Annotated in this window: 112 protein-coding genes, 2 tRNA genes and 2 pseudogenes (2 of these 116 cut by a window edge); 69 read left to right on the forward strand and 47 right to left on the reverse strand. The window is 63.8% G+C overall.

All coding sequences use genetic code 11. From position 1 onward, the window contains the following. Positions 1–103: the 3' portion of a VWA domain-containing protein gene (locus LY632_RS08810; protein WP_234090774.1), read on the forward strand. 1082 nt of this gene lie to the left of the window's left edge; the window shows 103 of its 1185 coding nt (coding positions 1083–1185); the start codon falls outside the window, past its left edge; its stop codon occupies positions 101–103. A 9-nt stretch (positions 104–112) separates the two neighbouring features. On the opposite strand, the gene LY632_RS08815 is transcribed toward LY632_RS08810, so the two are convergent. Both LY632_RS08815 and LY632_RS08820 read right to left on the reverse strand, forming a co-directional pair. Next, complete coding sequence (locus tag LY632_RS08815; RefSeq protein ID WP_234090775.1) at positions 113–1318, reverse strand: exo-beta-N-acetylmuramidase NamZ domain-containing protein; 1206 nt, start codon at positions 1316–1318, stop codon at positions 113–115. After that, positions 1315–1860 (reverse strand): DOMON-like domain-containing protein, encoded by a 546-nt coding sequence (locus tag LY632_RS08820; RefSeq protein ID WP_234090776.1) that lies wholly within the window; start codon positions 1858–1860, stop codon positions 1315–1317. The genes LY632_RS08815 and LY632_RS08820 overlap by 4 nt, the downstream gene beginning before the upstream one ends. Positions 1861–1907: 47 nt before the next feature. On the opposite strand from LY632_RS08820, the gene tyrS reads away from it, so the two are divergent. The 4 genes from tyrS (at position 1908) to cysK (ending at position 5887) form a co-directional block, all read left to right on the forward strand. Continuing rightward, positions 1908–3137 (forward strand): tyrosine--tRNA ligase, encoded by a 1230-nt coding sequence (gene tyrS / locus LY632_RS08825; protein WP_234090777.1) that lies wholly within the window; start codon positions 1908–1910, stop codon positions 3135–3137. Positions 3138–3259: 122 nt separating this feature from the next. Then, complete coding sequence (locus LY632_RS08830) at positions 3260–3598, forward strand: PilZ domain-containing protein (RefSeq protein ID WP_234090778.1); 339 nt, start codon at positions 3260–3262, stop codon at positions 3596–3598. Between the two features lie 141 nt (positions 3599–3739). Continuing rightward, positions 3740–4939, forward strand: a complete 1200-nt coding sequence (locus tag LY632_RS08835; protein ID WP_234093200.1) for an MFS transporter — start codon at positions 3740–3742, stop codon at positions 4937–4939. Between the two features lie 27 nt (positions 4940–4966). Next, a complete protein-coding gene (gene cysK, locus LY632_RS08840) occupies positions 4967–5887 on the forward strand; it encodes a cysteine synthase A (RefSeq protein WP_234090779.1) in 921 nt (306 codons plus the stop codon). A gap of 88 nt (positions 5888–5975) precedes the next feature. Here cysK and LY632_RS08845 read toward each other — a convergent pair whose 3' ends face one another. From LY632_RS08845 to LY632_RS14370, 6 genes and pseudogenes are all read right to left on the reverse strand, one after another. Continuing rightward, positions 5976–7421, reverse strand: a complete 1446-nt coding sequence (locus tag LY632_RS08845) for a serine hydrolase (protein ID WP_234090780.1) — start codon at positions 7419–7421, stop codon at positions 5976–5978. Between the two features lie 95 nt (positions 7422–7516). After that, complete coding sequence (locus LY632_RS08850; protein WP_234090781.1) at positions 7517–9322, reverse strand: acyl-CoA dehydrogenase C-terminal domain-containing protein; 1806 nt, start codon at positions 9320–9322, stop codon at positions 7517–7519. A 35-nt stretch (positions 9323–9357) separates the two neighbouring features. Continuing rightward, positions 9358–9795, reverse strand: a complete 438-nt coding sequence (locus tag LY632_RS08855; RefSeq protein ID WP_234090782.1) for a MerR family DNA-binding transcriptional regulator — start codon at positions 9793–9795, stop codon at positions 9358–9360. A gap of 32 nt (positions 9796–9827) precedes the next feature. After that, complete coding sequence (gene hisI / locus LY632_RS08860; RefSeq protein WP_234093202.1) at positions 9828–10217, reverse strand: phosphoribosyl-AMP cyclohydrolase; 390 nt, start codon at positions 10215–10217, stop codon at positions 9828–9830. A 43-nt stretch (positions 10218–10260) separates the two neighbouring features. Next, positions 10261–11100, reverse strand: coding sequence for a ComF family protein (locus LY632_RS14365; RefSeq protein WP_370636572.1), 840 nt, complete (start codon positions 11098–11100; stop codon positions 10261–10263). 57 nt (positions 11101–11157) lie between these two features. Next, a pseudogene (locus tag LY632_RS14370) lies at positions 11158–11316 on the reverse strand (double zinc ribbon domain-containing protein); the annotation flags it as partial. A 42-nt stretch (positions 11317–11358) separates the two neighbouring features. Between LY632_RS14370 and LY632_RS08870 the strand changes: the two are divergent. Then, positions 11359–12114, forward strand: coding sequence for a methyltransferase domain-containing protein (locus LY632_RS08870; RefSeq protein ID WP_234090783.1), 756 nt, complete (start codon positions 11359–11361; stop codon positions 12112–12114). A gap of 1 nt (position 12115) precedes the next feature. On the opposite strand, the gene ppdK is transcribed toward LY632_RS08870, so the two are convergent. The 5 genes from ppdK to LY632_RS08890 all read right to left on the reverse strand — a co-directional run bounded on the left by ppdK (position 12116) and on the right by LY632_RS08890 (position 20522). Further along, positions 12116–14788 carry a pyruvate, phosphate dikinase gene (gene ppdK / locus LY632_RS08875; RefSeq protein WP_234090784.1) on the reverse strand — a complete coding sequence of 891 codons (2673 nt, stop codon included), beginning with the start codon at positions 14786–14788 and terminating at the stop codon, positions 12116–12118. Positions 14789–14857: 69 nt separating this feature from the next. Beyond that, positions 14858–17338, reverse strand: a complete 2481-nt coding sequence (glyS, locus tag LY632_RS08880; RefSeq protein ID WP_234090785.1) for a glycine--tRNA ligase subunit beta — start codon at positions 17336–17338, stop codon at positions 14858–14860. Beyond that, on the reverse strand, positions 17331–17459 hold the full coding sequence (locus tag LY632_RS14315; RefSeq protein ID WP_255695715.1) for a hypothetical protein: 129 nt from the start codon (positions 17457–17459) through the stop codon (positions 17331–17333). Before LY632_RS14315 ends, glyS begins: the two co-directional genes overlap by 8 nt. Then, complete coding sequence (locus LY632_RS08885) at positions 17456–18355, reverse strand: glycine--tRNA ligase subunit alpha (protein ID WP_234090786.1); 900 nt, start codon at positions 18353–18355, stop codon at positions 17456–17458. The genes LY632_RS14315 and LY632_RS08885 overlap by 4 nt, the downstream gene beginning before the upstream one ends. A gap of 67 nt (positions 18356–18422) precedes the next feature. Then, positions 18423–20522, reverse strand: coding sequence for a molybdopterin oxidoreductase family protein (locus tag LY632_RS08890; RefSeq protein ID WP_234090787.1), 2100 nt, complete (start codon positions 20520–20522; stop codon positions 18423–18425). 322 nt (positions 20523–20844) lie between these two features. On the opposite strand from LY632_RS08890, the gene LY632_RS08895 reads away from it, so the two are divergent. The 8 genes from LY632_RS08895 to LY632_RS08930 all read left to right on the forward strand — a co-directional run bounded on the left by LY632_RS08895 (position 20845) and on the right by LY632_RS08930 (position 26235). Beyond that, complete coding sequence (locus LY632_RS08895) at positions 20845–21039, forward strand: helix-turn-helix transcriptional regulator (protein WP_234090788.1); 195 nt, start codon at positions 20845–20847, stop codon at positions 21037–21039. Continuing rightward, positions 21026–21451, forward strand: a complete 426-nt coding sequence (locus LY632_RS08900; RefSeq protein WP_234090789.1) for a hypothetical protein — start codon at positions 21026–21028, stop codon at positions 21449–21451. The genes LY632_RS08895 and LY632_RS08900 overlap by 14 nt, the downstream gene beginning before the upstream one ends. Before the next feature lie 44 nt (positions 21452–21495). After that, a complete protein-coding gene (locus LY632_RS08905) occupies positions 21496–22395 on the forward strand; it encodes a TraB/GumN family protein (protein ID WP_234090790.1) in 900 nt (299 codons plus the stop codon). After that, positions 22392–23267 carry a TraB/GumN family protein gene (locus LY632_RS08910; protein WP_234090791.1) on the forward strand — a complete coding sequence of 292 codons (876 nt, stop codon included), beginning with the start codon at positions 22392–22394 and terminating at the stop codon, positions 23265–23267. The genes LY632_RS08905 and LY632_RS08910 overlap by 4 nt, the downstream gene beginning before the upstream one ends. 125 nt (positions 23268–23392) lie before the next feature. Then, positions 23393–24037, forward strand: coding sequence for a 50S ribosomal protein L25/general stress protein Ctc (locus LY632_RS08915; protein ID WP_234090792.1), 645 nt, complete (start codon positions 23393–23395; stop codon positions 24035–24037). 88 nt (positions 24038–24125) lie between these two features. Next, complete coding sequence (gene pth / locus LY632_RS08920; protein WP_234090793.1) at positions 24126–24695, forward strand: aminoacyl-tRNA hydrolase; 570 nt, start codon at positions 24126–24128, stop codon at positions 24693–24695. 6 nt (positions 24696–24701) lie between these two features. Then, the gene (locus LY632_RS08925; protein WP_234090794.1) at positions 24702–25217 is read left to right on the forward strand and encodes a topology modulation protein; all 516 of its coding nucleotides are present in this window, start codon (positions 24702–24704) and stop codon (positions 25215–25217) included. 22 nt (positions 25218–25239) lie between these two features. Next, entirely contained in the window at positions 25240–26235 is a 996-nt protein-coding gene (locus LY632_RS08930; protein WP_234090795.1) for an SDR family oxidoreductase, read from the forward strand. Positions 26236–26245: 10 nt separating this feature from the next. Here the strand turns inward: LY632_RS08930 and LY632_RS08935 are convergent, their stop codons facing one another. After that, positions 26246–28609: a zinc-dependent metalloprotease gene (locus LY632_RS08935; protein ID WP_234090796.1), complete on the reverse strand. Its 2364-nt coding sequence runs from the start codon at positions 28607–28609 to the stop codon at positions 26246–26248. Between the two features lie 120 nt (positions 28610–28729). On the opposite strand from LY632_RS08935, the gene ychF reads away from it, so the two are divergent. Continuing rightward, positions 28730–29830: a redox-regulated ATPase YchF gene (gene ychF, locus LY632_RS08940; protein WP_234090797.1), complete on the forward strand. Its 1101-nt coding sequence runs from the start codon at positions 28730–28732 to the stop codon at positions 29828–29830. A gap of 78 nt (positions 29831–29908) precedes the next feature. Beyond that, on the forward strand, positions 29909–30712 hold the full coding sequence (locus LY632_RS08945; protein ID WP_234090798.1) for a DUF1206 domain-containing protein: 804 nt from the start codon (positions 29909–29911) through the stop codon (positions 30710–30712). Positions 30713–30721: 9 nt separating this feature from the next. Here LY632_RS08945 and mutL read toward each other — a convergent pair whose 3' ends face one another. Then, positions 30722–32566, reverse strand: a complete 1845-nt coding sequence (gene mutL, locus LY632_RS08950; RefSeq protein WP_234090799.1) for a DNA mismatch repair endonuclease MutL — start codon at positions 32564–32566, stop codon at positions 30722–30724. 187 nt (positions 32567–32753) lie between these two features. Here mutL and LY632_RS08955 point away from each other — a divergent pair, with 187 nt between their 5' ends. The 9 genes from LY632_RS08955 to LY632_RS08995 all read left to right on the forward strand — a co-directional run bounded on the left by LY632_RS08955 (position 32754) and on the right by LY632_RS08995 (position 41336). After that, positions 32754–33797: a rod shape-determining protein gene (locus LY632_RS08955; RefSeq protein ID WP_234090800.1), complete on the forward strand. Its 1044-nt coding sequence runs from the start codon at positions 32754–32756 to the stop codon at positions 33795–33797. A gap of 13 nt (positions 33798–33810) precedes the next feature. Next, the gene (gene mreC / locus LY632_RS08960) at positions 33811–34719 is read left to right on the forward strand and encodes a rod shape-determining protein MreC (protein WP_234090801.1); all 909 of its coding nucleotides are present in this window, start codon (positions 33811–33813) and stop codon (positions 34717–34719) included. Continuing rightward, the gene (gene mreD, locus LY632_RS08965) at positions 34716–35291 is read left to right on the forward strand and encodes a rod shape-determining protein MreD (RefSeq protein WP_234090802.1); all 576 of its coding nucleotides are present in this window, start codon (positions 34716–34718) and stop codon (positions 35289–35291) included. Before mreC ends, mreD begins: the two co-directional genes overlap by 4 nt. Continuing rightward, positions 35291–37354, forward strand: a complete 2064-nt coding sequence (mrdA, locus tag LY632_RS08970) for a penicillin-binding protein 2 (protein WP_234090803.1) — start codon at positions 35291–35293, stop codon at positions 37352–37354. The genes mreD and mrdA overlap by 1 nt, the downstream gene beginning before the upstream one ends. Next, positions 37351–38466, forward strand: a complete 1116-nt coding sequence (rodA, locus tag LY632_RS08975; protein WP_234090804.1) for a rod shape-determining protein RodA — start codon at positions 37351–37353, stop codon at positions 38464–38466. The genes mrdA and rodA overlap by 4 nt, the downstream gene beginning before the upstream one ends. 90 nt (positions 38467–38556) lie before the next feature. After that, positions 38557–38632 (forward strand) — tRNA-Lys (locus tag LY632_RS08980). Between the two features lie 112 nt (positions 38633–38744). After that, positions 38745–39989, forward strand: a complete 1245-nt coding sequence (gene ribB / locus LY632_RS08985) for a 3,4-dihydroxy-2-butanone-4-phosphate synthase (protein WP_234090805.1) — start codon at positions 38745–38747, stop codon at positions 39987–39989. Between the two features lie 4 nt (positions 39990–39993). After that, entirely contained in the window at positions 39994–40413 is a 420-nt protein-coding gene (gene ribH, locus LY632_RS08990) for a 6,7-dimethyl-8-ribityllumazine synthase (RefSeq protein ID WP_234090806.1), read from the forward strand. Next, a complete protein-coding gene (locus LY632_RS08995) occupies positions 40410–41336 on the forward strand; it encodes an aldo/keto reductase (protein WP_234090807.1) in 927 nt (308 codons plus the stop codon). The genes ribH and LY632_RS08995 overlap by 4 nt, the downstream gene beginning before the upstream one ends. On the opposite strand, the gene LY632_RS09000 is transcribed toward LY632_RS08995, so the two are convergent. Both LY632_RS09000 and LY632_RS09005 read right to left on the reverse strand, forming a co-directional pair. Then, positions 41333–42409 (reverse strand): hypothetical protein, encoded by a 1077-nt coding sequence (locus LY632_RS09000; RefSeq protein ID WP_370636485.1) that lies wholly within the window; start codon positions 42407–42409, stop codon positions 41333–41335. The genes LY632_RS08995 and LY632_RS09000 overlap by 4 nt on opposite strands. Positions 42410–42411: 2 nt before the next feature. After that, positions 42412–43470: an ecdysteroid 22-kinase family protein gene (locus LY632_RS09005; RefSeq protein ID WP_234090808.1), complete on the reverse strand. Its 1059-nt coding sequence runs from the start codon at positions 43468–43470 to the stop codon at positions 42412–42414. Between the two features lie 150 nt (positions 43471–43620). Between LY632_RS09005 and LY632_RS09010 the strand changes: the two genes are divergently transcribed. After that, positions 43621–43794 carry a hypothetical protein gene (locus LY632_RS09010; RefSeq protein ID WP_234090809.1) on the forward strand — a complete coding sequence of 58 codons (174 nt, stop codon included), beginning with the start codon at positions 43621–43623 and terminating at the stop codon, positions 43792–43794. A gap of 3 nt (positions 43795–43797) precedes the next feature. On the opposite strand, the gene eno is transcribed toward LY632_RS09010, so the two are convergent. After that, positions 43798–45084 carry a phosphopyruvate hydratase gene (gene eno, locus LY632_RS09015; RefSeq protein WP_234090810.1) on the reverse strand — a complete coding sequence of 429 codons (1287 nt, stop codon included), beginning with the start codon at positions 45082–45084 and terminating at the stop codon, positions 43798–43800. Between the two features lie 188 nt (positions 45085–45272). Here eno and LY632_RS09020 point away from each other — a divergent pair, with 188 nt between their 5' ends. The 6 genes from LY632_RS09020 (at position 45273) to LY632_RS09045 (ending at position 47972) form a co-directional block, all read left to right on the forward strand. Then, positions 45273–45887, forward strand: a complete 615-nt coding sequence (locus tag LY632_RS09020) for a hypothetical protein (protein ID WP_234090811.1) — start codon at positions 45273–45275, stop codon at positions 45885–45887. Between the two features lie 21 nt (positions 45888–45908). Further along, the gene (locus LY632_RS09025; protein WP_234090812.1) at positions 45909–46334 is read left to right on the forward strand and encodes a phage holin family protein; all 426 of its coding nucleotides are present in this window, start codon (positions 45909–45911) and stop codon (positions 46332–46334) included. Further along, positions 46321–46644: a hypothetical protein gene (locus LY632_RS09030; protein ID WP_234090813.1), complete on the forward strand. Its 324-nt coding sequence runs from the start codon at positions 46321–46323 to the stop codon at positions 46642–46644. Before LY632_RS09025 ends, LY632_RS09030 begins: the two co-directional genes overlap by 14 nt. Then, entirely contained in the window at positions 46641–47132 is a 492-nt protein-coding gene (locus LY632_RS09035; protein WP_234090814.1) for a hypothetical protein, read from the forward strand. Before LY632_RS09030 ends, LY632_RS09035 begins: the two co-directional genes overlap by 4 nt. A 122-nt stretch (positions 47133–47254) precedes the next feature. Beyond that, the gene (locus LY632_RS09040) at positions 47255–47485 is read left to right on the forward strand and encodes a DUF4170 domain-containing protein (RefSeq protein ID WP_234090815.1); all 231 of its coding nucleotides are present in this window, start codon (positions 47255–47257) and stop codon (positions 47483–47485) included. Between the two features lie 10 nt (positions 47486–47495). Continuing rightward, positions 47496–47972, forward strand: a complete 477-nt coding sequence (locus LY632_RS09045; RefSeq protein ID WP_234090816.1) for a GNAT family N-acetyltransferase — start codon at positions 47496–47498, stop codon at positions 47970–47972. Position 47973: 1 nt separating this feature from the next. Here LY632_RS09045 and LY632_RS09050 read toward each other — a convergent pair whose 3' ends face one another. The 5 genes from LY632_RS09050 to carA form a co-directional block, all read right to left on the reverse strand. After that, positions 47974–48264, reverse strand: coding sequence for a hypothetical protein (locus LY632_RS09050; protein WP_234090817.1), 291 nt, complete (start codon positions 48262–48264; stop codon positions 47974–47976). A gap of 4 nt (positions 48265–48268) precedes the next feature. Beyond that, positions 48269–48736, reverse strand: coding sequence for a transcription elongation factor GreA (gene greA / locus LY632_RS09055; protein ID WP_234090818.1), 468 nt, complete (start codon positions 48734–48736; stop codon positions 48269–48271). A 120-nt stretch (positions 48737–48856) separates the two neighbouring features. Then, complete coding sequence (carB, locus tag LY632_RS09060; protein WP_234090819.1) at positions 48857–52186, reverse strand: carbamoyl-phosphate synthase large subunit; 3330 nt, start codon at positions 52184–52186, stop codon at positions 48857–48859. Further along, positions 52186–52563: a hypothetical protein gene (locus tag LY632_RS09065; RefSeq protein WP_234090820.1), complete on the reverse strand. Its 378-nt coding sequence runs from the start codon at positions 52561–52563 to the stop codon at positions 52186–52188. Before LY632_RS09065 ends, carB begins: the two co-directional genes overlap by 1 nt. Next, a complete protein-coding gene (gene carA / locus LY632_RS09070) occupies positions 52560–53744 on the reverse strand; it encodes a glutamine-hydrolyzing carbamoyl-phosphate synthase small subunit (protein ID WP_234090821.1) in 1185 nt (394 codons plus the stop codon). Before carA ends, LY632_RS09065 begins: the two co-directional genes overlap by 4 nt. A gap of 137 nt (positions 53745–53881) precedes the next feature. Here carA and LY632_RS09075 point away from each other — a divergent pair, with 137 nt between their 5' ends. From LY632_RS09075 to LY632_RS09095, 5 genes are all read left to right on the forward strand, one after another. Further along, positions 53882–54346, forward strand: a complete 465-nt coding sequence (locus LY632_RS09075; RefSeq protein ID WP_234090822.1) for a GatB/YqeY domain-containing protein — start codon at positions 53882–53884, stop codon at positions 54344–54346. Further along, entirely contained in the window at positions 54343–55113 is a 771-nt protein-coding gene (locus LY632_RS09080) for a hypothetical protein (protein WP_234090823.1), read from the forward strand. The genes LY632_RS09075 and LY632_RS09080 overlap by 4 nt, the downstream gene beginning before the upstream one ends. Positions 55114–55172: 59 nt before the next feature. Then, a complete protein-coding gene (gene dnaG, locus LY632_RS09085) occupies positions 55173–57065 on the forward strand; it encodes a DNA primase (protein ID WP_234090824.1) in 1893 nt (630 codons plus the stop codon). Between the two features lie 10 nt (positions 57066–57075). After that, positions 57076–59127, forward strand: a complete 2052-nt coding sequence (gene rpoD, locus LY632_RS09090; RefSeq protein ID WP_234090825.1) for an RNA polymerase sigma factor RpoD — start codon at positions 57076–57078, stop codon at positions 59125–59127. A gap of 77 nt (positions 59128–59204) precedes the next feature. After that, complete coding sequence (locus LY632_RS09095; protein ID WP_234090826.1) at positions 59205–59828, forward strand: ParA family protein; 624 nt, start codon at positions 59205–59207, stop codon at positions 59826–59828. A gap of 3 nt (positions 59829–59831) precedes the next feature. Here the strand turns inward: LY632_RS09095 and LY632_RS09100 are convergent, their stop codons facing one another. Beyond that, entirely contained in the window at positions 59832–61553 is a 1722-nt protein-coding gene (locus LY632_RS09100; RefSeq protein WP_234090827.1) for a M20/M25/M40 family metallo-hydrolase, read from the reverse strand. A 154-nt stretch (positions 61554–61707) separates the two neighbouring features. On the opposite strand from LY632_RS09100, the gene rpiB reads away from it, so the two are divergent. The 6 genes from rpiB to LY632_RS09130 are packed head-to-tail and all read left to right on the forward strand — an operon-like array spanning position 61708 to position 65221. Next, positions 61708–62145: a ribose 5-phosphate isomerase B gene (gene rpiB / locus LY632_RS09105; protein ID WP_234090828.1), complete on the forward strand. Its 438-nt coding sequence runs from the start codon at positions 61708–61710 to the stop codon at positions 62143–62145. 3 nt (positions 62146–62148) lie between these two features. Further along, positions 62149–63459 carry a serine hydroxymethyltransferase gene (gene glyA, locus LY632_RS09110; RefSeq protein WP_305040815.1) on the forward strand — a complete coding sequence of 437 codons (1311 nt, stop codon included), beginning with the start codon at positions 62149–62151 and terminating at the stop codon, positions 63457–63459. Between the two features lie 11 nt (positions 63460–63470). Beyond that, complete coding sequence (locus LY632_RS09115) at positions 63471–63728, forward strand: hypothetical protein (RefSeq protein WP_234090829.1); 258 nt, start codon at positions 63471–63473, stop codon at positions 63726–63728. Further along, complete coding sequence (nrdR, locus tag LY632_RS09120; protein ID WP_234090830.1) at positions 63729–64205, forward strand: transcriptional regulator NrdR; 477 nt, start codon at positions 63729–63731, stop codon at positions 64203–64205. Between the two features lies 1 nt (position 64206). Then, a complete protein-coding gene (locus tag LY632_RS09125) occupies positions 64207–64971 on the forward strand; it encodes an RNA methyltransferase (protein WP_234090831.1) in 765 nt (254 codons plus the stop codon). 37 nt (positions 64972–65008) lie between these two features. Then, entirely contained in the window at positions 65009–65221 is a 213-nt protein-coding gene (locus tag LY632_RS09130; RefSeq protein ID WP_234090832.1) for a hypothetical protein, read from the forward strand. A gap of 12 nt (positions 65222–65233) precedes the next feature. Here the strand turns inward: LY632_RS09130 and LY632_RS09135 are convergent, their stop codons facing one another. Next, positions 65234–65563, reverse strand: a complete 330-nt coding sequence (locus LY632_RS09135) for a chorismate mutase (RefSeq protein WP_234090833.1) — start codon at positions 65561–65563, stop codon at positions 65234–65236. Between the two features lie 241 nt (positions 65564–65804). Here LY632_RS09135 and rpsD point away from each other — a divergent pair, with 241 nt between their 5' ends. After that, the gene (gene rpsD / locus LY632_RS09140; protein ID WP_234090834.1) at positions 65805–66419 is read left to right on the forward strand and encodes a 30S ribosomal protein S4; all 615 of its coding nucleotides are present in this window, start codon (positions 65805–65807) and stop codon (positions 66417–66419) included. A gap of 125 nt (positions 66420–66544) precedes the next feature. Here the strand turns inward: rpsD and LY632_RS09145 are convergent, their stop codons facing one another. The 12 genes from LY632_RS09145 to LY632_RS09200 all read right to left on the reverse strand — a co-directional run bounded on the left by LY632_RS09145 (position 66545) and on the right by LY632_RS09200 (position 77409). After that, positions 66545–68017, reverse strand: coding sequence for a S41 family peptidase (locus tag LY632_RS09145; RefSeq protein WP_234090835.1), 1473 nt, complete (start codon positions 68015–68017; stop codon positions 66545–66547). Between the two features lie 72 nt (positions 68018–68089). Continuing rightward, a complete protein-coding gene (locus LY632_RS09150; RefSeq protein ID WP_234090836.1) occupies positions 68090–69202 on the reverse strand; it encodes a helix-turn-helix domain-containing protein in 1113 nt (370 codons plus the stop codon). After that, on the reverse strand, positions 69199–70338 hold the full coding sequence (gene tgt, locus LY632_RS09155) for a tRNA guanosine(34) transglycosylase Tgt (RefSeq protein WP_234090837.1): 1140 nt from the start codon (positions 70336–70338) through the stop codon (positions 69199–69201). Before tgt ends, LY632_RS09150 begins: the two co-directional genes overlap by 4 nt. 97 nt (positions 70339–70435) lie before the next feature. After that, positions 70436–70972 (reverse strand): outer membrane beta-barrel protein, encoded by a 537-nt coding sequence (locus tag LY632_RS09160; protein ID WP_234090838.1) that lies wholly within the window; start codon positions 70970–70972, stop codon positions 70436–70438. Between the two features lie 150 nt (positions 70973–71122). Then, positions 71123–72076 carry a YdiY family protein gene (locus tag LY632_RS09165; protein WP_234090839.1) on the reverse strand — a complete coding sequence of 318 codons (954 nt, stop codon included), beginning with the start codon at positions 72074–72076 and terminating at the stop codon, positions 71123–71125. Between the two features lie 22 nt (positions 72077–72098). Continuing rightward, positions 72099–72863 carry an ABC transporter permease gene (locus LY632_RS09170; RefSeq protein ID WP_234090840.1) on the reverse strand — a complete coding sequence of 255 codons (765 nt, stop codon included), beginning with the start codon at positions 72861–72863 and terminating at the stop codon, positions 72099–72101. Further along, entirely contained in the window at positions 72860–73804 is a 945-nt protein-coding gene (locus tag LY632_RS09175; RefSeq protein ID WP_234090841.1) for an ABC transporter ATP-binding protein, read from the reverse strand. Before LY632_RS09175 ends, LY632_RS09170 begins: the two co-directional genes overlap by 4 nt. 28 nt (positions 73805–73832) lie before the next feature. After that, a complete protein-coding gene (queA, locus tag LY632_RS09180) occupies positions 73833–74876 on the reverse strand; it encodes a tRNA preQ1(34) S-adenosylmethionine ribosyltransferase-isomerase QueA (protein WP_234090842.1) in 1044 nt (347 codons plus the stop codon). Positions 74877–74928: 52 nt separating this feature from the next. After that, entirely contained in the window at positions 74929–75615 is a 687-nt protein-coding gene (locus tag LY632_RS09185; protein WP_234090843.1) for a peptidylprolyl isomerase, read from the reverse strand. Between the two features lie 96 nt (positions 75616–75711). Then, positions 75712–76224, reverse strand: coding sequence for a pantetheine-phosphate adenylyltransferase (gene coaD / locus LY632_RS09190; protein WP_234090844.1), 513 nt, complete (start codon positions 76222–76224; stop codon positions 75712–75714). After that, the gene (locus tag LY632_RS09195) at positions 76224–77141 is read right to left on the reverse strand and encodes a polyprenyl synthetase family protein (RefSeq protein WP_234090845.1); all 918 of its coding nucleotides are present in this window, start codon (positions 77139–77141) and stop codon (positions 76224–76226) included. Before LY632_RS09195 ends, coaD begins: the two co-directional genes overlap by 1 nt. After that, entirely contained in the window at positions 77134–77409 is a 276-nt protein-coding gene (locus LY632_RS09200; RefSeq protein WP_234090846.1) for an exodeoxyribonuclease VII small subunit, read from the reverse strand. Before LY632_RS09200 ends, LY632_RS09195 begins: the two co-directional genes overlap by 8 nt. 52 nt (positions 77410–77461) lie before the next feature. Between LY632_RS09200 and LY632_RS09205 the strand changes: the two genes are divergently transcribed. Genes LY632_RS09205 through LY632_RS09220 form a run of 4 tightly spaced genes read left to right on the forward strand, consistent with a single transcriptional unit; the run spans position 77462 to position 81163 of the window. After that, complete coding sequence (locus LY632_RS09205) at positions 77462–77857, forward strand: DUF2177 family protein (protein ID WP_234090847.1); 396 nt, start codon at positions 77462–77464, stop codon at positions 77855–77857. Beyond that, positions 77857–78510, forward strand: coding sequence for a hypothetical protein (locus LY632_RS09210; RefSeq protein WP_234090848.1), 654 nt, complete (start codon positions 77857–77859; stop codon positions 78508–78510). Before LY632_RS09205 ends, LY632_RS09210 begins: the two co-directional genes overlap by 1 nt. A gap of 51 nt (positions 78511–78561) precedes the next feature. Continuing rightward, positions 78562–80751, forward strand: a complete 2190-nt coding sequence (purL, locus tag LY632_RS09215; protein ID WP_234090849.1) for a phosphoribosylformylglycinamidine synthase subunit PurL — start codon at positions 78562–78564, stop codon at positions 80749–80751. A 4-nt stretch (positions 80752–80755) separates the two neighbouring features. Beyond that, complete coding sequence (locus LY632_RS09220; RefSeq protein ID WP_234090850.1) at positions 80756–81163, forward strand: DUF3052 family protein; 408 nt, start codon at positions 80756–80758, stop codon at positions 81161–81163. Here the strand turns inward: LY632_RS09220 and LY632_RS09225 are convergent. Next, complete coding sequence (locus LY632_RS09225) at positions 81160–81762, reverse strand: hypothetical protein (protein ID WP_234090851.1); 603 nt, start codon at positions 81760–81762, stop codon at positions 81160–81162. The genes LY632_RS09220 and LY632_RS09225 overlap by 4 nt on opposite strands. A 60-nt stretch (positions 81763–81822) precedes the next feature. Between LY632_RS09225 and LY632_RS09230 the strand changes: the two genes are divergently transcribed. Further along, positions 81823–82347, forward strand: coding sequence for a TetR/AcrR family transcriptional regulator (locus LY632_RS09230; RefSeq protein ID WP_234090852.1), 525 nt, complete (start codon positions 81823–81825; stop codon positions 82345–82347). Here the strand turns inward: LY632_RS09230 and LY632_RS09235 are convergent. Next, complete coding sequence (locus LY632_RS09235; protein WP_234090853.1) at positions 82344–83135, reverse strand: Coq4 family protein; 792 nt, start codon at positions 83133–83135, stop codon at positions 82344–82346. The two genes, LY632_RS09230 and LY632_RS09235, sit on opposite strands and share 4 nt — an antisense overlap. Positions 83136–83242: 107 nt before the next feature. On the opposite strand from LY632_RS09235, the gene LY632_RS09240 reads away from it, so the two are divergent. Continuing rightward, positions 83243–83929: a nitroreductase family protein gene (locus LY632_RS09240; protein ID WP_234090854.1), complete on the forward strand. Its 687-nt coding sequence runs from the start codon at positions 83243–83245 to the stop codon at positions 83927–83929. A gap of 3 nt (positions 83930–83932) precedes the next feature. Here the strand turns inward: LY632_RS09240 and LY632_RS09245 are convergent, their stop codons facing one another. Together LY632_RS09245 and serB are read right to left on the reverse strand one after the other, a co-directional pair. Continuing rightward, a complete protein-coding gene (locus LY632_RS09245; RefSeq protein WP_234090855.1) occupies positions 83933–84769 on the reverse strand; it encodes a Coq4 family protein in 837 nt (278 codons plus the stop codon). 80 nt (positions 84770–84849) lie between these two features. Further along, positions 84850–85734 (reverse strand): phosphoserine phosphatase SerB, encoded by an 885-nt coding sequence (gene serB, locus LY632_RS09250; RefSeq protein ID WP_234090856.1) that lies wholly within the window; start codon positions 85732–85734, stop codon positions 84850–84852. Between serB and miaA the strand changes: the two are divergent. The 7 genes and pseudogenes from miaA to LY632_RS09285 all read left to right on the forward strand — a co-directional run bounded on the left by miaA (position 85727) and on the right by LY632_RS09285 (position 92720). After that, a pseudogene (gene miaA, locus LY632_RS09255) lies at positions 85727–86685 on the forward strand (tRNA (adenosine(37)-N6)-dimethylallyltransferase MiaA). The gene serB and the pseudogene miaA sit on opposite strands and share 8 nt — an antisense overlap. 103 nt (positions 86686–86788) lie before the next feature. Next, entirely contained in the window at positions 86789–88564 is a 1776-nt protein-coding gene (gene ilvB, locus LY632_RS09260) for a biosynthetic-type acetolactate synthase large subunit (RefSeq protein ID WP_234090857.1), read from the forward strand. Between the two features lie 9 nt (positions 88565–88573). Further along, positions 88574–89089 (forward strand): acetolactate synthase small subunit, encoded by a 516-nt coding sequence (gene ilvN, locus LY632_RS09265; protein WP_234090858.1) that lies wholly within the window; start codon positions 88574–88576, stop codon positions 89087–89089. A gap of 111 nt (positions 89090–89200) precedes the next feature. Further along, on the forward strand, positions 89201–90220 hold the full coding sequence (ilvC, locus tag LY632_RS09270) for a ketol-acid reductoisomerase (RefSeq protein WP_234090859.1): 1020 nt from the start codon (positions 89201–89203) through the stop codon (positions 90218–90220). A gap of 67 nt (positions 90221–90287) precedes the next feature. Beyond that, a complete protein-coding gene (locus LY632_RS09275; RefSeq protein ID WP_234090860.1) occupies positions 90288–90929 on the forward strand; it encodes a YceI family protein in 642 nt (213 codons plus the stop codon). A 43-nt stretch (positions 90930–90972) separates the two neighbouring features. Continuing rightward, positions 90973–91560 (forward strand): DUF4329 domain-containing protein, encoded by a 588-nt coding sequence (locus LY632_RS09280; RefSeq protein WP_234090861.1) that lies wholly within the window; start codon positions 90973–90975, stop codon positions 91558–91560. Positions 91561–91571: 11 nt separating this feature from the next. Next, a complete protein-coding gene (locus tag LY632_RS09285) occupies positions 91572–92720 on the forward strand; it encodes an alpha-hydroxy acid oxidase (RefSeq protein WP_234093207.1) in 1149 nt (382 codons plus the stop codon). On the opposite strand, the gene LY632_RS09290 is transcribed toward LY632_RS09285, so the two are convergent. Next, on the reverse strand, positions 92717–93841 hold the full coding sequence (locus LY632_RS09290) for an epoxide hydrolase family protein (protein ID WP_234090862.1): 1125 nt from the start codon (positions 93839–93841) through the stop codon (positions 92717–92719). The two genes, LY632_RS09285 and LY632_RS09290, sit on opposite strands and share 4 nt — an antisense overlap. Beyond that, positions 93838–94290, reverse strand: a complete 453-nt coding sequence (locus tag LY632_RS09295) for a PaaI family thioesterase (protein ID WP_234090863.1) — start codon at positions 94288–94290, stop codon at positions 93838–93840. Before LY632_RS09295 ends, LY632_RS09290 begins: the two co-directional genes overlap by 4 nt. A gap of 239 nt (positions 94291–94529) precedes the next feature. Between LY632_RS09295 and leuA the strand changes: the two genes are divergently transcribed. The 4 genes from leuA (at position 94530) to LY632_RS09315 (ending at position 99781) form a co-directional block, all read left to right on the forward strand. Further along, the gene (gene leuA, locus LY632_RS09300) at positions 94530–96200 is read left to right on the forward strand and encodes a 2-isopropylmalate synthase (protein ID WP_234090864.1); all 1671 of its coding nucleotides are present in this window, start codon (positions 94530–94532) and stop codon (positions 96198–96200) included. Between the two features lie 24 nt (positions 96201–96224). Beyond that, complete coding sequence (locus LY632_RS09305) at positions 96225–97583, forward strand: M24 family metallopeptidase (protein ID WP_234090865.1); 1359 nt, start codon at positions 96225–96227, stop codon at positions 97581–97583. 99 nt (positions 97584–97682) lie between these two features. After that, positions 97683–98735, forward strand: a complete 1053-nt coding sequence (locus tag LY632_RS09310; protein WP_234090866.1) for an amidohydrolase — start codon at positions 97683–97685, stop codon at positions 98733–98735. A gap of 68 nt (positions 98736–98803) precedes the next feature. Beyond that, the gene (locus LY632_RS09315) at positions 98804–99781 is read left to right on the forward strand and encodes a nitronate monooxygenase family protein (RefSeq protein ID WP_234090867.1); all 978 of its coding nucleotides are present in this window, start codon (positions 98804–98806) and stop codon (positions 99779–99781) included. Here the strand turns inward: LY632_RS09315 and LY632_RS09320 are convergent. Both LY632_RS09320 and LY632_RS09325 read right to left on the reverse strand, forming a co-directional pair. Then, the gene (locus LY632_RS09320; RefSeq protein WP_234090868.1) at positions 99778–100299 is read right to left on the reverse strand and encodes a hypothetical protein; all 522 of its coding nucleotides are present in this window, start codon (positions 100297–100299) and stop codon (positions 99778–99780) included. The two genes, LY632_RS09315 and LY632_RS09320, sit on opposite strands and share 4 nt — an antisense overlap. A 362-nt stretch (positions 100300–100661) precedes the next feature. Beyond that, entirely contained in the window at positions 100662–101150 is a 489-nt protein-coding gene (locus LY632_RS09325) for a flavodoxin family protein (protein WP_234090869.1), read from the reverse strand. 81 nt (positions 101151–101231) lie between these two features. Between LY632_RS09325 and recJ the strand changes: the two genes are divergently transcribed. The 8 genes from recJ to phoB all read left to right on the forward strand — a co-directional run bounded on the left by recJ (position 101232) and on the right by phoB (position 109480). Continuing rightward, positions 101232–103019, forward strand: a complete 1788-nt coding sequence (recJ, locus tag LY632_RS09330) for a single-stranded-DNA-specific exonuclease RecJ (RefSeq protein ID WP_234090870.1) — start codon at positions 101232–101234, stop codon at positions 103017–103019. Positions 103020–103110: 91 nt separating this feature from the next. Continuing rightward, positions 103111–103185, forward strand: a tRNA-Glu gene (locus LY632_RS09335). Positions 103186–103299: 114 nt separating this feature from the next. After that, a complete protein-coding gene (locus LY632_RS09340) occupies positions 103300–104490 on the forward strand; it encodes an ATP-binding protein (RefSeq protein ID WP_234090871.1) in 1191 nt (396 codons plus the stop codon). A gap of 109 nt (positions 104491–104599) precedes the next feature. Further along, a complete protein-coding gene (gene pstC / locus LY632_RS09345) occupies positions 104600–105985 on the forward strand; it encodes a phosphate ABC transporter permease subunit PstC (RefSeq protein WP_234090872.1) in 1386 nt (461 codons plus the stop codon). Continuing rightward, positions 105978–107240: a phosphate ABC transporter permease PstA gene (pstA, locus tag LY632_RS09350; RefSeq protein ID WP_234090873.1), complete on the forward strand. Its 1263-nt coding sequence runs from the start codon at positions 105978–105980 to the stop codon at positions 107238–107240. The genes pstC and pstA overlap by 8 nt, the downstream gene beginning before the upstream one ends. A gap of 14 nt (positions 107241–107254) precedes the next feature. Continuing rightward, complete coding sequence (gene pstB, locus LY632_RS09355; protein WP_234093209.1) at positions 107255–108025, forward strand: phosphate ABC transporter ATP-binding protein PstB; 771 nt, start codon at positions 107255–107257, stop codon at positions 108023–108025. After that, the gene (gene phoU / locus LY632_RS09360) at positions 108025–108690 is read left to right on the forward strand and encodes a phosphate signaling complex protein PhoU (protein WP_234090874.1); all 666 of its coding nucleotides are present in this window, start codon (positions 108025–108027) and stop codon (positions 108688–108690) included. The genes pstB and phoU overlap by 1 nt, the downstream gene beginning before the upstream one ends. 100 nt (positions 108691–108790) lie before the next feature. Then, positions 108791–109480, forward strand: coding sequence for a phosphate regulon transcriptional regulator PhoB (gene phoB, locus LY632_RS09365; protein ID WP_234093211.1), 690 nt, complete (start codon positions 108791–108793; stop codon positions 109478–109480). A gap of 3 nt (positions 109481–109483) precedes the next feature. Here the strand turns inward: phoB and LY632_RS09370 are convergent, their stop codons facing one another. Together LY632_RS09370 and LY632_RS09375 are read right to left on the reverse strand one after the other, a co-directional pair. Beyond that, complete coding sequence (locus tag LY632_RS09370; RefSeq protein WP_234090875.1) at positions 109484–110221, reverse strand: extensin family protein; 738 nt, start codon at positions 110219–110221, stop codon at positions 109484–109486. Beyond that, positions 110218–112506: the 3' portion of an error-prone DNA polymerase gene (locus LY632_RS09375; protein WP_234090876.1), read on the reverse strand. The gene runs 1284 nt beyond the window's last position; only the last 2289 of its 3573 coding nucleotides appear in the window; its start codon lies off the right edge, out of view — the gene reads right to left on this strand; the stop codon is at positions 110218–110220. The genes LY632_RS09370 and LY632_RS09375 overlap by 4 nt, the downstream gene beginning before the upstream one ends.

A 112506-nucleotide genomic window follows, 5' to 3' on the forward strand; every position in this document is an offset into this window, starting at 1 on the left:
CACCAAGGTGATGAAGCAGCTGGTCAACGACCGGATGTATCCATTGACACTGGACGGTCTGGACGATGCCATGCGCGAATTGAGCCGCAAGCACGGAGCCTGACGCGGGCGATCAGTAGAGCAACAGATCGCGCACTTCGGCGATCCATGCCCCCTCGTCGTTGGCCGCTAACGCACCGAGATCATGGGGCGTCGCGGCGGAATCATCGACCCACTCGCGCAGGGCGGGCCCGCCATTGATGACATCGATCGCGAGAACGTCATCGGTGTACTCGTACTTGAAGTCCTTGCCGCGCCAGATTGCATAGTCGGGATAGAGGTTGCGGATTGCCTTGAACGCAAGAGCCTGGAGACGCCAGGGCCGGAAGACTTCGTGGGCGTAGTGTTGCCCTTCGGCATGGATCATCAGCGCATTGCAGAGCTTGCCGGCATGTTTGTGAAACGTCGGTTCGAACCAGCATTCACGGATTGCGCAACCCGCCAGCCAATCGGGTGCTAGCCGCCCCATTTCGTTGTGCACGGCTTTGGCATCAACGTCGGGGGCACCGAACAGCACCTCCAGCGGTCGCGTAGTACCCCTGCCCTCGCTCAGCGTTGCGCCTTCGATCATCACCGTGCCTGCGTAAGCGCGCGCCATGTTGAGATTGGCGGCATTGGGCGACGGGTTGATCCAGATCCGGCTGTCGGGCCAGCCGTAACCCGGACCGCTTTCGGGCAGCCAGTAATGCATGTCGATCACGCGATATTCGACATCGAGCCCGAAGTGACGGATAAACCAATGGCCCATCTCGCCCATGGTCAGCCCATGGCGCATCGGCATTGGCGCTGCACCGACGAAGCTTTCGTTGCCCGGAACCAGCAGCGTACCCTCGACCGGGCGGCCCGCAGGGTTTGGACGATCCAGCACCCACACGGTTTTTCCGTGCTTCGCTGCCTCTTCCAGCAGGTAAAGGAGCGTGGTGACAAACGTGTAGATGCGGCAGCCGAGGTCTTGCAGGTCGAACAGGAAGACGTCCGCGCTCGACATCATCTGTCCGGTCGGGCGGCGAACCTCACCATAGAGGCTGAAGATCGGGATGCCGTAATGTGGATCCGTTTCGTCCGCAGTCTCGACCATGTTGTCCTGCTTGTCGCCCTTGAGCCCGTGTTGTGGGCCGAAGGCGCTGGTGACATTGATCCCGGCCGCAACCAGTGCGTCGAGGCTGTGGGTCAGGTTCTCTGTCACAGACGCTGGATGGGCGACCAGCGCGACGCGCTTGCCCTCAAGGGGTTTGTGTAGTTCTGGCTCGCTCAGCAGGCGGTCGATACCGAATTTCATGGCGCGTGCGGTGCCTCAAGCCGTGCAGCGAAGCAAGCCGCGTGGTGGAAATCCGGTGCATCGGTATCGGGGTGGGCGATCGACCAATAGCTCTTGTGCCCCCCTGTCTCTTCGATGACGGCTGTCAGGCCCATCGCGCAAGGCTCAGTAGGGAGCAGCGACCTCGGTATCGCGGCATCGAAGATGGCGAAGCTGGAACCGGGGCGCATGGTCAGGACAGGCGCGCGCGCAGCCTTGCGTTCGCACATTCCCTCGCGATACGCATGAAAGTCATAGACATTCCAGGCCTCGGACGGCGACAGGTTGAACTCGCAATATCCGGCTTCCCCGTCGGGTTGGAGAAACAGTTCGAAGCAGGTCGTTTGCCACAACCCGTCCCGGCGCAGTTTCCCCGCGGGTGGTGGCACAACCACGCCGGCGCTTGCGTCGATCCGCCAGCGCAGACTCAGCCAGTGCGGATCGTGATTGCCGACCCGCGCCTCCACGGCGCGCACGGCCAGCGGTGGCTTTGCCGCATGAGGTATGAGGGGATACGCTTGCATTACCATACCCCCATGCTAACCGCCGCGCTCCAAGGCAAGTGAGCATCATGTCCGCATACAAGTCCGACCTCCTGCGCCTGCTCGATGAGCGGGGCTACATCCACCAGCAGACCGACGCTGAGGGGCTCGATGCTCTCGCGCAGAAGCAGGTGGTGCCGGGGTATGTCGGTTTCGATGCCACGGCCCCTTCGCTCCATGTCGGTAACCTCGTTTCGATCATGCTGCTGCGCCGCTTGCAGCAGGCCGGGCACAAGCCGGTGGTTGTCATGGGGGGCGGTACGACGCGCATCGGCGACCCGACCGGCAAGGACGAAGTTCGCAAGATGCTGACCGACGATGCGATCGAAGGCAACATCGCCTCGATCCGCACTGCCTTTGAGCGGTTCCTCAAGTTCGGTGATGGTCCGACCGATGCGGTGATGGTCAACAACCATGACTGGCTCGGGCAGCTCGGCTACATCGAGATGCTGCAGAAGGTCGGTACGCATTTCACGGTCAACCGGATGCTTTCGTTCGATTCGGTCAAGCTACGGCTCGAGCGCGAACAGCCGATGACTTTCCTCGAGTTCAACTACATGATCCTGCAGGGGTACGATTTCCGGCACCTGTGCCAGGAAATGGGCGTGCGCCTGCAAATGGGCGGCAGTGATCAGTGGGGCAATATCGTCAACGGGGTGGAACTGAGCCGCCGGATGGACGCGATCGAGGTATTCGGGCTCACCACGCCGCTGATCACCAAGGCCGACGGCAGCAAGATGGGCAAGTCGGTTTCCGGAGCCGTCTGGCTCAATGAAGCGCAACTGCCGAACTACGATTACTGGCAATTCTGGCGCAACACGGACGACCGCGATGTCGGCAAGTTCCTGCGGCTGTTCACCGACCTGCCAATCGATGAGATCGCGCGGCTAGAAGCGCTCGAAGGCAGCGACATCAACGAAGCGAAGATCGCGCTGGCCAACGCCGCCACTGCGCTCTGCCGGGGAGAGGAGGCGGCGCGTTCAGCCGAAGCCACGGCACAGCAGACCTTTGCAGGCGGCGGCGCCGGGGACGACCTCCCTGCCCTGTCGATTGGCGCTGAAGGTTTGTCGCTTCCCGCGGCATTGACGGCGATCGGCTTCACGCAGTCCAATGGAGAAGCCAAGCGGAAGATCACCGAGGGTGCCGTTAAGCTCGATGGTGAACCGGTTACCGATCCGGCAACCATGGTGACAGTGGCACCCGGGCAGGAGGTCAAGCTCAGCCTTGGCAAGAAGCGGCACGGTATTTTGACGGCCTGATCTTCCGTAAGCCGCAGAAATCCGTCGTTCCGTCCCAAATCAGGACGATCGCGCTTAACCGAATATTGGCGATTTTACACGATATCACGATCCCGTACCAATACACGAAGGATCGTCCAAAAATGGCAAACGGAGCCCAGCTCTCGGTCACCGACCAGCGTCGCGCAACGCGTCATCCGGTCGATTTTCCGGTAATTGCCGAGCATCACCAGCGGGGCGATGTGAAGATGCACATCAGCAATCTCTCGGCCCATGGCTTCATGATCGACGACGCCACCAACCTGTCGCGCGGCGACCGGGTAATCGTCCGCTTGCCGGTTATCGGCCGGATCGAAGCCTATTGTATCTGGGTTCGCGAGAATCGCGCTGGTTTCCAATTCGAACGGATCATCCGCCTTGATGATTTCGTCGCCGTAATCGACGAACTCCAGCCGAACCCGCGGCTGCGTCGCCCGCGCTAGCCTGACCCGCCGCTAAAGAACAACTTGCTTCCCTCGCCACGCCGCGCCTGCCAAGGCTGCGGCGTGAGCGACGTATCAAGCCAACCCACGCACCCCTTCCGCGTCGCCAATTTCCGCGCCTATTGGCTCGCCCGGCTGAGCATGACGCTGGGCCAGTATGCGATGATCCTGATTATCGGTTGGCAGACCTATGATATTTCGCGCAACGGCGGCATGAGCATAGAGGGAGCCGCCGGACAGCTGGCGCTGATCGGCTTGTTGCAGTTCGTCCCGCTTTTCGTGCTCACTCCTTTTTCCGGACTCGCTGCTGACAGGCTCGACCGACGCAAGCTTGCCCAGTCGACTATCGTCCTGCAATTCTTTTGTGCCGCCACGCTTGCCTGGCTGAGCTGGACAGATGCGATAACCGTGCCCTGGTTGTTCGCGATAGCTGTGGTGCTCGGCATCGTGCGTGCCTTCAACGGACCGGCCCTATCGGCCTTGTCGCCCAATCTCGTGCCCAAGGCGATCCTGCCGACTGCCATCGCGCTTAGTTCGATCTCGTGGCAAGTGGGGATGATCGTTGGCCCGGGCGTTGGCGGTTATCTCCATGCGATCGAGCCTGCCCTGCCCTATGCGGTGGCGACGGTGCTGTTCACCATTGCGATCCTCTCGCTCGGCACCATAGGCAAAGTGCCGCAGACCAATATTGTCGGTGCGGCGCACCCGATCCGGCAGATGGTCGATGGGCTGCACTATGTGGTGCAGAACAAGATGGTCCTCGGCTCGATCACGCTCGACCTGTTCGCCGTCTTCCTCGCCGGGGCAACGGCACTGTTTCCGGTCTATGCTCGCGATATCCTGCAGGTCGGCGAAGAGGGGCTGGCGCAGCTGGCCATGGCGCCTGCCATCGGGGCCACGCTGATGGGGCTGGTTTTCTCGTTTCGGCCACTCGCCAACAACGTCGGCCCGGCGATGCTGGTGGCCGTGGCGGTGTTCGGCGCTGCTACCATCGTTTTCGGTCTTTCGACCTCCATGCCGCTAAGCCTTGCGGCACTGTTCGTGGTCGGTGCAGCGGACATGTTCAGCGTCTACATCCGCCAGTCGCTGGTCCAGTTGCATACGCCCGACGACAAGCGCGGACGTGTATCCTCGGTCAGCCACCTTACCATCAGCGCCTCGAACGAGTTTGGCGATTTCTTTTCCGGCACGCTCGCGTGGTTGATCGGCCCTGTGAGTGCCGTGGTGGTTGGCGGCGCCGGTGCCATCGCCACTGTCGCGCTCTGGAGCCGGGTATTCCCTGTCCTTCGTACAACCAGGTCTTTCGACCCGCCGCCGGAACTGGCAAAAGACGATTCGTAAGCAGACAGACCCCCAGGAGAGAACGCCATGAAAGCCGACAGCATCCTCCAGACGATTGGCGGCACGCCGCATATACGCTTGAGCCGCCTGTTTCCCGATCACGAGGTCTGGGTAAAGTCCGAGCGCAGCAATCCGGGCGGCTCGATCAAGGATCGCATCGCGCTGGCGATGATCGAGGATGCCGAGGCTTCGGGCGCGCTCAAGCCCGGCGGCACCATCATCGAGCCGACCAGCGGCAATACCGGCATCGGCCTGGCGATGGTCGCCGCGGTCAAGGGCTACAAGCTGATTCTGGTGATGCCTGACAGCATGAGCATCGAACGCCGCCGCCTGATGCTGGCCTATGGTGCGAGCTTCGACCTGACCGACCGCGCCAAGGGTATGAAGGGCGCTATCGAACGCGCCACCGAACTGGTTGAGCAGACCGAGAATGCGTGGATGCCGAGCCAGTTCGACAACGATAGCAACTGGAAGGTCCACGTCCGCACCACTGCCCAGGAGATTCTGACCGACTTCAAGGACACGCCGATCGACGTTCTGATTACTGGCGTCGGCACCGGCGGCCACCTGACCGGCTGCGCCGAGGAACTGAAGCGCCACTGGAGCGGCATGAAGGCCTATGGCGTCGAGCCCGAGCTTTCGCCGGTCATCAATGGCGGTCAGCCCGGCCCTCACCCGATCCAGGGCATCGGGGCGGGCTTTATCCCGGCCAACCTTCACACCCAGTCCATCGACGGGGCGATACCGGTCGATGCCGAAGCGGCAAAGGACATGGCTCGCCGTTGCGCCCGCGAGGAAGGTATCCTGGTCGGCATTTCCAGCGGTGCAACGCTGGCGGCGATCGCCAAGAAGCTGCCCGAACTTCCGGCTGGCTCGCGTGTGCTCGGCTTCAACTACGACACTGGTGAGCGCTACCTTTCGGTGCCCGAATTCCTTCCGGAGGAATAATCTCCGAGCCGATCAATTTTGGCGATGGCCGGCCTGCGTCGACCGGCAGAGATGGGCAGCCATGAATACGCTGTCCAACAAAACGCTGTCATAACCCGCCTTCCCCCTGTTCGAGCAGGCGGAAGGTAAGGTTGCGCGTGGAAGACCATTCGCTGTGAAACTGCCCGTCCTCGGTCGCGCGGATTTCGTAGATGCCGAAGGGCGTGACCAGGCCTGCGCGAGAGAGGCCGCCATCGATGCCGATACCGACGATCCTCATCTTCGGCGCTGTCGGTTGGGGGCCGCGGTCAAAATAGGTTCGCAGGGTGCCGCCAATTTCGAGTTCGCCCTGGCAGACGCCATCGACCATTCGAAAGCGCGCCACACCGCTGACCGGTTCTCCAGACAGCGTGCCCGCGAACTGGCTCGACTGCACCGGGCAGGCGGCAGGGATCAAGCCCGGCGGTGCGTCGCGGAAAGGTGCCGCCAACATCTGGCTGGTCGAGTCTATCGATGAGGTCCACGAGGCGTTGGACAATATGGCCGCTGCGGTATTCTCCTCGCGCCACAGCACCAACGACGAACGCGCGCCGATTGCCGTGCCGTTATGGAAGGTGATGGGGTTCCCGTCGCCATCCTCGGCAATGCGCCAGCCGAAGCCGACGTCATAGCCAGCGTCCCCTGCTGTTTGTCCTGATGCCAACACGAACGGCTGCGTCATGGCGTCAAAGGTCGCTTTGCTCACAATCCTGTCTTGCAGCATCGCCCCGCCGAACCGCACGAGCCCTTCGACGCTGGCCATCAGGCCCCCGCCGCCCCAGGTGTAGCTATAGTCGTGCGATAGAGCCGGCTGCGCTTGGCCACCCACAAACTCATACGCTCTCGTCGCCTTCGGATCGTCGGTATCGGTCGTGTCGAGACCGAGGTCGAGACCGTGCGTAATCGCCGAGGCGAAGTAGCTTTCGAATGACTGGCCCGTCACCTCTTCGATCAGCGCACCCAGCAGCGTGTAGCCCCAGGAGGAATAGCTGTATTGCGTACCCGGTTCGGACAGGAGGGACCGGTCCGAAAAGATAGCCACCGCAGCGCGGCCGGAGGAGTAACGCATGGCTCCGCGACCCACGTCAACGTCCTGATAATGCGGCAGGCCTGAGGAATGCGCGGCAAGCTGTCTCGCGGTGATCGCAGGCCAATCGTTCTCCAACCATGGCAAGATTGAGGCAATCGGAGCGTCCAGATCGATCCGTCCCTCTTCCGCCAACTTCGCAAGTGCCGTGACGGTCACCAGCTTGGACACGGAGGCGAGCCGGAAACGCGTATCCCGTTCCACCGGCAGGGCTTGTTCCAGATCGCGTGAACCGGCTGTCCCGGTCCAGACAACCGACCCGCTTCGCCAGACTGCAGCGGACAGCCCGGGGACGCCGCTGACTTCCTGTGCGGCATCGAGCATGGCTTGCGAAATGGCCGCAGCTGTGGCTGGATCAGTGGCTTCCGCCTGTACGCGGTCTGTTCCCAGGAATGCGACGGCGCCCAAGGTGGCCAATCTCAGAATCATCAACGTTCGTCCCCGGACAGCAAAAGACGCCCCCGGACTAAACCGGGGACGCCTTGTATCCAGCCTCAATGTGTGACGGCTTGTCGCTGTGTGTATCAGGCCGCCGTGGCGAAAGCCTCTGCCCCCAGTGCCATCATGCTGTCGGCGCCTGCTTCGAGCTTGCGGCGCAGCGCGCCGGCGTCGGGCAGGAAACGGTCCATGTAATAGCGGGCGGTGGCGAGCTTGGCTTCGTAGAACGCCTTGTCTTCGGTGCCTGCGGCCAGAGCGGCCTGCGCCACCTTGGCCATGCGCAGCCACATCCAGCCGAGCGTCACGATGCCCATGATCGTCATGTAATGATGCGCACCTGCTCCCAAATGATTGGGATTGGTCATGGCGTTCTGCATGAACCACATGGTCGCCGCCTGCTGTTGGCCGAGCGCCTTTTCGAGATCGGTTGCCAGCGGGCCAAGCACGGTGTCGTCTTTGGCAGCGGCGATATCGTCGCCCACGGCCTTGAAGAAGGCCTGGACCGCCGCGCCGCCACCCTGGGCCAATTTGCGACCGCACAGGTCCATCGCCTGGATGCCGTTGGTGCCTTCGTAAATCATGGCAATCCGGGCATCGCGCACGAACTGGCTCATGCCCCATTCCTCGATGTAGCCGTGGCCGCCGAAGACCTGCTGCATGTTGGTCGCGACTTCATAGCCCTTGTCGGTGCCATAGCCCTTGATGACCGGGGTGAGCAGCCCGATCATCGCATCGGCCTGGGCCCGTTCTTCCTCGGTCGCGGCCTTGTGGCTCAGGTCGACCAGCAGAGCACCCCACAGGCAGAGGGCGCGCATGCCTTCGGTAAAGGCCTTGGCATCCATCAGCATACGGCGGACATCGGGGTGGACGAAGATCGGATCGGCCTGGGCGGCCGGATCGGCGGGGCCGGTCAGCGCGCGGCCCTGGCGACGATCGAGCGCATAGGCGACGGCGTTCTGGTAAGCCGCTTCGGCCTGGCTCAATCCCTGGATACCCACCCCGAGCCGGGCCGCGTTCATCATGATGAACATGGCGGCCAGACCCTTGTTTTCCTCGCCCACGAGCCAGCCCTTGGCGCCATCATAGTTGAGGACGCAGGTGGCGTTGCCGTGGATGCCCATCTTGTGCTCGATCGAACCGCACACCACTCCGTTGCGTTCACCCAGCGAACCATCGTCGTTGACGAGGAACTTCGGCACCACGAACAGCGAGATGCCCTTGGTGCTGTCAGGCGCGCCCGGGGTCTTGGCGAGGACGAGGTGGATGATGTTCTCGGCCATGTCATGTTCGCCAGCCGAAATGAAGATCTTGGTCCCGGTAATGGCATAGCTGCCGTCCGCCTGCGGCTCGGCCTTGGTCCGGATCATGCCCAGATCGGTGCCGCAATGCGGCTCCGTCAGGTTCATGGTGCCGGTCCATTCGTTGGAGATCATCTTCGGGAGATACTTCTCCTTCTGCTCCTGCGAGCCCTTGGCTATCAGCGCCGAGACCGCGCCGTTGGTGAGGCCGGGATACATGCCGAAGGCCTGGTTCGAGCCCGAAATGAATTCTTCCATCACCATGCCGAGAACGTGCGGCATGCCCTGCCCGCCGAACTCTTCGGGAGCCGAAAGTGTGCCCCAGCCCGCGGCGCGGAACTGGTCGAAGGCTTCCTTGAAGCCCTTGGGCGTGGTCACCGAACCATCGGAATGGCGGGTGCAGCCTTCCCGGTCGCCCGACTGGTTGATCGGGGCGAGCACTTCCGAGCAGAACTTGCCGCCTTCGTTGATCACCGCATCGGTAATGTCCGGCGTCGCCATCTCGAAACCCGGCAGGTTGCCGTAGCTCGCAAGGTCTAGCACCTCGTTGACGATGAAGCGGGTGTCGCGGGTCGGCGCGGAATAGATGGGCATCGGGCGGTCCTTGGTGAAGCGGGTTTGGGGTTGGATTAGAGGTCGAGGTTCTCGATCAGGGCGACGAAATCGGTCAGTTCCTTGATCGACGAATCGATGTCGGCACGCTGCTGCCTGAGCTTGGCGATGTGGTTGCGGCACTTCTCGACTGTCACGCGGCGCTGTTCGACGCGGCCATCGCCGAGGTCGTAGAGATCGATCATTTCCTTGATCTCGCCCAGGCTGAAGCCGACGTTCTTGGCCCGCATGATCCAGGCGAGTCGCGCCCGGTCACGCTTGGAATAGACACGGGCGAGTCCGACGCGTGAAGGATTGATCAGCCCCTCGTCCTCATAGAAGCGCAGCGCGCGGGCGGTGCATTCGAACTCGGTGGTGAGGTCGGAAATGCTGTATTGCTCGCGCTCCAGCTTGTCCGGCCGGTCGAGGTGGGCCCCGGCATGGGGCTGTTGTTCGTGGGGAGCGACGTGTGCCATGCGTCGCTCCTTAACTGACCTTTACGTAAAGGTCAAGTCTTGACGGGGGCGAGAGCGTCGCCTTCAAGCACGCGGTAGAAGCAACTTGCCGCCCCGGTATGGCAGGTTGGCCCTGCCGGTAGCGCCCGGACCAACAGGGCATCCTGGTCGCAATCGACAAGGATTTCGACGACCTGCAAGACATCTCCCGAGGTTTCGCCCTTCTTCCACAGCTTGCCGCGCGACCGCGAATGGAAGTGGGCAAAACCGGTTTCGCGAGTCGCGGCGATGGCTTCTGCGTCCATGAAGGCGACCATCAGGATTGCACCGGTTTCCGCATGCTGCACGACCGCACTCAGCAACCCCGCCGAATCGAATTTCGGCATGAACACCGCACCCTGCTCGCGCAATTCCCGGTTCTCGCTGGCGGTCACGCGTAACATCTCCATGCGTTTCTTGCATCAATGCGACAGATTTGTTGCAGATTCAGCACAGGGCGGTGCCAAAACAGGACGGGCATGGCAATGCCTCTTTTCTGTCAGCCAGATGAATGAAAAACATTGCCCCACGGCAACTCCAGCCGTCCACCGGAATAAGGCCCACCAAGTGGCCGGGTTCAGGGGGTAGGCCGGGAACGACCGCATCATGGGGGTGATGCTGTTTCCGGGACAAGACGATGAGGGAGTGGACCCTCGTGCGGCCTTCGGGGGACGGCCGCCGGGTCCTACGAATTTCGTCACGTGGCGCCCGAGGTCCTAGCGGCCTCGGGCGTTCACTTTCCGGCATTGCGGTCTGCGGCGGCACGGTTTCGTCGAGCACCCTGGCGAAGCAGGCAATCCTCACGCTCTTCGCACCGCCGCGGAGCAGGGCGCGGGTGCAGGCGTCGGTCGTGGCACCGCTGGTGAGGACGTCATCGACGAGTATGACAGGCAGCCCTTCCAAGGCCTTCCGTGGCCCTGCCCGAGCGATAATCGCGCCCGACAAGGCGCGTTCGCGGGCTTTCCGGCCAAGTCCGCCCAGTGATGGGGTCTGCTTTACGCGATGGAGGGCATCGAGGCACACGGCCCTGCCCGTCAGGCGGCCGATCTCGCGGGCGAGCAGGGCTGCCTGGTTGTAGCCACGCCGCCAGATCCGCCACCGGTGCAACGGTACGGGTACCAGGATGCTGTCGTGGGGCAATTCGCCCAGCCGCGCGATCATAAGCCGCGCCATCATTGTGGCCAGCGCAATCCGCCCTCCATGCTTGAAGCGCAGCACCAGCTGGCGTGATGTGTCGTTGTATAGCGTGGCGGCAGAGATCCCGACGTGTTTCGGCGGCTCCGCCATACATGGCCCGCAGATGCTCGCTGCCAGCGTTCCGGAGCCGAGCGGGCGCTGGCATGTGGCGCAGGACGGCTCGCCGGGGATCGCCAACCCGCTCCAGCAGGCAGCGCAAAGGCCGCTTTGCGCCTCTATTCCCTCTCCGCACAGCGGGCAGCGCGGCGGATAGAGAAAGTCCACAATGGGCCTAAGCCCGACGGCCAATGAGGTGCCCCAACGCATGGCTAGCTTGTCACGCCCGCCCCTCTGCGGCAGGGCGCGCTGATGACCGAGCCACGCGTCCCGAAGATTTTCTCCCGCCAGCGGGCCATGGCCAAATGGAACCGTGCGCAATCGCGGCGCAATCGCCCGGATGCGGCGCAATACATCGTCGATACGATCGCAGAGGACATCATCGAGCGCCTCGAATTCATGCGCGCGCAGCCGAACAACGCGCTGGTAATCGGGGATACGACCGGCAAGCTTGGGTCATGGCTAGCCCAGCAAGGGGTTGTAGGAAAGGCCGCTGCACTTGGCAGCTTCGATGAAGCGCAGCCGTGGCCGAACAGCGGCTTCGATCTGATTGTCCATCTGATGGGCCTTGGCCACGTCAACGACCTACCGGGAGCATTGCTCCATGCCCGCGGTGCCCTGGCCGAGGGTGGCATTCTGATGGCGGCTTTCCCGGGCGCAGGATCGCTAACCGTGCTGCGCCAGATCATGCTTGCCGCCGATGGCGAGCGGCCCGCAGCGCGGATGCATCCGCTGGTGGACAATCAGGCCGGGGCTGGCCTGTTGCAAAGGGCCGGGTTCAAGCGGCAGGTGGTCGATAGCTACCCCTTGCGGGTTCGGTTCGGTTCACTCGACCGGATGGTGAGCGACCTGCGAGACCATGGTCTTACTTCAGCCCTCGCCACCGGGCCTTGGCCGGTTACCAAGGCAGGGTATCGACGTGCCCTCGCGGCGTTCGACGGGCTGCGTGACGGGGACGGAAAAGTCTCCGAGACCGTCGAGATACTGACGCTAACCGCCTGGCGTTAGGTTACTTTGCCCGCAGCGAAGCCTGCGCCGCCGCCAGCCGGGCGATCGGCACGCGGTAGGGCGAGGCGCTGACATAATCGAGCCCGACTTCCTCGCAGAAGGCGATACTCGCCGGGTCCCCGCCATGCTCGCCGCAGATGCCGAGCTTGAGGTTCGGACGCACCGCCCTGCCCCGTTCCGCCCCCATCCGCACCAGCTGGCCGACGCCTTCGACATCGAGGCTGACGAAGGGATCGCGGGCGTAGATCCCCTTCTCGACATAGGGGGTCAGGAACCGACCGGCATCGTCGCGGCTGACGCCGAGCGTGGTTTGGGTCAGGTCGTTGGTGCCGAAGCTGAAGAAGCGCGCTTCCTCGGCAATCTCGCCCGCCATCAGCGCCGCGCGCGGCAGTTCGATCATGGTCCCGACGAGGTAATCGAGATGCTGACCCGTTTCCGCGAAAACCTCCTTGGCCACGCGGTTGACGAGGGCGCGCAGGATTTCGAGCTCGCGTTTGGTCCCGACGAGCGGGATCATGATTTCGGGCACAGGCGCTTCCCCCGACTCCGCCGCGACTTCACAAGCGGCCTCGAAGATGGCGCGCGCCTGCATCTCGTAGATCTCGGGATAGGTGATTCCGAGGCGGCAACCGCGGTGGCCCAGCATGGGATTGAACTCGTGGAGCTCGTCGGCGCGGCGGCGCAGGTGCTTGACCGGGTGTCCGGTGGCGCTGGCCAGTTCCTCGAACTCGGTGTCGCCATGCGGCAGGAACTCGTGCAGCGGCGGATCGAGCAGGCGGATGGTGCACGGCAGGCCCGCCATCACCTCGAAGATCGCCTTGAAGTCGGCCCGCTGCTCGGGCAGCAGCTTGGCCAGAGCCCCGCGCCGCCCGGCCTCGTTCTCGGCCAGGATCATCTGCCGCACCGCGCTGATGCGGGCAGCGTCGAAGAACATGTGCTCGGTCCGGCACAGGCCGATGCCCTGCGCCCCGAACTGGCGCGCCATGCGGCAGTCGGCAGGCGTTTCGGCATTGGTGCGCACGCCCATCCGGCGGTGCCTGTCGGCCCAATCCATGAGCGTGCCGAAGTCACCGGCAAGCTCCGGCTCGATGGTCGGCACTTCCCCCGCCATGACCTGGCCGTTGGCGCCATCGATGGTGATGACATCGCCTTCCTTGAGATCGCGGTTGCCGATCTTCAGCGTGCGACCTTCACGCGCGATCATCACCCCCGACGCGCCCGACACGCAGGGGCGACCCATGCCGCGGGCCACAACCGCGGCGTGTGACGTCATGCCGCCGCGCGCGGTCAGGATACCCTTGGCCGCGTGCATCCCGTGGATGTCCTCGGGACTGGTTTCGACGCGAACGAGGATCACGCTCTCGCCCCGCCCGGCCCACAGCTCGGCGGTATCGGAATCGAGCGCGATCTTGCCGCTCGCAGCGCCCGGAGAAGCGGGAAGCCCCGTGGTTAGCACATCGCGCGGCGCGTCGGGATCGAGCGTCGGGTGCAGCAGCTGGTCGAGCGCCATCGGATCGACCCGCAGGATCGCCTCGTCCTCGCTGATCAGCCCCTCGCCGACCATCTCGACCGCCATCTTGAGCGCGGCCTTGGCGGTACGCTTGCCGGTGCGGGTCTGCAGCATCCACAGCGTGCCGCGTTCGACGGTGAATTCGATGTCCTGCATGTCGCGGTAGTGCTGCTCGAGCAGGTCGAACACGCGGGCGAGCTCGGTGAAGGCTTCGGGCATGGCTTCTTCCATGCTCGGCTTGTCGGCGCCGGCAGCCTCGCGGGCCGCTCTGGTGAGGTATTGCGGGGTGCGGATGCCCGCCACCACGTCTTCGCCCTGCGCGTTGATCAGGAACTCGCCGTAATAGGCCTTCTCGCCCGTGGCGGGGTCGCGGGTGAAGGCGACGCCGGTGGCGGACGTATCGCCCATATTGCCGAACACCATCGCCTGGACGTTCACCGCCGTGCCCATATCGTGCGGTATGTCGTTGAGACGGCGGTAAACCTTGGCCCGCTCGCTGTCCCAGCTGTCGAACACGGCGCGGATCGCGCCCCACAGCTGCTCGGTCACATCCTGCGGGAAGGGTTCGCCGTCGCGTTCGTCCTCGGCGATCTGCTTGTACTCGGCGACCAGCGCCTTCCAGTCTTCAGCCGACATCTCGGTATCGGCGTAGAAGCCCTTGTCTTCCTTGGCGATTTCCAGCGCTTCCTCGAACAGGCCATGATCGAGTCCCAGCACTACGTCGGAATACATCTGGATGAAGCGGCGATAGCTGTCCCAGGCAAAGCGCTCGTCGCCGCTGACCCGCGCCAGTCCCTCGACCGTCTCGTCATTGAGGCCGAGGTTGAGCACAGTGTCCATCATTCCCGGCATCGACTGCGCCGCACCGGATCGGACCGAGACGAGCAGCGGATTGTCCTTGTCGCCCAGACGCTTGCCGACAGTTGCTTCGATATGGCCGAGGGCTGCGGTTACATCGGCACGGAGCTTGTCGCTGAAATCGGCACCCTTGCGCAGGTATTCGAGGCATTCCTCGGTGCTGATGGTGAAGCCCGGGGGCACCGGCAGGCCGATCGAGGCCATTTCGGCGAGGTTCGCCCCCTTGCCGCCGACGATGGTCTTGTCCTTCTGGCGCGGGTCCGAATGGTCGGCTGCGCCGCCGAAAGTGTAGACCGTCTTGTTCATCTTGGCTCCTGGTTGCCTGACCGGCGCGGGCGCCATGTCACACTTGTCACACTGTCTTGGCTGAAAACTCTAACCCTCGATCCAGCTGAAATCCGCCACCCGGTGCACTGCGTCGCGGAACCGGGCTAGCAGGCCCAGCCGGGCGGTGCGCTTTGCTTCTTCTTCGGCGTTCACAATCACATCTTCAAAGAACCGGTCGATCGGTGCGCGCAGCGATGCGAGCGCGGACATGGCGGCAGCGAAGTCTTCCGCCGCAATCGCCGCCTCGGCCTTTGGCTCGGCCGCATCGAGCGCGTCGATCAGCGCCTTTTCGGCCGGCTCGGGCGTGTAGGACAGCGATTTCGCATGACGCTCGGCCATCTTGGCGTCGATCACCGCCTTCATGTCGGGATCGTCGACCATGGCCAGCGGGTCTTCCTCACCTGTCTGGCTAATCTCGCCCTCGATGCCGTGCCAGTCCTCCTTTTTGAGGATGTTTGCTGCGCGCTTGTAGCCGGCGAGGAGGTTGGCGCCGTCTTCGGTGGCCATGAAGGTTTGCAATGCGTTCACACGGGACAGAAGCCGCACGAGGTCATCTTCGTTCCCGAGCGCAAAGACCGCGTCGATCAGGTCGTGACGAACGCCTGCCTCGCGCTGCTGGACTTTGAGGCGGTCGGCGAAGAATTCGTTCAATTCCAAAATCGGGTCAACGGCGGCTTGCTCTTTCACTGCTGTGAGGAATTTCGGGTCCGTGAGCTGTGTTGTAACCAATGAGGATACGAAGCCGCGATCCACATGAGACTGCCATTTGGTCCAGTCCGACCACAGCTTAACTGGATGAGCCTCCCATTCCCGCTCAAGTACCTTTGTCATCGACGACCACGCCGCCACTATGGTTTGATATATTGGAAGTCGCAGGGAGTTTTTTGTGGCTATCCCAATGACACCGAGAGATGCCCGTCTGAGCGCAAAGGGATCCTTCGAACCCGTGGGCGCAAGCCCAATGGAAAAGAATGAGATCAAAGTATCCAGCTTATCCGCCAGCGACACCGCCACCGTCACCGGCGCAGTCGGCACCTCGTCGCCCTGCCCGACCGGCTTGTAGTGATCGCGGATCGCGTCGGCGACTTCGTCGGGCAAGCCTTCGGCGCGGGCATAGTAGCCGCCCATCAGGCCTTGCAACTCGGGGAACTCGCCGACCATTTCGGTGACGAGGTCGGCCTTGGCGAGGCGCGCGGCCTGTTCGGCGAGGTCGGCCAGTTCCTCCTTCGTCATCCCAGCGGAAGCTGGGATCGCTGTCGGGGTTGCGCCGTGGCTGGGAGCGGTCCCAGCTTTCGCTGGGACGACGATCCCCTCTTCCACCAACCACCGTGCCAGCTTCGCCACCCGTTCGACTTTGTCGGCGACGGTGCCCAGCTTCTCGTGGAAGGTGATCCGCTCCAGCTTCTTCGCGTGCTCGGCCAGCGGCGTCTTCTGATCCAGTTGCCAGAAGAACCGCGCATCGCTGAGCCGCGCGGCGAGCACCTTGCGGTTGCCGTCGACGATCGCTGCGCCGCCGTCCTCCGCCTCGATATTGGCGGTGCAGACGAAGGCATTGGCCAACTCCCTCTCCCCTTCAGGGGAGAGGGTCGGGGAGAGGGGGATATCGGTTTCAGTCCCCTCTCCCTCCGCGCCTTCGGCGCTCCTCCCTCTCCCCTCAAGGGGAGAGGGCTTGGTGCACACGAAATACTTCTGGTTCACCCTTGCAGTGAGCTGGATCACTTCGGGCGGGACTTCGAGATAGGCTTCGTCGAAGCAGCCGAGCAGCGGCACCGGCCATTCGGTGAGGCCCGCGTTCTCGATCACCAGGCCTTCGTCCTCGACCAGCGTCAGCCCCGCATCAGCCGCAACCTTGGCTGCCCCGGTGCGGATGATGTCTTGCCGCTCGGCATGATCGACGATGACATGGCACGCGCGCAGCTTCTCGGCGTAGTCGTGCGCGCCGCCGATGGTGATTTCGCCCGAATGGTGGAAGCGGTGCCCCATGGTGGCGTAGCCCGATCGGATGCCGTCAATTTCGCACTCGACCAGATCCTCGCCGAGTATGGCGACGATGCCCGATAGCGGGCGCACCCAGCGCAGGCTCTCGGTCGAAATCGAGGCCTCTCCCCAGCGCATCGATTTGGGCCAGCTGAAGTCGCGGATAATCGCTGGTATGGCGTCGGCGAGGACGTCCTTCACCGCGCGCCCCGGCTTCTCGATCACAGCGAACCAGGTGCCCCGGCCCTTCACGTCGCGCAAGGTCAGCTGGTCGCGGGTCACGCCGTTCTTGCGGCAGAAACCGTCGATGGCGGCATCGGGTGCGCCTTCGGGCGGGCCCTTGGATTCCTCGCTGACGGCCTCGGTCGCCAGCGGCAAATCGCGGGCGATCAGTGCGAGGCGGCGCGGCGTCGACCAGACGGTGAGTTCGCCGACCGTGAGACCCGCAGCCTCCATCTCGCGGCGGAACAGGCGGGCAAGCTCGTCACGCGCCCCGGCCTGCATCCGGGCAGGGATTTCTTCGCAGCGGAGCTCGAGGAGGAAGTCAGCCATAGGCCGCCTCCCCGACCAAAACCCGTTCGCGCTGAGCATGTCGAAGCGCAGGCGAGAGGCTGGCGTTCTGGCTGGCCTTCGACAGGCTCAGGCCGAACGGACATTGTGCGACACTGCTCATGCCGACCACTCCGGATATTTCTCGGCCCAGCCGGCGGCTTCCTTCGCCATATGCGCTTCGCAGCTGCCGCGGGCGAGGTCGCGCACGCGGCCCATGTAGCTGGCGCGTTCCTGCACGCTGATCACGCCACGCGCCTGGAGGAGGTTGAAGATGTGGCTCGCCTCCACCGCCTGCTCATAGGCAGCGATGGGGACATTGGCGTCGAGCGCGTTCCTGCACTCGGCCTCGGCCTTGTTGAACAGGTCGAACAGCGCATCGGTTTGCGCGACCTCGAAGTTCCATTTCGACATCTGCTTCTCGTTCTCGAGAAACACCTGCCCGTAGGTCACGCCGCGACCGTTGAAATCGAGATCGTACACATTGTCGACGCCCTGGATATACATCGCCAGCCGTTCGAGCCCGTAGGTCAGCTCGCCCGCCACCGGCTTGCAGTCGAACCCGCCCATCTGCTGGAAATAGGTGAACTGGGTCACTTCCATCCCGTCGCACCAGACCTCCCAGCCGAGGCCCCAGGCGCCCAGCGTGGGGCTTTCCCAGTCGTCCTCGACGAAGCGGATGTCGTGCTTGAGCGGGTCGATCCCGATCACCCGCAGGCTCTCGAGATAGAGCTCCTGGATGTCCGGCGGTGAAGGCTTCAGGATCACCTGGTACTGGTAATAATGCTGCAGCCGGTTGGGGTTCTCGCCATAGCGCCCGTCGGTCGGGCGGCGGCAGGGCTGGACGAAGGCCGCGTTCCACGGCTCCGGCCCCAGCGCGCGCAGCGTGGTGGCGGTGTGGAAGGTGCCCGCGCCCATGCGCATGTCATAGGGTTGCAGGATCAGGCAGCCCTGCGCGCTCCAGAAATCATGAAGCGCGAGGATCATGTCCTGAAACGACTTTTGCGGATTCCGGTCCATTCGCGGCGCTTTGGCGGAGCGGCTAGAGAGCGTCAATGCCGCAGTGCAGCATATCGACGCTGCAAAACTACTCCGCGGCGACGATCTCCTCGGCCCGTTCCACCGTTACCGGCGTTCCGTTGAGCACGGCATTGCCGGTCAGCCGGTCATAGCGCTCCGGGTCGGTCAAGTCATTGAGCGAGACCCCGGCATGGGCGGCAGCGGTCCTCCAGCTGACTCCTTCGCGGTGGTGGCCCCAGCCATGCGGCAGGCTGACGACGCCGGGCATGATGTCCTCTGTCACTTCCACCGCGACCTCGACCGCGCCGACCCGGCTCGCGACGGTGGCGAGATCGCCGTCCGCCAGCCCGCGCTCGGCAGCATCGGTGGGATGGATCATCAGCGTGCAGCGGTCCGGCCCCTTCACCAGCCGCTGCGCATTGTGCAGCCAACTGTTGTTGGAGCGGACATGGCGGCGACCGATCAGGCTGAGCTGGCCCTCGGCACGTTCGCCAAGGCGGCTGCGGAAGCGCTCCACTTCCTCCGCCAGATCCTCGGAAAGAACGTTGATCTTGCGGTTGTCGGTCAGCAACCGGTCCTTGAGGCAGGGTTGCAACGGCCCGAGATCGACCCCGTTGGGCTGCGCCTCGACTTCGGCCAGCGACATGCCCGCTGGCGAAGCGCGGAGCATCGCGTCGAGCCGTTCGCGCGGGGTCTCGAAATTGGGCACCGCCTTGCCGCGCTCGGCGAAGATCGCCTGCGCCAGTTCGCCCGCGATCTCCCAGTCGGCCTTGGCGCCTTCCTCCATCGGCAGAGTGGCGGGCGAATAGGCCCCGAAATTGCGCACCGCGAGCGGGCCGAAGAAGAAGGTGAAGTGATCCTTCTCCAGCGGACCACACGGCGGCAGGATGTAATGCGCGTGGCGGCTCGTCTCGGTGATCTGCATGTCCATGCTGACCATCAGTTCGAGATTTGCGAGCGCCTGTTCGGTCCGCTGCCCGTCGGGCGCGGAAAGGACCGGATTGCCCGCGATGACGAACAGCGTGCGGATGCGCTGGTCGTCCTGGCGGCTGAGCTCATCGGCAAAGGCGATGGTCGGGATCTCGCCCATTACCGAAGGCAGCGGACCGCGCGCGGTCTCGATGGTCTTGACCCCGCCCCGCCCGACCTGCGCCACGAGGTCGAGCAGCGGCTGCGGGAACATCGCCCCGCCCGCGCGGTCGAGATTGCCGGTGGCGAGGTTGACTAGCTGGATCAGCCACTGGTTGAGTGCGCCGAATTCGCACACCGACACACCCATCCGGCCGTAGAGCGCAGCGGGCTGGCCGTTGGCAAGCTCGCTTGCAAGGCGGCGGATAGTGGCGGCGGGAATGCCGCAATGTGCGGCCAGTTCTTCGAGATCGAAGCTGTCGACCAGCGGCTTGATCTTCGACCAGCTGTCATCGACCAGTTCGGCCAGGCCCGGGCGCAGAGCATCGTCATCCGCCAGCACGCATTGCAGCAGGCCGATCAGCAGTGCGGTGTCGGTGCCGGGGATGATCGGATGCCATTCGTCGGCCACCCGCGCCGTCTCGGTCCGGCGAGGGTCGATTACCACCAGCCTGCCGCCACGCGCCTGCATTTCCTTCACCCGGTTGCGGAAGTCGGGGACGGTCCACAGGCTACCGTTGGATGCCATCGGATTGCCGCCGACGATCACGATCAGCTGCGAGCGGTCGATATCTGGCACCGCTGCCAGGCTGACATGGCCGTAAAGCTGGTACTGCGCATAATGATGCGGGATCTGGTCGAGTGTAGAGGCCGAGAAGGTCCCCCTCGCCCCGACGGCGCGCTGGAGATAGCCCGACTGGGTCGAGAGCGCATAATCGTGCGCCCCCGGATTGCCGCGATAGAAGGCGGCGCGGGCACCTTCGTTCTGCAGCGCGACGACCTTCTCCGCGATTTCGCGGAAGGCGGTGTCCCAGTCGATCTCCTGCCAGCCCGTGGCGGTACGCTTCACCGGGCGGCGCAGACGATCGGGATCGTCCTGCAGATCGGCGATGGCGGTCGCCTTGGGGCAGATATGCCCGCGGCTCAGCACATGATCTGGATTGCCCTTGATGGAGACGACCTTCCGCCCGTCCAGCTCCACCAGAACCCCACAATTGGCCTCACAAATGTGGCAGGTGCGGTGATGGATGGTGGTCATGGCGTCTCTCCTCCCAGCGGTGCGTAGCATGCCGAACCGCCCCGCGCCAGCAAGCGGCGATGTCGTGCAATCTTTACCTTTGGTAAGGTATACTTGACATAGTCAGCGAATCAGGACATATAGTCATGCATACCTGACATTTGGTCAGGATCGATTGACGGAGACGTAAGATGTTCAAAGCCCTTGTGCCTTTGATTCCCAACCTTTCCCCAGCCCGGAGAGAGGCCGCTGCGCAGGTGCTCGCTTCGACTACATTGTTTCTGGCGGGATACGGCCTCGCCGGATTGATGTTCGACCTCGCGCGCGCCGTTTCCTGATCGCCATGAATAACCGCCTCAAAGTCCTGCGTGCCGAGCGTGACTGGAGTCAGGCCGAACTGGCCGGGCGGCTCGATGTCTCGCGCCAGGCGGTCAATGCGATCGAGACCGGCAAGCATGATCCATCCTTGCCGCTCGCCTTCCGCATCGCCCGCCTCTTCAACATGCCCATCGAGGAGATATTCCATGACGGACACTGATACCCTCTCATCCGGTGAGCAGCGGCTGCGTCGGCGCCGGAATGCCTGGTGGCGTTATCTCGCCCTCGCTTTCGCTGGTTCGGTCGTCGCCGGATTTGCCAGCGGCTATCTGGCCGGAGCCTATCAGAATGGCACGATCCCGTTGTGGTTGCCGGTGACGGCCTGCATCGCGGTGATTGTGCTGCTGGGCTGGATGACCCGTGACTACTTCCGCCGGATCGACGAGCTCGACCTGATGGACAATCTCTGGGCCCATCTGTTCGGGCTTTATGCCGGCATCAGCCTGTTCGGTGGGTGGTACTTTTTCGCCGATCTGGGCCTGACAGGTTACCCCACGGCCCCCGCGATCATGCTGGCCATGTTGGTCTTCACCTTCGCCGCCTATGGTCTGCGCAAGCTGGGCCTGCGCTGACCCCATTCATTCTCCCTCAACTCGCCTCCTGTGAAAGGTTCCCCATGATGAAATCCCTCAAGACCACGCTTGCCACTGCTGCCTCCGGCCTCGTCCTGATGCTCGCCGCACCTGCCATGGCGGAAACGCCTGCGGTCCCGGCCGGTCCGGCGCTGTGGAAGGTCGCGGATGCCGACACCACCATCTATCTGTTCGGCACCGTCCATGTCCTGCCCGACGGCAAGAACTGGTTCACCCCCACGATCGAGACCGCGCTCGACAGTTCGGACATGCTGGTGACCGAGATTCCGTCGGGCCCCGAGACCGATGCCCGCACGCTGCAACTGGTCAACGAACTGGGGATGCTCCCCGAAGGCACCACGCTGCGTAGCCTGATGACCGAGGAACAACGCGCCAATTACGAGGCGGCGCTCGGCGGACTGGGTGTGCCGCCTGAGGCTTTCGACGCCTACGAACCGTGGCTCGCCACCATCAACCTCTCGATCCTGCCGCTGATCCTGCAGGGCTACCAGATCGACAAGGGCGTGGAGGAAGTGCTGGAAGTAGAAGCGGACAAGGCCATCGAACGCGGCGCTCTGGAAACGATCGAGTTCCAGATGGGCATATTCGACAGCGGTTCGCTGCAGGACCAGCTCGCCTATCTCGATACGGCGGCGTCCGATGTCGATAAAGTGACCCCGATGCTCAATGCCATGGTGGACGAATGGATCGAAGGCGATGCCGATGGCCTGGCCGCGATCATGAACGAGAGCCTCGCGGAAACGCCGGCCATGGCGGAAACCCTGCTCTATAACCGGAATGCCAACTGGGCCGAATGGATCGAGGCCCGGCTCGAACAGCCCGGCACGGTCTTTGTCGCGGTCGGCGCCGGCCATCTTGCCGGTGAGCGCAGCGTGCAGGACTATCTCGCCCAGCGCGGCATCACGACTGACCGCGTGCAATGATCGGCAGGACTTTCCTCGCAGGCGCGGCGGCATTGATGCTGGCCGCCTGCGGGGAGGCCCCTCCCCCTCCCCCGGCGGACAATCCGCTGTTGTGGGAGATTGCCAGTGCCGACGGGCAGGTCGAGGGGTGGCTCTTCGGCACCATCCATGCCCTGCCTGATGGGGTGGTGTGGCAGACGGGAGCGGTCGATGATGTGATCAACGCCGCCGACTACCTCGTGCTGGAAGTGGCCGACCTGCAGGACAGCAGCGCGATCCAGCAAACCTTTGCCGGACTGGCCCGGTCGCCCGGCCTGCCATCGCTGGAGTACCGGGTCGATCCGGCACAGCGGCCTGTCTTGGCCAAGCTATCCGACGAAACGCCTTATTCGCCTGAGGAATTCCGCCAGATCGAGACTTGGGCTGCGGCGTTGATCCTCGCCAATGCCATTCGCACCGACGCCGACCCGACGAACGGAGTCGACCGGGCGTTGCAACGCCTGTTCGCCGACCGCCGGATCGAGGAATTCGAAGGTGCCGAACGCCAGTTCGCGATTTTCGATGCTCTGGCCGAATCCGACCAGCGGGCGGTGCTCTCCGCCGTACTGGAAGAAGCAGGCGGAACCGAACGATCGGGCAGCCCGGCAGCCATCTGGCTGTCAGGCGACATCGCGGCGCTGGAAGCGGAGACCGCGCGTGGCATGCTGGCGGACCCGGAAGTGGCCGACGCCCTGCTGACCCGGCGCAACCTTGCGTGGATCGGGCAGACGGTCGACCTGCTCGAAGGGCCGCAGCGCCCGCTTATCGCGGTTGGCGCTGCGCACCTTGTCGGGCCGGAGGGACTCGTTGCCCTGCTCCAGGCGCAGGGCTTCACTGTCCGTCGCCTGCGCTAGGCGGCGTTATTCCTTGCATCGTGGGCGCGTTGCCCCTAAGGGGCCGCCCTTCGGACGCCATGGTCATCCCTGGAGGCGTGGCGGATCCGATTTGAACCAAGCAAGCATTTCGAAAGGTATGTGACATGAGCGACGCTCTGACCCTGCCGGCCGAAGCGCGCGAACGGGCTGGCAAGGGAGCCTCCCGTGCATTGCGTCGCGATGGCCGTGTACCCGCTGTGATCTATGGCGGAAACGAAGAACCCCTGATGATCCACGTCGAAGCCAAGGAGCTGACCCGTCAGCTCAACACCGGCCACTTCATGAACTCGATCGTGAACATCGAAATCGGCGGCAAGAGCATCCGCACGCTGCCCAAGGACGTCGCTGTCCATCCTGTGAGCGACCGCCCCGAGCATGCCGACTTCCTGCGCCTGTCGAAGGACGCCAAGGTCGAAGTGAACGTGCCGGTGGTCTTCATCAACGAAGAGAAGAGCCCGGGCCTGAAGAAGGGCGGCGTGCTCAATATCGTTCGTCACGAACTCGACCTGATCTGCGATGCCGACAAGATTCCGAGCGAGATCGTCATCGACGTCACGGGCAAGGATGTCGGCGACGCGATCCACATCAGCGAAGTCTCGCTGCCGGCCGGTTCGGAAAGCGCGATCACCGATCGCGACTTCACCATTGCCACGCTGGTTGCTCCCTCGGCCCTGAAGAAGGCCGAAGGCGCCGCTGCCGCTGAAGGCGCTGGCGAGGACGCAAACGAAGAAGAAGCTGACGAAGAGTAAGCTGAAAGCTATCGCAATCACCAAGGCGCCGGGCTTCGCGAGAAGTCCGGCGTTTTGCTTTTCATGGCGAGCGCACTAGAGGACCGGGATGCAGATCTGGACAGGCCTTGGAAATCCCGGACCGGGATATGCGATGCACCGGCATAACGTCGGTTTCATGGTGTGCGACGTTATCGCCGACATGTACGATTTCGGCCCGGTGCAGAAGAAGTTCCGGGGCTGGGTCCAGGAGGGGCGGATCGGGACCGAGAAGATCCTCCTGCTCAAGCCCGCGACCTACATGAACGAGAGCGGCCGCAGCGTCGGCGAGGCCTTGCGCTTCTACAAGCTCGGCATGGAGGACCTGACCGTGTTCCACGACGAGCTCGACCTCGCCCCGTTCAAGGTCAAGGTGAAGCGGGGCGGCGGAACGGCTGGCCACAATGGCCTCCGTTCGATCGACCAGCATCTCGGACCCGATTTCCGCCGCGTGCGCATCGGTATCGGGCATCCCGGACACAAGGAGCGCGTCCACGGCCATGTCCTTGGCAACTACGCCAAGAGCGAGCTGGACGATCTTGCCGCCATGCTCGGCGGAATAGGCAGCGAAGCCGAATGGCTTGCCAAGGGCGATGATGCCCGTTTCATGAGCGAACTGGCGCTGCGGTTGCAGGACTAGCCCGCCATGCATCGGGTCATGATCGTCGGTCCATGCGGTTCGGGCAAGAGCACGCTTTCGTTCGAACTGGCGCGGCGGCTTCGCTTGCCGCTGATCCATATGGACCAGCTCAACTGGCAACCCGGTTGGGTCGAGAGTCCGGACGACGTCCTGCTGGCCCGGGTCGAAGAGGCGGCTTCCGGCGAGCGCTGGATCATCGAGGGGAACTATGGCGGGACCATGGCTCCGCGCCTCGCCCGCGCGGATACCGTGATTTACCTCGACTATCCTGTCCCGCTTTGTTTCTGGCGCATGTTGAAACGGGTCTGGCATTACCGGGGACAGGTGCGTCCCGATATGACCGAGGGTTGCCCCGAGCGGTTCGATCTCGAATTCATGTGGTACCTCGCCAACTGGAGCCGCGGCCCGCGCCAGCGGACGGAGGCCAAGCTCAGGGGCCAGGAGGCGAAAGTGATCCGCCTGCGACACCCGAAAGCGCTCGAGGCATGGCTGGACAGGATACCACTCGCTGGGGCAAGCTAGGTCTTCCAGAGGAGATGTCCCGATGACTGCCATCGACCGCCGTACGCTACTGGCCAGTGCCGCTGCGACAACCGCCCTCGCCGCCGCGCCTTCACGCAGTATGGCCGAGACGGCTGCGAAGGATCCCGACCTGTCGGGCAAGAGCATCCTCATAACCGGCTGCTCATCGGGCTTCGGCAGGCTGGGCGCGGAGCACTATGCCCGGCTCGGCGCGCGCGTCTTCGCCACCATGCGCAATTTGCCGAGACCGGAGGCGGAGGAATTGCGCCAACTGGCGGGCGACGAAAAGCTCGACCTGCATGTTCTGCAGATCGACGTCCTCTCCGACAAGGAATGCGAAGCCGGCGTCTCGCGCGCGGAAAGCATCAACGGCGGCCCGCTGGACGTGTTGGTGAACAACGCCGGCATCGGCATTTCCGGCCCGGTTGAGGTCCAGGACATGGAGGCGACGAAGCTTGCCTTCGACACCAATGTGTTCGGCTGCCACCGGATGGCCCGCGCTGTCCTGCCCGGCATGCGGACGAAGAAGAGCGGGCAGATCTTCCAGATCTCGAGCCAGCTCGGACGGGTTATCGTTCCCTATGGCGGCCATTACTCGGCCACCAAGTTCGCGCTGGAGGCGATGGGCGAGCAGCTCGCCTACGAGCTGGTGCCGCACAATATCGAGGTCACCATCATCGAGCCGGGCGGTTATCCGACCGAGGTCTGGGTCAATCGCAATATCTATACCGGCGCACTCAAGGAACGCGCCGACGACAGGCACACCGACGGGTATGCCCAGGTGGTGGCGCGGATGGGTACCGAGGATGGCTCAGGTCGCACAGCCGATCCGATGGATGTACCGCGCGCCATTGCCCGGACCATTGCCATGCCTGCCGGAAGCCGCCCTCTCCGCCTGCCCGTCAGCGGGGGTGCGATCCCGCAGACGCGGATCAACGAAGTCACAGCCGAAACCCAGGTGCAGTGGCTGGGCAACAGCGGCATCGGCCCGATGATCCGGGCGGTCCACGACGCCTGACCCGACCACGCTAGATCGGCATCCCGGGCGGCACGCTCGGCAGCAGGTTCCGGTCGGCCAACGCGCGGGTCAGCGCGTCCTCGTCGGACAGCAGCGCGCCAAGGCCCCGCCGCCAGTCGGCATCGGCGCCTTTGCCCTTGCTTGCGGACAATGCCTTGGCCCAGGCATCCAGCTGGCCGTCGATCTGCAGCGCAATCGAGCGCGAAAGCTTGCCATCCCGCGCGGTGCGGGCGAGGTCGAGCGCGATCGTGGTGGCGATCCTGCGGCCAATTGCCCCCTGCCCCGCGACGCTCTGCGCATGGGCCAGCAGCCGCGCGACGACATCATAGGCGGAAGGCACGCCGGAGTCCCCGGCATGCTGCATGTCGAGCCGGTTGAGCCGCTGTGGATCGAGCAGGCTGTCGAGGATGTGCACCGCGCCGATCTCCGTAGCGCTTAGCGTATCGAACACGGGTCCGCCGGCCGTGGGCATGACTTCGATATCGGTCTGGTAGTCGCCATCGCTGCCGGGTCCGAAGGAGAGGATCGGCTGCAGCCTCGCAGGCACCGTCAGCGCTTCGACCGACAGAGCCTGTATCAGCGCATCGAGCGCGGCGCGCTGGTTGGCGGCAGGAACGTTCGCCACCATCGCATCGTCACCGGCCAGTGCGACAGGTGCGATTACGCCGCCAAGCGCCTTGGCCGCCGCTTCGCTCTGGTAGCGATGCAGCAGCCAGATCGGCACGAAGGCGCGGCGCAGGCTCGCCATGTCCTGCCCGCCGGGGATGGCGTCGATGTTGAACCTTTGCAGCGCCACCTTGCGCACTTCCATGACACGGGCGAGTTCCGCGACTGGATCGCCGCCGTCGTCCCACAATGCCCCTTGCGGGTTTGCCGTGTCGAAGCCACGCGCATCGCCATCGCCGACGAAGCGCAGGCCCTGCGCCCGGGCCTCGGCAACCATCGCCCGCGCTTCCTCGTCGGTCGTGGCCCCATAGAGATAGCGGACGACGAACTTGTCCCATTCCCCGATGCCGGTGCCATAGGCATCGGTCAGGTCGAGCTTGCCGTCAGTCAGCTTCACCCTCGGTGCGGGGTAATCCATCACCGAGTAGCGGCCCTGGCTGCTGCCGGCGAAATTATGCGAGAATCCCAGTGCATGGCCGACTTCGTGGGCGCCGAGCTGACGGATGCGGGCGAGTGCGGTGGCGACCGGATCGTTCGGATCACCCGTCTCGCTCAGCCCCGCGCCGACCAGCGCCTGGAAGATCAGGATGTCCTGCCGAACGCGCAGCGATCCGAGCATGACACTGCCTTTCAGCACCTCGCCGGTGCGGGGATCGACCATCATCCCGCCATAGGACCAGCCCCGTGTCGCGCGGTTGACCCAGTTGACGACATTGTAGCGGATATCGAGCGGATCGGCGCCTTCGGGGAGGATCTCGACCCTGAACGCCCCGGGCAGGCCCGCCGCATCGAAGGCGTCGGACCACCAGCCCACCCCGTCGGCCAGCGCCTGCCGGACCGGCTCGGGCGCGGCTGGGTCGATATAGAAAATGATCGGCTCCTTCACCGGAGAGGTAGGGTCGCTTGGGTCGATCTTCTCCAGCCGGTGCCGCAGCGCCATCTTCTGCAGCATCGGTGCGGCAAGGGGCGCCGAGTAGTCGTATTTGAAATTGGAGAACACGAAGCCGTACGGATCGGTCCGGATCGGGAATGGCTCGGTCGGCAGCGCGATCAGCGAATGGCGCACCCACATCGCCACGTCAGGCCCGGTCGGCGAAACATTGCGCAGCTCGGCCGAAGGGCGCTCCGACGAGAAACTGAGCAAGGCGCTGAACTCGGCGTTGCGCGCAAAGACCTTGACCTTGCCCGGATCGGCCAGCGAGCGCTTGGGGTCGAGCGCATACTTGTTGGCATCGCTGCCCAGCTGCCGCGCAAACCCGAAATGGTCCATCGCCAGGAAGGACGCAAAGTCGAAGCTGAAACTGCCGTCGCCCCTGGTTTCGGCAATCTCTCCGATCCACAGCGTCGCATTGCTGAAGCTGTTGGCCACCGCCGCTTGTTCCGCAGCCGATCCGTTCGGGGCGACGAAGGTCTGGTTCTCCATCTCCGCCACCACCTTGCCGCCAACACGGCGGAAGCGGATCACTCCGTTCTGCAGCCAGGCGCCCCGGTCAACGCCGACGGCCGCCGAGCCCAATCCGGTCTCCACTTGCGCAATATAGATGTAGCGCGCAGCAATCCCGTCAGCACCAGGCTTGGGCAGGGTCAGCATGATCTTGCCGTCCTGCTCCCCCGCCACGACCGGCAACAGCGTGTCCTGCGCATAGGCCACGACTGGAACAAGCGCGCTCGACAGGCTCAACGCAGCGGCGATCATCAGGTGGCGCATGAAAACTCCCCACGGTTGCCGAACCTGATTAGCACCCTTGCCCGCCCTGTCGAGCCACACGGCTTCCCAATGCCGACGCGCGCGGCTAAGGGCGCGCCACATTCTATTCCGGAGTATCCAATGGGTTTTCGTTGCGGGATCGTCGGCCTGCCCAATGTCGGCAAGTCCACCCTGTTCAATGCACTGACCGAGACGCAGGCCGCGCAGGCTGCGAACTATCCGTTCTGCACCATCGAGCCCAATGTCGGGCAGGTGGCCGTCCCGGACGAGCGGCTGCAGAAGATCGCTGCGATTGCCGGGAGCGCCAAGATCATCGAGACCCAGCTGGGCTTCGTCGACATTGCCGGTCTCGTCAAAGGCGCCAGCAAGGGTGAAGGCCTGGGCAACCAGTTCCTCGGCAATATTCGCGAGGTTGACGCAATTGTACATGTGTTGCGGTGCTTCGAGGACGACGATATCCAGCATGTCGCCAACCGGGTCGACCCGCTGGCGGATGCCGAAGTGGTCGAGACCGAGCTGATGTTGTCGGACCTCGAAAGTCTCGAGAAACGCGTGCCCGCAGCCGCCAAGCGCGCCACCGGCGGGGACAAGGAAGCCAAGCTGATGGCCTCGGTGCTGGGGCAAGCACTCGAACTCCTCCGCGAAGGCAAGCCTGCCCGGCTGACCGAGCCCAAGGATGACGAGGAAGCCCGCATCTTCAAGCAGGCGCAACTGCTCACCGCGAAACCGGTGCTCTATGTCTGCAACGTCAGCGAAGAGGATGCCGCAGCGGGCAATCCGCTGTCGGCACAGGTCTTCGCCAAGGCTGAAGCCGAAGGAGCACAGGCCGTGGTCGTCTCCGCCGCAATCGAAGCCGAGCTGGTCGCCATGCCGCAGGAAGAGCGCGCGGAGTATCTGGAGTCGCTCGGCCTGGAAGAAAGCGGCCTCGCCCGCGTGATCCGCGCCGGGTACAAGTTGCTCGGTCTGAAGACCTTTTTCACCGCCGGCCCCAAGGAAGCCCGCGCCTGGACCTTCCACGACGGTGCCCGTGCCCCGCAGGCGGCAGGCGAGATCCACACCGACTTCGAACGCGGCTTCATCCGCGCCGAGACCATCGCCTATGACGACTATGTCGCTCTCGGCGGCGAAGCAGGCGCGAAAGAAGCCGGCAAGTTGCGCCAGGAAGGCAAGGATTACGTGGTGCAGGACGGCGACGTGATGCTCTTCAAGTTCAACGTTTGATCCACTGCGTCGAACGACGGAACCCTTTGCCGCATCGCTCCGTTGGGCAGTTAGGAAACTGCGCCGGGGCAATGTGCAATGGTCGACAAATCGGAAAAATTCAGCTGGCTGGTCAGGCTTGGCTATGCGGCGCGGGGGGTGACCTACGTCCTGCTCGGCTATATTGCGCTCAGCACCGCCGGCGAGGTCCAGTCCGGGGCTGCTGCGGTTTACGACTACTTGCAGGAGGTGCCGCTCGGCACGGTCCTGCTCTGGCTGATGGCTGTGGGTCTCCTGGCCTATGCCGCGTTCAAATTCCTCTCCGCGATCGCGGACATCCAGAGCCGCGGCGATGATGCCGTGGGGTTGACGAAGCGGGTGGGTGACGCCGCCAGCGGAATCGCACACCTCTTCCTTGCTTATGCTGCCTACCAGTTCGCCAATGGCGAGAAGACGTCCGCAGCGGGTGAAGGCGGCGGTCAGGAAATGGCCGGATCGGTGCTCTCGATGAATCTCGGAGCGGCTGTCATCGGCATCATCGGGCTCGGCTTTCTGGTCGGTGCGGTGATGCAGGCCAAGAAGGCGTGGACCTCGTCGTTCATGCGCCACATCTCTGCCGGAGCTCCGCAGGGAGTTCGGACCGCTGGACGTCTCGGCCATGCTGCCCGCGCGGTGGTCTTTCTGCTCATTGGCATTTCCATGTTGGAAGGGGCATGGTTTTCGACCGAAAGCCGCGTCAAGGGCCTTGGTGAAGCAATCCTGTCCTTGCGCGATACCGGACCAGTCTACCTGATCGTAGCCGTAGGCCTGATCATGTTCGGTGTCTTCAGCCTGGTGACCGCGCGATACCGGATCATCCCGGACGTGAACCGCGCGAATTTGCAGAGGAGCGTGCCGGGCTGAAACAGCGGCCTAGTGCCGCCCGAACAGCTTCTCTACATCTTCCATCGAAAGCTTCACCCATGTTGGGCGGCCGTGGTTGCATTGGCCCGACCTTGGCGTGCGCTCCATTTCGCGCAACAACGCGTTCATTTCGTCGACGCGCAGTGGGCGCCCTGCCCTGACCGAGCCGTGGCAGGCCATGGTAGCGAGGACCAGGTCCAGCTTTTCGCCCAGCAAGAGCGCTTCGCCATGCTGGGCAAGGTCATCGGCAATGTCCTGCAGCAATTTGTGCGGGTCCGAGCCTGCAAGCGCATGCGGAAGCGAACGGACCAGCATCGCACCGGGTCCGAAACGTTCGATCGCGAGCCCGAGGCTGTCGAGCCTCTCCGCCGCACCTTCGAGCAGGTCACAGGCGGGTTCGTCGAGCTCGACCACTTCGGGCAGGAGCAGGGCCTGGCTTCGAGCCACAGCGTCCCCTGCACCTGCCGCCTTGAGCCGTTCCAGCACGAGGCGCTCATGCGCCGCGTGCTGGTCGACCAGGACGAGACCGTCGCTGGCCTCGGCGACGATATAGGTGTTGGCAATTTGCCCCCGGGCAATGCCGAGCGGGAAGTCTTCCGTTTCGACTGCAACAGGTTCGGCTTCGACGGCCCTGCCTTGCGGCGCGGCCAAGACCTCTGCTTCGTAGCTTCGCCATTCCCGGGAGGCCTCGCGAACCTGTGCGGAAGCCGCAGACCATTCCCGCGCTTCGAAGATCGAGCGCAAGGCAGGGGCTACTTCTTGTCGGCCTAACGCTTCGCTGCCTGAGGCCAAGGGCTCCTGCTGCCACCGCGTCATTGCCCCCGCGTCGGGCGTCTGCGCACTGCGGCGATCCCCGGTCGAAAGCGCATGCCGCAGCCCCGAGACGATAAAGCCGCGCACACCCGCGGCATCGCGGAAGCGGACTTCGGTCTTCGCCGGATGGACGTTGACGTCGACGTCTTCGGCCGGAAGCTCTAGGAACAGCGCGAGGACCGCATGCCGGTCCCTTGCCAGCATATCGGCATAGGCCCCGCGTACCGCTCCGACGAGCAGCCGGTCCTTCACCGGTCGGCCGTTGACGAACAGGTACTGATGATCGGCCACGCCGCGGTTGTATGTCGGCAGACCCGCGATCCCTGTCAGCGTCATCTCGCCCCGTTGAAGGTCCAGCAGCACGCCGTTGTCCTTCAACTCGCGCGCGACGATCTGCGCCACGCGGTCGGGTAGGCTTTCGTCCGGTTGCACCGCCAAGGTGCGTCGCTCGCCATGATCGAGGGTGAATCCGATATCGGGCCGCGCCATCGCCAGGCGACGGACAATGTCGAGGCAGGCGGCGTATTCGCTGCGCTCGGTGCGCAGGAACTTGCGGCGGGCGGGCACCTTGGCGAAGACCTGCTCGATCCGCGCCCGCGTGCCGGGCGGCAAGGCGGCAGGCCCTTCATCCACCAGCACGCCATGGTCGACGACCCTTCGCCTGCCCTCGCCAGCGTCGTGCGGGCGGCTTTCGAGCGTGAACCGCGAGACGCTTGCTATCGACGGCAGAGCCTCGCCACGAAAACCGAGCGTTGCGACCCGCTCTATCGCTTGCGCTTCACCGATCAGTTCTTCGGGCAGTTTGGACGTCGCATGGCGTTCGAGCGCGAGCTGCATCGCCAGCGGATCCATCCCGCACCCGTCATCGGTCACTTCGATCCTCGTCAACCCGCCGTCGACCAGCTTGATCACGATCCGCGAGGCTCCTGCGTCGATGGCATTCTCGACCAGTTCCTTCAGCGCCGCCGCAGGGCGCTCGACCACCTCGCCCGCGGCAATGCGATTGACGAGTTCTTCTGGCAGACGGCGAATTTCGGGCATCCGCACAACCTAGCGATGAGCGGAAATCATTTCGAGCCGAACCGCGCAATTTTACCGGGCATTGGGGATAATTTTTTTCCCTTTTTGCGCGCGACTCGGTAAGGGGCGCTCTCCCATACACGAGGGATTGCCTGTTCCGCAGTTTTGCGGGGCATTTCCCGCAAAATGCTACGGATTTCCGATCGCGATGAGCTTCTTCTCCAACCTCCTGAAATTCGGCTCCCAGAACATGGCTATCGACCTGGGGACCGCCAACACCCTCGTCTATGTCCAGGACCAGGGCATCGTGCTCAACGAGCCTTCGGTGGTCGCGATCGAAACCATCAACGGCCAGACCCGGGTCAAGGCCGTGGGCGACGATGCGAAGATGATGATGGGCAAGACGCCTGACAACATCCAGGCAATCCGCCCGCTGCGTGACGGCGTCATCGCCGACATCGAAATCGCGGAAGAGATGATCAAGCACTTCATCCGCAAGGTGCACGGCAAGAAGAGCCTGTTCCGCTATCCGGAAATCACCATCTGCGTTCCTTCGGGCTCGACCTCGGTCGAACGCCGCGCGATCCGTGACGCAGCCAGCAATGCCGGTGCCAGCGCGGTCTATCTGATTCTCGAGCCGATGGCGGCTGCGATCGGGGCCGACATGCCGGTGACCGAACCCGTCGGCAGCATGGTGGTCGACATCGGCGGTGGCACCACGGAAGTCGCCGTCCTGTCGCTGCGCGGCCTCGCCTACACCACCTCGGTTCGCACCGGTGGCGACAAGATGGACGAAGCGATCGTCAGTTACGTGCGCCGCCACCACAACCTGCTGATCGGTGAAAGCACTGCCGAGCGTATCAAGAAGGATTACGGCATTGCCACCACTCCGGCCGACGGTGTGGGCGAGACGATCACGCTCAAGGGCCGCGATCTCGTCAATGGTGTGCCCAAGGAAATCACGATCAACCAGTCGCATATTGCCGAAGCCCTGAGCGAACCCATCGGCGCGATTGTCGAAGGTGTGCGCATCGCACTGGAAAACACCGCTCCTGAACTCGCGGCCGATATCGTTGACCAGGGGATCGTCCTGACCGGCGGCGGCGCATTGATCGCTGGCCTCGACGAACACCTGCGCGAGGAAACCGGCCTGCCGGTCAGCATCGCGGAGGATCCGTTGTCCTGCGTCGCCGTCGGCACCGGTCGGGCGATGGAAGATCCGATCTATCGCGGCGTCTTGATGACCGCCTAAAGGAGGGCAGCACATGGCGCCGCCTTCCGCACGGCGCTCCGGGCATTCTCGCAGGGCGCAATACGGACAATTCACCGGCTATGTTCTCGCCAGCATTGGCGCGATTGTGGGCGCGATCCTGCTCGTCATATCGTTGTTCAGCCCGAGCGCCTTCGGCGGCCTGCGCGGCACGGCAGCCGAAGCCGTCGCTCCGGCAGGCGCAGGCGTGGCCGTAGCGCGTTCCGAGGGCCGCAGCTGGCTCGACAGCATCTCCGGCTATCTGCGCGCCGGGAGCCAGAACGAGGCCTTGAAGAAGGAGGTCGAGATCGCCCGTATCCGCCTGCAAGAGGCAGAGGCACTCAAGGAAGAGAACGCACGGCTTAAGTCGCTGCTGCGGCTCGAGGATGCCGAGGACAAGCCGGTTGTGGCCTCGCGCATTGTCGGCGCGACCGCTGCTAGCTCGCGGCGCTATGCCTATCTCGGCGTAGGTTCGCGCGATGGCGTGAGGCCTGGCATGCCGGTGCGCAGCCCGCGCGGCTTCATCGGCCGGGTACTCGAGGTATCGCCCAACACTGCTCGCGTGCTGCTGTTGACGGACACCGAGAGCATCGTCCCCGTACGCCGCGCCAAGGACGATCTCGTCGCCTTTGCCGAAGGGCGTGGTGACGGTCGCATCAATATCCGCCTGATCAACCTCGGCATCAATCCGCTGAAGGTCGGCGACGTGTTCGTCACCAGCGGCGCCGGAGGCTTCTTCCGTCCCGGCGTAGCCGTTGCAATCCTGTCGGAAGTGACCGACGATGGCGGAATTGCCCGCATCATCAGCGATCCGGCCGCGACCGATTTCGTCGTGGTCGAAAAAGTCTACCAGCCGACTGCGCTGAAGGCCGCGCAGACGCCGGTCGAGCGCGACCTCGCCCCAGCCGCTTCAGGAGGGGAATGATGCCGCCGGCGGGATTGGACCGCATCCAGCATGCCGCTGCTCGCCGCGACCAGTATGGCAGCCGCATCAACCGCGACCATTCGCCGGTTCTGCTGGTGCTGGTCCCGTGGGGGACAATCATGCTTGCGGCCGTGGTGCCGTTTTTCTTCCTGACCTCGGCCATTCCTCTGGTGCCGCCTCTGGCGTTGCTGTTCCTGTTGGCCTGGCGCCTGGTACGCCCCGGAGTGCTTCCCGTGTGGGCGGGCTTGCCGCTTGGTCTGTGGACGGACCTCTACAGCGGCCAGCCGTTCGGCTGTTCGGTCTTGCTGTTCTCGCTTTCGCTTCTTACGATCGAGGTGCTCGAGACCCGATTTCCCTGGCGGGATTTCCTGCAAGACTGGGCCACCGCCATGCTGGCAATCCTCGCATACATCGGTCTAGGCGTCGTGTTTTCGGGTGCCGACGTCACCCCCCTGACAATCATAGCAGTTGCCCCCCAGGCCTTGCTGTCTGTGCTGGCCTATCCCATTGTCGCACGCATGGTTGCTGCACTCGACCGAATTCGGCTGCTCCGTATCCGGGTCGTCCGCTGATGGCCCTGGGTTCGGGCAAGCTGCCGATCAGTTCGACGACGCTGAAGAACCGGTTCGATCGCCGGACGGTGGTCTTGACCGGCTTTGGTGCCGGTGTCGGTATGCTGCTCGCAGCGCGAATGGGCTATATCGCCATCGCCGAGAACGAGAAATACGCCACCGAAAGCGAGAGCAACCGGGTCAACCTGACGCTGATACCGCCACGACGGGGCTGGATTCTCGACCGCAACGGAGCCCCCCTCGCCTCCAACCGGGCTGATTTCCGGGTCGACATCATTCCGGAACGCATGGTCGACAAGAAGGCGACTCTCAACCGGTTGGCAAGCCTGCTTTCGCTGGAGCCCGACAAGCTGCGCGACCTACACAAGAAGGTCGATGAATCGCGCGGGTACGCGCCAATCGAGGTCGCCAGCGGGCTCGACTATGACCAGTTTGCCACTGTCTCGTTGCGTTTGCCGGAATTACCGGGCGTGGTGCCGCAACGGGGCTATTCTCGGTTCTACCCTACCGGTCCCTCGGTCGGTCACCTGATCGGCTATGTCGGTGCGGCCTCGGCCGAGGAGTACGAGAAGGACCGCAACCCGCTGCTGATCACGCCGGGGTACAAGACCGGCAAGGACGGGATCGAGAAACAGTTCGAGCAGACCTTGCGGGGGGAACCGGGTGCGCGCCGGGTCGAAGTCACGGCCTCGGGCCGGATTGTTCGCGACCTCGAAAGCCGGCCGGATATCCAGGGCAAGCCGGTTCAATTGACCATAGACGGCCCGCTCCAGGATTATGCCGCGCGGCGCATCGGGCTCGAGTCAGGGTCGGTCGTGGTGATGGACTGCACCAACGGCGATTTGTTGTGCATGGCATCGATGCCGAGTTTCGATCCCAACAGCTTCTCCGACGGGATCGGCAGCGTCGAGTATGCCATGCTGCGCGAGGACGAGCGGGTGCCGCTGCGCAACAAGGTGCTCAAGGGGCTCTATCCGCCCGGTTCGACAGTGAAGCCGATGGTATCAATGGCCTTCCTCAAGGCGGGAATCGATCCGCATGAGACCGTGTATTGTGGCGGCGGTCTGCGGGTCGGCAACCGTGTGTTCGGCTGCTGGAATCGGCGCGGGCACGGCGCAGTGGACATGGCCAAGGGCATCTACCAGTCCTGCGACGTCTACTTCTATGCCATAGCTCAGCGCATCGGCATGGACCCGATTGCTGCCATGGCGCGGCGGTATGGCATGGGTCAGGAATTCGACCTGCCGGTGGTCAGTCAGTTTTATGGAACGGTGCCGGACCCGGCCTGGAAGATGAACAAGTTCGGACAGGAATGGGCAGCCTTCGACACCGTCAATGCCACCATTGGCCAAGGCTACATGCTTGCCAACCCCCTGCAACTGGCGGTTATGGCGAGCCGTTTGGCGACGGGGAACCATGTAACCCCCCGGCTGCTCAAGTCGGCGAAGAATCCCGCTTTCCGGTCGGAGGGTTTCCCGGAGGATCAGCTCGCCTACATCCGCCAGGCAATGAGCGATGTCGTCAATGGCCCCGGCACGGCAGGGCGCGCAAAGCTGCCGATCGAGAATATCAAGATGGCGGGCAAGACAGGGACGGCACAAGTCGTCTCGCTCAGCATCTCGGATGGCAAGTCCGGCCCCTGGAAATATCGTGACCATGGTCTCTTCATCTTCTTCGCTCCGTTCGACAAACCGCGCTACGCCGGCGCGGTCGTGATCGAGCACGGCGGTGGTTCGGGCTCGGCCTATCCGATCGCACGCGACGTCATGACGTATCTGTTCGACCCGAACAAAGGGCTTGAGGTATTGCGCGGGCTCGAAGCGCAGTGGGGTGGCACCGCGCGGCAGCGCCTCGAAAAGAAATACGCTGCCTATGCCGCCGCCGCTGGTGAATCGGTTGAGGCCCCTCCCCGCCGCGACGAGGATATCTTCGACCGTGTTGATGCCGAAGCTCGCATGGCGGTCCAACGGTCCGAGAAGCTGGCGCAGGATATCGATGCCATGCGTCCCGAGAACATCTCCGACGATGGTGCCGTACCCGCGAGCGGAGCGGAACCGCGATGAGTTCAGTCATCCCGGCGCCGATAGCCCGGCAACCATGGGCCTTGCTGGTTCCGCTGTTGTTGCTGGTGCTGTTCGGCGCTGCAGTGCTGTACTCGGCGGCCGGAGGGAATTTCCAGCCCTTCGCTTCATCGCACCTGCTGCGCTTCGCCGTGTTCATGGTCATGGCGATCGTTATTGCCATGACGCCGCGCGACGTGATCCGCTGGGCAGCCTATCCGGCCTATGGTGTCATCCTGCTGCTGCTGCTGGGGGTCGAGATCGTCGGCGCGGTCAAGGGTGGGAGCCAGCGCTGGCTGGAGGCCGGCCCGATCCGGATCCAGCCATCCGAGCTGATGAAGCCGATGCTGGTGCTGGCGATGGCGCGGTTCTACGAAGGCTTGCCGGTCGGGATGATCGGGACATGGCGCTCGTTGGTACCCGCCGGGTTCCTGATCGCCATGCCGATCGGCCTGGTGCTGATGCAGCCCGATCTTGGCACCTCGCTCGCCATCGCCTTTGGCGGCGCGGTGGTGATGTTCCTCGCCGGATTGCCCCTGTGGTGGTTCGTTTGTGCCGGTGGCGGATTGGTGGCGATGGCACCGCTGGTCTATTTTTTCGCCCTCCACGATTATCAGCGGGCCCGGGTAACCACCTTCCTCGATCCCGAGAGCGACCCGCTCGGCGCGGGATACCATATCGCTCAGTCGAAAATCGCCATCGGTTCGGGCGGCATCTTCGGCAAGGGTTTCAACGAAGGGACGCAGAGCCACCTCAACTACCTTCCGGAGCCGCATACCGATTTCGTCTTTGCCTCCATGGCCGAGGAATGGGGGCTGGTCGGCGGCCTGTTTGTGCTTCTGATGTATGGCTTGATCCTGCGCTGGGGCATGATGGTTGCGCGCCGGTCGCAGGACCGGTTCGGCGCACTGCTGGCAGGCGGGGCAACGGCGACGATCTTTTTCTACATTGCTGTGAACCTGCTGATGGTCATGGGCATGGCTCCGGCCAAGGGAATACCCTTGCCGTGGATGAGCCACGGGGGGTCCTCCATGATGAGCAGCATGATCTGCATCGGTTTGCTGTTGATGCAGTACCGTTGGCAGAATGGCCGCGGGAAATCCGTGCTGCCGTGAGATAGCCCTTGCATCGGCCCGGAGAATCGCTAATTGGCGCGTCTCCGCGGATTCGGGCTTCGAATTCGCGCGGCATCGATGCCGGTGTGTGGACGCTTAGCTCAGTTGGTAGAGCAGCTGACTCTTAATCAGCGGGTCGTAGGTTCGAACCCTACAGCGTCCACCAAATCCTTCCCTTTTTCTTCGGATGTTGCACAACCAGACGGCGCGACCAGGGTTGCCTTCCCCGATGTGACTTGTGAACTTGCTATCACACTCAGATGTGATAGCATGAGTGTATGAGCACATCCGTTATCACACAGGTGCGTGACCTCGTCGCCACTGGAACAATGACTCGCGCCGGGCTCGCCAGAGCAGCGGGACTCCACGCCAATACCTTGCGCGATTGTGCCGACGACGGGTGGAACCCCACCGCCGAAACGCTGGCCAAGCTCGAAGCTTTCCTGCTCGAGAATGACGATCGCCCGGTCCTGGTCGGGGCCGAGGAGATCATCAACGAGGCTCGCAACGGACGGATGTATGTCCTGGTCGATGACGAGGACCGCGAGAACGAGGGTGACCTGATCATCCCCGGGCAGATGGCGACGCCCGATGCCATCAACTTCATGGCCACGCACGGGCGCGGGCTGATCTGCCTTGCGCTCGACAAGGCGCGGGTCGATGCGCTCGGCCTCCAGCCGATGAGCCGCAACAACAAGGAATCGATGCAGACCGCCTTCACGATCTCGATCGAGGCCAAGGAGGGTGTGACGACAGGCATCTCCGCCGCCGACCGGGCGCGCACGATTTCGGTCGCGATTGACGCCATGAAGGGTCCGGACGACATCGTGACGCCAGGCCACGTCTTCCCCCTCGCCGCGCGCGATGGCGGTGTGCTTGTCCGGGCCGGACATACCGAGGCAGCGGTGGACATCTCGCGCCTCGCCGGGCTGAACCCCTCGGGTGTGATCTGCGAGATCATGAACGAGGACGGGACCATGGCGCGGCTCGACGATCTCGTCCGCTTCGCCCGCAAGCACAGCCTCAAGATCGGCACTATCCGCGATCTGATCGAATACCGCATGCGCTACGACCACCTGGTCAGGCGCGTGGATGACAGCGCCTTCGAATCCGACTACGGCGGCCAGTGGCGCATGCTGACCTATCGCAACACTGTCGATGGCGGCGAGCACTATGTCCTGCAGAAGGGGCATGTGGTGACCGGCACCCCCACCCTCACCCGCGTCCACCCGATCTCGATCTTCGACGACGTCCTCGGCCAGCGCGGCCCGCGCAAGCGCACGCTGCAACGTGCCATGCAGGCGGTAGGTGAGCATGGCTCTGGCATCATCGTGATCATCACCGGCCGCCGCGCGACGGGATACGCGCCGGAAGACGAAGTCCGCAATGTCGGCATCGGCTCGCAGATCCTTGCCGATCTCGATGTCCACGAGATGATCCTGCTCAGCAATTCCCAACCCAATGTGGTGGCCATCGAAGGCTATGGCCTCGATATTGTCGGCCATATGCCGATCCCGGAGTAAAAATATGGCCCGTTTCCTGATAGTTGAAGCCCGCTTCTACGATCATCTCAACGATATGCTGGTCGCTGGCGCCAGCGCTGCGCTGGAAGCTGCGGGGCATGAGGTCGAGGTCGTGACCGTCCCCGGCGCGCTGGAAGTGCCCGGCACCATTGCCATGGCAGCAGAGAGCGACCGCTACGACGGTTTCGTCGCCCTTGGCGTGGTCATTCGCGGCGAGACCTATCACTTCGAGATCGTCGCAGGTGAAAGTGCGCGCGGGATCATGGCGCTGACGATGGACGGCATTGCCATCGGCAATGGCATTCTCACCACCGAGAACGAGGCGCAGGCGATCTATCGCGCCGATCCCAAGCAGGCGAACAAGGGTGCAGGCGCGGCCGAAGCGGCCATGGCGCTACTGGCGATGCAGGAAAAGTTCGCGTGAGCGGAACCGATTTCATCGCGGGTTTACCGCTGGTCCTGGGTGGCAATGTCTTTGGCTGGACCTGCAAGGGCGATGAAGCCTTCGCTGTGCTCGACGCTTTCTATGAGGCTGGTGGTCGCATGATCGACACCGCCGATGTCTACTCGGCCTGGGTACCGGGCCACAAAGGCGGCGAGTCAGAAACCGTGCTGGGCGAATGGATGGCAAGCCGCGGCGTGCGGGCAGATATGCGCATCCATACCAAGACCGGGATGCTCGGCGGTTCCGAACTCTATGAGCCTGCCCGCGTGCTGCAATCGCTCGATGCTTCGCTGGAGCGACTGCAATCGGACCACATCGACCTCTACTATGCGCACAAGGATTATCCCGAGCTTGAGATTGGCGCGATTGTCGATGCCTTCGACGGCGCGGTGCAGAGCGGCAAGACCAAGGGCATCGGGGCATCGAACTTCGATGCCGCGCGGCTTGGCGCGTCGCTCGATCATGCCGAAACGACGGGCGCGACGCCCTTCACCGCTCTGCAGAACGAGTACAACCTCGTGGCGCGCAGTGCTTATGGATCGGAGTTGCAGGCGCTCGCAACGTCGAAGGGTATCGCCATGCTGCCCTTCTTCGGCCTCGCCTCGGGCTATCTGACCGGCAAGTATCGCACCGAAGAAGATTTTGCCCAGTCGATGCGCGGCGGCCGGGCCAGGGAACTGGCCGGGAGCAACGGCCCGCAGGTTCTGGCGGTGATGGACGAAGTCGCAGCTGAAAGCGGCGCGAGCCTGTCAGCCATCGCTCTCGCCTGGTTGGTGCGCCAGCCGGGCATTCCGGCCCCTATCGCCAGTGCGCGAACGGTGGAGCAGCTCCACGAGTTGCTCGAATTCACCCGGGTTGAACTGAGCGAGGTTCAGCTCGCCCGCCTCACCGCCGCGGCCTAGGCCGGACCCGACAATCCCCTCAGCCCCAGCGGCGCGTAGTCGCCGATGGCGAGCTGTTCGAACACGCCCATGCCCACTTCGCCGCTGTCGCTGGTGACGCGGCAGAGCATCTGCACATGGAGATGGTCGGGCCGCACCGGATCGCAACTGGCGAGATCGATATCCTCGCGCTCGATCTCGAGCGTGCCATGGTCGAGCCCGTGGTTCCATTTGGGCGAGGTATAGCCCAGCCCGCGCATCTGGAAACGCCCGACCGGCTCGAAGGCGAAGCTCTCGCCGCCCATCTTGAGCGTGCCCCCTGAAGGCCAGCGGGTTCCCGGCTCCAGCGGGGTTTCCATCTCGGGCGCGTGGTGGTCAGTGAAGGCTTCCGGCCCGTTGCCGTCGGGCGCCACCACCCCGCGCGTGTTCCAGGCCGTCCCGTCGGCATGGGCATTGAGGTGGTAGAAGAGGCTGCGCCCCGGCAAATTGACCGGGGTCCATTGCCAGAAGAACTGAGGCACCGCCGAACCGTTGTTGAACTGCGGATCGGAGGCGCCGACAGGCCGCACGCCCCAGCTGCGGTCCCGCGTCCCGGCGGTCCCGGCGACGAGTGGCTTGCGTTTGCCGTCAACCTCGATCCAGCCTTCGTAGTGGCCGTTCTGGGTCAGCCGGGTGTAATCCATCACCGTGCGCGGGCCGATGCGCCAGACAAAGCGCGGTTCCTCGATCGGGAAGGCCCGGCCCGTGAAGGTGATATCGGCCGCCAGCCCTTCCCCCTCGACGATCACCCGCAGCTTGTGCAGCGGCTCGACAATCTCGATCCGCACCGGGCCGCAGGAGAGGTCCATCCGCTCCATGGCGAGCTTGCGACTGGCGTGGACACAGTGCTGCTTGCCGTCACGAACTACACAGAAATGGGAGTCGGCGACGTCGAGATGGGGATAGACCCCGAAAGCAACTGCGAAAAAGTCCTCTCCGTCCGGGCCATAGCCGTTGAAGAAATAGCGATCGTAGAAATTGCGGTCGGTGCCGGAGTAAGCAACCGGCTCCGGCGTCTGGTGGAGTGGGTAATCGTCGCCTTTGGTCAGCACCACGTCTATTCTCCCTTGAGTGCTCCGAGGCTGTCATGGGCCAGCGCGAGTGCGCAGGCGCCGCGGGCCATGGACAGGAAATTGGCGTCCCCGCGCTCGGTCCGCTCGACGAAGGCGGCGCTGAACACCGCTGTGGTGACACCGTGGATCGCCCCGCGACGGTAATCGTCCCAGATATCGCCACGGCTGAGCTTTACCCCGCGCGCGGCCATTTCGGACAGCCACAGGTCGATCAATCGGTCTTCATGCTGGCTGCGAAGGTCATCGCCGATGCCGCAGCCGAGGAAATAGCCGATATCGGTCATCGGGTTGCCGATGGTGACCGTCTGCCAGTCGAGCACGGCGATGGGCTCTGCACCGCCGTTGATGTCGAACAACATGTTGTCGAGCCGGAAGTCGCCGTGGACCAGGCTTACAGGTACAGGCTGCTCGGTTGTGAAGACACTCACAGTATGTTCGGCCACCGCCTCGCACAATTGCATGAACTCCGGCTCCAGCGTGTCGGCATAGCGTTCGCGCCATATCGCTTGGGCCTGCGGATAGAGCGCGCGGATCTGGGCCGAGACCTCGGGCTTGGCCACCAGCCATTCGGCGTCGAGAATGGCGCGATTGTGCCAGCTGGGCGCATGGATGGCCGCTGCTTGACGGATTGCATGCTCGGCATCGCTGAGGTCGCAGCCCGCAATCTGGTTGCCGCCGCGACAGGGGCCAAGATCTTCGAACAGCAGGATGAATTCATCGCCGTCTTCGGCCAGTCCGGAGAAGTAGACGTGTGGCACCCGCACCGCGAGTTGGGCCGCTATGTCGCGGTAGAAGTTCACCTCTTTCGAATAAAGCCCGAACATCGCGGCAGTGGAGCGGCTCGTTTCATCCGCAGCCGGAAACTTGCCTGCTACCGTCTCTGGTGCCGCGCTCCCCTCGTGTCGATCGAGCGTAAAGCGCGCGCTGTCGCCAACCTGCCCCGTACCGATCGGCTGCCAGCTGACACCCTCGACCTCAGCCCGGAGCACGCGGGTCAACCATTCCGGCGTCACATCGCCCGGATGCGACGGAAATCGCTCCATATGCTCTGCCTCCCTCCGAGGGGACTATGGCGCGGACCGATTGATCTGCCAAGTTACCTCCGTATCCGAGGCAACATCGCTCGCAAAAACGGCATGCACGCGTCATCACCCAAGGCGGGACGCATGATCGCAGGCTGAGGACTGACGGAAATGGGTATGATCGCACCCGAAACCCCCGTGCAATCGCACGCGGATGAAATGCTCGCACTGGCGCTCTTGCTGGAGGAGAAATTGACGATACTGGACCGGATGGGCGCGCATATCGCAGCAGCCCATCTGGATGCAGCCATTGCTCGCATCCGCGCCGATGCAACTCCGATCTGACGACTAACGCGCGAGCCGTCCGAAGCACGCGGCGCCGGCGTAATGCGCGCTGGCGCCCAGCTCTTCCTCGATCCGGATCAACTGGTTGTACTTGGCAAGCCGGTCCGACCGGGCGAGCGAGCCCGTCTTGATCTGCCCGCAATTGGTGGCGACGGCGAGGTCGGCGATGGTCGCGTCCTCGGTTTCGCCCGAACGGTGGCTCATCACGCTGGTGTAGCCCGCGCGGTGGGCCATATCGACGGCCTCCAGCGTCTCGCTGAGCGTCCCGATCTGGTTGACCTTGACCAGCAGCGAGTTGGCGAGACCTTTCTCAATGCCCATGGCGAGGCGTGCGGGATTGGTCACGAACAGGTCGTCGCCAACGAGCTGGACCTTGCTGCCGATTGTGTCGGTCACGGCCTTCCAGCCTTCGAAATCGTCCTCGCCCATGCCGTCTTCGATCGAGACGATCGGATAGTCGTTACACAAGGCGGCGAGATAGTCGGCCATTTCCACCGGGCTGAGCGACAGGCCCTCGCCGCTGATTTCGTACTTGCCGTCGCGGAAGAACTCCGTTGCGGCGCAGTCGAGCGCCAGCTGGATGTCCGTTCCAGCGGTGAAGCCGGCCTTGCCGATCGATTCCATGATGAAGTCGAGCGCCGCGCGGGTGCTCGACAAGTTCGGCGCGAAGCCGCCCTCGTCACCCACCGCCGTTGCCAGTCCCTTTTCATGCAGCCCCTTCTTGAGCGTGTGGAACACTTCCGAGCCCCAGCGCACGGCTTCGGCCAGCGTCGGTGCACCGACCGGCATGATCATGAATTCCTGGAAGTCGATCGGGTTATCCGCGTGCTCGCCGCCGTTGATAATGTTCATCATAGGCACCGGCAGGACATGCGCTGAAACGCCGCCGACATAGGCGTAAAGCGGCATGCCGCGCGCCGCCGCCGCAGCCTTCGCGACAGCCAGGGATGTGCCGAGCAGGGCGTTGGCACCCAGCTTGGCTTTGTTGTCGGTCCCGTCGATGTCGATCAGCACGCCGTCGATATCGCGCTGATCCTCGGCATCGAGGCCGAGCAGCGTATCGGCGATCACCGTGTTGACCGCTTCCACCGCCTTGAGCACGCCCTTGCCGAGGTAGCGTGACTTGTCGCCATCGCGCAGTTCGACGGCTTCGTGCGCGCCGGTCGACGCGCCCGAAGGCACCGCTGCGCGACCGAAGCTGCCGTCCTCGAGCAGGACATCGACTTCAACCGTCGGGTTGCCTCGGCTGTCGAGGATTTCACGGGCGTGGATGTCGATGATCGCGGTCATTGGGATTGGCTCCGGCGGACTGGTGTTGTATCGCGTTAAGACACCCCCATATTGGGTCTATGCAGGGGCGAAAGCGCTCTATGCGGCGGAACGGACCGGTGCAAGGCGCGTTCTCCTCCTGCATGCGTATTCGCTTTGCCCCCGCGCGCGAGTATGCTGGTATGAAGTAGTAACGGAGGGAAGAGATCATGGCCAAGAGCCCCACCAGTGGCAACACTCCCAAGACCCCGGCAAAGCGTGCGGTACCCAAGAAGCCTACTGCCAAGGCTGCCCCCAAGGCGACCGCCAAAACTGCTGCCCCCAAAGCCACTCCAGTAAAGGAACCAGAAGTGACCCATCGCGAAGAAGCCAAGTCGCGGTTCAACGCCGCACTCGAAGAAGCCAAAGCCGGCGCCGCCGCGCTGAAGGCCGAAGCCGGCCAGGTTGTCGGCACCTATCGCCAACAGGCCAAGGGCAAGAGCACCGACCTGGTAGCCGATGCCAAGGACTATGGCGAGGAAGCCAAGGTTCGGGCCAGCGAACTCGCTGTCGAAGGCAAGGCCAAGGCCAGCGACGCGCTCGCCGCACTGGGCCAGCTGGTGGCTGAGAACGCCGCCAAGATCGACGAAAACTTCGGCCCGCAATATGGCGATTATGCCCGCACCGCTGCGCGCAGCCTGCAGGAGAACGCCGCCAAGCTGGAGGCCAAGAGCTTCGAGGAACTGGGCGAAGACGCGAAGACCTTCGTGCGTGAAAAGCCGGGTACGGCCCTTGGTATCGCCGCGGTCGCAGGCTACCTCCTGTCGCGCATTTTTCGCCGTTAAGTGAAGAAAGGGGCTGCGCGAATGCTGGATAATGCCACGCACGAGGCGCAGCCCGGCGAGCTTGAGCCTGGTCGGTCGTCCGAAGAAGGCGGCGAGGAGCCGACCTTCGGTTCGCTGGCGGACGATGTCAGTGCGCTGATCGACGACGGCAAGACCTATTTCCAGGCTGAAGTCGCGTTCCAGAAGACCCGCGCCAGCTATGCCGGTGAAAAAACCAAGCAGGGCGTTGTCTTCGGCCTTGCCGCTTTGGCCTTCCTCCACCTCGCGCTGATTGCGCTGGTGGTTGGCCTGGTGATTGCCTTGGGCCCCTATCTCACGCCGTTCGGTGCAGTGGCGGTGGTTGTCGGCGTGTTGCTGCTGGGTGTCGCCATTTTCGCGCAGAAGGCAGTGAGGCGCTTCAAGGCCCTGGGCGACGCCTTCAAGAGTGGTGAAAATGAGCAATCTTGAACGCCAGCTCCGAGAGGATCGCGTCCTGCGCAATGCCGCGCATGCCCTGTTCAAGGCCGATATCGAGCGGGTGAAGACGGATCTGGAAGAGAAGACCGTAGGAAAGCGCGCGCTGGACCGGGCCAGGGATGGTGCGGCGGAGTTGCTCGACAACGCCCAGGCCAAGGTCGGCGACAATATCGGCATCGTGGCCCTGCTGTTTGGCGCCATCGCCCTGTGGTTTGCCCGCAATCCGATTATGGCGATGTTCACCGGCGAGGCGGGAGAAGAAGACGACACACCCCAACCCCCAATGGGAGATGACACATGAGTAACCCCGACAACCGTGACGCCCTCAGGCAGCGGATCGAACAGGGCGAGGCCCGCCTGGCCGAGCGCGATATCGCGCGCGCCGCTGGTGATGCTGCCAAAGCGGCAACCGATTTCGTCCGCGCCCACCCCGTCGCATCGGTCGCTGGTGTTGCGGTCATAGCGCTGGTCATCGGCGCCATGACTCGCCCTGGCCGCCGGCTTGGCCACCGTGCCGCAGGATTGGCCAGCTATGCCACGGAAGCCGGCATCGCCTACGCTTTGGGCATGCTCGACGCGGCCGGCGATCTTGCCGATGATGTCCGCGAGGCTGGCACAGAGAAGCTGGAAGACCTTGGCGACAATGTCGAGCGCACGACCCGCAAGGCGAAGCGCGAAGGCGCTTACCTCGCGGCCAGCGCACGCGACGCGGTGCACGATCTTGGTCGCCGGGCCGGTCGGAGGGCCGGGCGCGCTGTCCGCCAGACCCGCAAGCACCTGACGCACTAGTTCGCCACAGTCGCCCGCTAACGAATACGAAATCTCAGGTCCGGTAAGGGCGCAGGGCGGTTTGCCTCTGCGCCCTGCTGCGCTATGGGCGCGCCGAGATTCCCTCCCCAGGAAAGTGTACCATGGAAGAAACCACCCCGAGCCAGAAGCTCCATCTCGTCATGGGCGGCCGCGTCAAGGATCCGCGTTCGTTGGAGTTCCAGGATCCCGAGAGCCTTCATGTCGTCGGCATCTACAGCAGCTATGATGCTGCCGTTGATGCGTGGCGCGCACAGGCACAGCGGACGGTCGACGATGCCGAAATGCGCTATGTGGTGGTCCACATCCACAAGCTGCTGACACCGGAGGTGTGATCTGGACCGGATGGAATACGCCATCCGCCTCTATCGCGATGGCGATGCTCGGGCGCTGACCGCACTCGCTCTGGCGGCAATCCGCGAAGTGGGGCCACATGGCTATGCGCCCGAGCAGGTCGAAGCATGGGCAGCGCGGCACCCCGGCCCAGCCATGTACCGCCGCCGGGCCAGCGACGGCCACGCGATCTTTGTGGCGGTGGACGGCCACGGTGTTCCTGTCGCTTACGCTGTCATGGAGCCAGATGGGCACCTCGACCGGCTCTACAACCACCCTCAGCACACACGGCTTGGCCTGGCCGGCCGGCTGCTAGCTGCAGCAGAGAAGCATGCCCGTGCGCTGGGCCTCTCGCGGCTCTATACCGAGGCAAGCGAACTTGCGCGGCCCTCGTTCGCGCGCGCAGGCTACGTCGTCACGCACCGGCGCGATTTCGAGATCGACGGCGTGCCGATCCACAATTACGCCATGGAAAAGCGGCTCGGCTGAACTAGCGTGAGCGAAGCGCGGCGAATAGACCAACCGCTGCTGCCAAGAACACAGCCCCGGCAATACGACTGCGGCGGAAGCCGCGGCGCTTGTCCCACCTGTCCTCGTCGAGATACCAGCGGTCCCGACCGGCGGGACGAATAACGTCGCTACCCTTGAGCCGGGCGAATGCGCGCTTGCGGCTAGGCCGCTTGGGGTCATATTCCACCGCGTCGGCCGCGCTTACCGCGTCCAGAGCGAGGAAATGCTCGGCGATCCGGCGCTCTTCTATCGCACGTACCGGAACCGCCATCGGATCAGATGAACTCGATCTTCTCGACGAGGTAGAACTTGTCGCCCGACGGCACAGTGACCTCGATCTCTTCACCGACCATCTTGCCGATCAGCGCGCGCCCGATGGGCGAATTGTAGGAGATGCGCCCCTTGCTCGCATCAGCCTCGGTCTGGCCGACGATCTGGTAGCGGACAGGTTTGTCGTCCTCGTCGAGCAGGGTCACGGTCGCGCCGAACACGATCTTGTCGCCCGACAGCGTGGTCGGATCGATGATCTGGGCGCGGCTGACGCGGTCCTCGATATCGGCGATCTGGGCTTCGATCTGGCCCTGCCGTTCCTTGGCGGCATGATACTCGGCGTTCTCCGACAAGTCGCCATGAGCGCGTGCTTCCTCGATCGCGTCGACGATCTTCGGACGTTCCGCCCGCAGCGCCTTGAGATCGGCAGTCAGCCGCTCATAGCCCTCTGCCAGCATCGGCACCTTTTCCATTACGGTCCCCAATTCTTTCTCTCGTTCGCCCCGCCCCACCACGGGCAACCGTCAATTCGATCCTCTGCCGCGCCTCGTTACGCGCGGATCAGCTGGTCGAACTGTGGGGGAGAAGCTGTGTTAGTCCCGGCTATAATAGTCTTGCAGCGACCGCACTTCAAGCTTGCTCGCATTGGTGGTGGCAATCGCCTGCGCCACGGCGAGGCTGGCGGGGGCCGTGGTGTAGTACGGAAGCTTCGCCTCCAGCGCGCTGGCGCGGATGGATTTGCTGTCTGCCAGGCTCTGCCAGCCTTCGGTGGTGTTGAAGATCAGGTCCACCTCGCCATCGATGATCGCATCGACGATATGTGGCTGGCCTTGCGCTACCTTGTTGACCCGCTCGACCGGGATGCCCTGTTCGGCGAGATAGTCATGCGTGCCGCCGGTGGCGATGATGCGGAAGCCCTTCTCCACCAGCGTCCTCACCGCCGGGACGATGACCGGCTTGTCGCTGTCCTTGACGGAGACGAACAGCGTGCCGCTTTCGGGCAAGGCCATGCCGACACCGAGCTGCGACTTGAGGAATGCCTCCGGAAACGCCTTGTCGATCCCCATCACTTCCCCGGTCGATTTCATTTCGGGCGAGAGCACCGGATCGGCGCCGGGGAAGCGGGCGAAGGGGAACACCGCCTCCTTCACCGCCATGTGATCGGGGCGCAGGTTGAACGGCTCGAAATCGGTCAGCTTCTGCCCTGCCATGACCAGGCTGGCGATCTTGGCCACCGGGCTGCCAATCGCCTTGGCGACGAAGGGCACGGTGCGCGAGGCGCGGGGATTGACCTCGATCAGGTACACCTCACCTGCCTTGACCGCGAACTGGACGTTCATCAGTCCCACGACCTTGAGTGCGAGGGCAAGCTCGGTCGCCTGCCGCTCCATCTCGGCGACGATATCGTCCGGCAGGCTGTAAGGCGGCAGGGTACAGGCGCTGTCGCCCGAGTGCACCCCGGCCTCCTCGATATGCTGCATCACCCCGGCGATGCGGACTTCCGAGCCATCGGAGACAACGTCGACGTCGCATTCGATGGCGTCGCGCAGGTACTGGTCGACCAGCACCGGGCTGTCACCCGACACATTGACCGCGGTCTTGATATAGTCGTCGAGCTGGGCGAGGCTGTCGACGATCTCCATCGCCCTGCCACCCAGGACATAGGAGGGGCGCAGGAGCACCGGATAGCCGATCCGGGCGGCCACGGCGGCTGCTTCGTCGCGGCTGTAGGCGATGCCGTTGTCGGGCTGCTTGAGCTTGAGCTTGTTGACCAGCTTGGCGAAGCGTTCGCGGTCTTCGGCGAGGTCGATGGCGTCGGGCGAAGTGCCGAGAATCGGGATGCCCGCGTCTTCCAGCGCTTGCGCCAGCTTCAAGGGCGTCTGGCCGCCGAACTGGACGATCACGCCGACGAGCTCGCCCTTCGACTGCTCGATCCGGAGGATCTCCAGCACGTCCTCCGCCGTCAGCGGCTCGAAATAGAGCCGGTCGGAGGTGTCGTAATCGGTGGAGACGGTTTCGGGGTTGCAGTTGACCATGATGGTCTCGAACCCGGCCTCGGCCAGTGCGTAGCAGGCGTGGACGCAGCAATAGTCGAACTCGATTCCCTGCCCGATCCGGTTGGGGCCGCCGCCGAGAATGACGATCTTGCGCCGGTCGGACGGATTGGCCTCGCACTCGGGCGCGCCGAAGGTCGGGGCTTCGTAGGTCGAGTACATATAGGGGGTGATCGCATCGAACTCGGCGGCGCAGCTGTCGATCCGCTTGAACACCGGCACCACGCCGAGTTTGCGGCGCAGCTGGCACACTTCCTTCTCGCTGGTCGCCCCCGCCATAACCTTGAGCGCATCGTGCAGCAGGCCAGAGCGGCGCGCCTGCGTTTCCGCCAGGCCGCCCGCGACGCCGACCGAGCGCACCGCCAGCGTGGCGAGCCGCTTGTCGGAGAAGCCCATCGCTTTCAGCCGGCGCAGTCCCGCCGCGTCCTGCGGCAGGCCATTCTCGCCGAGTTCCTTCTCGGCATCGATGATCGCTTCGATCTGGCGCAGGAACCACGGGTCGTAGCTGGTGACCTCGTGTACTTCCTCGACGCTCAGCCCTTCGCGGAACGCCTGCGCAACCTTGAGCAGCCGGTCGGGCGTCCGCTTGCTGAGCGAGGCGGTGATGGTGTCCTTGCCCACCCCTTCGAGCTCGACAATGCGATTGAAGCCGTCGAGGTCGGTCTCCAGCCCGCGCAGCGCCTTCTGCATCGATTCCTGGAAATTGCGCCCGATCGCCATGACTTCGCCGACCGACTTCATCGCCGTGGCAAGATTGTTTTCCGCACCCTTGAATTTCTCGAAGGCGAAGCGCGGGATCTTGGTCACGACATAATCGATGGTCGGCTCGAAACTGGCCGGGGTCGCGCCGGTGATCTCGTTGGTGATCTCGTCGAGCGTGTAGCCGACCGCCAGCTTGGCCGCGACGCGGGCGATGGGGAAGCCGGTCGCCTTCGAAGCCAACGCCGAGCTGCGCGACACGCGCGGGTTCATCTCGATCACGATCAAGCGACCGTCCATGGGATTGACCGCGAACTGGACGTTCGATCCGCCCGTCTCGACCCCGATCTCGCGCAGCACAGCGATGCTGGCGTTGCGCATGATCTGGTATTCCTTGTCGGTCAGCGTCAGCGCCGGGGCGACGGTGATACTGTCTCCGGTGTGGACGCCCATCGGATCGACATTCTCGATGCTGCAGATGATGATGGCGTTGTCCTTGCGGTCACGCACCACCTCCATCTCGAATTCCTTCCAGCCGAGGAGCGATTCCTCGATCAGGACTTCGGTGGTCGGCGAGGCTTCGAGCCCTTCGCGCACGATCTTCTCGAACTCGGCCTTGTTGTAGGCGATGCCGCCGCCGGTGCCGCCGAGGGTGAAGCTGGGGCGGATGATCGAGGGCAGGCCGGTGCTCTCCAGCACCGCAAATGCCTCGTCCACCGTATGCGCCACGCCGCTGCGCGCGCTTTCGAGGCCGATCTTGTCCATCGCCTCGCGGAAACGCTGGCGGTTCTCGGCCTTGTCGATGGCATCGGCCTTGGCCCCGATCATCTCGACGCCGTATTCGGCCAGCACGCCCATCTCGTCGAGCTTGAGCGCGCAGTTGAGCGCGGTCTGCCCGCCCATGGTCGGCAGCAGCGCGTCGGGGCGTTCCTTGGCGATGATCTTGGCGACGATCTCGGGCGTGATCGGCTCGATATAGGTTGCGTCGGCCATCTCCGGATCGGTCATGATCGTGGCCGGATTGGAATTGACGAGGATGACGCGGTAGCCCTCCTCGCGCAAAGCCTTGATCGCCTGCGTGCCGGAGTAGTCGAACTCGCAGGCCTGGCCGATAATGATCGGCCCGGCGCCGATAACGAGGATCGAGGAGATGTCGGTTCTTTTTGGCATTATTCGCCTTTGAGTAAAGCTATTGCGCTGACAATTAGAGCAAGAAGCGCGATCCAATCGCTTCGAGGAATGGCTTTTATTCGCTCCCAGGCCGTAGGCTTACGCCGCTGAAGCCTGACTTCGCTCGCGCGCGCAATGCCTGCGTGGGTAATCTTCAGGGCGCGGCGCCCTGGTGCATCAGAATAGGGCTTGAACCTAGCCCAACCTAGTTCGTCCAGACGGCCGATAGCCATGTCTCGCCAAGTAGGCGCAAAGCCGGGATGCACATCCTCGCAAAGGTCGAAGAAATCGATAGCCTCGATGTTGACGCCAGTTTGGCGCTTAGCTGATTCGACGATTAAGTCGTCCAAGAACTTGTTGAAGTCGGGCTCGCTCACCCCAACATCCCCACGAACTTCTCGAACAGGTAGAAGCTGTCCTGCGGCCCCGGGCTTGCCTCGGGGTGGTACTGCACCCCGAAGGCCTTCTTGCCGGTGATGCTGATCCCGCAGTTGCTGCCGTCGAACAGCGAGACATGGGTCTGCTCCACGCCCGCTGGCAACGTGCTCGCGTCGACCGCGAAGCCGTGGTTCATCGAGGTGATCTCGACCAGCCCCGAAGTCTCGCCCCAGCCCTCGCCGACCCGCTGGACCGGGTGGTTCGCGCCGCGGTGGCCTTGGTGCATCTTGACCGTCTTCGCGCCCGCCGCCAGCGCCAGCATCTGGTGGCCGAGGCAGATGCCGAACAGCGGGATGTCGCGTTCGAGCAGCGCCTTGATCACCGGCACCGCATATTCGCCCGTCGCCGCCGGATCGCCGGGGCCGTTGGAAAGGAACACGCCTGCCGGATTTAGTGCGAGGATATCCTCGAGGCTGGTCCGCGCCGGGACCACCGTCACCTTGGCCCCCGCCTTCACCAGGTTGCGGAAGATATTGTCCTTTGCGCCGTAATCGATCGCGACGACGTGGGGCTTGTCGTGCCAGTCCGCGCGGCCATAGCCGTGGCCGAGCCGCCAGTAACCACCGCCCCAGTCCTCCTGGTGCTCGCGGCTGACCGCCTGGGCCAAGTCCATCCCCTCCAGCCCCGGCCAGTCCTGCGCCCGCTTCAGCAGCGCGGCGAGGTCGAACCTGCCGTCCGCCGCATGGGCGATCACCGCATTGGGAGCGCCGCCCACGCGGATGAAGCGGGTCAGCGCGCGGGTATCGATGCCGGCGAGCCCGATCTTGCCGTTCGCCGCCATCCACTGCGTAAAATGCTCGGCGCTGCGGAAGTTGCTCGGCAGGGTCACGTCCTCGCGCACCACGCAGCCGACTGCGCTGCCGACCTCGTGGCTTTCGACATCCTCGGCATTGGTCCCGACATTGCCGATATGCGGGAAAGTGAAGGTCACCACCTGCCCGGCGTAGGAGGGATCGGTCATCACCTCCTGGTATCCGGTCATCGCGGTGTTGAAGCACACCTCGCCCACCGCGCTGCCCTCCGCGCCGAAGCCCTTGCCCCACAGGGCCGTTCCGTCGGCCAGCAAAAGAACTCCCGTCGCGCCTTTAGGCTGCGCAGGGGTAATGTCGGCGGTGGCCATGGGGCTCTCCGAGTCAGGGGTTTTCCGGCGATGTCGCTAAGCGTCGGTCGCTAGGGATACCCTCCCCTTGCGTCAAGGGCCGTGCGGGGCCAATTGGGGAGCAATCCCGAAAACTCCGGAAAATCACAGGACGAACCATGCCCGAAACGAAACTGCGCGACGACATCAAGGCCGCCACCACCGCCGCCATGAAGGCCGGCGACAAGGACCGCACCGCCGCGCTGCGGCTGATCGGAGCCAAGATCAAGGACCGCGATATCGAGCTGCGCACCTCGTCCAAGGAGGTGCCCGATGACGATGTGGTGATCGATGTGCTGCAAAAAATGGCCAAGCAGCGGCGCGAATCGATAACCATGTTCGTTGACGGCGGCCGCGAGGAACTGGCCGACAAGGAGCGCGGCGAGCTGGCGGTGATCGAGGAGTTCCTGCCGCAGATGCTCGACGAGACGCAGACCCGGGCGGCGATCGAGCAGGCCAAGGTAACGACCGGGGCCGAATCGGTTAAGGATATGGGCAAGGTGATGGCGGAACTAAAGGCGAAGCACGGCGCTGTTCTGGACATGGGGCTCGCCTCGAAACTCGTCAAAGAAAGCCTGTCATGATCCGCATCGCTGCCGTTTCGGCTCTCGCCATTTCGCTTTCGCTCTCCGCCTGCTCGGGCGGTGAAGACGCCGACTATGCCGAGGAGACCAGCACCGTCGCCGGCAGCGATGTGACCGACCTCAATGATGCCAATACCACCGCCGACGCCATCTCCATGGCGGTCGACCGCGAGAAGGGCGACTTCGCCGACCTCAGGCTGGGAGGACTGATCGAGGGTCCGCGCGGCGAGCGGTTGAAGGTCGCTTTCTCCAACCAGGTCAGCGCCTTTGCCGATGTGACTTCCTACGTCGCCTGCCCGGACGGGATCGATCCGTGCGAGCCGACAACGGCACCGGAAGGAACGGTCTATACCTATGTCTTCATCGTCTATCCCGGCGAGGACATGGACCCGGCAACCGGTAGCGGGACGGGCAACGATTCGAGCGATATCGAGCGTGCGACCGAATTCCGCATGCTGCGCGCCGCAAACGGCTTCACCGGCAAGGCCGGCTACGCCAAGGCCGAAGCGCTTGCTGCAATCGGGCCGAAGGCCGACGTCGTGATGAGTTGCGACGATGGTGCGCTGGTTTGGACGATCAACGCCGGCGATGGTGGCAACCAGTGGGAACAGGGCGAACCGCTAACCTTCTGGTGGCAGTCGACCTTGCCGCCTGCAGGGCCGGCACGGGCATATCAGTTCGAAGCGGATGCGACGGCTGCTACCGGCGAGGGGCCATATCCCGCCGCCAAGGCCGGCGTGACCAACGCCTGCCTGATGGAGAAGTAACCGGGCGCATAGCTCGCGCGGCACTTGAAAGCCCTCGCCATGCGGCGCATTGAGCGGGCATGCTTTCCCCGCAATGGCTTGACGAACTGCGCGCCCGGGTGACGCTTTCCAGCGTCATCATGCGCACGGTCAAGCTGCAGCGGGCAGGGCGGGAGTGGAAGGCGTGCTGTCCGTTCCACAACGAGAAGAGCCCGAGCTTCACGGTCAACGACGCCAAGGGGTTCTACCACTGCTTCGGCTGCGGGGCGCATGGCGATGTGATCCGCTGGATGACCGACCAGCGGGGCCTCCAGTTCATGGATGCGGTGAAGGAACTGGCGGCGGAAGCCGGACTGGAAGTACCCGCCCCGGACCCGCGCGCCGCGAAACAGGCCGAGAAGCGTGCCAGCCTGATCGACGTGACCGAGGCGGCGCAGCAGTGGTTCGTGCATCAACTTGGCGGGCAGGAAGGGACCAAGGCGCGCGATTACCTCGCCTCGCGCGGGTTCTCCGAAAGCGTCGTCCGCGAATTCGGGTTCGGCTACGCGCCAGAAGGGAGGCAAGCGCTGAAGGCCGGGTTGGCCCAGTTCGACGAGTCCATGCTGGTCGAGAGCGGCATGCGCATCGAAACGGAAGCTGGCGAGCATTACGACCGGTTCCGCGAGCGCCTGATGCTCCCGATCCAGGACGCGCGCGGACGCGTCATTGCCTTCGGTGGCCGCATCCTCGACAAGCGGGACGGTGTCGCCAAGTATCTGAACTCGCCGGACACCCCGCTGTTCGACAAGGGCCGCACCCTTTACAACCTCCACCGTGCTGGTCCCGCCAGTCGCCAGAGCGGGCGGATGGTGGTTGTCGAAGGCTATATGGATGTCATCGCCCTCGCCAATGCCGGGATCGCCGACGCGGTCGCTCCGCTCGGCACGGCGTTGACGGAGCGGCAGATCGAACTGCTGTGGCGCATGGTCGAGCGGCCGATCCTGTGCTTCGACGGCGACGCTGCGGGCCAGCGCGCGGCGATGCGGGCGATCCAGCGCGCCTTGCCCTTGCTGCGCCCGGCCCATTCGCTCGCTATCGTCCGTCTGCCCTCCGGCCTCGATCCGGACGATCTGATCAGGCAACGCGGTGCGAAGGCGATGGAGGAACTGCTCGCCTCGCCTGACAGCCTGCTCGACACATTGTGGCAATATGAACGCGACGCGCAGCCGCTCGATAGTCCCGAAGCCAAGGCGGGCCTGAAGGCGCGGCTCAACGCTCATGTCGAGACTATCGCCGATCCCGACATAAAGGCGCTCTATCGCCGCGAACTGATGGATCGCTTCTCGGCCTTCGCTTTCCCGCAGCGCGAGCGTGCGCCATGGAAGCCCGGCGGTTTCCAGAGGGGCCGCCCACACCAGGCAATGGCCGATCCAGCTGCGATTCGCCGTCTCCAGCGGCTCGTCGGCGGTGGCAGCCGCGACCGGCTGGCGACTGCCGTGGTGGCCGGGTTGCTCCGCTTCCCCGACCAGATCGATCGCCACGCCGAGGCCTTGTCCGAAGCGGCCGAACGTGACGCGAAAGTCGCAGAATTGGTCAATCCGCTGCTCGATATGGCGGAAATGCTTGAACATGGCGGCGGCGCGCCCATATTTGAGCCTACAGGCCCCTTGGCCGCCCCGGATAAATCCCGTTTCGCCTTCCTGACGGAAGCAACAGATCCAGAGGCTGCGCGCGAAGACCTGGCTGAAGCCGTATCGTTGCTGGTCGAACGACCTGCGCTGGAGGCTGCGCTTGCCGCGGCAACGGCGCGGTTCGAAACCGATCCCGAAGGCGCTTTCGCAGAGCAGCAGCGGCTGCTCAAACGAAAGCTGGAATTCGAGGTGCGACTCGGCCAAATGGCGAATTTAAGGGCTGCACGCCGGGCAGAGCGCGCGCAGTTGGAAACGGGACACTCGCCCCAGCCGGAAACGGCCGGCGAACAGGAAACGGACTGAAACGGAAATTATGGCGTCCGAAGCTAATTCTCAAACCGATGATGCACCGCTGATCGACCTCAACGAGGCCTCGATCAAGAAGCTGATCGCGAAGGCCAAGCGCCGCGGTTACATCACCTATGACGAACTCAACGAGGCCCTGCCCTCGGGCGAGATGAGCCCCGACCAGATCGAGGATATCCAGACCGCGATCAGTGAAATGGGCGTGCAGATCGTCGAAACCGACGAGGACGCCGAGGAAGCCGACCAGGACGACAACGACGTCGAGGAAATCGCCGCTGCCGACAGCGATGACGATGACGACGACGACGATAGTCCGAAGAAGGAAACCAAGAAGGCCACCGCCGCCAAGAAGACCGCGACGGGCGACCGTACCGATGACCCGGTCCGCATGTACCTGCGCGAAATGGGCGCGGTGGAGCTGCTGAGCCGCGAAGGCGAAATCGCCATTGCCAAGCGGATCGAGGCCGGCCGCGACACCATGATCATCGGGCTCTGCGAAAGCCCGATCACCTTCCACGCCATCATCCAGTGGTCGGAAGCGCTCAACAACGAGGAAATGCAGCTGCGCGAGATCCTCGATCTCGACGCCATGCTGTCCAAGGAGCCGCCCGTCGACAAGATGGAAGAAGGCGCCGAGGACGATGACGACGGCGAAATCTCCGAGGAAACCGCCGGCCCCACGATCCGCGACGACGATGAAGTCGAGGACGAGGAAGACGTCGACGCTGACGAGGACGAAGACGGCGAAGGTGGTGAGCGCAAGCGCCGCGAGGAAGACGACGAGGAAGACAACACCATGTCGCTCGCGCAGATGGAAGCTGCGCTGAAACCCGACGCTCTCGAACGCTTCGCCCGCATCGCCGATCTGTTCAAGAAGTTCGAGAAGCTGCAGGCCGAGCGTGTCGAGACGCTGGGCGCAGGCAACGCTTTCCCGCCGGCCAAGGAAAAGAAGTACGAACAGCTGCGCGAAGACCTCACTGCCGAGGTCGAAAGCGTCCAGTTCCATGCGACCAAGATCGAATTCCTGGTCGACAACCTCTATGCCTTCAACCGTCGCCTGACCGCGCTCGGCGGCCAGATGCTCCGTCTTGCGGAAAGGCACAAGGTCAAGCGGGCCGACTTCCTCAGCAGCTATATCGGCAACGAGCTCGACGAGGATTTCTTCAAGGAACGCGCCGCCAAGGACAAGAAGTGGGCCGCCTTCGCCGAGAAGGAAGCCGACGCCATCGAGCGCATCCGCGTGGAAATCGCCGACATCGCCAGCCAGACCGGCATGTCGCTTCCGGAATTCCGCCGCATCGTCAACATGGTGCAGAAGGGCGAACGCGAGGCGCGCATCGCCAAGAAGGAAATGGTCGAGGCGAACCTGCGCCTGGTGATTTCCATCGCCAAGAAATACACCAACCGCGGGCTGCAATTCCTTGATCTCATTCAGGAAGGCAACATCGGGCTGATGAAGGCGGTCGACAAGTTCGAATACCGCCGCGGCTACAAGTTCTCGACCTATGCCACCTGGTGGATCCGCCAGGCGATCACCCGCTCGATCGCCGACCAGGCGCGCACCATCCGCATCCCGGTGCACATGATCGAGACGATCAACAAGCTCGTGCGCACCAGCCGCCAGTTCCTCCACGAGCAGGGCCGCGAGCCGACGCCCGAGGAAATGGCCGAGCGCCTGTCGATGCCGCTCGAAAAGGTCCGCAAGGTGATGAAGATCGCCAAGGAGCCGATCAGCCTTGAAACGCCGATCGGCGACGAGGAAGACAGCCATCTCGGCGATTTCATCGAGGACAAGAACGCGATCATTCCCGTGGACGCCGCGATCCAGGCTAACCTCAAGGAAACCGTCACCCGCGTGCTGGCCTCGCTCACCCCGCGCGAGGAACGCGTGCTGCGTATGCGCTTCGGCATCGGCATGAACACCGATCACACGCTTGAGGAAGTCGGCCAGCAGTTCTCGGTCACCCGCGAACGCATCCGCCAGATCGAGGCGAAGGCGCTGAGAAAGCTCAAGCACCCGAGCCGCAGCCGCAAGATGCGGAGTTTCCTCGACCAGTAGACAATCCCGGGAAGGGCTGGCACAGCGTCTCCACGGAGAGGTAAGAAGTCAGCCCACCCAAAGGGGGAATGTCTACCATGTCCGTTATCGCCATCGTCAGCCAGAAGGGCGGGTCCGGCAAGACCACCCTCGCCCTGCATCTTGCCGCCAGCGCGACTCAGGCCAGGCGACCGGCATGCATCGTCGATACCGACCCGCAAGCAACCGCAGCCGCTTGGGGCGACTGGCGGGGTGATTTCCTCCCGATCGTCGTGACCAGCCCGCCAGCCCGGCTCGCCAAGACAATCGAGCGCGCGCGCAAGCAGGACGATATCGAAGTGGTGGTGATCGACACCCCGCCCCATGCCGAGGCAGCCATGCGCGAGGCGATCAAGGCGGCGGACCTGGTGCTGATCCCCTCACGTCCGCGCGCCTTCGATCTCCATGCTCTGGAAGGTGTCGCAGAGATGCTCGGTTTCGCGAATACCCCTGCCTATGTGGTGCTAAACGCTGTTCCGGGGGGTGCAACGCGCCAGGTCGAAGAGGCAACCAAGGCGGCCAAGGCGCTTGGCCTTGAAGTATGCCCCGTAACCTTCGGTGAACGCGCCGATTTCCATAAATCCTCGGCCAAAGGCGAGGTCGCTTCGGAGATCGATGCCGAGGGCAAGGCGGCGAAGGAAGCGAAGAAGCTCTGGAAATGGGTCGCAAAACAACTTGGCTAGGCGTCAGCCGGGTTTGAGCGGGGAGTAGACCGCGACAGTCGGCGGCACTGGATCGAAGCGGATAAACAGCGCCATCCCGCTCGCTGCCAGTAGCAGCGTTCCCGCCACGATCCGCCACTTCGGCACCGCCTGCCACAGTGGCAGCCACGTCAGCATCGCCAGCGCCATTAGGATCGCGGTCACCCATGGCATGCTCGGCCCCACTCCCTGCATGGCGAAGAAGCCAAGCGTAAGCAGGAAGCCGGTCATGACAGCAGCCACCAAGGCCGCGCTGGCGCGTGACAGCAGGGGCTTGCGGAAGCTGCGCACCATCTCGACGAGGCCGGCCAGCATCAGGGGAATAACGATGAAGAACGCCGCCGGCGGGGCATAGGCCTGCAAGGCGATGGCTATTGCAGCGAGCGGCAGTACCGCCCCCACCCGTGTCGCGAAGCCCCCGCGCCGTGCGCCGAAAGCCACGATGGCGACCCCGGTCAGGGCCAGCAGGACCATGCCGGTCAGCTTGGGAATGGCCGCCAGCCGGTCATAATAGCCCGCGCCGGTGCCCGCACCCGACAGCAGGTTGAGCAGGTACAGCAGAATCCCGCCGCCGATCAGCAGGCCCGCCATCCGCGCTGCACCGCCGGCAATGCTGCCGGCCCGTTCCCTTCTTCGCCCCCAGGCGATGCCGTAACCGATCGCCCCCAGTGCGAGCATCACCCAGCCCCAGGCCGGGGCATAGACCAGTACGAACTGGCCGAAGACATCGAAGAACACCGCGTCGTGGCTTTGCGCCGGCAAGGATCTTGCTTCAGCGAGAGCAGCCGCCAGCTCGTGGGTCTGGCTGAGCATCTGGTAGATAGATCCCCGATCCACATTCTCCGGGATCGACAGCGGCGAGTGATAGAGCCCGGAACGGCCGATGAAGGCGATGTTCCAGGCCGCATAGCCTCCCCGCTCGAGCGCGGGCGAAAGATCGGTGTCGTTGGGCAAGACCGAATAGATGAAGGCCGACAGCGAGGTTGCCGCCGGATGGCTGACCTCGCGGGCATAGAGCCGCGCCACTTCGGCATTGCCGGGCGAGGTCTGGAACATGCTGGAAATGCCCCCGCCGCCCCGCGCCTCGACATTGACGATCGCGCCGATCCTGGCCGCCAGCGGGTGATTGGCGTAGAAATCGCGCGCCCCGTTGAGGCCCAGTTCCTCGGCATCGGTGAGGATCACCACGATGTCGCGGCGCTGCGGGCCGGAAGCGGCAATGGCGCGCACGGCCTCGAGGATCACCGCCACGCCCGTCGCATCGTCGGCCGCACCGGGCGAGCCCCAGACGCTGTCGTAATGCGCCATCAGGGCCACCGCCGGAAGGCTGCGGACCGTACCCGGCAGCACGCCGATGATATTGACGAATTCGGTCAGCGCGGCGGATTTTTCGCCGTCCCAGTGATCGAGCTTGTCCTGCGCTCGCCGGTCGATGGTCCCGGTGCTCGTTTCGACCGTCAGCCCCATCCTCTCGAGCTCGCCGACGAGATAGGCGCGCACTTCGGCGTTGGCGGCGCTGCCGGTCGGGTGCGGTTGCTTGGCGATTTGCCGGATATGGCCATAGGCGCGATTGGATTCAGGCTCGGCCGGATTGCCGCTCGGGGTTGCATGTTCCTGCGGCGGTGTCGTTCCCACGATTGCCAGCAACAGCGCCACTACCAATGCGCCTGCCAACCATAGCCAGTTCTTGCCCCCTAGGCTTGCCATGCGAACCTCTCCCCTGCCCTCGGGCCTGTGTTCGGCCCGTTACTCGGCAGAGGACCCCAGCGGCCCGCTTGTGTCAATATCAGCTATCCCGTGCCCGTCGAAAAGCTGCGCCGCAGGGGTGGAGAGAATCGCCGCCCTCGCCTATGGGGCCGCCATGCGTATCGCCATCGCCTCCGACCATGCCGCCCTCGCCCTCAAGGCCGAGTTGCGCGAATGGTTGATCGAACTGGGTCACGAGGTAGCCGACCTCGGGCCGGATACCGCCGACAGCGTCGACTATCCCGACTATGGCTACAAGCTCGCCAGCGTGGTTGCCGATGGCACCGCCGAACGCGGTATCGCCCTGTGCGGGAGCGGGATCGGCATCTCGATCTCGGTCAACCGCAACCCTGCCGTCCGCTGCGCGCTGGTCTCCGAGCCGCTCTCCGCCGCTCTCAGCCGCGAACATAATGACGCCAACGTAATGGCCATGGGCGCGCGGCTGACCGGCAGCGATATGGCCAAGGCCTGCGTTACCGCCTTCCTCGAAACCGAATTCGCCGGTGGTCGTCACCAGCGCCGCGTCGACAAGCTTTCCAACCCCGAGGTCTGACTGATGAGCACCGCCGAACAGACAAACGCCGATATCATGCACCGTTTCTGGCATGACGACCTCGCCACCGCCGATCCGGAAATAGCCGGTGCGGTTGCCAAGGAACTGAAGCGGCAGCAGGACAAGATCGAACTGATCGCGAGCGAGAACATCGCCAGCAAGGCCGTGCTCGAAGCCGCCGGCAGCGTCTTCACCAACAAATATGCCGAGGGCTATCCGGGCAAGCGTTACTACGGCGGCTGCGAGTATGCCGATATCGTCGAAACGCTGGCGATCGAGCGCGCCAAGGAATTGTTCGGCTGCAACTTTGCCAATGTGCAGCCCAACAGCGGTTCGCAGATGAACCAGGCGGTGTTCCTCGCCCTGCTCAACCCGGGCGACACCTTCATGGGTCTCGACCTCAACTCGGGCGGTCACCTGACCCATGGTTCGCCGGTCAACATGAGCGGCAAGTGGTTCAATCCGGTCCCCTATGGCGTGCGCAAGGAAGACGAGCGCATCGACATGGACGAGGTCATGAAGATTGCGCAGGAGCACAAGCCCAGGCTGATCATTGCCGGCGGCACCGCCTATTCGCGTGTGTGGGACTGGGAGGCGTTCCGCAAGGTTGCCGATGCGGTGGGTGCATACCTGATGGTCGACATGAGCCACATCTCGGGGCTGGTGGCAGGCGGTGCCCATCCCTCGCCCTTCCCCCATGCCCATGTCGTGACCACCACGACCCACAAGAGCCTGCGCGGTCCGCGCTCCGGCGTCATTCTGTGGAACGACGAGGAATTGACCAAGCCGCTCAACATGGCGGTGTTCCCCGGACTGCAGGGCGGCCCGTTGATGCATATCGTCGCGGCCAAGGCAGTGGCCTTCCGCGAAGCTCTCCGGCCCGAGTTCAAGGCCTATGCCCGCGCCGTGGTCGAGAACGCCCGTGCGCTGGCGGCGAGCCTCGAGGAAAACGGCCTGCGGATCGTTTCCGGCGGCACCGACAACCACTCGATGCTGGTCGATCTCACCGCCAAGGACGTGACCGGCAAGGATGCCGAAAAGGGCCTCGATCGCGCCTGGCTGACCTGCAACAAGAACGGCATTCCCTACGACACCCGCAGTCCCTTTGTGACCAGCGGCATCCGCCTCGGCACACCTGCCGGCACCACCCGCGGTTTCGGCCCGGCCGAGTTCCGCAAGGTCGGTGTACTTATAGCGGAGGTGGTTGACGGTTTGTCGAAGAATGGACCCGAGGGGGATGCGCAGGTCGAGGAATCTGTCCGCCGCCGCGTCAGCGAGCTATGCTCCCAGTTCCCTGTCTACCCTCAGGACTAAGGAGACTGCCCATGCCTTATGATGAACCCGAAGATCCCAAAAACGGTCGGGGCGATGCTCCACGTCACCAGGACCACGAATTGCTGCCCGATGCGAAGACCGAACTTCAGGGGATGCTGAAGGAAGGGATGCACCACCCCTCGACAAAGCCGGTTCTCACCGGTGCGGCCATCGGCGCTGTTGCAGGCTGGGTCCTGCCCGTCGTCGGGCCCATTTTCGGCGGGATCGCTGGCGCAGGTATCATGCTCTACAAGCGCATAAGGCCGTAGATGCGCTGTCCCTTCTGTGCGCATGACGATAGCCAGGTAAAGGATTCGCGGCCGGCGGAAGACAACGCCGCGATCCGCCGTCGGCGCCAGTGTTCCAGCTGCGGTGCGCGTTTTACCACGTTCGAACGCGTGCAGTTGCGGGACGTGACGGTTGTCAAATCGGGCGACCATCGTGAGGCATTCGATCGCTCCAAAATCGAGCAATCGGTCGCCCTTGCCTGCCGCAAGCGCGGCGTGACGCAGGAGCAGATCGACCAGCTTGTCAGCGGGATCCAGCGGCAGGTGGAGACCACCGGCGAAAGCGAGATTCCCTCGGCCCGGATCGGCGAACTGGTGATGGATGGCCTGCGCCTGATCGACAGCGTTGCCTATATTCGCTTCGCCAGCGTCTATCGCGATTTCAGCGAGGCGAGGGATTTCGAGGAATTCGCCAGCACGGTGCAGGACGCCGCCCAGAACGGACAAGCGCGCGACTGACATGGCGGCAAAGCCCATCATGGTTCTCGTCCGCCCGCAACTGGGTGAGAACATCGGCAAGGCCGCGCGTGCCATGCGCAATTTCGGCCTCGCCGAACTCCGTCTTGTCGCGCCGCGCGATGGCTGGCCCAATCCTTCGGCAGGACCTGCTGCCGCGGGCGCTGACGATGTCCTGGAGCAGGCGCAGGTCTATGCCACCGTTGCGGAGGCGGTTGCCGATTGCGCCAACATCTATGCCACAACGGTGCGGAAGCGGGGGGTGACCAAACCGGTCGTGACACCCGAAGAAGCCGCCCGGGCGATCCATAACGAGCTGGGGCGCTCGGCCATCCTGTTCGGCCCGGAACGGTCCGGCCTCGAAACCGAGGATGTCGCCCTCGCCCGCGCAATCTTAACCGTTCCGATCGATCCCGATTTCGGTTCGCTGAACCTTGCCCAAGCTGTAATTCTGTGTGCTTACGAGTGGTCGAAGAATGCCGATCTCGTGCAGCCGACGCAGGAGGAACTGCTGCCCCCCGCGCCGCAGGCTGACCTCGATGGGCTGGTGGGACACCTTGAGGAAATGCTCGAGCCGAAAGGTTATTTCCTGCCGGCTTCCCGTGCCGCTGCAACACGCCTGACCTTGCGCAATGTCTTGACCAAGCCGGGCTGGAATCACCTTGAGATCAGAACGTTACGCGGCGTCCTGTCGTCGCTCCAGCGGGAAGACTGGGCCGAACGCAACAAGGGCAAGGAACCTCTCGACAGCAGCGACGATCCTCAATAGCCTCCCCGCTACCCCCGATTCATACAGGAACGATTCGATGCTTTCGACTGTGGTCGCCCTCTTGCTTGTTGCCTTCGAGCCTGCCGAAGTGCCTGCCGAAAAATCCGCTGAAACGCCGGCACAAACGGCTGAACCCGCGCAGGCCGCGGAGAAGATCTGCCGCTACATCCGCAAGGATGCCAGCAGTCGCCGCAAGGACAAGGTTTGCCTTACTGCCGAGCAGTGGAAACAGCAGAACCAGGGCGAATAGCTGTGCCCCGGATCAGGCGTCGCTCCTGATCCGATCCCACTCGACCAGTTCGTAGGCAATCGACGCCTCGACAAGGCTGTTCCAGATCGCCGCGATTTCTTCAGCCGGAAGGTCGCGATTGGCGGCGTCTGCCCTTGCGGCTTCGATCACCTGGGCCTTGCGAGCTTCGTCACGCACCGCATTGCGGTCGGTTTTGATCCGGGCGGCCGCCCGCATGTAGCCGAAGCGCCGGTCGAGCAGTTCGATCAATGCGCGGTCAGTCGCGTCGACGCCCGCGCGCACGTCCAGCATGGTCTGGCAATCTTCGGGGTGTTTGGCTTCGGCAAGCTTGGTCTCGGTCATGCCGCGCCCTGTGGCGACACCGGGCGGCTTTGTCGAGGGGCAAGCGGGACCATTCCCGCCTTGACTTGCACGCCTCAGACGCTAGAGGGCGCGCTTCACTTCGGCACCGCGTGTTCCGCACGCGTCCGATTGGCCCCGCACCCCGGTGAAGCGGTGGCCGCATCAGTCCTAGCGATTGATGGTGCGTACCGGGTTCAAGGGCCGTCACAGTGGCTGCCTAGCAAATCGAAGGATACGACTTATGTCGAAGCGCAAGAGCGCCAAGTACAAACTCGACCGCCGGATGGGCGAAAACATCTGGGGTCGCCCGAATTCGCCGGTCAACAAGCGTTCCTACGGCCCGGGCCAGCACGGCCAGCGCCGCAAGGGCAAGATGAGCGACTTCGGCCTGCAGCTGCGCGCCAAGCAGAAGCTCAAGGGTTACTACGGCGACGTTACCGAGAAGCAGTTCAAGCGCACCTACCAGGAAGCGTCGCGCATGAAGGGCGACACCGGCCAGAACCTGATCGGCCTGCTCGAGCAGCGTCTGGACATGGTCGTTTATCGCGCCAAGTTCGCGCCGACCATCTTCGCCGCCCGCCAGATCGTGAGCCACGGCCACATCTACCTCAACGGCGTGAAGACCAACATCGCCTCGGCCCGGGTCAAGGTCGGCGACGTCGTCAGCCTGGGCGCCAAGGCCAAGGAAATGGCGCTGGTGATCGAAGCCCAGAGCCTGCCCGAGCGTGACATTCCGGACTACGTCGCCCCCGACGGCAACGACAAGGTAACCTTCACCCGCGTGCCGAAGCTCGACGAAGTGCCCTACCCGGTCACCATGGAACCGAACCTGGTCGTCGAATTCTATTCGCGTTAAGGATAGCGTCGCCCCAGCGAAAGCTGGGGCCGCTTTCGGGCTTGTCCAAAATCGGCAAGCGATCCCAGCTTTCGCTGGAATGACGAAAAAGGGGCGGTCCTGCGGGGCCGCCCTTTTTCGTTCCTTCAGGCGGCCCTGACCCACGTCATGGCTGTATCAAGGGAGCGGTCGGTTCCGACGGAGATGTCGACGGCGGTTCGCGGGACGAACACGTCGGGGTCCACCCCGGCATCGGGGCGCGGCCCCTTGGGATAATAGCCGATCAGTGGCACGTCGAACTCGATGCCCGTTCCGGGTAGCCGGACAAAGAAGTAGGCTCCGCCATTGATCCCGCGGAGGTTCCCGCCGGAGGTTTCGCCGAACAGCCGTACCAGGCCCGACTCCTTGGCCCGGCGGGCAAAGGAAAAGGTGGCGGAACTGCACACCGGTGAAATGAGTGCCGCCACCGGCACCGTGATGCGCGGGGTCTGTGCCGGTATGAAGTCGGTCGGCTCGGTTTCCTCCGCCATGCCGTAGAAGCCGCCCTCTACTTCAACGCCACCTTCGCCGATCGTGCGGAAACTCCGGTCCCAGGTGTCGAGATAGGGATCGAGCCATTCCGGCGTCCGGCGGTAGCGGACCAGCTGGCGAAAGCCAGGAAACTGCAAGTCCCGGTCGGTCAGGCGCGATAGAATGGCGTTGCCGCATTCGTTGCCGCCCTCATTATCGCGCAGATCGATCACCAGCCCGCGCGCACCGGAGAGGCTGGCGAGCCGATCGTCGAGCCAGCCCTGCCAGTCCCATTTGGTGTTGTACATCACCCAGGTCGGCATCGTCAGCAGCGCCACATCGTCGCGCATTTCCCATGTCCAGAACGGCCCCGGGCCTGAACTGTCGGATGCGGTGAGCAGTCCCGCCTGCCTTTGCGCGAAGGTCCACACCGGCAGCTCGGCGGCGAATTCGGTCCCGTCGGGACGTCGCCCGGTGATCCGGTGGCTCTCCCCTTCTGGAGGCAGCAGCAGGCCCTGATAGATATCGAAATAGTCGAGCCGATCGGTGTTGCGCATCTCCAGCTGCACCCGCCGTTTGGCGTCATTGTCCCCGTCGGCCCGGGTCAGCGGCAGCAGGCGGTTGAGCACATCCGATGCGGGAAGCCCGTTGAGCGACAGGATCTGCGTACCCGGCATCAGCTGGCCCGTACCGCTCAGGTCCTGCGTCACCACCATGTCATCGCCCAGCCAGGCAAAGGCAAACGGCAGACGTGTGGGACGATCGAACAGTTCGGAGACGATGGCGTCCGACTGGTTGTAGAAATTGCACTGGGTATGCCCGCAGCGCACCGTCGAGAGGAAACGCTGCAAGGTGACGAAGCTTTCGGCCCGGCTTTCGCCGCGGCCGAGGGCGACTTCAAGGCAGGCCAGCCTGTCCTCGATCTCCGCTGGCGTGTTGTAGCGATAGAGCCCCGGATGCAGCGCCAGCGCGCCGCGAATGATCGCCATGTCGTCCGGCACGGCGCTGCCTTCGATCGCCGCGGCCAGCGCGCCGGGGGTGGCCGCCAGGGCCGCCCCGCCTGCCACCAATCGTCCTGCCCCGCCAATGAACTGCCTTCTGCTCAGCATGTCAGTCTCCTTCGGGGAGAATGCCTGCCAGCAACCGCATGCGCCTGCGCTGCAAAAGCTGAAATTGTTCGCTTATTCCGCTTTTGAGACGTGCGCCCTGCGGTATTCCGACGGTGTTGCCCCGTAGCAGGCGAGGAAGGCGCGGTTGAAGCTGGCTTTCGAGCTGAACCCGGCCTCCAGCGCGAGATCGAGCAGGTCGTCCGCCCGGCCCGCACCAATCGCAGCGGCCACATCTTCGCACCGCAGGCGGTTGACGAAGGTGGCGAAGTTGAGGCCCAGCCCGTCATTGAGCGCGCGCGAGAGATAGGCGGTGTTGGTGCCGAGCCGCCGCGCCAGCAGCGCCAGGCTAAGCTCGGGATCGGCGTGCCAGCCGTTGTGGCGTGTCGCTACAGCCCATTGCCCGCCCAGTGCCCGCCAGTCGCGCAGCGGCAATTCGGCCGGCTGCGGCTCCTCCATCGGGAAATGCCGGTCGGCGTGGCGCAGGCCCTGGATGCCGAGGAACAGCGCGATGGTCGCAATGGCGGCATAGAGCCCCATCAGCCCCCGGTAGCCGAGCGGCGTGACCAGATCCCATGCGCCGTAGAGCGTCCACACCGCCAGGAGGACGAACAAGGCCGCCATGGCCTGGCTGAGCCAGCGGGCGGCATAGCGGTGCTCGTCGCTGACCTGTTCGGGCAATTGCTGGCGGTAACGGGCAATCAGCGCGCGTGACCGCAGGCCGTAGGTAAGAAGTCCGGCCATCACGCCGATCCCGGTGATGACTCCATAGATCTCCGACTGGCGACCCAGCCATTCGTTCTTGAACGGCTGTTGCAGCGCGACAAAGCATATGGCGAGGTAGCTGAACTGCAGCAACGCCGGGACAAGGTGCCACCCGCCCCGCCAGGGCCAATGCCCGCGCACCAGCGCATGGACATAGAGCCAGAACAGCGGCGCGACTGCGAGCGTGATCGACACCGGCACGAAGCTCAGCCACTGCCAGCGGTCATAGAATCCGGCGAAACCGATCATCCACGGCGTGATGATCCCCGCCAGCACCACCAGCAGCAAGGCCAGCGTACGGTTGGCCCGCCGGTTCTCCAGCACGCGCAGCAGCGCCGCAGAGATCAGCAGAAGCTGGACAAAGGGCACCAGCAACACCGCCGTGCGCCAGCCGAAGGAGAGGCCTTCGACCAGGTGACTCATCGATCCTGATCGCCCGCCAGATAATCCCGCCGGAAATCCGCCGCAAAGGCTGCAAAACTTTGCTCGGTTATCGCATCACGCATCGCCGCCATCAATTGCTGATAGAAGCCGATATTGTGCTCGGTCATCAGCATCGCGCCGAGGATTTCCTGCGACTTGACCAGATGGTGCAGATAGGCGCGGCTGTAGCTGGCGCAGGTCGGGCACTGGCAGCGCTCGTCGAGCGGGCCCTGGTCCTCTGCGAAACGGGCGTTGCGCAGGTTGAGCGGGCCGTGCCACGTGAAGGCCTGCCCGTTGCGGCCCGAGCGGCTTGGCAGGACGCAATCGAACATGTCGACCCCGCGCTCGACCGCGCCGACGAGGTCGTCCGGCTTGCCCACACCCATCAGGTAGCGCGGCCGGTCTGCGGGCAACTGGCCGGGTGCAAAGTCGAGCGTGGCGAACATCGCCTCCTGCCCCTCGCCCACGGCCAGCCCGCCGATGGCATAGCCGTCGAAGCCGATCTCGGTCAGCTTCTGGGCGCTGATCCGGCGCAGTTCCTCGTCCAGCGCACCCTGCTGGATGCCGAACAGGGCGGAGCGGGCGGCATGATCCTCGCCGCGGTCGAACCCGTCCCGGCTGCGCCTGGCCCAGCGCATCGACATTTCCATGCTCGCGCCGATCACATCGCGGGGCTGGTCGGCGCGCGGGCATTCGTCGAACGCCATGACGATATCGCTACCGAGCAGGCGCTGGATCTCCATGCTGCGCTCGGGCGTGAGCATGTGCTTCGACCCGTCGAGATGGCTGCGAAACTCGACGCCTTCCTCGGTTAGCTTGCGCAATTCGGAAAGGCTCATCACCTGGTAGCCGCCGCTGTCGGTCAGGATCGGGCGGTGCCAGTTCATGAAGCGGTGCAGCCCGCCCAGCTTCGCCACCCGCTCAGCCCCCGGACGCAGCATCAGGTGGTAGGTGTTACCGAGGATGATGTCGGCCCCGGTTGCCCGCACGCTCTCGGGCTTCATCGCCTTGACGGTGGCGGCAGTGCCGACGGGCATGAAGGCCGGCGTGCTGATCTCGCCCCGTTGCATGGCGATGGTGCCGGTGCGGGCCTGGCCGTCGGTGGCGTGGATGGTGAAGGAGAAGCGGGTGCTCATGCGCTGCGCCGCCTAGCGATGCTCGCCCTGCGGCACAAGAAAAAGGGGGCCGGTCCCAAGGACCGACCCCGCCGGGTATCTCCGAAAGCTGGTGCTATCAGAAGTTGAACAGGACGCCGGCCGTCAGGCGGGTCGAGTCGAAGCCGATGGTATCGGCATTGAGGCGCAGGCTCACCGGGGCACTGCCGAGACCGATGTCGGCGCCGACGCCGACGATGTAGTCGCCGTCGCTGTCGTCAACACCCGGAGGCGGGTTGCCGCCGAGGATGGTCGCGAGATCGAAATCGACTTCCTGGTACCCGCCCTTGACGTAGAGCTTGGTACCGCCGCCGACCTTCGCGCCGATGCGCGCGGCGATGCCGTATTCGTTGTCGATGACACCGTCGCCGAGATTGTAGTTGGCTTCACCGCCAACGAAGAAGGTATCGCCAACCGGAAAGTCGACACCGGCCACGGCACCGTAGATCATGCCATCGTCACCATCGATGCCAACGCCGATGTCGTGATAGCCGATGGTGGCACCGACATAAGGTTCAGCGCCAACCGAAGCGGTTTCGTCCTGCGCGAAAGCCGGGGTAGCGAATGCGAGCGAGGCAGTGAGGGCTGCCGATGCTGCAAGAATCTTGGTCTTCATTACTTTTCCTATTGTTGACTGCCCTGTTGCGGGCGGCGTCGATATGGGGACTCGCAAGTTTCCGTCAAATGAACGGCGCTGTCAGCAAAAAGACAATCGGATCAAACGCTCACGGCGCTCGATCAACGGCATTTTCGGCCTGATCCTGCTTCAGAAACTGTAGATCAGGGAGGTCCGGGCCATGGTATCCGTCGCGACGGCGCCCGCCTGCGGGTGGCTGTCGTATTCGACGTCATAGGCGAAGCGCGACACCAGCCTGTCGCTGATCTTGAATTCCAGCCCGGTGGAAAGGTCGATGCTGGTATTGGCTGCGTCGATGAACACCGTTGCCTGCCCGCCGGTCTCGGCAACGGCGCTGGCCGACTGGGTCAGCTTGACGCGCTCCAGCGGCAACCACTCGAACTCCATGCCGAACAGCCCGCCAAGCCGGCTCTCCGTCGGGCCGTTGAGGTAGTCGCTGACCCGATAGGCCGGGCCTGCCTTGACCGACAGCTTGGCATTGTCCTCGTTGATGATCCGGTAGCCGATACCACCCGAGACCTGGTACCGAGCGGCAATACGCTGCAGGCGGTCATGCTCGAACTGGGCGAGACCATAGGCAAAGACATCTTCCCCGAATTGCCAGCGCGGCTCGTAAGCGACGAGCACCTGCTGGCGACTGGTCGTGCTGTTCTGGCGCTGGAAGTCCACCCGCGTGCGCAGCGCATGGCTCCACTCGATCCCCTGTCGCTTGATGCCAGCGGAAGCCGAAATGCCGACGCTGTCGGTGTTGCCGCTGGACTGGAACCCGCCCAGCTCGACGCGCCCGGTCCAAAGGTCGAACACGCCAGCCGCGCGGATGGTTTTTTCCTTCTCCGCCGCTTCAGCCGCTTTGCGCCCGGCCAGCGCGGTTCCCCATTGCGCGGAGATGGCGTCGATCTGTTCTGCGCTGGCGGGAAACGCCGTTCTGGCCAGTTCAAGCGCGGTCTTGACCTTGGCATCGTCACCTGTGGCGATCGCTGCGTCGATGATGGCCTGGGCTCCGGGCGGCAGCTCCGCCCGTGCCGGGGTCGCCAGCACCAGCAAGGAGACGAGGAGGACCGGGCCGAGGGGGAAGCGCGCCATCATCTTGAAGGGGCGTAGCGCGTCAGTTGCGCAAGCGCCACCCTGTCTTGAAGATCCACGCGATGATGCCGACGCAGACCGCCAGGAAGCCGAGCGTGATTGCAAACGAAAGGCGGATATCGACATCGGACGTTCCGTAGAAGGTCCAGCGCAGCCCGCTTACCAGATAGACGATCGGGTTAAACAGCGCGAGCGTATCCCACGGCTTGGGCAGCATCTCGATCGAGTAGAAGGTTCCGCCAAGGAAGGTCAGCGGGGTCAGGAACAGCAGCGGGACAATGCCGAGCTTCTCGAAATTGTCGGCCCAGACGCCGAGGATGAATCCGAACAGGCTGAACGCTGCGGCGACGAGCATGACGTAGCCGATTGCCAGCAGCGGGTGCGCGATCGAGTAATCGACGAACAGCCGGGCGGTCACGAGGATAATCGCCGCCAGGATCAAGCTCTTGGTTGCGGCTGCCCCAACGAAGCCGATCAGTGTCTCCGCGACGCCGACAGGTGCAGAAAGCAGTTCGTAGATCGTGCCCGTGAACTTGGGCATGTAGATCCCGAAGCTCGAATTGCTGGTCGTCTCGCCCAAAAGGGTCAGCATCAGCAGGCCGGGGATGATAAAGGCGGCATAATCCACCCCGCCAAGGTCCGGCATTCGCCCGCCAATGGCCGCGCCAAAGACGATGAAATAGAGCGAGGTGGTCAGCACCGGGGCCAGCACTGACTGGAACGCGGTGCGAAGGAAGCGGTAGAGCTCGCGCTTGTAGATCGACCAGGTTGAGCGGAGATTTATCATGCCACGACCTCCTCTTCACCAAGCAGCGAGACAAAAATATCCTCGAGACTGCTCTCCCGCGTCTCGATGCCGGTGAACTCGATGCCGGCCATGACGAGCGCCTTGGCCAGCTGGGCTACCTCGGCCTTGCCCTGCCCGGTGCCGTCGCCGCCGCGATAGACCAGTTCCCTGCCCTCGCGCGCGATCTCGACCGGATATCGGGCAACCTCCGGTGGCAACCCAGCAAGAGGCGCGGCCAGGGCGATATGCGCCTCCGTCCGCCCGAGCCGGCCCATCATGGCCGCCTTGTCATCGACCATCAGCAGCCTGCCCCGGTTGATGATCCCGACCCGATCGGCCATCAGTTCGGCTTCCTCGATGTAATGGGTGGTGAGGATGATCGTCACGCCGCGGCTGCGCATCTCGTCGATGATCTGCCACATGCCTTTGCGCAGTTCGACATCGACCCCTGCGGTCGGCTCGTCGAGGAACAGCAGGTCCGGTTCGTGCGCCAGCGCCTTCGCAATCAGGACGCGCCGCTTCATTCCGCCCGACAGGGCACGGATCTGTTCGTCCTTCTTGTCCCACAGGCTGAGCGAGCGAAGGATCTGCTCGATCCTGGCCTTGTCGGGCGCGACGCCGAACAGGCCGCGCGAATAGTTGACCGCATGCCAGACGGTTTCGAACATGTCGGTCGCCATCTCCTGCGGGACCAGCCCGATGCGGCTCCGCGCCTTGCGCCAGTCCGTCGCGAGGTCGAGCCCGAAGGCGCGAATAGTGCCGCTGCTGGGGCGCACCAGCCCGCAGACCGCACCGATCAAGGTGGTCTTGCCCGCGCCATTGGGGCCGAGGAGCGCGAAGATCTCGCCCCTGCGGATACTGAGGTCCACAGTATCGAGCGCCTTGAGACCGCCGGGATAGGTCTTGGTCAGCCCTTCGATCTCGAGGATCGCGTCGTCCATGTGTGTCCACCTGTTCAGTTGCGATTTGCTACGTAAGCGCTCCGCCCGGAATTAGCAGCGAAGAATCCCCATAGGAGTAGAAACGATACTCTCGCGCAATGGCGTGGGCATAGATTTCCATCACCCGCTCGCGCCCCATCAGCGCGCTGACCAGCATGATGAGTGTCGATTTCGGCAAGTGGAAATTGGTCATCAGCCCGTCCACGGCGCGGAAGCGATAGCCGGGCGTGATGAAGATGTCGGTGTCACCGGCGAATGGCCGGATGATCCCGTCCTCTCCGGTGGCGCTTTCCAGCAAGCGCAGGCTGGTGGTGCCCACGGCAATCACTCGGCCACCCGCCGCCCGGGCGGAATTGAGGCGGTGCGCCACGTCAGGCTCGATGCGGCCCCATTCGGAGTGCATCTGGTGGTCTTCGGTATCCTCCGCCTTGACCGGCAGGAACGTCCCGGCCCCGACATGCAAGGTAAGCGTCTCGCGCCCGACCCCTGCCGCATCCAGCGCGTCGACGAGGCGCGGGGTGAAGTGGAGCGCAGCTGTCGGCGCGGCAACCGCGCCCTCTTCCCGCGCAAACACGGTCTGGTAGTCCTCATGGTCGCGCTCGTCGGTCGGACGCTTGCCGGCGATATACGGTGGCAAGGGCATGGTGCCCGCGCGCTGGAGTAGCACCTCGACCGGTTCCTCACCCTCGAACAGCAACACGAAGCTGCCGTCCCGCAACCGCTCTTCGGCGATAGCGGTGACATCATGACCGAAGTCGACCCGGTCGCCTGGCTTCAACCGCTTGGCATTGCGAATGAAAGCCTGCCAGCGGCGCAGGTCGATCCGCTTGTGCAGCGTCGCGCCGATTGTTGCTTCCCCGCGGATCCCGGTAAGCTGGGCGGGGATGACCTTGGTGTCGTTGAACACCAGCACATCGCCTGCACGCAGGCACTGTGGCAGGTCGATGACGCTGCGATCGACAATGGCTCCGGCAGCCCCTGCCACCAGCATCCGTGCGGAATCGCGCGGGCTGGCGGGGCGCAGTGCGATCAGTTCCTGCGGCAGCTCGAAATCGAACAGGTCAACTTTCATGCGCGGCCGTTAGCCGGACGCGCCTGCAGCGTCACCTGCGAATACGCAGATGTTACTGTCCGCTGCCGTCGATGCTGACGAGCGGCTCGCTGAACACCGGCTGCGGCGGCGGGACGGGCTTGTTGTCCGACGCCAGCGAAGCTTGGACGATCCGGGTCGGATTGGCCGGCGGCTCACCCCGGGTGATCGCATCCACTGCGGCCATGTTGGAAATCACGCGGCCGAAGTTGGTGTAGTTCTTGTCGAGGTTGAAGCGCGGATAGAACACGATGAAGAATTGGCTGTTGGCGCTGTCCTCGCTCTGCGCACGGGCCATCGACACGGTGCCGCGGACATGCGGCATCGGATTGAACTCGGCCTTGAGGTCGGGATAGGTCGAGCCGCCCTGTCCCGTTCCGGTCGGATCGCCCGACTGGGCCATGAAGCCTTCGATCACGCGGTGGAAGACGATCCCGTCATAGAAGCCCTGCCGGGTCAGCGTCTTGATCCGCTGGACATGCTCGGGCGCCCAGTCGGGCATCAGGCGGATCGCCACGCGCTGGCCATTCGACAGGTCGAGCAGCCAGATATTCTCGCGATCTTCGTTGAGGTTGTAATTGACCTTGGCGTAGGACAGCGGCGAGCGCGGGGCAGGCTTCACCTCGGCGGCAGCTTCGGTGGGTGCCCCGGCGTCCTGCGCGGCGGTGGGGGCCACGGCAAGGGTGGCAAGAGCGGCGGCGGCAATCAGGCGTTTGATCATGGCTGTCCCGGAAAAATCGAAAATGCTTTGCGCGGCCCATTACCGCTGTGGCTCTGTCGCTGCAATGAATAGGAGCGGTAAATCGGCCCTGGCGGCTCAGTAGTCACCACGGCGGCCGATTTCCCCCACCCTCGCCTCGACCAGTGTCCTGACCGCCGGGCTGACAAATGGTGCGATATCGCCGCCATAGAGGGCGATTTCCTTGACCAGCTTGGACGCAATCGGCTGCAACGAGACATCGGCCATCAGGAACACCGTCTCGATGCTGTGATCGAGTTGCTGGTTCATCCCGGCCATCTGGTATTCGTATTCGAAATCGGCCACGGCCCGCAGGCCGCGCACGATCACGCTCGCCCTCTGCGCCTTGGCGAACTTCATCAGCAGCGCATCGAACCCGACCACCTCGGTGTTGTCGAGACCCATATCGGCCAGCTCGTCGGTCACCATCTTCATCCGCTCATCGGTGGAGAACATGGGGTTCTTCGACGGGTTGGTGGTGACCCCGATGATCAGCTTGTCGACCAGCTTGGCCCCGCGCCGGATAATGTCGCGATGACCCCGTGTGATCGGGTCGAAGGTGCCGGGATAGACTCCGATACGAGTACTCATCAGTGGTCCCTCTCCACAATATATCGTGCCAGCGCGCGCAGAACCACCGCATCCTCGCCATAGGGCGCGAGGTGGCCGACGGCTTGTTCGACCAGCGCACGTGCCTGATTGCGTGCACCGTCGATGCCCATCAGGGTCACGAACGTCTGCTTGCCCTGCTCGTCATCCTTGCGCAGCGCCTTGCCCGCCTTTTCCTCGTCGCCCTCGGCATCGAGCAGGTCGTCGGCGATCTGGAAAGCGAGGCCGATATCGCGGGCATAAGCGCGCAACGGTGCACGGCCTTCGGGCGGCAGCTTGCCCATGATTGCACCCATCTCGACCGAGGCCGCCAGCAGCGCGCCGGTCTTGAGCTGTTGCAACCGGGTAATGGTGCGCAGGTCATAGTCGGCGCTCTCTGCCGCCATGTCCATCATCTGACCGCCCGCCATGCCGTCCATCCCGCTGGCGGTAGCAAGGCAGCGGACCAGTTCTGCCTGGGTAAAGGGATCGGTCGTGGTCTCCTCGTCAGTGAGGATTTCGAACGCCAGCGCGTGCAGAGAATCGCCCGCCAGCACCGCAGTCGCTTCATCGAACGCCTTGTGCGTAGTCGGCCTGCCGCGCCGCAGGTCATCATCGTCCATGCACGGCAGATCGTCATGGATCAGCGAATAGACATGGATCGATTCGACCGCGCAGGCCGCCCGCAGCGCCCGGTCACGCCCGACACCGAGCATTTCCGCGACAGACACCAGCAACAAGGGGCGCACCCGCTTGCCGCCGTCCATCGCGGCATAGCGCATCGCCTCGACCAGCCTGGCCCGGGTGTCGGCCGGTACGGGCAGGAGTGCGTCAAACACGGCATCGACATCGCGCGCAATGCGATCGAGGGCATCTGCCAGCTTGGCCGCGTCATTATCGACCACCTGCATCTCAGCCATCGGAATCGAACGGGCGGGTGCCGATGGCCTGACCGCGGGCATCCTGCACGATGGCCTCGATCCGGGCCTGCGCCGCATCGAGCCGAGCCTGGCAATGCCGGCGGAGCGCCTCGCCGCGCTCGTACAACGCAATCGACTGGTCGAGCGCGACATCGCCGCTTTCCAACTGGCGTACAACCTGCTCCAAGGCGCGCAATGCGTCCTCGAAACTCAATTCGGAAATTTTCGCCGTGTCGGTGGTTGGTGCCTCTTCCATGCCGCGCAGCATTGGCCCCGCCCCCGCCGCTGGTCAAGTCACGCGCATCAACAGGGGAGAGATTATGACCTGGGTCATCGCCTATATCGCCACCGCCGTCGTGTTCGGCATTCTCGACGCCATCTGGCTCAATTGGGCCGGCGAGAATTTCTATCGCCCGGCGCTGGGCGATATTCTTGCCGACCAGTTTCGCATGGGTGCAGCCGTGCCGTTCTACCTGATGTACGTCGCGGGCATTGTGTGGTTCGCGGTTCGCCCCGGGTTGGATGGTGGCCTGGGTGCGGCGGCACTCAACGGCGCACTGCTCGGGGCGTTGTGTTACGCGACATTCGACCTTACCAATCAGGTTATCATGAAGACCTGGCCGACCTATGTCACTGTGACCGATATCTTCTGGGGGGCGTTCGCCACCTGTGTTGCGGCGACAGCGGCGACCTGGGCAGTTGGAAGATTTGCCTGATGTTCATCGGTCACTGGGCCCCGGCCCTGCTTGCAGCAGCTGTCTCGCCCCGTGCGCCGAAACTGGGAACATTGTTTGTCGCCGGCCAGCTGGTCGACTGGGGCTTTTTTGCCCTGACCATCGTCGGGATCGAGAAGATGCGTATCCAACCCGGCGCGACCGCGATGAATTCGATGGACCTTTACCACATGCCTTACACGCACAGCCTGTTGGGCAGTGCGGTCTGGGCGCTGGCCTTCGCGGCGATCCTGGTTCTTTGGCGCCGTGACCTCGCGGCCGCGCTCATCGGCGGCACGGTGGTGCTATCGCACTGGCTGCTCGACCTGCTGGTCCATCGGCCCGATCTTACGCTGGCAGGTTCACCGCCAACACTTGGTCTCGGCTTGTGGAACTATCCCATGGTCGCAATGCCGCTGGAACTGGGGCTGATCGGGCTCTGCTTCTGGCTCTATTTGCGCAATACCAAGGGGCCTGTCGGCCCGCCGTTGATCCTGCTGGGTGTGCTGCTGGCGCTGCAGACGTTCAATTGGTTCGCGCCCGAGCCGGAAGAGTGGACGATTGCCATGCCGCTCCTTGGGTTCTTCGGCTTCGGCCTGCCCACGCTGATCGCGGTCTGGGTCGGTTCGACCCGGCGTCACAAACGCGCTGTGTAAAGCCCCCGTGCGGGCTAGCGATTGCAGGCGCGCTTCGCTAGGGGCGCTGCCATGCCCAGCACCACCGAATCGATCACGCCCGAAATCGTCGAACAGCACGGTTTGAGCCCCGAGGAATACGAGCGCGTGCTGCACGCACTAGGGCGGGAACCGAACCTGGTCGAGCTCGGTATCTTTTCGGTCATGTGGTCGGAGCATTGCAGCTACAAGAGCTCGCGCTTGCACCTGAAGAAACTGCCGACCGAGGCACCGTGGGTGATCTGCGGCCCAGGCGAAAATGCCGGCGTGATCGATATTGGTGACGGGCAAGCTGCCATCTTCAAGATGGAGAGCCACAACCACCCGAGCTATATCGAGCCCTATCAGGGCGCGGCGACCGGCGTCGGCGGCATCCTGCGCGATGTCTTCACCATGGGCGCGCGCCCGGTGGCCAACGCCAACGCCCTGCGCTTCGGCCGGCCCGAGCATCCCAAGATGCAGCACCTGGTCAAGGGCGTGGTCGCGGGCATCGGCGGCTATGGCAATTGCGTCGGGGTGCCGACGGTCGCGGGCGAGACCAATTTCCACCCCGCCTATGACGGCAATATCCTCGTCAATGCGATGACCGTCGGTGTCGCCGATGCTGACAGGATCTTCTATTCTGCCGCCACTGGCGTGGGCAATCCGATCGTCTATGTCGGCAGCAAGACCGGGCGTGACGGGATCCACGGCGCGACCATGGCAAGCGCGGATTTCGGCGAGGATGCCGAGGCCAAACGGCCGACCGTGCAGGTGGGCGATCCCTTCACCGAGAAGCTGCTGATCGAGGCCTGCCTCGAACTGATGGCGACCGACGCGATCGTCGCGATCCAGGACATGGGCGCGGCGGGCCTGACCAGCTCCTCGGTCGAAATGGCGACCAACGGCAAGGCCGGAATCCGGCTCGACATGAACAAGGTGCCTTGCCGCGAAGAAGGCATGACGCCTTATGAAATGATGCTGAGCGAGAGCCAGGAGCGGATGCTCATGGTGCTGAAGCCCGGCAAGGAAGCCATGGCCGAGGCGATCTTCAGGAAGTGGGAGCTCGATTTCGCGGTCATCGGCGAAGTCACCGACACAAGCCACATGGTTCTCGAGTTCGACGGCGAAGTGGTGTGCGACATCCCGCTCGGCCCGCTTGCGGCTGACGCCCCGTTGTATGACCGGCCCTACCTCTCCAAGGAAGAATACAAGACCTGGGCTGAGGTAGCGCCATTGGGCGATGTGCCCGAAAGCACCGACATTTGCGCCGACCTGCTCAAGCTTATGGGCACCCCCGCCCTCGCCTCGCGCCGGTGGATTTCGGAGCAGTATGACAGCCAGGTCGGGGCCGACACGCTCCAGACCGGCGGCGATGCCGGTGTGGTCCGCGTCCACGGCACGAAAAAGGCACTGGCGATCACCACCGATTGCACCCCGCGCTATGTCTTTGCCGACCCCTACGAGGGCGGGAAGCAGGCCATTGCCGAAGCTTTTCGCAACCTCTGCGCCGTGGGCGCGAAGCCGCTGGCGGTGACCAACTGCCTCAACTTCGCCAACCCGCAGCGGCCCGAAATCATGAGCCAGCTGGTCCATGCGCTGGAGGGCATGGGCGATGCCTGCCGCGCGCTCGACTTCCCGATCGTGAGCGGCAATGTCAGCCTCTACAACGAGAGCAAGGCTACCGGCGGCGGCTCGGCGATCTTGCCCACCCCGGCCATCGGGGGGGTCGGCATCATCGAAGACTACGCCAAGATGATGACCATGGGCTTCAGGGCCGAAGGCGAATTCATTGCGGCGATCGGCCCGCACTATCCTGAAATCGGCCAGTCGCTGTGGCTGCGCGAGATCCATGGGCTGGAGGCGGGCGACCCGCCGCAGGTCGATCTGCGCGACGAACGGCTTAACGGCGAGATCATCCGCAAGCTGATCGCCGAAGGCAAGGTCACCGCCGTCCACGACATCAGCGATGGCGGGCTTGCGGTGGCGCTGGCGGAAATGGCGCTGGCGAGCGGGGTCGGTGCGAAAGTGGACGCGATGACCAGCACCTTCGCCTTCAACGAGAGCCAGGCGCGCTATCTCGTCACTTATCGCAACGAAGGCGATCTCGACCGCGCCGAAGTGCCGTTCGAGAAGATCGGCGTGACCGGCGGCGATGCGGTGAAGATCGGTAGCGGCTCGGTCAGCATCGCCGATCTGCGCGAAGCCCATATCCGCTTCTTTCGCGACTGGATGGAAGCCTGACGCGGTGGCCTCGGGCTACTCCGGCACGCCGCTGGCCAAGAAGCTGAGCCTGCGCGACGGGCAGCGGTGCTGGTTCCACGCCATGCCCGAACATGTGCAGGACGAGATCGACGAATATGCGCTGGAGCTGACCTTTGTCGCCGATCCCGCAGAGGGGATCGATGCGGCGCATGTCTTCACCACGCGCCGCGCAGAACTGGGCGTACTGCTCGCAAGCCTGCGCCACCAGATCGCCAAGGACGGCCAGATCTGGGTCAGCTGGCCCAAGAAGACCGCCAAGGTCGAGACCGACATCACCGAAGACACGATCCGCGAGCTGTGTCTGCCCTTGGGCTTGGTCGATACCAAGGTCTGCGCCATCGACGAGACCTGGTCCGGCCTCAAGCTCGTGATCCGCAAGGAACAGCGTTAGTCTTGCGGAACCGGCCGTGAGAGATGCCATCCCAACGCCACCATCCACAGTGACTGCCCGATATAGGCAAACAGCGCGCCATGAAATCGCATGTCGATCACTCCGGCAACCAGCAGTGCAGCGGGGACCAGGCCGGTGAGGACGCCGAATGCCGCCAGCGGCTTGGCATCCTTGTGCCAGAACAGCACCGACCATAACGTATAGCCGACACCCGTCGCGATTACGCAGAGGCGGGCCAGCGCCTGGTTGGTTTCCCATGCCAAGGCTCGCACGTCGCCGCCAATTTCGTTTTCGCCATATCCGCCAAGCGCTGGCACCACAAAACCGTTGATTGTCCCAGCGAGGATGCCGGCAAGTACGCCGCCGCCGAGAAAAGCAGCCCCGATTGTCGCTGTCAGTGCGCCACCCAGCATCCGGGCGATCAGAAAGAACAGAGCCAGTTCGATCAGGAGGATGGCTTGGAGGCTGCCATGCACCAGCGGAGTCATAATCCCCTGCCCGCTGCCGATGGGGTGATGCGCCAGCGCCAGCCCGGCGAGCATTCCGCAGCCGACCAGTGCCCATCCCGCATGCTTGCGGATCGCCTGATTGTCTTCCAAGTTACTTCCACTCCGGCCTGTTGTCTCGGGCAGCAAGAGCGCGAAAGTGATCGGGCAACAATGAACAATCAGGGGCAAAAGTCCGGTCGCGAGGCAACGCGGCGGCATTTGCTCGAAGTGTTCAACCGCCTGATGCTGGAAGGCGATGCGCCCCGACCACCGGTGGCGAAGATCATCGCCGAGGCGGGCGTGTCACGTTCGACCTTCTACGATCATTTCGACGGGGTCGAGGCCTTGCTCAACGAGAGCCTCGCCGGGCTGCTGGGCCAAATCGCCGATTGCCTGACCGGATTGCAGACATTCCAATGGCTCGCATGGCTGGTCGGGCATATCAATGGGAACCGCCCGATGGCCCGTGAATTCCTGACCGGGCCGCGCGGCGAGCGGGCCGAGGCGGAGCTGGCACGCGCTGTCTCTCAGCGATTGGAGTGGGAGCAGGACACGCGTCTCGCCGGTATCCTAGTCGGCGGGACTGTCATCGCCGCGCTCGGCGCATGGGTCTCGGGACGGATTGCCGCCAGCCCACAGGACATGGCCGCCAGCCTGCACCGCAGCGCGACGGCTATCCTCGACGCGCGGCCTTAGGCGGCCTGGGCCAACCGTTCCTCCAGCGTGCCGTATTGCGGGTTGATCTGCCGGAACATCTCGAAGCAGCGGTAATAGGCGTGCGGCGTGCCGATGTTGAGCTTGCGGCGGACCTCGTCGATATCCTCCGGGAGCATCGACAGCAGGTCGGCATGGGCCAGCTTTTTAGCCTCCCGGCCCAGCCTGCGCCCTTCGCGGATCGCTGCATCCACGGGTTCCGACAGCCCGCTTTCCTTCTTGGTCTGGCGCGCGCCCATCAGTGTGATGAACAGCACGCCGGGTGAATGGTTCTGTTCGTAGCTGAAGCCGAGCAGGCACAGCTCGCCCAGCCCGTCGCGGCTGTAGCCGGTCAGGACGTGGAACAGGTCATGCGTGTCGCGCAGCCGCTCGATATACCATTCGTAGAGGTCGGCGTGACGCTCCTCCTTCGGCTTGAAGCGATAGCTCTCCTCGACCAGTCCCTTGGCGGTCAACTGCTCGCGCTCCATGAATTCGACATAGCGACGCGCCAGCGAATTGGGTGCGCAGGACATCCAGCGGGCATGGTCATCAAGCAATGCGGGGAGTTCCTCGTTGCGTTCCAACAGGGCACGGGCCTCGTCGGTGGCGAGGAACTGTTCCATCTGGCGGAGGCTCTTCTTCGACTTGAGTGCGTCGATGATATGGAACACCTGCTCGGTGTCTTCCTTGTCCTGCACCAGCTTGCCGAAATGCTTCAGTGCCTTGAACGGACGGAAGCCGGTTACCTTGCGATCGGGATGGACAAGCGGACGCTCGAGCAACGACATGGGCCTACTCCTCTAAGCGAAAAATTTGCGACTAACTTACATCGATGTCAATAGTCCGGTGGACGGAGGACTTTCGTAAGCCTGCCAAAAAGTGCGATAGCTTCGGCATGAAGGACCACGACAGATTGCCCTACTCGCTCCCACCCATGCCCGAAGAGGAGCGAATGGCAGCAGCGAGGGCAATTCGCGAGTCGTTGGCGAGCAGGCGCACCTGCCGCTACTTCAGCCATGCGCCTGTGCCGCGCGAGATCATCGAGCAGGCCATTCTTGCCGCCGGAAGCGCGCCCAGCGGGGCCAACCACCAGCCCTGGCATTTCGCGGTGATTTCCTCGTCCAACAAGAAACGCGCGCTGCGTGAGGCCGCGGAAGCGGAAGAGCGCCGGTTTTATGGCGAGGACGGCGGCAAGGCCAAGGCAGGACAGGATTGGCTCGAAGCTTTGGGCCCGCTCGGCACCGATGCTGACAAACCCTTTCTCGAAACCGCCCCATGGCTGATCGTCGTCTTCGCACAGCGCAAGGGCGGGATCGACGAGGACGGCAAGACGCAGAACTACTACGTCAACGAAAGCGTCGGGATTGCCTGCGGGATGTTGCTGACGACCCTGCACGCCGCGGGCCTCGCCACCCTGACCCACACGCCCTCGCCCATGGGCTTCTTGCGCGAGCTCTGCGGCCGGCCGGAGCACGAGAAGCCGCTGATGATCGTCGCTGTCGGCCACCCGGCACCCGATGCGACGGTTCCGGCGCATGCGCTCAGGAAGAAGCCGCTGGAGCAGATCGCCAGCTGGCTCTAGGCGTCAAGCCGTGGCCATGCCCTTCGCCAGCAGGTCATAGGGATCGATCCCGCGTTCGCGCCAGATGGCATGGCAACGGCGGTATTCGGTCGGGTCACCCACCTTCATCAGGGCGCGTGCTTCGTCCAGCGGCATCTTGAGCAGCTGTAGGATCGGCATTTCGGCAAGGCACGGCGCACCTGCACCCAGCTTATGGGCCTGCCGTACCGCACGCAGCACCGGAGCTGATGTCTTGACGCCGCGCCTGGTGTTGATCGCCGCAAGGTAGGCGATGAAGAGGTTCGCAAAGCCGCCGTTCTGGCCATAGGTGAAGGCCAGCACGCACTGCTCGCCTAGCGCGTCACGGCCATAGCCGGTCAGGACGTGCAGCAGATCGTGTGTGTCGCGGCGGCGCCAGGCGTACCATTCGATCAGGTCACCATACTTCGGGCGGTCGGGCCATGCTCTCTCACCCTCTTCGACCAGTCCCGCGGCGGTCAGTCCTTCCTGCTCCATGAAGTCGCAATAGGCGTGTGCGACCGTGCCCGCATGATAACGACGGAGGGCTGCGTGGTCATCGAGGATGGTCGGCAGATAGGGTTCGCTCTCACGCACTCGCTGCCCTTCACGGCTGAGCGTGAACTTGCGCGCCATCGGCACGAAGCGGCTCGAAGGAAGCGATTCGAAAATCTTGAAGACGTGACTGGTGTCTTCCTTGTCCTTAAGCAGCTCGCGGAAATGGTGCACCGCTGCTCGCAGATTGCGCCGCGGCTCTGGGCGATCGGGGTGCCGAAAGATCGTCCCGTCGGGGGCGATATCGACTTGCGTGCCGACGGGAAAGGAGCGGATGGTGTCGTTCATGGGGGCGCTTCTATCTCTAGGGTGCCGGAAGGTTAATACTGACATGCATGTCAATATTGGATGAACGCGCCATTGTCGCCTCAGGCCACCACCCATTCGTCGCGCGGAATGCCCAGCAGGACGAGGATCGAGCTCAGATCGCCGCGATCGATCCAGCAATCGGCGGCGCCGCGGGCTTTGGGCTTGGCGTGATAGGCCACGCCGCAATGCGCTGCTTCGAGCATCGAAATGTCGTTCGCCCCGTCGCCTGCCGCCATGCCGAATGCGCCCTGCCCGGCCTCGGCGATGGCGTCCAGCAACGCGCTTCGCTTGACAGCGCTGTCTACCACCGGCCCGACCAGTCCGCCCGTGAGCGCGCCGTTGGCGACGTCGAGACGGTTGGCGATCACCCTGTCAAATCCGATCCCTTCGGCCACCGGATCGGCAAAGTGGTGAAACCCGCCGGTGACCAGCACAGTCTTGCAGCCCAAACGTCTAAGCGTTCCGACCAGTACGCGAGCGCCCGGATTGGGTTGGATGCGCTCGTCGAGACAGCGCTGGATAGCACTTTCCTCCAACCCTGCCAGTAAAGCCACCCGTTCGCGCAGCGCGCTCTCGAAATCGAGTTCCCCCTGCATGGCGCGCTCAGTGATTTCGGCGATCTGCGGCTTGATCCCGGCATAGTCGGCCAGCTCGTCGATGCATTCCTGCCCGATCATGGTCGAATCCATGTCGGAGACAAACACCTGCGGCAACGCGATGCGCTCATCCACGATCAGGCCATCGGTGCCGGGAAAATGCTCGTCGAGCGCCGCGCGCAGCAGGCGCGTGCTGCCGGAAAACGTCTCGATCTGCACTAGCACGCCCTCAGGAATCGCTTCGGCCGAGACGGCCAGCGCCAGACCTTCCGGCTCCAGCGCGTGCTTCAAAGCCTCGATACGGCTCAACAGACCGTCAGGGTCTGCTATCAGGCGGGCGATGAGCACGCGGAATTCTCCAGAATCGGACGACGAACGGTCGCCGCTGGCGCTGATTGCAGGGCCAACCGCCAGCGGCAAGAGCGATGTGGCTGTGCGCCTTGCCCTGGCGTTGCAGGATGACGGACGCGATGCGGTGGTGATCAATGCGGACAGCGCGCAGGTTTATGCCGATCTGCGGGTGCTCAGCGCACGGCCCTCCGATGAGGAGATGCGAGGCGTACCCCACCGCCTGTTCGGGGAATGGGACGGAGCAACCGCTTGCTCGGCGGCAGACTGGGCCGGGCGCGCCCGACAGGAAATAGCCGGCGCGCATGCTGCAGGAGCGGTCTCGATCCTGGTCGGTGGCACCGGTCTCTATATCAGGACGCTGCTCGACGGCATCGCCCCGATCCCGCCGATCGACCCGCAAGTTCGCGATACGGTCCGCGCCCTTTCGCAAGCCGAAGCACGAGCCGCTTTGGAACGGGAGGATCCTTCCGCCGCAGCCCGGCTTGCACCTGCGGATGCAGCGCGAACGTGCCGTGCACTCGAAGTCGTCCGCGCAACCGGGCGCACGCTCGACGATTGGCAGAGGCAGAAGGCAGGCGGCATCGACGCACATGTGCAGCTTTACCCGGCCATCCTGCTCCCGGATCGCGATTGGCTCTACGCCCGGTGCGACAAGCGGTACTCACTCATGCTCGAACAAGGCGCAATCGAAGAGGTCGAGGCGCTGCTCGGTCGCAACCTCGATCCCGCCCTGCCTGTCATGCGCGCGATTGGCGTGCCGGAGATCGCCGCCATGCTGAAAGGCGAGCTTGACCGCGCCCAATGCATCGCCGCTGGCCGGCAGGCCACACGCAACTATGCGAAACGACAGTACACGTGGTTCCGGCACCAGCCTCCCCTGAATGGAGGCGGGTCGGTGACGCAGATTTCAATCTGAAAGACGTTTTTGAAGGATTATTCCAAAAATAGCGTTTGACAGGACATAAACAGACTCGTACACGGGCCTTGGACAACCCCTGGGCCCGACGTTCTCTCAAGGAACGCCGGGCCCGCTTTTATCAGGAGACCGCAAATGCCTGCCCCCACCGAACGCAGCGGAGCGGCGATCCTCGTCGATTGCCTGGTGCGTGAGGGCGTCGAGGTCATTTTCGGCTATCCCGGCGGCGCGGTGCTGCCGATCTACGACGAGCTGTTCGGCAGCGAACGCATCCGCCATATTCTCGTCCGTCACGAGGCCGGTGCGGCCCATGCTGCGGAAGGTTATGCCCGCTCGACCGGCAGGCCCGGCGTGGTGCTGGTCACCAGTGGCCCGGGCGCGACCAACGCGGTTACGGGCATCGCCGACGCCTATATGGATTCGATCCCCATGGTGGTCATCACCGGGCAGGTGCCCAGCAGCCTGATCGGGACGGATGCGTTCCAGGAAGCGGACACCGTCGGCATCACGCGGCACTGCACCAAGCACAACTACCTGGTGAAGAACCCCGACCAGCTGGCGGCGACGATCCACGAGGCGTTCCGTATCGCAACATCCGGTCGCCCCGGACCCGTCCTGATCGACATTCCCAAGGACGTGCAGATCGCCATGGGCGCGCTCGATGCGTCGGAGAAAGCCAAGCCGCTGGCCTCGGCCCGCTACCAGCCTCGGACGGTGGCCCATGCCGACGAGGTACTCGAAGCGGTCGAGATGATAGCCGCGGCGAAGTGTCCGGTGTTCTACACTGGCGGCGGCGTGATCAACTCCGGCCCGCAGGCCAGCGAGGCGCTGCGCCGGTTGCAGTCGCTCACCAACGCACCGGTAACCTCGACGCTGATGGGACTCGGCGCTTTCCCCTCGGATCATCCCGACTGGCTCGGCATGCTGGGGATGCATGGCACGTTCGAGGCCAATATGGCGATGAACAAGGCCGACCTCATCATTGCCGTCGGCGCGCGCTTCGATGACCGGGTGACGGGCCGCCTGGATGCCTTCTCGCCGGACTCGAAAAAGATTCACATCGATATCGACCGGGCCAGCATCAACAAGATCGTGCCGGTCGATCTCGGCATCGTCGGCGATTGCGGCACGGTGCTGGAACAGATCATCGCCGCCTGGGGTGCCAAAGAAAACGGGCGCAAGGCGCAGGACATGGGCGAGTGGAAAGCGCGTATCGCCGGATGGCGGGCGCGCGAATGCCTCGCCTATCCGCCCAAGGCGAAGGACGGCGCGATCATGCCGCAAAAGGCGGTCGAGCGACTTTATGCCCTGACCAAAGAGCGCGAGCCGATCATCACCACCGAAGTGGGCCAGCACCAGATGTGGGCGGCGCAGTATTTCGGCTTCGACAAGCCCAACAAGTGGCTCACCAGCGGCGGCCTCGGCACCATGGGCTATGGCCTGCCCGCCGCGATCGGCGCGCAGCTGGGCAACCCGCAAGCGCTGGTGATCGATATCGCGGGCGAAGCCTCGATCCAGATGAACATTCAGGAACTCGGCACCGCGAGCCAGTATCGCCTGCCGGTCAAGATCTTCATCCTCAACAACGAGTACATGGGCATGGTCCGCCAGTGGCAGGAGCTGACCTATGAGAGCCGCTATTCGAACTCCTACAGCGACAGCCTGCCCGATTTCGTCCGGCTCGCCGAAGCCTATGGCTGGAAGGGGATCCGCATCGAAAACGAGGCCGGACTCGACGCCGGGATCGAAGCCATGCTGGCGCATGACGGCCCGGTGATCGTCGACTGTATGGTGTCCAAGAGCGCCAACTGCTTCCCGATGATCCCAAGCGGCGCGGCGCATACTGACATGCTGCTCTATGGCGACCATGTCGAAGGCACCATGGACGACGAAGCCAAGGCGCTGGTGTAGGACGGACCCATGAAAATCACCGAAAAAGCCGCCGAACGCCACGTCCTTGCCGTCACCGTTGACAACGAGCCGGGCATCCTCGCCAAGATCACCGGCCTGTTCACCGCGCGCGGCTACAACATCGACAGCCTGACCGTGGCCGACATCACCGAGGACCACGCGATCAGCCGGATCACCATCGTCACCAACGGCCCGCCCGAAGTGATCGACCAGATCCATGCCCAGCTCGAGCGGCTGGTGCCGGTGCACAAGGTCACCGATCTCACCGAAGCCGGCCCGCATGTCGAGCGCGAGCTGGCGCTGGTGAAGGTTGCCGGCACCGGCGAGAAGCGGGTCGAGGCGCTGCGCCTGGCCGATATCTTCCGCGCCCGCCCGGTCGATACCACGACCGAGAGCTTCATCTTCGAAATCACCGGCCCGCCCGACAAGGTCGACAGCTTCATTGCCCTCATGCGCGAACTCGGCTTGGTCGAAGTCGGCCGCACTGGCATCGTCGGGATGATGCGCGGGGCGGAGGGGGTTTAGGCAGAAACCGTCACCCCAGCGAAAGCTGGGGTCTGTCTCGGCCAAGTCAGATTGTGTGGACACCGATCCCAGCTTTCGCTGGGATGACGACTAGCAAAATCGAGGATTGAAATGAAAGTTTACTACGACGCCGATGCCGACCTTGACCTGATTACCGGCAAGAAGATCGCCATTGTCGGCTATGGCAGCCAGGGCCATGCCCATGCGCAGAACCTGCGCGACAGCGGGGTCAAGGACGTCGCCATTGCCCTGCGCGAAGGTTCGGCCACGGCTAAGAAGGCCGAAGCGGCCGGTTTCAAGGTGCTGAGCAACAAGGACGCTGCGCAGTGGGCCGATATCCTCATGATCCTCGCGCCGGACGAGCACCAGGCGGCGATCTGGGAGAACGACCTCAAGGGCAATATGAAGCCCGGCAGCGCGCTTGCCTTCGCCCACGGGCTCAATATCCATTTCGGCCTGATCGAGGCACCGTCGGATATCGACGTGATCATGATCGCGCCGAAGGGCCCCGGTCACACCGTGCGCAGCGAGTACCAGAAGGGCGGCGGCGTTCCGTGCCTCATTGCCATCCACCAGGATGCCAGCGGCGCAGCGCATGACGTGGCCCTCGCCTATGCCAGCGGCGTCGGTGGTGGCCGCTCGGGGATCATCGAGACCAACTTCCGTGAGGAATGCGAGACCGATCTGTTCGGCGAACAGGCTGTGCTGTGCGGCGGCATCACCCATCTGATCCAGGCCGGGTTCGAGACCCTGGTCGAGGCCGGCTACGCGCCCGAAATGGCCTATTTCGAATGTCTCCACGAAACCAAGCTGATCGTCGACCTGCTGTACGAGGGCGGCATCGCCAACATGCGCTATTCGATCAGCAACACCGCCGAATATGGCGACATCACCACCGGTCCGCGCATCATCACCAGCGAAACCAAGGCCGAGATGAAGCGCGTCCTCGACGACATCCAGTCTGGCCGCTTCGTGAAGAACTTCGTGCTCGACAACCGCGCCGGTCAGCCGGAGCTCAAGGCCGCCCGCAAGCGTGCCGAAGCCCATCCGATCGAGCAGACCGGGGCCAAGTTGCGGGCCATGATGCCGTGGATCAGCGCCAACAAGCTGGTCGACAAGGAAAAGAACTGACCTTTGGACTTGGTGTAGGCTGTACCGGGCACTAGGGTGGCGCGTCTCACCCGTCGGAGGAACTGTCTTGAAAAAGTATGCTGTTGCCCTGGCCCTGCTGGGTTCTGCCACGCTTGCCGTCACTTCGATTTCCGCGCAGGAGGCCGGGATCCCCGGCGCCGCCGATGTCTCTCGGGTCACTGCCGGGACCTATGCGCTCGACCCGGCACACACGCTGGTGGGCTGGCGGGTCAGCCATTTCGGCTTCAACGATTATCTCGGCCTGTTCGGCGACATCACCGGCACGATGGAGCTCGATCCGGCCAATGTCGAAGCGGCGAAGTTCGATATTACCATCCCGATAGGCGCCGTGACCGTCGCCAGCGCGGGTCTGAAGGATCACCTGCTTCGCCCGGGCAAGGACGGCGGGGCCCCGGACTTCTTCGGCCCCGAGCCAGCGCCGGCCAAGTTCATATCGACCGATGTCCGCCGTACCGGCGACACGACCGCATTGGTCACCGGTCAGCTGACCATGAACGGCAAGACGGCGCCGGTCGCAATTCTGGTCGAGTTTACCGGCGCAGGCACCAATCCCTTCAACAAGAAGGCCACGGTCGGCTTCGAAGGCCGCGCGGTGATCGACCGGACCCAATGGGGCATCGCCTATGCCGCCCCTGCCATCGGCAAAGAGGTCGAATTGAGCATCAGTGCTGCGTTCGAAAAGCAATAAGCCTGTCGACATCGCCGCCGCGCATTGTCACTAGCCACAGAACATGCGCGGTGCCCCATCCCACACACTGGTCCTGGCGCTCTGTGCCCTCGCCTGGGTCGGTATCGTAATCAATTCGGCGATCTATGCCCGGGAGAACCCACATAGCGGGCGCGATCCTGTCGCGTCCGATAGTGAAATCGCTGCCTTCGCCCGGACTGCGCTCGAAGATGTGCAGCAAAGGTCCTTCGCCGAGCGGAAGGAGTACTGCGGCCTCATCCTCGAGGACGATGCAGGAAACCTGGCTGTCTCTGCCGTGTTCGAGGGGTATGAGGCCGAGTGCCAATTGCCGTGGTTGTCGCCCATGGGGCAATATCCTGTTGCGACCTTCCACACTCACGGAGCCTATAACTTCGACTATGACAGCGAAGTGCCGTCCACCGTCGACATGGAAGCGGATATCGGCGAACAGATCGACGGCTTCGTGGCGACGCCCGGCGGCCGGCTGTGGAAGATCGATTGGGAAGACGAGGTGGCCGTGCAGCTTTGCGGGGAAGGCTGCCTCGCTACCGATCCGCGCTATCGCCCCGAACCGCAGGGCGGTATTGCCCAGCGCTATACCCTGCCCGAACTGCAGCAGCGCCAACCTTGAGACTCATGCCGATGCGCCTGACCGACTGCCACAACATCGACGATTTTCGCACGCTGGCCCAGGCGCGGCTACCTTGGCCGGTATTCGATTATATCGATGGTGCGGCGGACGACGAACTGACCAAGGCGCGCAACACGGCGGCGTTCGATGAAGCCGATCTGGTCCCCGACGTGCTGGCGGGGGTGGCTGAAATAGACACAGGATGCACGATCATGGGCCGCCGGAGTGGGCTACCGCTGGTGCTCAGCCCGACAGCCGTGCAGCGCGCCTTTCACTGGCAGGGCGAGACCGCTGTGGCCAAGGCGGCGGAGAAATACGGTCTGTGGTTCGGCATCTCCAGCCTCGCCACCCGCAGCATCGAGGAGATTGCGGCGCTGACGAGTGGACCGAAGCTGTTCCAGCTCTATGTCCACAAGGACAAGGGGCTGAACGCCAGCATGATCGAGCGCTGCCAGGCAGCCAATTTCGACGCCCTTGCGCTGACGGTCGATACGATCGTTTCGGGCAAGCGCGAGCGCTGCCTGCGCTCCGGCTTCACCACCCCGCCCCGCTTCTCGCCCAGCGCGGTATGGAGCTATGCCACCCGTCCGCGCTGGACACTCGATTACCTCCTGCGCGAGAAATTCCGCCTGCCCAATCTCGATACACACGTCGCCGAAGGGACAGGCAAAGCGGTCAGCATTGCCGAGTATTTCAACACCATGCTCGACACCTCGATGGATTGGGACACGGCTGCACGGATCCGGCAGGACTGGGGCGGCGCCTTCTGCCTCAAGGGCGTGATGAGCGCCGCCGATGCGCGCCGCGCGGTCGCAATCGGAGCCGATGCGATCATGATTTCCAACCACGGCGGGCGGCAGCTCGACGGCAGCCGCGCGCCGTTCGACCAGCTGCGCGAGATCGTCGATGCTGTTGGCGGAGAGATCGAGATCATCTGCGACGGAGGCGTCCGGCGCGGCACACATGTGCTGAAGAGCCTCTGCGCCGGGGCCACGGCCGCGAGTGGCGGAAGGCTTTATCTCTATGCCCTCGCTGCGGCGGGTCAGGACGGAGTCGAACGCGCAATCGGTATCCTCAAGGAAGAGATCGAACGCGGGATGCGGCTGATGGGCGTGACCGGCGTCGAACAGCTGACCGCCGATCGGCTGCGCTGGCGCTAGACCATTTTCGAGAAGCAGGCTCGCAGTTCGCCGGCAAACAGTTCAGGCTGCTCCCATGCGGCGAAGTGGCCACCCTTCGGCAGGTCGTTCCAGTAAACCAGATTGGTGTAGCGCCGCTCGGCCCATTTGCGCGGGGCAGGGATGATCTCCTTGGGGAAGGCGCTGGCTCCGGCCGGGATCGATACCTCGCCATCGCCGAACCTGGCGAAGCTTTCCCAGTACAGCCGCGCGGCCGATGCTCCGGTCGCTGGCAGCCAGTAGAGCATGATGTTGTCGAGGATGGCGTCCTTGCTGAGCGCGTCGAAAGGTGAGCCGGCGTTATCGGTCCACGCGTGCATCTTCTCGAAGATCCAGCCTGCGAGACCGACCGGTGAATCGACCAAGCCATAGCCGACCGTTTGCGGGCGGGTGCTCTGCTGCTTGGAATAGCCAGCGTCCCACTCCTGATAATATTGCAGCGCCTGCAACGCCTTGAGTTCTGCTGGTGATGGGTCGGCGAGATCGTCCGGCCCGGGCCGCCCGATCGGCATGTTGACGTGAATGCCGATGCAACCCGCAGGCGCCTGCGCACCGATAGCGGTGGTGACCGCCGAACCCCAGTCGCCGCCTTGCGCGACCCAGCGTGTGTAGCCAAGGAGCTGCATGAGTTCGGCCCAGGCCTGTCCGATCTTCTCGACGCCCCAGCCTGTCTTGGCGGGCTTGCCAGAGAAACCGAAGCCGGGGAGCGAGGGGATGACGAGATGGAAGGCCTGCGCACTCTCGCTCGGTTCGGTCAGCAGCGGGATGACTTCGAAGAACTCGCGCACCGATCCGGGCCAGCCGTGAGTGAGGATCAACGGCAGGGCGTCTGCGCGTGACGAGCGGACATGCAGGAAGTGAATATCGAGCCCGTCGATCTCGGACACGAATTGCCCGAAAGAGTTGAGCCTCGCCTCGCAGGCACGCCAATCATAGCCTTCGCGCCAATAGGCGACGAGGTCCTTCAGCGCGGCGAGCGGCGTGCCCTGTGACCAGTCGTCCACCGGCTCCGCCTCGGGCCAACGGATATCATCGATCTTGCGATAGAGGCGGTCGATCTCCGCTTGCGGGATATCGAGCACAAACGGCCGGATCTCGCTCATTCCGCCCCTCCCACCGCCTTGGCCGATGCCGCTATGACCCGTCCCATATCCGCCAAGAGAATAGTGCTCGAGGCCTTGGCCAGCACGGTCCCGCCCTTGTCGAGCAAATGACCTTCGTAAAAACTGGTTCGCTTCCCGTGCCGCTCGACCCAGGCTTCGGCAATCACCGGGCCGGGTCGGGTCGGCGCGAAATAGCTCACCTTGAGCTCCAGCGTCATCGGCACGATGCCCTCGCCGTTCTTGGCCATGGCGGCATGCGCCATCGCGGCGTCGATCCAGCCACTGATGAAGCCGCCCTGCACCACCCCGCCCGAATGGCACTGCTCGCGCTTGGCCTCATACTCCAGGCTGGCGCGGCCCGCAGGATCGATTGCGATGATGCGGACAAGCCCCATGGTTTCATAGAGCGAATGACCGGAGGCATCGGTTGCGGACGCATCTTCAGGCATGGCTGGACTTCTCTCCCGACAAGATAATTGCCAGCGATGCCCGCGCGGCTTTGCCTTTACAAGCCTCTCCGTAGTCCGCATAGGAACAACATGGTTCACAAGCTCGGCCTGCTTATTCGACTTACACGCCCTTGGGCGTGACGTTCGGCGTGCCTTGGGAGCGCGCCACGCGCTCAAGGGTGTAGCCCGACCGATCCGATACTCTCCGAAAAGCCGAAACCATGACATTGCCGCGAAACATGCTCGCCGATCCTTCGACCAAATACCGCCCTTTCGCGCAGGTCCCGCTGTCCGACCGGCAGTGGCCGAGCCGCGCGATCACCGCCCCGCCCCGCTGGCTCAGCACGGACCTGCGCGACGGCAACCAGTCGATCATCGATCCGATGGATGCGGTGAAGAAGAACCGCTTCTTCGACCTGCTGGTGGAGATCGGGGTGAAGGAAATCGAGGTCGGCTTCCCCAGCGCGGGCGCGACCGAGTTCGATTTCATCAGCTCGCTGGTCCGTTCGGATCGTATCCCGGAAGACGTGCTGGTACAGGTGCTGACGCAGAGCCGCGAGGAGCTGATCCGCACCAGCTTCGCCAGTCTCGACGGCGCGCGCGCTGCGATTGTCCATCTCTACAATGCGGTCAGCCCGGCCTGGCGTGAAATCGTGTTCGGGATGACACGCGAGGAAGTGATCGGCGTCGCCGTCGCCGGTGCCCGCGTCTTGGCCGACGAAGCGGACAAGCGCCCGGGCACGGAGTGGCATTTCGAATATTCGCCGGAGACTTTCTCCACCGCCGAGCTCGATTTCAGCATCGAGGTTTGCGCGGCGGTGATGGAGGTGCTCCAGCCCACACCGGACAAGCCGATCATCCTCAACCTGCCGGCCACGGTCGAGGCGGCGACGCCCAATATCTATGCCGACCAGATAGAGTATTTCTGCCGCCACCTGCCGAACCGCGAGAGTGCGGTGATCAGCCTCCACACTCACAACGACCGCGGTACCGGTGTCGCGGCCGCCGAGCTGGGGCTGATGGCCGGCGCGGACCGGGTGGAAGGCTGCCTGTTCGGCAATGGCGAGCGGACCGGCAATTGCTGCCTCGTGACCATGGCGCTCAATATGTATACTCAGGGCGTCGATCCGGGGCTCGATTTCTCCGATATCGACCGGGTGATCGAAACAGTCGAGTACTGCAACCAGATCCCGGTCCACCAGCGCCATCCTTATGGCGGCGAGCTGGTCTACACCGCCTTTTCCGGCAGCCACCAGGACGCGATCAAGAAGGGCTTTGCCGCCCATGCGAAGCAGAACGACACGCTGTGGCGCGTGCCCTATCTGCCGATCGACCCGGCCGACCTCGGGCGCAATTACGAGGCGGTGATCCGCGTCAATTCGCAGAGCGGCAAAGGCGGCTTCGCCTGGGTGCTGGAGCAGGACCAGGGCCTTAAGCTCCCCAAGAAGATGCAGGCCGATTTCAGCCCCCATGTGCAGCGGGTGGCGGACGAGTTGGGCCGCGAGCTCAATGCGGCGGATATCTGGGACACCTTCAAGCGCGCCTACCATGTGCAGACCTATCCCAAGCATTTCCAGCTGGTGAATTACGAGGAAAGCCGGGCCAGCGACGGGACCCGTCTGTTCGCCGGGACCATCGCCGTCGACGGGCAGGAGCAGAGCGTCAGCGGGCGCGGCAATGGCCTGATCTCCTCCGTCATGGCAACGCTGCGCGATGCCTTCGGGGTCGAGCTGGAAGTGGTCGATTATACCGAGCACGCGCTGGGCACCGGCACCGATGCCCGTGCGGCGGCCTATCTCGAATGCCGTACCCCCAGCGGACGGACCATCTGGGGCTGCGGCATCGACGAGGATATCGCGACAGCTTCGGTCCGCGCGGTACTGAGCGCGGCCAATGGAGCGGCTTCATAGAGACCAATGACGGGGGCAGGATTGATGCAGGGACTGGTTCGGATATTGCTGGCACTGGCGGCAATCGCTGCCCCTGCCATGGTCCAAGCAGCCCCCCGCTTGCCGATGTCGGACATCGAACAGGCCTCGCCCGAGATGCCCCGCATCCTGCCGATGCGCGAGCGGGCGGAGATGGTTGACCGCATCCTGGCCGAGCGTCTCGACACCGTCATCCCCGCGATCATGCGCGAACAGGGCATCGATCTGTGGCTGCTGATGTCGCGCGAGTATTTCGAGGAACCGGTGCTCGCGACCATGCTCGACGCGGAAAACATGCATGCGCGGCGGCGGACGATTCTGATCTTATATGATCCGGGCGAAGGCAAGCCGGTCGAGCGGCTGACGGTCAGCCGCTATGGCCTGGCCGATCTGTTCGGCTCGGCGTGGGACCCGGCGCGGCAGCCCGACCAGTGGCAGGCGGTGGCCGAGATCATCGCCGCGCGTGACCCGCAGAAGATCGCCATCAACACTTCGGACATCACCGCGTTTGGCGATGGCATGACGCTGAGCCAGTACCAGGCGATGATTGCCGCCTTGCCCGAGACATACCGGCAGCGGATCGTCTCGGGCGAAAAGCTGTCGATCCGCTGGCTGGAAAGCCGCACGCCACTGGAGCTGGAGATTTATCCCGGGATCGTGCGGATCGCCCATGCGCTGATCGCCAGGGCGTTCTCGCGCGAGGTCATCACTCCGGGCCAGACGACCGCTGCCGATGTGCAATGGTGGTACCGCGAAACGCTGGCCGGTTTGGGGCTGGAGGCATGGTTTCACCCCTCTATCGGCATCCAGCGGCAGGGGGTGATAGGCATGTTGGACGGTGACACGGTGATTCAGCCCGGCGATCTGCTGTGGACCGATTTCGGGCTGACCTATCTGCGGCTCAACACCGACACCCAGCATCTCGCCTATGTGCTGAAGCCGGGCGAGACGTCAGCGCCCGCCGGACTGGTCCAAGGGCTGCAGGGCACCAACCGGGTGCAGGATATCCTGCTCGCCTCGTTCCGGGCCGGGGCGAGCGGCAACGACATCCTCGCTGCCGCGCGCAAGCAGGCGCTCGCCGAAGGACTCGACCCGTCGATCTACAGCCATCCCATCGGCTTCTATGGCCACGGCGCTGGGACTGCCATCGGGTTCTGGGACAACCAGAACGGCGACCCCCGTGGTGAGTATCTTGTCCTTGCGGGCACGACCTGGTCGATCGAGTTGACGACCTATGCTGCGGTTCCCGAATGGGACGGTCAGCGGGTCGATTTCCGGTCGGAAGAGGATGCGTATTTCGATGGCGAAACCGTCCGCTTCCTCGACGGCAGGCAGACCGAGCTGACTCTGATCCCTTCGGATTAGCGCCGTAAAGTCGGCTCGCCGACGCCGCAATTCTGCTTGCCCGAACACCAGTCGATGTGCTCCATCTGCCATCCTATTCAGTGGGGAGACTGAGCCAGCATGACCGAAGCGATTCTCGAACCCGATCTGCCCATCATCGATCCGCACCATCACCTGTGGGACCTGCGGGCCATGCTGCCGATGTTGCAGGAACCGCATCACGATTTCGTCGCGGCTCTGGTCGATGCGGCCTATTACACCTTCGACGAATTGCAGGCCGATACCAAGGGCGGCCTCCCCGGCGGGCACAATATCGTCGGCACCTGCTTCATGGAATGCGGCGCCTTCTACAATGCGGCCTATGGCGATGCGAAAAAGGTCGTCGGCGAGGTCGAGTTCGTCAACGGCGTTGCGGCGCAGGGGGCGAGCGGGCTTTATGGCGACTATCGCCCGTGCCACGCGATCCTTGGCCACGCCGACCTGTCATTGGGCGACGGCGCGCGGCCGGTGCTCGAGGCGCTTATGGCCGCCAGCCCCCGCTTCAGGGGCATCCGCCATCAGGGTGCGTGGGATGCCGATCACGCCGTGCTGGGCGCGCCGTTCCACGCGCCAGAGGGACTGTATCGCGACAGCACCTTCCGCGAAGGCTTCCGGCATGTCGGGGAACTGGGTCTGACCTTCGATGCCTGGATCCTCGAGCCGCAAATCGGCGACGTGACCGATCTTGCCCGTGCCTTCCCGGATCAGCCGATCGTGCTCGACCACTGCGGGACGCCGCTCAATATCGCCAGCTATCGCGGCAAGCTGCACGAGAATTTCGACCGCTGGCGGCGCAGCATCCACGAGCTGGCCCAGTGCCCCAATGTGACGGTCAAGCTTGGCGGGCTGGCCATGGCCTTCTGCGGCCTGCCCGAGGACGGTCCGGCCAAGGGCTACGGCTCGGAGCATCTTGCGGCGCTGTGGCGGCCGTATATCGAAACCTGCATCGAAGCCTTCGGGCCCGAGCGCGGGATGTTCGAGAGCAACTATCCGGTCGACCGCTGGGGCGCGAGCTACGACGTGCTGTGGAACACTTTCAAGTTGCTCGCCCGTGGCCATTCGGAGGATGAGAAGCGGGCGCTGTTCGCCGGCACGGCCGCGCGGGTCTACGGGATCGAGGACCTGCTCGCCTAACCCTCTCGACAAGCGCGGCGACGCCGCATAAGCAAAAATCAATTGCAAAGAACAACCGGAGTCTCTGGATGCCGCTTCCTGCCCCGTTCGACCGCCTGCGCCTGCCCGTCATCGGCTCGCCGCTGTTCATCGTGTCCGGCCCAGAACTGGTGATTGCCCAGTGCAAGGCCGGGATCATCGGCAGCTTTCCGGCGCTGAATGCAAGGCCGCAGACGCTGCTCGACGAATGGCTGCACCAGATCACCGAGGAACTAGCCAAGCACAATCGGGAAAACCCGGACCGCCCTGCAGCGCCGTTCGCAGTGAACCAGATCGTCCACAAGTCGAACGACCGGCTTGATGCGGACATGGCGACTTGCGAGAAGTGGCAGGTGCCGATGATCATCACCTCTCTTGGCGCGCGCGAAGATATCTTCGCTGCGGTCAGGAACTGGGGCGGGATCACCATGCACGACGTGATCAACAACCGCTTCGCCCGCAAGGCGATCGAGAAGGGTGCGACGGGCCTGATACCTGTGGCGGCAGGTGCCGGGGGCCATGCCGGCACGCTTTCTCCCTTCGCGCTGATGGCAGAGATTCGCGAGTGGTTCGACGGGCTGGTGGCGTTGTCGGGTTCGATCGCTCATGGCCGCTCCGTGCTGGCGGCACAGGCGCTGTCAGCCGACTTCGCCTATATCGGCAGCGCCTGGATCGCGACGCATGAGGCGAATGCCGACCAAGGTTACAAGCAGGGCATCGTCGAAGGCAGCGCCGAGGGGATCGTCTACACCAATCTCTTCACCGGGGTGCATGGCAACTACCTGCGCAGTTCCATCGAGAGCGCCGGGCTTGATCCGGATAATCTCCCCGTCAGCGACCCGTCGAAGATGAACTTTGGCAGCGGCGGCAACACCAAGGCCAAGGCGTGGAAAGACATCTGGGGCTCGGGTCAGGGTGTCGGCGCGGTGAAGGCTGTCGAGTCGGTAGAAGAAAGGGTTGCCCGGTTGGAGGCGGAATACAAAGCCGCCAAGGCAGCGCTGGATGCAGCAGCTGCGCCTTTCGCCTAACCTGCCCAGACCCTGACGAACCGGCCGTTGGCGGAAGGTTCAAGGCGTAACGGGGTACCATCCGGCGATATGGCCTGCTCTGGCACCTCGAGTGTCCCGCGATAGATCAATTGGCTGGCAAGTCGCAGTGCCAGCAGCGACCCCTGCCCTTCTTCGCTGAAGCTGGCCGGTTCGACCCGCAGTTCCTGGCCGGTGAAATACGACAGGCCGCGAGTTTCGATCCCGCCGCCAAGGCCCGCCTTGAGCGAGGTCACCAGCTGCGCCGGGAAAGCCCCGCCGTCCTGCCATCGACCGACCAGTTCGACGAAACCCTTGCGACCGATCACAGTACCCGAAGCCGCCCAGCACACGCCCCGGCAAGCTGCCAGACTTGCGGCCATCGCGCTCGCCAATGCGAACAATCCTCTGAGGATCGGCGGGCTCGCTTTTCCTGCGCGCAGGTGAGGACCAAGCGCCAATCCGACACACCGCAAACGCTCGGCCCGATCTTCCGGCGGGATCCCCAGCCAGTCGCTCACTTTGGGCAATGTTTCCGCTGGGCCGGGCGCAAGCCCCGAACAGTCGAAGGTCAACCCGTCGCGATGAAGTTCGAGCCACAGGGGGACATCTGGAGCGTCAGGGAAATCGCCCGGAGCCGCGCGATCAACCGAAATCGTCAGCCCTTCAATGGATGACAATACTTCTAAGATGGGTGCACGACTGGGCCGGTTTTCCGGCGTAAACAGGAACAACAGGTCAGGCCGTGCTCGTTCCCCATGGTCCGCTTGTTTGACGCCGGAAATTGGCCTGTCCCCTTGCCAAGATATTAGCGGTATCTGATACGAAAGAGCGCTTTAGTCGAGACTGCAGGCATGTAAAATCTCCATACTGGAGCAACTTGTCAGAAGATTCCCAATGCTATTCCTGCTGCAAGAGACGCTCCGAGCTCACGGCATGCGGCCAAATCTTCGGGCGGAATCGTCTTTGCAGCAAGTATCGCGTCGATGGTTTGAGCATGCGTACATATGATCAAGGGCTTCGCAACCCGGCGGAGTCGCCAGCCGGTGGAGATCCGGTCGATCTGGTTCTGCGCGCCCTGCCCGTCCGATCCCGCAGCGATGATGGTTGCAAAGGGGCGCCCTTCGATCTTGCCGAGGACGGGATAATAGCAGCGATCGAACATTTCCTTCATCGCCCCACTCATGCTGGCGAGATTTTCGGGGCAAACGAAGAGATAGCCACCCGCCGCCAGAAGTTGCTCGGGCCCAACGGCTTCCGCCGCCATCAATTCTGCGTCTGGTCCGGCTCCCTCGGAAGCCGCTTTTGCCATGGCACGGCTTGCACCTGTGCGGCTATGCCATGCGATCAGGAGTTTCTGGCTGTTGTCCATCGAGCGATGCGTCCCCTCGACGTCGTTGAAAGTCAATGCCGCAGCATTTGCGTCGCGTCTCCGTCGGGGTAGTAAGAGAACATGGCTTCGCGCGCACTATCCCACGTATTCGGTGTCTCGCACTCGCTCTCCGGGCGGGCATGGTGCTGGCGCGGGGGCAACATGGAGATCAATGGCGGCGTCATCGGGCTGGAAGACGATATCGTCACGCAGCTTCTGCTGTCCCGCGGTGTCGATCGTAACGACCTGGATCGGCACCGGACACCGACGCTGGGCGGTTTCCTGCCCGATCCGTCTTGTTTCCGTGACATGGACTGCGCTGCAGAGCGGATCGCCCAGGCAATCCTCGCTCGTGAAACCATCACCGTCTACGGCGATTACGACGTCGATGGTGCGACCAGCGCGGCGTTGCTGATCCGCCTGATGCGCATGTTGGGCCACGAGGCAAGGTATTACATCCCCGATCGCCTGCTCGAAGGTTACGGCCCCAGCGGTGAGGCACTGGTCAAGATCGGGCAGGAAGGGTCAAGCCTGATCGTTACCGTCGATTGCGGTGCGATGGCGCATGAAGCGCTCTCCATGGCGCGTGATGCCGGCGTAGACGTGATCGTCGTCGATCACCACAAGTGCCCGCCAGACCTGCCCCCTGCGATTGCGCTCGTGAACCCCAACCGGCTCGATGAAAGCGACGAAGCGGCTGCACACGGCCACCTTGCAGCAGTCGGGGTGGCTTTCCTGCTTGCGATTGCCTTGGTCCGCACACTTCGCCAGCAGGGATACTTCAAGGATCGGGCCGAGCCAGATATTCGCGGCCTGCTCGATCTGGTCGCGTTGGGCACGGTGGCGGATGTGGCCGCGCTCCATGGCCTCAACCGGGCCTTCGTCGCACAAGGCCTCAAAGTCATGGCCAAACGGCACAACACCGGCATGAGCGCGCTGATCGACGCGAGCCGGCTGAAGCGCGCACCGGTTTGCAGCGACCTTGGTTTCGCCTTGGGGCCACGCATCAACGCTGGCGGGCGGGTCGGTGAATCTACTCTGGGTGTTCGCCTCCTGACGACCGAAGATCAAGGCGAGGCTCGCGCCATTGCGGCCCAGCTCTCGGCGCTAAATGAAGAGCGCCGTGCGATTGAGGCCGAGGTACAGGAAGCGGCTGAAGAACAGCTTGCGGCACAACATAATCGTGCTGTGCACCTTTTGTCCGGCGAAGGTTGGCACCCGGGCGTGATCGGGATCGTTGCAGGACGGATCAAGGAAAAAACCGGCAAGCCGAGCCTGGTGGTCGCTGTCGACCGTGACAAAGGCGAAGGAAAGGGGTCGGGCCGGTCGATTGCCGGGGTCGATCTCGGCGCGGCAATCATCGCAGCGCGCGAGCAAGGCCTGCTGGTCGCCGGCGGAGGGCACGCTATGGCGGCGGGCCTTACGGTGGCGGCTGACAAGCTCGATGCGCTTGGTGACTGGCTCGACGAGCGTCTGGAGGGATCCGTAAGCCGCGCGATGGGCGAACAGAAGATGACACTCGATCTGGCGGTAAGCGCCCGCGGGCTTACGTCCGACCTGGTGCATTCGCTCGAGCGCGCGGGTCCCTATGGCGTTGGCTGGCCTGGCCCTCGCGTCGCGGTCGGCCCGGTACACGTGATAAAGGCCGACATCGTCGGTACGGATCACTTGCGGCTCATTGCTGGCGGACCCGATGGCGGTTCGATCAAGGCAATCGCTTTTCGCGCGGCCTCGACCGAATGGGGTCAGGCAATCCTGCACGGCGCGCGGAGCCGGAAACTATGGCTCGCTGGAAGGGTCAAGATCGACGATTGGGGTGCTCGTCCGGCGGCGGAATTGCACCTCGAAGATGCCGCCTGGGCCGATTGAGCGAGAAACGTCACAAAGTGCTCGATATTGCACTTGACCGTCCCGACTCACATCCCTAGTAGCGCGGCTCGCCTCCGGGACCGGACCAAACGGCCCGTTCGTCTAGCGGTTAGGACGCGGCCCTTTCACGGCTGAAACACGGGTTCGATTCCCGTACGGGTCACCACCCGGAGGCGCATTTCCCGATAACTTCCGACCGTTGCCAGCGGGTCTGCATAAACTGCGGATTTCGATGGGCAGCGGGTGGCATCGGCGGCGACGCGCCACTAAGGCCGCCGCGATGAGCGAAGAAACCTCCCTGCCCTGGGCCGGCGTCGCGCTGGCGATCGCGACTTCCCTCGTCCTGGTGTTCGCCGGGCTCGACCCGGTGCTGGGCGTGCTGATGTTCGTGGTCTGGCTGGGTTCGCTCATGCTTTCGCGCCCTGCTCCGCCACCACCTCAATCGCAGGTAGAAGACGCGACATTCTCTCGTGCCGGATTGGCCGACATGATCGAACACTCGGGCACCCCGTTGATGTTGAGCGAACGCAATCGGGTGATTATCGCCAACCGCGCGGCGCGGGAGCTGCTGGGCAATCATATCCTGGAGCAGGATGTCAGGGTCGCCCTGCGCCATCCTGAAGCAATTGCACTGATGGACCGCCGTCAATCGGGTGAGGCGATCATTACCGGCCTCGTTCGGCCGAAGGATATCTGGAATCTCAGCCGCTACCAGATGGAAGGCGATGTCGCGGTCATCGAACTGCTCAACAAGACCGCAGAAGCCGATATCAGCCGCGCGCATACCGATTTCGTTGCCAACGCCAGCCATGAACTGCGCACGCCGCTGGCCTCGATCATCGGCTATGTCGAAACCCTCGAGGAAGATGCCGGGCGAATGGATGCGGCAACGTCGAAGAAATTCCTCGACACGATCCTGCGCGAGGCAAGGCGCCTGCAGAATCTCGTCAGCGACCTCATGTCGCTTTCGCGGATCGAAGCGGAGAAGCATGAACGACCCCAGACACCTGTCTTGCTCAATACCGTGGTCGAGCATGCCTCGCGCGATGCGGCAGCCCCCGAAGGTCGGCTCGCGCGTCTAGAGCTGGACCTTGAGGATTCGCTCACCGTCGCAGGAGACGAGCAGCAGCTGGAGCAGCTCGTCAGGAACCTCGTCGACAATGCCTACAAGTATGGCGGTTCCGATACTCCTGTCACGGTCCGGCTCTCCCGGGCAGCCAGTGGCGACGCCAAACTCGAAGTGATCGATCGCGGGGCAGGCATTGCTCCCGAACATATCCCGCACCTTACCCGGCGTTTCTATCGGACTGATCCAGGGCGAAGTCTCGCCTCGGGCGGTACCGGGCTGGGCCTCGCCATCGTCAAGCACATCGTGCAGCGACACCGCGGTCGGCTCGATATTTCCAGCGAGGTTGGAAAGGGGACCACGATCACCGCGCGCATTCCCCTTATCACCGATCGTGCAGGTTGATGCCGAGCTTGAGTCATCAATCTGACACAAAAGTCCCCCATCGCCCCGCCAAGACCGGAGGCAAGCGGGGCCGTTTGACCGCTTTTCGCGCCAAGGACCTAACTGACCAATGTCGCCTGCGTTTCTGATCCTGCTGGCCCTCGGGCTGGGCCTGTTGGGCTGGCTCGCCGGTCGCGCGCGCGCATGGACTTTCCTGCGCGATCCCGCGTCCGGCAACGTCCTGTCGCGGCCCAACTATCACGCATGGTACGTAGCCCTTTGGGTAGGCATCCCGATGCTGCTGTTCGCAGCCGTGTGGAGCGCGCTGTCGCCCATGCTGGTTCTGCAGTCGGTGCTTGCGAGCCCGGCGGCGCAAGAACTGCCCGCATTCGGCCTCCAGCGCGAGACCATGTTGGCAGAAGCCCGGGCGGTTGCGACAGGCGCAGCGCCAGGTGTCTTCAACCGGGAAGCAGAGGGACTGGTCGAGCCGTTCCGGGCCGCCCTTAGTTTCTACAACATGATCGGACTCGCCCTTGCCGCCGCAATCGCGGTAATCTGCGGAGTATGGTCCTACACAAGGCTCAAGCCCAAGTTCCACGCCCGCAACCGGGTTGAAGGCGTGGTGATGGGCATCCTGTTACTGGCGTCGCTGGTGGCGATCCTGACCACATTCGGCATCCTCGCCAGCCTGGTGTTCGAGACAATTCGCTTCTTCGGTATGGTCTCGCCGGTAGATTTCCTGTTCGGCACCAGTTGGAACCCGGATCCGATGGCCAGCGCGACCGCCGAGCAGGGACATCGTTACGGCGCAATCCCGCTGTTCTGGGGTACCATATTCATCGGCGCCATCATCGCCATGATCGTGGCTATCCCGCTTGGACTGATGAGCGCGATCTACCTTACGCAGTACGCAAGCCCATCGTGGCGCAAGTGGCTCAAGCCGGCGCTCGAGATCCTCGCCGGGGTGCCCACCGTGGTCTATGGCTACTTCGCCGCCCTGACTGTCGCCCCGGCCATTCGCGATATTGCGAAGACAATGGGTGTCGGCAACGCATCCAGCGAAAGCGCACTTGCTGCAGGCCTTGTCATGGGCGTGATGATCATTCCTTTCGTCTCGTCGATGGCCGACGACAGCATCGCCGCCGTTCCGCAATCGATGCGAGATGGCAGCCTGGCAATGGGCGCGACGAAGTCGGAAACGATCAAGCGGGTCCTCATCCCAGCCGCCCTGCCCGGTATCGTGGCCGGGATCATGCTGGCGATCAGCCGCGCCATCGGGGAAACCATGATCGTGGTCATGGCGGCTTCGACAGCAGCCAACCTGACGGCCAACCCGCTCGAAGCCATGACCACCGTGACGGTGCAGATCGTCGCCCTGCTGACCGGTGAAGGCAGCTTCGACCATCCCGCCACGCTGAGCGCCTTCGCCCTCGGCTTCGTCCTCTTCATGGTTACGTTGGGGCTCAACTTCTTTGCCCTCAGCGTCGTCAAGCGGTTCCGTGAAGCCTATGAATGATACGGTTTCCCCTCCCCGGGCCCCAACCCGCACTGCGGCATTCGAAAAACGGCTGAAGCAGCGCTATGCTGCCGAGCGCCGCTTCAAATGGATCGGTTTCGGGGCGATTGCCTTCTCGATCACTATTCTGGTGCTGTTGCTTGGCAATATGCTGATAAGCGGTGTGGCCGGTTTCCAGCGCGACGAGCTGCGGGTGCCGATCAATCTGGCCGCCTCGGGGGTCTCGGCCGATCCCAGTCTGTTGGCCGCACCCGGCGCAGCCCAGTCGCTGCAATTGCAAGGTCTCCCGCAGGTCGTCGAAGCGGCAGCGGAAGCGGAACTTGGTGCCGCCGGCGCGGCAGGGCTGAGTGGTGAAGCCTGGCGCGAAGTAGCCGACGCGATTATTGCGAACCCGGATCTGATCAAGGACGAGACGATCTTCTGGTTGCCTGCCTCGGGTGATCTCGCGCAGGCCATGGACGGTGAAGGGACGCCGGAAACACTGCAACTGGCCAAGACGCTTTCCGACCAGGGTAAGCTGGACGCCCGGTTCGATAGCGGCTTCCTGACCCGTTCCGACGCGACCGATCCGCAGATGGTCGGCATCTGGGGCGCGCTCAAGGGCTCGATCCTGACCATGATCGTGACCTTGCTGTTCGCCTTCCCCATCGGTGTCATGGCCGCAGTCTATCTCGAGGAATACGCCAAAAAGAACCGCTGGACCGACATTATCGAGGTTTCGATCAACAATCTCGCAGCGGTGCCGTCTATCATCTTCGGCTTGCTCGGGCTGGCGGTGTTCCTGTGGATGTTCCCGAACATGCGTTCGGCCCCGCTTATCGGCGGCTTGACCCTGGCGCTCATGACCATGCCGGTGATCGTCATTTCGGGCCGCAACGCGATCAAAGCGGTTCCGCCGTCGATCCGTGATGGTGCGCTCGCCATCGGCGCGTCGCCGGTGCAGGTGGTGTTCCATCACGTCCTGCCGCTCGCCCTGCCCGGCATCCTGACTGGCACCATCATCGGCATGGCGCGGGCGCTGGGTGAGACTGCGCCGCTGCTGATGATTGGCATGCGTGCGTTCGTCGCCACTCCACCGGACGGTTTCACCTCTCCGGCCACTGTCCTGCCGGTGCAGATATTCCTCTGGTCCGATGAGATCGACACAGGATTCATCGAGCGCACCAGCGCCGCCATTATCGTGCTATTGCTGTTCCTCCTCGTGATGAACGGCCTCGCCATTTATCTCCGCAACAAGTTCGAGAAGACCTGGTGACCCGCATTCACAACATGGAACAGCCGTCCAACCCCAAGATGCGGGCGACGGACGTGTCGGTCTATTACGCCGACAAGCAGGCGATCAACAACGTCTCGATCGCGATCCCGGCGCAATATGTAACGGCCTTCATCGGCCCGTCGGGTTGCGGCAAGTCGACTTTTCTGCGCGCGCTGAACCGTATGAACGATACCATTGCCTCGGCCCGGGTCGAAGGTCTGATCGAGCTCGACGGAGAGGATATCTACGGCAACGCAATGGACGTGGTGCAATTGCGCGCCCGCGTCGGCATGGTGTTCCAGAAGCCGAACCCTTTCCCGAAGTCGATTTACGACAACATCGCCTATGGCCCGACGATCCACGGCCTTGCCAATGACAAGACCGAACTCGACGCCATCGTCGAACGGTCACTGGTCCGGGCCGGCTTGTGGAACGAGGTAAAGGACAGGCTGCAGGAATCGGGCACGGCTCTGTCAGGCGGTCAACAGCAGCGCCTGTGCATTGCGCGCGCCATCGCAGTGGATCCCGAGGTCATCCTGATGGACGAACCCTGCTCGGCGCTGGATCCTATCGCTACGGCAAAGATCGAGGAGCTGATCGACGAGTTGCAGGGCAACTACGCCATCGTCATCGTGACCCATTCGATGCAGCAGGCCGCGCGCGTGTCGCAACGCACGGCATTCTTCCACCTCGGCGCGATGGTGGAGTACGGGCCGACCGAAGAAATCTTCACGAACCCGCTGGAAGAGCGTACAAAAGACTACATCACCGGACGGTACGGATAATGAACGACCACACAGTCAAAGCCTTCGACGAAGACATCACCCGCCTGCGCGGCCTGATCGCGGAAATGGGCGGGCTGGCCGAGGTCGCGCTGCAGGAATCGCTCGCTGCGCTGGTGAGCGGCGATGTCGAGCGCGGCGCCAAGGTCGTCAAGGGCGACAAGGCGATCGACGCGATTGAATCCGAAGTCGACAAGCTCGCGGTTCGCATCATCGCCCTGCGCGCGCCGATGGCAGATGATCTGCGCGAGGTGATCGCTGCGCTCAAGATCGCCGGTGTGATCGAGCGTATCGGTGACTACTCGAAGAACATCGCCAAGCGGGTCGGCCGGATCGAAGGACACGAACGGTTCGAACCGCTTACTTTGCTGCCAGCAATGGCCGATATCGCCGCCGAGATGGTGCATGACGTGCTGACGGCCTATTCCGCGCGCGACGCCGCACTGGCGCTGGAAGTTATCGCCGCCGACGAGAAGGTTGATGCCTTCTACAACAGCATTTTCCGCAACCTCGTCAGTCATATGGTCGAGAATCCTGCGACGATCTCGAGTGCGGCACAGCTCCTCTTTATCGCGCGGAATATCGAGCGTATCGGTGACCACGCGACGAATGTTGCCGAAATGGTGCACTTTGCCGCAACCGGCGATTATCCGACCGATGTAGACTGAATTCCGGCAGCTCCTGACGCGGAACTGTAACCGGTGAAATATTCCTGACGCCGGATTGCCATAAAGCCCATCCCCAAGCTAATCATTCGGGGTGGTAGAAGTGCCGTCAGCCAAGCTCCTCCTGGTGGAGGATGATCCTGCTCTTTCCGAGCTGTTGGAATATCGTTTCAAGAACGAAGGGTACCACGTCCGGACAACGTCCGACGGGGACGAAGCCCTGTTGATGGCGAGCGAGGACGTGCCGGACCTCATCCTGCTCGACTGGATGATCGAGGGCACGAGCGGTATCGAGGTTTGCCGCCGCCTGCGGCGGGACAAGTCCACTGCCCATGTGCCCATCATCATGCTGACCGCGCGTGAGGCGGAAGATGACCGGATTCGCGGGCTCGACACCGGCGCAGACGATTACGTCACCAAACCGTTCAGCCCGCGTGAGCTGCTCGCCCGAGTCGCTGCGGTGATGCGCCGCATTCGCCCTGCCCTCGCCGGTGAATCCATCCAGGTAGGCGACATTCATCTCGATCCGGTGGCACACAAGGTGAAGCGGCGCGGCGAAGTGCTGCAGCTTGGCCCCACCGAGTATCGCCTGCTCAAGTTCTTCATGGAAAGCCCCGGCCGGGTGTTCAGCCGCAACCAGTTGCTGGACGGCGTCTGGGGTACCGGCAGCGATATCGAACTGCGCACGGTGGACGTCCATATCCGTCGCCTGCGCAAGGCGATCGAGATTCCGGGCGCCGAGGATCCGATCCGGACAGTCCGTTCTGCCGGTTACTCGCTAGAAACGGCCTAAGGGCTAGCGGCAAACACCTCCCACTCCTCGTCGAGCCTGGTCAAGGTGCAGGTGATCGGCGTGGGCCCTGTTGTAGTCCGGGGAAAGGACGGTGCCGAAGCTTCGGCAAGCTGCGTCTCTCGCGTGTCGCAGGAATCGCCCCTTTTTGTGTTCACCCGACCAGTCGGCAAGCACACTTATGCGCGTCCCGTCTCTGAGCACGAAAGCGGCGATATCGATGGCATTGCCGGTAGCATGTTCACTCCAAGGCCCTTCATCGCGCCCGTATAGCCTGCGGCAGCTGTAAGCGCCGAAATGTTCGATCCGCTCGATGGGCTGGCCGAATATTTCGTGCGAGGCTGGTGCCAAGCCCTTGTCCAACCACAGTTCGAAAGCGGCGGCCACGGCACAGGTTGTGGGTGGCTGCGAGGGCGAAAGCGGTGCTTCTTCGAGTACGGTCCGGTCGGTGCGTCTGCAGCTTCCTTCACCGGCTGCAGCGAGGACCGTGAAGGGTACTTCGCTCCGTTTCAGCACGGCGCGGCATTGCACAGGATCGTCGCGCAGGTCTGCGATTTTGCCCTGTGTTGCCCAGCCTTCGGCGTCACGCAGGTCCAGTGGAGCCCATGGGTTGGCCCCCGGGTTCTCGCGCAGCCACGCCTGCGCGGCAAGTCCGAGTCCCATGGCAGCGAGCAGGATGACAGCGCCGCGGTCCCATCGCATACGGTCGATGCGACGGGAGATTTTCCAGCGATTGTCGATCAATGGAAGTCTCGAGACTTGGGGATGATGCGCGCATTGCGCGGGTGCCCCCGGGCGTCCGGCAATTCGTCGATCAGGTCGCGCGGACGGAACTTGTCGGGCTGTTCGTCCTCCTGCCACGCCTCGAGCGGATGGTAATTCGTGCCAATGTTGCCCTCCAACCCTTTCTGTAGATTGTGTTTTTCAGGAAGCGGATTGTTGACATGATCAGCCCGTGCAAGCGGAGTCGGCAGTATATCCTCCGACAGACGCGCCAGCTGGCGGGTTGCGTCGGTCAGGTGGTGGGCAATGACATGAATCACTTCGTCGTCATACTCTACCCGCCCGCGCACTTCCATCAGGCGCGAGCCCATCACCACCTTGCGCTGCTTCTCCTTGAGATCGGGCCAGACCACCAGGTTCACCACCCCGGTCTCGTCCTCCAGCGTGATGAAGCACACACCCTTGGCGCTGCCGGGCCGCTGGCGGATCAACACCACCCCGGCGACTTGCACCATGCTTCGGAACTTGCGCTCGCGCAGGTCGCAGGCGCGCACGAAGCCGCGTTCGGCAAGTTCCGGGCGCAGGAAGGCCATCGGATGAGCCTTCAGGCTCAATCGCATGGTCTGGTAATCGGCCACCACTTCCTCGCTGAGCGGCATGGCAGGCAAGACGGTCTGGCGTCGTTCCGCCCCTTCGTCCCGCTGCTGCGCCGCGCGGAACAGCGGCAGATCAGGCCCGGCGACCAGGCTGCGCGCATCCCACAGGGCCTGCCGCCTGGACAATCCCATCGACCCGAAACAATCCGCGCTGGCGAGCCGTTCGACATGCGCCGGACCGATGCCTGCACGGTCCCGCAGCGTCATGACGTCATCGAAAAAGCCCTGATTTTCGCGGTTTTCGATCAGCCGGGCGGCGATATGCTCGGGCAGCCCCTCGACTTGGCGCAAACCAAGACGCAGGGCGAGGTGCCGGTCGAAACGGCCCTCGCGAGTCTCCCGCACCTCTGCCACCTGCTCCAGCGTGCAGTCCCATTGCGAATGATTGACGTCAGCCGGCAGCACGGTGACGCCATGCTCGGCCGCGTCGCGCACGATCTGGGCCGGAGCGTAGAAGCCCATCGGCTGCGAATTGAGCAGCGCGCAGGCGAAGGCGGCGGGGAAGTGGCATTTGAGCCAGCTCGAGACATAGACGAGGTGGGCGAAGCTCGCCGCGTGGCTTTCCGGAAAACCATATTCGCCGAACCCGCGGATCTGGTTGAAGCAGCGTTCGGCGAAGTCGGGGTCGTAGCCACGCTGCACCATGCGACCGACCATCATATCCTGTAGTTCATCGACCATGCCCCGGCTGCGGAACGTCGCCATCGCCTTGCGCAGGCGGTTGGCCTCGAGACTGGAGAACTTGGCGGCGTCGAGCGCGATCTTCATCGCCTGCTCCTGGAAGATCGGCACCCCCAGCGTGCGCCCGAGAATGCTGGAGAGCTCGTCGGGCGGGCCGTGTTCGGGCGATGGCGCGGGGATCTGCACCTGCTCCGCCCCGCGCCGCCGCTTGAGGTAGGGATGGACCATGTCGCCCTGGATCGGCCCGGGACGGACGATCGCCACCTGGATCACGAGATCGTAGAACTCGCGCGGGCGCAGGCGGGGGAGCATGTTCATCTGCGCCCGGCTCTCGACCTGGAACACGCCGAGGGAATCCCCCTTGCGCAGCATGGCGTAGGTCTCCGGATCCTCGCGCGGGACGGTGGCGAGTTCGAGCCGCCTTTCGTGATGATTTTCAAGCAGGTCGAGGCACTTCCTGATGCAGGTCAGCATACCCAACGCCAGCACATCGACCTTGAGAATGCCGAGCGCCTCGATGTCGTCCTTGTCCCATTCGATGAAGCTGCGATCGGGCATCGCCCCGTTGCCGATCGGCACAGTCTCGGTCAGGGCGCCCTCGGTCAGGATGAAACCGCCTACATGCTGTGACAAATGGCGCGGCATTCCAATCATTTGCCTGGTGAGATTCAGCACTCGCCTGAGCTGCGGATCGGTCACATCCATGCCAGTTTCGCCGACATGCTTCTCGCCGATCTCGCGGCCCCACCCACCCCAGACGGTCCGCGCCAGCGCGCTGGTGACATCCTCGCTCAGCCCCATCGCCTTGCCCACCTCGCGGATCGCCATGCGTGGGCGATAATGGATCACCGTGGCGCAGAGCCCGGCGCGGTGGCGGCCGTACTTGTGGTAGATATGCTGGATAACCTCTTCGCGCCGCTCATGTTCGAAGTCGACGTCGATATCGGGCGGCTCCTTGCGCTCTTCCGA

Origin of the sequence: Erythrobacter sp. SDW2 (assembly GCF_021431965.1) — a bacterium.
In the GTDB taxonomy this organism is placed as follows: Bacteria; Pseudomonadota; Alphaproteobacteria; order Sphingomonadales; family Sphingomonadaceae; genus Parerythrobacter.

Coding starts and splice junctions, on each gene's coding strand:
- LY632_RS09045 (WP_234090816.1), top strand. CDS start 47,496: ATGGAATACGCCATCCGCCTCTATCGCGATGGCGATGCTCGGGCGCTG.
- LY632_RS08925 (WP_234090794.1), top strand. CDS start 24,702: ATGCATCGGGTCATGATCGTCGGTCCATGCGGTTCGGGCAAGAGCACG.
- ilvB (WP_234090857.1), top strand. CDS start 86,789: ATGCCTGCCCCCACCGAACGCAGCGGAGCGGCGATCCTCGTCGATTGC.
- LY632_RS09210 (WP_234090848.1), top strand. CDS start 77,857: ATGTTCATCGGTCACTGGGCCCCGGCCCTGCTTGCAGCAGCTGTCTCG.
- greA (WP_234090818.1), bottom strand. CDS start 48,736: ATGGAAAAGGTGCCGATGCTGGCAGAGGGCTATGAGCGGCTGACTGCC.
- LY632_RS09235 (WP_234090853.1), bottom strand. CDS start 83,135: ATGTCGTTGCTCGAGCGTCCGCTTGTCCATCCCGATCGCAAGGTAACC.
- ychF (WP_234090797.1), top strand. CDS start 28,730: ATGGGTTTTCGTTGCGGGATCGTCGGCCTGCCCAATGTCGGCAAGTCC.
- LY632_RS08935 (WP_234090796.1), bottom strand. CDS start 28,609: ATGCGCCACCTGATGATCGCCGCTGCGTTGAGCCTGTCGAGCGCGCTT.
- LY632_RS09165 (WP_234090839.1), bottom strand. CDS start 72,076: ATGGCGCGCTTCCCCCTCGGCCCGGTCCTCCTCGTCTCCTTGCTGGTG.
- LY632_RS14315 (WP_255695715.1), bottom strand. CDS start 17,459: ATGAGCAGTGTCGCACAATGTCCGTTCGGCCTGAGCCTGTCGAAGGCC.
- LY632_RS09295 (WP_234090863.1), bottom strand. CDS start 94,290: ATGCCTGAAGATGCGTCCGCAACCGATGCCTCCGGTCATTCGCTCTAT.
- LY632_RS09280 (WP_234090861.1), top strand. CDS start 90,973: ATGCGCGGTGCCCCATCCCACACACTGGTCCTGGCGCTCTGTGCCCTC.
- ribH (WP_234090806.1), top strand. CDS start 39,994: ATGGCCCGTTTCCTGATAGTTGAAGCCCGCTTCTACGATCATCTCAAC.
- phoU (WP_234090874.1), top strand. CDS start 108,025: ATGAACGACCACACAGTCAAAGCCTTCGACGAAGACATCACCCGCCTG.
- pth (WP_234090793.1), top strand. CDS start 24,126: ATGCAGATCTGGACAGGCCTTGGAAATCCCGGACCGGGATATGCGATG.
- LY632_RS09035 (WP_234090814.1), top strand. CDS start 46,641: ATGAGTAACCCCGACAACCGTGACGCCCTCAGGCAGCGGATCGAACAG.
- LY632_RS09240 (WP_234090854.1), top strand. CDS start 83,243: ATGAAGGACCACGACAGATTGCCCTACTCGCTCCCACCCATGCCCGAA.
- LY632_RS08910 (WP_234090791.1), top strand. CDS start 22,392: ATGATCGGCAGGACTTTCCTCGCAGGCGCGGCGGCATTGATGCTGGCC.
- LY632_RS09020 (WP_234090811.1), top strand. CDS start 45,273: ATGGCCAAGAGCCCCACCAGTGGCAACACTCCCAAGACCCCGGCAAAG.
- LY632_RS08915 (WP_234090792.1), top strand. CDS start 23,393: ATGAGCGACGCTCTGACCCTGCCGGCCGAAGCGCGCGAACGGGCTGGC.
- LY632_RS09005 (WP_234090808.1), bottom strand. CDS start 43,470: ATGGAGCGATTTCCGTCGCATCCGGGCGATGTGACGCCGGAATGGTTG.
- LY632_RS09175 (WP_234090841.1), bottom strand. CDS start 73,804: ATGGACGACGCGATCCTCGAGATCGAAGGGCTGACCAAGACCTATCCC.
- LY632_RS08905 (WP_234090790.1), top strand. CDS start 21,496: ATGATGAAATCCCTCAAGACCACGCTTGCCACTGCTGCCTCCGGCCTC.
- carA (WP_234090821.1), bottom strand. CDS start 53,744: ATGGCCACCGCCGACATTACCCCTGCGCAGCCTAAAGGCGCGACGGGA.
- recJ (WP_234090870.1), top strand. CDS start 101,232: ATGGCTTCGCGCGCACTATCCCACGTATTCGGTGTCTCGCACTCGCTC.
- LY632_RS09195 (WP_234090845.1), bottom strand. CDS start 77,141: ATGGCTGAGATGCAGGTGGTCGATAATGACGCGGCCAAGCTGGCAGAT.
- LY632_RS08870 (WP_234090783.1), top strand. CDS start 11,359: ATGACCGAGCCACGCGTCCCGAAGATTTTCTCCCGCCAGCGGGCCATG.
- LY632_RS09150 (WP_234090836.1), bottom strand. CDS start 69,202: ATGAGTCACCTGGTCGAAGGCCTCTCCTTCGGCTGGCGCACGGCGGTG.
- tgt (WP_234090837.1), bottom strand. CDS start 70,338: ATGAGCACCCGCTTCTCCTTCACCATCCACGCCACCGACGGCCAGGCC.
- pstB (WP_234093209.1), top strand. CDS start 107,255: ATGGAACAGCCGTCCAACCCCAAGATGCGGGCGACGGACGTGTCGGTC.
- mreD (WP_234090802.1), top strand. CDS start 34,716: ATGATGCCGCCGGCGGGATTGGACCGCATCCAGCATGCCGCTGCTCGC.
- LY632_RS09325 (WP_234090869.1), bottom strand. CDS start 101,150: ATGGACAACAGCCAGAAACTCCTGATCGCATGGCATAGCCGCACAGGT.
- LY632_RS08930 (WP_234090795.1), top strand. CDS start 25,240: ATGACTGCCATCGACCGCCGTACGCTACTGGCCAGTGCCGCTGCGACA.
- ilvN (WP_234090858.1), top strand. CDS start 88,574: ATGAAAATCACCGAAAAAGCCGCCGAACGCCACGTCCTTGCCGTCACC.
- LY632_RS14365 (WP_370636572.1), bottom strand. CDS start 11,100: ATGGCGGAGCCGCCGAAACACGTCGGGATCTCTGCCGCCACGCTATAC.
- LY632_RS09310 (WP_234090866.1), top strand. CDS start 97,683: ATGACCGAAGCGATTCTCGAACCCGATCTGCCCATCATCGATCCGCAC.
- leuA (WP_234090864.1), top strand. CDS start 94,530: ATGCTCGCCGATCCTTCGACCAAATACCGCCCTTTCGCGCAGGTCCCG.
- LY632_RS09340 (WP_234090871.1), top strand. CDS start 103,300: ATGAGCGAAGAAACCTCCCTGCCCTGGGCCGGCGTCGCGCTGGCGATC.
- LY632_RS09205 (WP_234090847.1), top strand. CDS start 77,462: ATGACCTGGGTCATCGCCTATATCGCCACCGCCGTCGTGTTCGGCATT.
- LY632_RS09125 (WP_234090831.1), top strand. CDS start 64,207: ATGGCGGCAAAGCCCATCATGGTTCTCGTCCGCCCGCAACTGGGTGAG.
- mreC (WP_234090801.1), top strand. CDS start 33,811: ATGGCGCCGCCTTCCGCACGGCGCTCCGGGCATTCTCGCAGGGCGCAA.
- LY632_RS08900 (WP_234090789.1), top strand. CDS start 21,026: ATGACGGACACTGATACCCTCTCATCCGGTGAGCAGCGGCTGCGTCGG.
- LY632_RS09200 (WP_234090846.1), bottom strand. CDS start 77,409: ATGCTGCGCGGCATGGAAGAGGCACCAACCACCGACACGGCGAAAATT.
- purL (WP_234090849.1), top strand. CDS start 78,562: ATGCCCAGCACCACCGAATCGATCACGCCCGAAATCGTCGAACAGCAC.
- LY632_RS09160 (WP_234090838.1), bottom strand. CDS start 70,972: ATGAAGACCAAGATTCTTGCAGCATCGGCAGCCCTCACTGCCTCGCTC.
- LY632_RS09135 (WP_234090833.1), bottom strand. CDS start 65,563: ATGACCGAGACCAAGCTTGCCGAAGCCAAACACCCCGAAGATTGCCAG.
- LY632_RS08830 (WP_234090778.1), top strand. CDS start 3,260: ATGGCAAACGGAGCCCAGCTCTCGGTCACCGACCAGCGTCGCGCAACG.
- dnaG (WP_234090824.1), top strand. CDS start 55,173: ATGCTTTCCCCGCAATGGCTTGACGAACTGCGCGCCCGGGTGACGCTT.
- LY632_RS08850 (WP_234090781.1), bottom strand. CDS start 9,322: ATGCCCATCTATTCCGCGCCGACCCGCGACACCCGCTTCATCGTCAAC.
- LY632_RS08955 (WP_234090800.1), top strand. CDS start 32,754: ATGAGCTTCTTCTCCAACCTCCTGAAATTCGGCTCCCAGAACATGGCT.
- carB (WP_234090819.1), bottom strand. CDS start 52,186: ATGCCAAAAAGAACCGACATCTCCTCGATCCTCGTTATCGGCGCCGGG.
- rpsD (WP_234090834.1), top strand. CDS start 65,805: ATGTCGAAGCGCAAGAGCGCCAAGTACAAACTCGACCGCCGGATGGGC.
- LY632_RS08820 (WP_234090776.1), bottom strand. CDS start 1,860: ATGCAAGCGTATCCCCTCATACCTCATGCGGCAAAGCCACCGCTGGCC.
- LY632_RS09305 (WP_234090865.1), top strand. CDS start 96,225: ATGCAGGGACTGGTTCGGATATTGCTGGCACTGGCGGCAATCGCTGCC.
- mutL (WP_234090799.1), bottom strand. CDS start 32,566: ATGCCCGAAATTCGCCGTCTGCCAGAAGAACTCGTCAATCGCATTGCC.
- LY632_RS09095 (WP_234090826.1), top strand. CDS start 59,205: ATGTCCGTTATCGCCATCGTCAGCCAGAAGGGCGGGTCCGGCAAGACC.
- LY632_RS09130 (WP_234090832.1), top strand. CDS start 65,009: ATGCTTTCGACTGTGGTCGCCCTCTTGCTTGTTGCCTTCGAGCCTGCC.
- LY632_RS09100 (WP_234090827.1), bottom strand. CDS start 61,553: ATGGCAAGCCTAGGGGGCAAGAACTGGCTATGGTTGGCAGGCGCATTG.
- LY632_RS09040 (WP_234090815.1), top strand. CDS start 47,255: ATGGAAGAAACCACCCCGAGCCAGAAGCTCCATCTCGTCATGGGCGGC.
- glyA (WP_305040815.1), top strand. CDS start 62,149: ATGAGCACCGCCGAACAGACAAACGCCGATATCATGCACCGTTTCTGG.
- LY632_RS08845 (WP_234090780.1), bottom strand. CDS start 7,421: ATGATTCTGAGATTGGCCACCTTGGGCGCCGTCGCATTCCTGGGAACA.
- LY632_RS09080 (WP_234090823.1), top strand. CDS start 54,343: ATGATCCGCATCGCTGCCGTTTCGGCTCTCGCCATTTCGCTTTCGCTC.
- LY632_RS09245 (WP_234090855.1), bottom strand. CDS start 84,769: ATGAACGACACCATCCGCTCCTTTCCCGTCGGCACGCAAGTCGATATC.
- nrdR (WP_234090830.1), top strand. CDS start 63,729: ATGCGCTGTCCCTTCTGTGCGCATGACGATAGCCAGGTAAAGGATTCG.
- LY632_RS08895 (WP_234090788.1), top strand. CDS start 20,845: ATGAATAACCGCCTCAAAGTCCTGCGTGCCGAGCGTGACTGGAGTCAG.
- LY632_RS09170 (WP_234090840.1), bottom strand. CDS start 72,863: ATGATAAATCTCCGCTCAACCTGGTCGATCTACAAGCGCGAGCTCTAC.
- LY632_RS08815 (WP_234090775.1), bottom strand. CDS start 1,318: ATGAAATTCGGTATCGACCGCCTGCTGAGCGAGCCAGAACTACACAAA.
- LY632_RS08945 (WP_234090798.1), top strand. CDS start 29,909: ATGGTCGACAAATCGGAAAAATTCAGCTGGCTGGTCAGGCTTGGCTAT.
- LY632_RS09010 (WP_234090809.1), top strand. CDS start 43,621: ATGGGTATGATCGCACCCGAAACCCCCGTGCAATCGCACGCGGATGAA.
- LY632_RS08855 (WP_234090782.1), bottom strand. CDS start 9,795: ATGGCACACGTCGCTCCCCACGAACAACAGCCCCATGCCGGGGCCCAC.
- pstC (WP_234090872.1), top strand. CDS start 104,600: ATGTCGCCTGCGTTTCTGATCCTGCTGGCCCTCGGGCTGGGCCTGTTG.
- LY632_RS08890 (WP_234090787.1), bottom strand. CDS start 20,522: ATGACCACCATCCATCACCGCACCTGCCACATTTGTGAGGCCAATTGT.
- ppdK (WP_234090784.1), bottom strand. CDS start 14,788: ATGAACAAGACGGTCTACACTTTCGGCGGCGCAGCCGACCATTCGGAC.
- LY632_RS09145 (WP_234090835.1), bottom strand. CDS start 68,017: ATGCTGAGCAGAAGGCAGTTCATTGGCGGGGCAGGACGATTGGTGGCA.
- hisI (WP_234093202.1), bottom strand. CDS start 10,217: ATGTTACGCGTGACCGCCAGCGAGAACCGGGAATTGCGCGAGCAGGGT.
- LY632_RS09050 (WP_234090817.1), bottom strand. CDS start 48,264: ATGGCGGTTCCGGTACGTGCGATAGAAGAGCGCCGGATCGCCGAGCAT.
- rodA (WP_234090804.1), top strand. CDS start 37,351: ATGAGTTCAGTCATCCCGGCGCCGATAGCCCGGCAACCATGGGCCTTG.
- LY632_RS09115 (WP_234090829.1), top strand. CDS start 63,471: ATGCCTTATGATGAACCCGAAGATCCCAAAAACGGTCGGGGCGATGCT.
- glyS (WP_234090785.1), bottom strand. CDS start 17,338: ATGGCTGACTTCCTCCTCGAGCTCCGCTGCGAAGAAATCCCTGCCCGG.
- coaD (WP_234090844.1), bottom strand. CDS start 76,224: ATGAGTACTCGTATCGGAGTCTATCCCGGCACCTTCGACCCGATCACA.
- cysK (WP_234090779.1), top strand. CDS start 4,967: ATGAAAGCCGACAGCATCCTCCAGACGATTGGCGGCACGCCGCATATA.
- LY632_RS09185 (WP_234090843.1), bottom strand. CDS start 75,615: ATGATCAAACGCCTGATTGCCGCCGCCGCTCTTGCCACCCTTGCCGTG.
- LY632_RS09075 (WP_234090822.1), top strand. CDS start 53,882: ATGCCCGAAACGAAACTGCGCGACGACATCAAGGCCGCCACCACCGCC.
- ilvC (WP_234090859.1), top strand. CDS start 89,201: ATGAAAGTTTACTACGACGCCGATGCCGACCTTGACCTGATTACCGGC.
- LY632_RS08885 (WP_234090786.1), bottom strand. CDS start 18,355: ATGGACCGGAATCCGCAAAAGTCGTTTCAGGACATGATCCTCGCGCTT.
- LY632_RS09230 (WP_234090852.1), top strand. CDS start 81,823: ATGAACAATCAGGGGCAAAAGTCCGGTCGCGAGGCAACGCGGCGGCAT.
- LY632_RS09285 (WP_234093207.1), top strand. CDS start 91,572: ATGCGCCTGACCGACTGCCACAACATCGACGATTTTCGCACGCTGGCC.
- queA (WP_234090842.1), bottom strand. CDS start 74,876: ATGAAAGTTGACCTGTTCGATTTCGAGCTGCCGCAGGAACTGATCGCA.
- rpoD (WP_234090825.1), top strand. CDS start 57,076: ATGGCGTCCGAAGCTAATTCTCAAACCGATGATGCACCGCTGATCGAC.
- LY632_RS09315 (WP_234090867.1), top strand. CDS start 98,804: ATGCCGCTTCCTGCCCCGTTCGACCGCCTGCGCCTGCCCGTCATCGGC.
- LY632_RS09030 (WP_234090813.1), top strand. CDS start 46,321: ATGAGCAATCTTGAACGCCAGCTCCGAGAGGATCGCGTCCTGCGCAAT.
- ribB (WP_234090805.1), top strand. CDS start 38,745: ATGAGCACATCCGTTATCACACAGGTGCGTGACCTCGTCGCCACTGGA.
- rpiB (WP_234090828.1), top strand. CDS start 61,708: ATGCGTATCGCCATCGCCTCCGACCATGCCGCCCTCGCCCTCAAGGCC.
- mrdA (WP_234090803.1), top strand. CDS start 35,291: ATGGCCCTGGGTTCGGGCAAGCTGCCGATCAGTTCGACGACGCTGAAG.
- LY632_RS09025 (WP_234090812.1), top strand. CDS start 45,909: ATGCTGGATAATGCCACGCACGAGGCGCAGCCCGGCGAGCTTGAGCCT.
- LY632_RS09290 (WP_234090862.1), bottom strand. CDS start 93,841: ATGAGCGAGATCCGGCCGTTTGTGCTCGATATCCCGCAAGCGGAGATC.
- eno (WP_234090810.1), bottom strand. CDS start 45,084: ATGACCGCGATCATCGACATCCACGCCCGTGAAATCCTCGACAGCCGA.
- pstA (WP_234090873.1), top strand. CDS start 105,978: ATGAATGATACGGTTTCCCCTCCCCGGGCCCCAACCCGCACTGCGGCA.
- tyrS (WP_234090777.1), top strand. CDS start 1,908: ATGTCCGCATACAAGTCCGACCTCCTGCGCCTGCTCGATGAGCGGGGC.
- LY632_RS08835 (WP_234093200.1), top strand. CDS start 3,740: ATGACGCTGGGCCAGTATGCGATGATCCTGATTATCGGTTGGCAGACC.